We start from the raw sequence: 113,039 nt of genomic DNA, 5'->3' as shown, positions 1-113,039 counted from the left end.
CTGGCGGCGCAGCGCCCGATCTCGCGGCCCGAGCACCACGACGAGCTGCTGTTCATCATCCAGCACCAGACGACCGAGCTCTGGCTCAAGCTCGTGCTGCACGAGCTCGAGACCGCGTGCGAGTTCCTGCGCGCCGACGACCTCGCCCCCGCCCTGAAGTGCATCGCTCGCGTCAAGCACATCCAGAAGACCCTCACCGAGCAGTGGTCGGTGCTCGCGACGCTCACGCCGAGCGAGTACGCGCAGTTCCGCGGCGTACTGGGCAACGCGAGCGGGTTCCAGTCCTACCAGTACCGCGCGGTCGAGTTCGTGCTCGGCAACAAGAACGCGACGATGATGCAGGTCTTCGCGTCCGACCCCGCCGCGTCGGCGATCGTGCGCCGCGCGCTCGAGGCGCCGAGCCTGTACGACGAGTTCCTGCGACTGCTCGCGCGGGCCGGCTACGACATCCCGGCCGACGTGCTCGAACGCGACGTGACCCTCGCGTGGACCTACCGACCCGAACTCGTCGCGGTCTTCGCCCGCATCTACGCCGACCCCGACCACAACTGGGCCGCCTACGAGACCTGCGAGGAGCTCGTCGACCTCGAGGACAACTTCCAGCTCTGGCGCTTCCGCCACCTGAAGACCGTCGAGCGCATCATCGGCTCCAAGACCGGCACGGGCGGGTCGAGCGGCGCGCCGTTCCTCCGCCGCGCGCTCGAACTGACGTTCTTCCCCGAGCTGTACGCCGTCCGAACCGAGATCCCCGGATGAGCGCGACGGACGCGCTCGGCCCGCTCGCCCGCCGCGTGCGTCGGTCGCTCAACGGCGACCACCCCGGCGAGACGGGCACCATGCTCCCGCCCCTGGTCGACCACCACGTGCACCTCCAGCTGGCGACGGCCGATGACGCGGTCGCGGGCGGCATCGCTGCGGTGGTCGACCTCGGCGCCGACCCGGGCGCCATCGCGGGCATCGCACGCACCGAGGGGCTGCCGCACGTGCGGTACGCCGGGGCGTTCCTGACGGCGATCGGCGGCTACCCGTCCGACCGGCCGTGGCGGCCCGGGGGAGCGTCCGCGAACTGCCGTCGGTCGACGGCGACGGCGACGGCGGCGCCCGCGCCGACGCGGAGCGCGCGCGGGAGCGCGCGCATCACGCGCTCGCCGGTCCCGTCGAGGCCGCGGTCGACGAGCAGCGGTCGTTCGGGGCATCCGTCATCAAGGTCGCGCTCAACTCGGTCGCGGGCCCCGTGCTCGACCGGCCCACGCTCGAAGCGGTCGTCTCGGCCGCCCACGCGCGCGGCCTGCCCGTCGCGGCGCATGCCGAGGGCGAGCGGATGGCGCAGCTCGCGATCGACGCGGGCGTCGACGTGCTCGTCCACGCGCCGTTCACCGAGCGGCTCGACGATGCGCTCATCAGCCGCGCCGCGGCGGCCGGCCAGGCGTGGATCTCGACGCTCGCGATCCACGTGCGCGACGACGACGCGGTCGCCGCGATCGCGATCGACAACGTCCGGCGCTTCCGCGCGGCGGGCGGGCGTGTGCTCTACGGCACCGACTTCGGCAACGGCGAGCTGGCGCCCGGCGTGAACGCCGTGGAGGTCGCCGCGCTCGTGCGCGCCGGGCTCGCGGCATCCGACGTCATCGCGGCCCTCGCCGACCCGTGGCCCGACGCGACCGGGGCATGGACCGACGCGGGGATCGCGACGTTCGTGCCGGGCGCACCGCCCGACGCCGAGCGGCTCGCCGATCCCGACGCCGTCGCCGCATGGCTGGCGACCGCCCGCATCCTGCCCGCCGAGGAACTGGAGCCCAGCTGACCATGGATCCCCTGCTCGCCTACGCCCGGCGGATGGACCGCGCCGACGGCCTCGCGCACTACCGCAAGCGCTTCGTCGGCGCCGACTCCGAGCTCGTGTACTTCGACGGGAACTCGCTCGGCCGCCCGCCGGCGGCCGCGATCGAGCGCGTCGAGCGGTTCATGCGCGAGGAATGGGGCGGCCGGCTCATCCGGGGCTGGGACGAGGCGTGGCTGCAGCTGCCCTACGAGATCGGCGACCAGATCGGCCGCGCCGTCATCGCGGCCAAGGCCGGGCAGACGGTCATCGGCGACTCGACGACGGTGCTGCTGTACAAGCTCGCCCGGGCAGCGATCGACGGGCAGCTCGCCCGCGACCCGCAGCGCCGCGAGATCGTCGTCGACCGCGACAACATCCCCACCGACCGGTACGTGCTCGAGGGCATCGCGCACGAGACCGGATGCCACCTCCGCTGGATCGACGTCGACCTGACGCGTGGCGTGAGCTCCGAGCAGCTCGCCGAGGCGGTCGGGCCGCAGACCGCGCTCGTCGTGCTCAACCACGTCTCGTACCGCTCCGCGTTCATCGCCGACGCGCAGGAGCTCACGCGGATCGCACACGACGCCGGAGCCCTCGTGCTGTGGGACCTCTGCCACTCCGCCGGATCGGTGCCCGTGCACGCCGACCGCTGGGAGTTCGACCTCGCCGTCGGCTGCACGTACAAGTACCTCAACGGCGGGCCCGGCTCCCCCGCGTTCGCGTACGTTCGGGACGACCTGCACACCGTCCTCCGCCAGCCGATCCAGGGATGGTTCGGCACCGCCGACCTGTTCGCGATGGGACCCGAGTACGTGCCCGCGCGCAGCATCCGCCGGTTCGTCAGCGGCACGTCGCCGATCTCGGCGATGATCGCGATGCGCGAGACGCTCGCGATGATCGAGGAGGCGGGCATGGCGGCGGTCCGCGCGAAGTCGGTCGCCCTCACGTCGTATGCGATCGACCTCGCCGACGCGTGGCTCGGGCCGCTCGGCGTGACGCTCGGCAGTCCGCGCGATCCCGAGGAGCGCGGCGGGCACGTGATCCTGCAGCACCCCGCGATGCGCGAGGTGACCGCGCGGCTCTGGCAGCGCGACGTGATCCCCGACTACCGCGATGTCGGCGGACTGCGCATCGGCCTCGCACCGCTCTCGACGAGCTTCGAGGAGGTCCACCGCGGCCTGGACGCCACGCGGGTCGTCCTGCGCGAGGTGCTCGCCGAGCGGGCCGGACTCGCCTGAGCTCCGGCCGCCACCGCCGTCGGCGCCGGGTTCGAGCGCGTCTGTCTAGGCGCCGGGTCCGGGCGTGTCAACGCCCTCGACGCTCGCGACGCTCCGGGTCAGACTGCCGTGGAGAGCGCGACGCCCTCGACCTGAGAGGGCGCGCCGCGACCGAAGGAGCGACGAGCATGAGCGACGAGAACACGACACGCAGCGACGCCGCCACGACCGCGGGCACGACGTCCACCGGGACCTCCGGGAAGTCGACCGAGATGCCGCCGACCCCGCCGATCGGCTCGGAGGCGGTCGAAGCGGATGCCTCCGGCTCGAGCACGGCGTCCGGCACCGGCTCGGGCGCGTCGGCGAGATCGACCGGTTCGACGAGTTCGACGAGTTCGACCGGTTCGACGACCTCGACCGCCTCGCCCGCGGGCCCGGGCGAGGACGTGAACCCCGGCGAGCGCGAGGCCGTCGACTCGGTGGGCGCGCCGTCCGGATCACCCGTGGGCAAGATCGCCGACGCCGCCGCCGACGCCGCGAAGCAGGCCGGTGCAAAGCTCCGCGAGGCGGCGCAGAGCGCCGACCTCGACGAGTTCGCCGACCAGGCCAAGCGCGTCACGTCCGACTGGACCGAGCGCATCAAGGAGGAGTACCGGCGCCGCCCGGGCGTCGTGATCGGTGCGGCCGTCGGCGCGGTCGTCCTCCTCGGCGCGATCGCGCGGGGACTCGGGCGCCGCCGATGAGCGGTTCGTACGGCACCCCGGGCGTTCCGCAGCCCGACCCGAAGCAGCCCGTGACGTCGATGGACACCGAGGCCGCCGCGGCCGCCGCTCGGACCGACCCGGAGGCCGCCGACGCGCGTAGCATGGCGGCATCACGCGCCGGCGCCCGCCGGAAGGACGGCGGCGCAGACGCTCCCACCGAAGGGACGGGCTCATGACGGATGCGACGAACGGACCCGGCCCCGGCGTCGAGGACCTCGACGACCGGGTCGAGCAGGCGATCGGCGAGGCGAAGGCCGCAGCCGATCGGGCCGCGGGCGAGGCCGACGACGCGCTCGACGCGATGCGCAGTGCCGCGGCCGACGCCGCCGACCGGGGCGCCGCGGCGGTCGCGGATGCGGCGAGCCAGGCACGCGCTCTCGCCGAGGACACCCTCGACGATGCCGAGGATCTCCTCGAGGACGCCGCGGAATGGGTCGAGGAGAAGTATCGCGAGAACCCGGGGCTCGTCCTCGCGCTCGCCGCAGCGGCCGGAATCGTGCTCCTGGTCGGCGTCGGGGCGGTCGTCCGGGCGATCTTCCGGCGATAGTCTCCACTGCGTGACGGACACGACGACGACGCGAACCCCCGGCCTGCGCCCGTGGTCGATGGTCCTCGGGCTCGGGTTCGTGAGCCTCTTCATCGACATGGTGTCCGACGGCGCGATCTCGGTCGGGGGCGCGCTGCTCGAGCAACTCGGCGCGTCAGCAGCGCTCGTCGGCATCGTCACCGGGGCCGCCACGGCGATCGCGCTCGTGCTGCGCCTCGTGACCGGCCCGTGGGCCGACCGCACCTCCGGGTATTGGGGCTTCACGATCGTCGGATATGCGATGAGCGCGGTCAGCGTCCCGCTCCTCGCGTTCACGCCGGTACTCGGCACCGCCTCCTTGGCGGCCGCGAGCACGCTGATCCTCGTCGAGCGCACGGGCAAGGCGGTCCGCGGTCCCGCGAAGACGGTGCTGCTGGCCGATGCGGCGGGCGTGGTCGGGCGGGGCAAGGGGTTCGGCGTCCACAAGCTGCTCGACCAGATCGGCGCGTTCGCCGGTCCGCTCGTCCTCGCCGCGATCGCGGCGCTCACGGGCGAGCTGTGGCCCGCGTTCCTCGCGCTCGCGATCCCGGCGGTGATCGCGATGGTGCTGCTCGCGTGGCTGCGGGCGCGCGTGCCCGACACGAGCGTGTACCGCCCCGTTTCACCCGCGACGGAGCCGACGCCCGCTGCTGAGCCCACGCCCGAGCCTGCCTCCGACGCCACGGCACGGCCGCGCCGCCGCACCTCGGCGCTCTCCCGCCTGTCGGGCCTCAGTGCGATCCCGACACACGTGCGCACCACGTTCCTGCTGTTCGCGACCTTCGCGGCACTCACCACCTTCGGCCTGCTGAGCTTCGGCGTCGTGTCGTTCCACCTCGTGGCCGCCGACCTCGTTCCCGTCGCCGGCGTCCCGCTCGTCTACGCCGCGGGCATGGCGGCCGCCGCCGTCGGCGCGCTCGCCACGGGGTGGGTGTACGACCGGGCGGGCTCCGCCATCCTGTTCGCGGTGCCGCTGCTCACCGCTTTCGTGCCGGGGTTCACGCTCGCCGGCACGATCGGGCTGGTCGTGCTCGGCGTCGTGATCTGGGGACTTGCGACGGGCGTGCAGGACTCCACGGTCAAGGCGCTCGTCGCCGACCTCGTGCCGGCCGAGCAGCGGGGCTCGGCGTACGGCTGGTTCGCGGTGTTCCAGGGCGTCGGGGCGCTCGCGGGCGCGTCGATCGCGGGTGCGCTCTACGGGAACGTTCCCGTGCTCATCGTGACCGTGGTCGTGCTCCAGGTCGCCGCGGCCGTACTGCTCGTCGTGGTGCTTCGCCGCCATCGAGCCGAGCGGATGGCGCAGCCCGCCTAGCCCGGAACGTCGTTCGCCGCCCCGGCGAGCGCGGCCACCCGCTCGAGTTCGCGCCGCAGGGCGTCGCCGAACACCTCCGCGTCGAGCGCGTCGGCATCGACGTGCACGCCGCATCGGAGCAGGCCGTCGTACGAGAGCGCCGCCACGCCGAGCCGCACGTTCCCCTGGACCGGCCCGATGGGCCAGACGTGCTCGAGCGGGGCTCCGGCCAGCGCGAGCGGATGGCGCGGCCCGCGCACGTTCGACACGAACATCACGATGAGCCGCTGGTACCGAACGAACCGGGAGAACAGCATCGTGCCGACTCGCGTGCGGGTGAGTTCGAACGTGCCGCGGGCGCGCGCGTCCGCCTTGCGGGGCCGTGTCAGCTCGGCGACGCGACGCAGGCGGGTTGCGACATCCGCGATACCGGTGGGCAGCGGCACGAGCATCACGCCGACGGCGTTGCCGGAGCGGCCTCGGTCGGCGAGAGCGACCGGCACGGTGGCGGGGAGGACCTGCGGAACGGGCTCGCCTCGCGCCCGCAGCGCCCCCTCGGCGGCCGCCACCACCGCCGTCAGGAGCGCGTCGTTGATCGTCGCGCCGGCGGTGACGGCGCCGGCGCCGAGCGCATCGAGCGGCATGTCGACGAACGCGATGCCGCGCCGGGGGCCGATCGGGCCGAGCAGCGCGGTGCGCGGCACGGCGTGGCGGAACACCGCGGTCGTGCGCTCCACGCCCGACGCGAGCGTGCGCCATCTCGTGCGGAGGCTGGGGCTCACGCGAGCCGCCGGCTGGACCACCGCCTCGTCGATGGATCGGGGCTTCGCAACCGCGGGCGATCCGAGCGCCGCGACATCCGACCCGTTCTCCATCGCACCCGGGTCGAGCAGGAGTTCGATGAGCCGGACCGCGGCGACGCCATCGGCCATCGCGTGGTGGATGCGGAACACGAGGCCGGTGCGTCGAGGCGCGACGCCGGGCACGAGCAGGAGTTCCCAGAGCGGGCGGTCGAGAGGCAACGGCGTGACCATGAGCTGAGCGCAGAGCGCTTCGAGACCGGAGAGGCCGTCTACGGGATCGACGAGCCGCACGTGCTCCGAGAGGTCGAGTGAGACCGGCTCCCACGCGAACTTCCGGCCATCCGGCACGATCTGCTGCGACAGGCGCGGGGCGGATGGCACGACCGCCGCGAACGCGGTCCGGAGCGCCGCGACATCCGGCGAGCCGTCTCCGCCGATCGGACCACCGGGCCCGAGCACGCCGGCCATGAGGAACACGTTCACCTGGTCGTGCGCGTCCATCACCAAGTTCGACGCGTCGGCCGCCGAGAGCCGCTCGCGCCCAGTCACCGGACCGGCCACGGCGGCAGTCTACGGCCGCGACGTCTGACGAGCGGGGGGGTTTCCGCGGCACCGGTAGAATCGAGGCATCCGCACCTCCCCCATCGAACGGAGCACCGCAGTGCCCACCATCGTCGTCGAAGTGATGCCCAAGGCCGAGCTGCTGGACCCCCAGGGGAAGGCGGTGGCCGGCGCGCTGGCCCGCACCGGCCACGGCTCGATCTCGGGGGTGCGCGTGGGCAAGCGGTTCGAACTCACGGTCGACGGCCCGATCGACGACGACGTCAAGACCGAGGTCGCGGCGCTCGCCGAGAACGTGCTGTCCAACTCCGTGATCGAGGACGTCGTGGGCATCCACTACGAGCAGTCCAACGCCGAGCTCGCCGAGGAGGCGGTCGGCGCGGCATCCGCCCATCACGACGGCTACGACGCCCCCGCGGGCGAGACCCACTGACCGACCGACCCCACCCCGGAGGCCTCCGCATGCGCATCGGCGTGATCACGTTCCCCGGCTCGCTCGACGACCGCGACGCGCAGCGCGCCGTTCGGCTCGCGGGCGGCGAGCCCGTGGCCCTCTGGCACGGCTCGCACGACCTCGAGGGCGTCGACGCCCTCATCCTGCCCGGCGGATTCAGCTACGGCGACTACCTGCGTTGCGGGGCCATCGCGTCGCTCAGCCCGATCATGACCGAGGTCGTCGACGCCGCGAACAAGGGGATGCCGGTGCTCGGCATCTGCAACGGCTTCCAGATGCTCACCGAGGCGCACCTGCTCGAGGGCGGCCTCATCCGCAACGACCACGGCTCCTTCATCTGCCGCGACCAGGTGCTGCGCGTCGAGAATGCGTCGACCGACTGGACGCGCGAGTTCGACGCAGGCCAGCAGATCACGATCCCGCTGAAGAACGGCGAGGGCGGCTTCATCGCCTCCGAGGAGACGCTCGACCGGATCGAGGGCGAGGGTCGCGTGGTGTTCCGCTACGTCGACGTGAACCCCAACGGCTCGCTGCGCGACATCGCGGGCATCTCGAACGAGCGCGGCAACGTCGTCGGCCTCATGCCGCACCCCGAGCACGCGGTCGAGCCGGGCTTCGGGCCCGACACCGCCGCCGCGATGCGCTCGGGCATCGACGGGCTGGGATTCTTCACGAGCGTCGTGCGACGCACCCTCGTCGAGGCGTAGTCACGCGACCCTGCCTTCGGTCGCGCTCGGCGGACGCTCGTTCCGGCGTCAAAACCCGAGCACGCCCACGCACGGTCCGATGAGCACGATCCACGCGGCGGATGCCACGATGAGCACGCCGATGCCGACGCTGCGCGTCCTGCGGCTGAAGAGCAGGCCGATGCCCACGAGCAGGGGGACCGCGCAGACGATCGCGAGCGTCAGGCCGGATCCAGTGGCCTGCCCCGCCGCCAGGAGCACCCCGAGCACGAATGCGATGGCGACCGCGCCGCATCCGATGCCCGAGCCGATGCCGATGCCTGCACCGGTGCTCAGACCCGGGGCGGGCGCTCCCGGCGCCGGCCTCGCACCCGGCTGGAACGGTGCCGCCGGCGTCGCTCCGCCGCCCGGCACCGACCCCGGTTGCGGAGCGGGCGGGACCCAGCCCTCCTCGGCATTGCGCTGCTCAGCGTCGGGCTGTACCGAGGGGTCGCGCGATTCCTCGTCGCCCGGCCCCAACTGCTCGTCGTGGTCATCCGTTCCCGGCACCGCCCACCGTCCTTCCCTCGTCGATGTCCTGCTGCTGGTGGAGCACGTGGTTCGCCTGGTCGGGCGCCGTCCGCTCGAGGAATCGCCCGCGCGCGATCAACCACACGATGCGCGCGACGAACAACGGGATGGTCACGAGGAGGAACAGTTGCGGCCTGGTCAGGCCGATCCACGCCACGTCGTTGCCACGCACGAACTCGACCCAGAACCGGAAGACCGCGTACGCGCCGATGTAGAGCGTCAGGAGCTCCCCCGGCGCGATCCGCGTCCGACGCAACCACAGCCACAGCACGCAGAACGCAGCCGCGTGGAAGGCGATCTCGTACAGGAAGCTCGGGTGCAACGGCACCGCCGCGGGCACGCCGAGCCTGGCGGCCGCCTCCGGCGCCACGATCAGGCCCCAGTCGGCACCGGTCGGCGTGCCCGGACGCTCGGTGAGGAAGCACCCGACTCGGCCGATGGCGAGGGCGACGGCGACGGCCGGCGCGAAGAGGTCGCCGGTGCGCTCCCGATACCCGGTGAGGCGCTTGGCGACATGCAGACCAAGCCACGCCCCCACCAGCGCACTCAGGATCGATGCGTTGCCGCGCGCGAGCTGCTCGATGAGCGTGAGATTCTCGCGAGGGTCGAGGTGCTGGGCCCACGTGCCCAGGCGCGAGAACACGGCGGCGCCGAGCAGGGTCCCCGCGAGGAGGGCCGGGATCCGCGGGTCGGCGACCCCACGGCGCCGCTGCTCGACGAGGAACACGAGTCCGCCGGCCGCCAGCCCGAGGGCGACGAAGACCCCATGCGTGTCGATCGCGGGGAGTGCGCTCCAGAACGAGTCGAGCGTCGGATACACGCGTCAGCCGATTCCATGGGTGATGAGCGACATCCACATGCCGAGCCAGAGCGGCACGGCCGCGACGGCGAGCACCGCGAGCGCGATGAGGTACGCGAGCACGTTGCGGGTGTCGCCGAGCTTGCAGCGCGACTGCAACAGCCCGGCACGACGGGCACGGGCGTACCCGCGGATCGCGATGACGGCGAACACGAGCAGCGACAAGGGCCCGAACACGCACGTGAGCAGCGCGATCGTCGCGAACACGCAGAGGCGCAGCGGGTCGAACGGCAGTCCCACGTGCTCGTCGTACCGGCGCAGCCCCGAGTCGGTCGTCATCTCGATCGCCTCACGCCGGCTCGCCGACCGGGATGACCTCCCCGAGGGGCACGCGGGACCGATCGCCGGCACGATCGAGCGCATTGCGGGCCGTGGCCGTGGAGAGGCGCTGCCGCGAGAGCGGCGCCCAGGCCTGCAGGGCGCAGAACGGCGCGCACTGGTGCGCTCCGGTGTCGTCGTTGACCGTGGCGACGTGGACGCAGCATTGGGTGAGTCGCTCCTCGATCATCGTGTTCATGTCCATGAAGGGCTTGACCGTGATGCGGAGGACGCGCTCGCCGAGGAACTTGCGCAACCGCGTGTGCTGGCCGGGCAGCGCGGACGTCGCCAGCTTCGTGAGCGTGCCGATGCCGAGGTCGCAGTTGGTGCAGATGTCGCGCCAGATGTCGGACATCGAGGGGTGCGAGAGGCTCGACTGCTCGCTGAACAGGTCGAGCAACGAGTGCTTCACCGCCTCCTTCATCCGCGTGTTCACCTCACTGTCGGCGATGCGGTTGGCGATGAGGTCGGGATTGAGGTCGAGGAAGCCCTTGAGCCGGTCGTGCCCCATGATGCTCGTCAGCGACTTCCACTCCTTCGCATCGTCGAGCAGGAAGTAGCCGACCGAGCAGCAGTGCGGGTGCGAGCACGGCAGCGCCGTGAGGTCCCGCCAGGTGATCTCGCCGTTCGTCTGCGGCTCCAGGCGCTTGAGCACGCCGCCGTGGGTGAGGCGATCCTCGGGGTCGATACCGGAGTTGCGGCCCGAACCGAACACGGGCTGGATGGTCACGCCGCCCACGTACGGCGTCGTCATCGCCCGGCGGATGACTGCGCCGATCTCGCCGTCGTTCACGCCCTTCGCCGCGGTCATCGTGAGGGTCATGAAGACGCCGGCCGCGCTCAGCCGCTCGATCGCGCGTTCCTTGAACCGACGGATGTCGGCCCCACGATGGAACCGCGACGCCTCGGGACTCTCGCCGTCGTACTGCAGGTACACCTCGACGCGTTCGCGGTGCAGCTTCAGGAACTCGACGAAGGCGTCGTCGTTCGCGATGCGCAGGCCGTTCGAGTTGATCAGGATGCGGACGATGGGGCGCGCGACCAACTGCTCCACGAGCTGCTCCAGCCACGGGTAGAGCGTCGGTTCGCCGCCGGAGAGCATGAGCACGTCGAGTCGCCCGTTCTCCTTCGCCAGCCGGTCGTCGACGGAGGCGAGCACCTCCGCGAGCGGGGCGGTCGCCGTGGCCGCCGGCCCGGACTCCGCGAAGCACGTCGGGCAGCGCAGGTTGCAGTGGTCGGTGAGGTCCTCGAGCAGGATGCAGGTGTGCTGCGTCTGCATCGCCGGGAGCCCGTCGAGGTATGCGCTCGGCACCGGCTTGAAGTTTCGGCCGGCGTCGGGGGCGTGCCACTTGGTCGGCGCGGTCCACTGCTCGAGGTACGAGAGCACTTCGGCGGACTCGTCGTAGAGCGTGCGCACGACCCCGTGCTCGGGGCATCCGCGCTCGAGCCACACCGAGTCGTCGTCGTAGGCCGCCAGCCAGCCGGAGAGGCGCTGGACGGTGTCGAGGTCGCGATCGGGGTCGTCCTCGTGGCACCTTGGGCAGAACGCGTTCACGTACCGGTGGATGCGGTAGTCCCGCAGCGCTCCCGCGACGTTCTGCACACCCATGTGAGACCTCCTGCGACGGACGACGAGGAGGCAACGCCCGCTCGGCTGTGTCGAGAGTACGGCACGGCTGCCCGACTCGGCGGGAGGCCCGGGAGCGCGTTCTCCACTCGCCGAACCGCACGCGAGCGGGGTGGAGCGATCGAACGACCACTCCACCCCGCCCGCTCGCCCGCCGAGCCGCCCGGTGACTCGACCGCTAGGCCGCCGCGGCGTCCTCCTCGTCGGCCTCCGGTTGCTGCGGTGCGTCGGCGTTCAGGCCCGCCGCGTACGCCGCACGCAGCGCAGCGCCCAGCTCGGCGTCCACGTTCGTCCAGTACTGGAAGAACCGCTCGCGGATCTCGTCGATCGAGATCGCGTGCGCCTGCCCCGAGAGGGTCTCGAGGAAACGCACCTTCGCCTCGACCGAGTACACGTCGCGATAGAGCGTTCCCGCCTGGCCGAAGTCGGAGTCGTCCGCGCGGAGCGTGTACGCCGTGCGGACGAGCTCGCCGTCGGCCTCCCAGCCACCCTCGCCCGCGACATCCGGCGACGCCACCGGGCCGCCGAACGAGTTCGGCGCATACACCGGCGCCGTCGGCGCACCGAAGTGGTAGCGCGACGCGCCGTCCTGAGAGTAGTTGTGCACGGATGCCGCGTGGGGCGCGTTCACCGGCAGCTGGTTGTAGTTCGTGCCGACGCGGTAGCGGTGCGCGTCGGGGTAGCTGAAGACGCGCGCCATGAGCATCTTGTCGGGGCTGATCGCGATCCCCGGGACGGTGTTGGCCGGTGAGAAGGCCGCCTGCTCGATCTCGGCGAAGAAGTTCTGCGGGTTGCGGTCGAGCGTGAGCGTGCCGACCGGGATCAGCGGGTAGTCGGCGTGCGGCCACACCTTGGTGAGGTCGAACGGGTTGAAGCGGTAGGTCTTCGCGTCCTCGTAGGGCATGACCTGCACGAAGAGGTCCCACTTCGGGAACTCGCCGCGCTCGATCGCCTCGTACAGGTCGCGGCGGTAGAAGTCGGCGTCGGCGCCGGCAATGGCCTCGGCGGTCGCGGCATCCAGGTGCAGGTCGCCCTGCTGCGAGCGGAAGTGGTACTTGACCCAGAACTGCTCGCCGGCCGCGTTGATCCACTGGTAGGTGTGCGAGCCATAGCCCTGCATCTCACGCCACGACTTCGGCAGGCCCCGGTCGCCCATGAGGTAGGTGACCTGATGGGCCGACTCCGGCGAGAGCGTCCAGAAGTCCCACTGCATGTCGGCGTCGCGCAGGCCCGAGCCCGGCAGGCGCTTCTGCGAGTGGATGAAGTCGGGGAACTTGATGCCGTCGCGGATGAAGAACACCGGGGTGTTGTTCCCGACGATGTCGTAGTTGCCCTCGGTCGTGTAGAACTTCAGCGAGAAGCCGCGGACGTCCCGCCACGTGTCGGGCGAGCCCTGCTCACCGGCGACCGACGAGAAGCGCAGGAGCGTCTCGGACTCGGCACCCGGCTGGAACACGGCCGCGCGCGTGTACGCCGAGACATCCGCCGTGACCTCGAAGCGGCCGAAGGCGCCGCCGCCCTTCGCGTGCACGATGCGCTCGGGAATGCGCTCGCGGTTGAACTGCGCGAGCTTCTCGACGAGGTACCGGTCGTGCAGCACCGTGGCGCCGTCGGCGCCGATCGTGAGCGAGTGCGCGTCGCTCGACACCGGCGTTCCGGTCTGCGTCGTGGTGACGGGCGGGGTCGTGGGGTTCGACATGTCGTCCTTCTCTTCTCGGTGGGTGGATGCCGCGACCGCGGCGGCGCGCGACGTGCGGGCACGACGAGCACCGCCTCGGTCGGGCGGTCGGCGCGCGGGGCGCCGGGGCGAGCGGATGCCTCCTAGCCGGAGACCTGCCGCTGGCAGTCGGCGCAGAGACCCCAGAAGGTGACCTCTGCGGTGTGGATGGCGAAGCCGCCCGTGTCGGATGGCACGACGCACGGCGGCTCGCCGATCACGCAGTCGATGTCGGCGACGACGTGGCAGCGCGTGCACACGACGTGATGGTGGTTGTCGCCGATGCGGCTCTCGTACAGCGCGGGCGAGCCGGCCGGCTCGATGCGGCGAAGGAGGCCTGTCGCGCTGAGCGCGCCGAGCACGTTGTAGATGGACTGCAGCGAGACGCCGGGCAGTGACGCGACGACGCGTTCGTGCACGGCATCGGCGTCGAGGTGCCCGTTGCCGGTGACCGCGTCGAGCACGGCGAGCCTGGGCGCCGTCACCTTGAGCCCGGCGGCGCGCAGGTGCGCGTCGGCCGACTCGAGGGGGGCGTCGCTCGTCATGCCTCGAACGTACCAGTTGTTTTGAGTGGTTCAAAACAACTGAGGATGCCGCGACTCCGGGTTGATACCGGGCCCAGCCAAAGCCCGCGCATAGCCGGGCGTCCGAGGCTGCGGGTGCGGGACATCCGTCTCGCTCGAATGCCCGGAGGACCGAGATGACCAGCACGACCCCGGCGGCGTCGAGCACGCCCACCGCCCCGACCGAGCCGATCCCGCCGCGGGCGGACGACGCGCATCCGCCGATGTTCCAGCCCGCCCCCGGCTCGCCGCCGACCGGCGCAGGCGCGGTGCCACCGGCCGCCGCGACGCCGCGCGAGCCGCAGCGGACCTCGTGGTATCGCCGCGCCTGGGTGCTCGCCATCGGCGCGCTCATCCTCGCGCTGCTGTGCTTCGCGAGCGGCTTCGTCGCGGGGAATGCCGCCGCACTGTTCAACGGCATCGCAGGCGTACCCGCCGGCGGCCCGACGGGCCCCGGTTGGATGGACGACGACGGCGACGGCTTCGGGCCCGGCCGACCCGACTTCGGCGACCGCGGCTTCCCCGGCCAGGATGACGGAACCGACGACGGCACGTCCGACGGCACCCTCTGGGTGGGCTGACCCGAGGGGATCGGGCGTAGCCTGAGCCGGTGGGCCTCACCGAACTCGTCGAGCTGCCGGGCGGCACGTTCCTGATGGGTTCCGACCGGCATTACCCCGAGGAGGCGCCGCAGCACGAGCGCCGCGTCGACCCGTTCGCGATCGAACGGCACCCTGTGACCAACGCGCAGTTCGCCGAGTTCGTCGAGACCACCGGGTGCGTCACCGTGGCGGAGCGCGAACTCGACCCGGCGGAGTTCGCCGGCGCCGATCCGGCCGAGCTCGTGCCGGGCTCGCTGGTCTTCACGCCCACCGCCGGGCCCGTCGACCTGAACGACTGGCGGCAGTGGTGGCGCTGGGTGCCGGGCGCCCAGTGGCGCCATCCATTCGGCCCCGGGTCGTCGATCGACGACCGGCTCGACCACCCGGTCGTGCACGTCTCCTTCGCCGACGCCGCAGCCTACGCCGAATGGGCCGGTCGGAGGCTGCCCACCGAAGCCGAGTGGGAGTACGCGGCACGCGGGGGGCTCGACGGCGCCGAATACGCCTGGGGCGACGAGCGGATGCCGCGGGGCGAGGTCCTGGCCAACACCTGGCTCGGCGACTTCCCCTACCGCAACGAGGGTTGGGGCGGCACGTCGCCGGTCGGGTCGTATCCCCCGAACGGCTACGGGCTCGTCGACGTGATCGGCAACGTGTGGGAGTGGACCGCGGACGCGTTCGCGCCCCGTCACCTGCCGCCCGGCTCGGCATCCGTCGATCGCGGCGAGCGCCGCGATCTGCTGGCGGGCGTCCCGGCCTCGCAGGCCATGCGCGTCACCAAGGGCGGGTCGCACCTCTGCGCGCCCGAGTACTGCCGCCGTTACCGTCCGGCGGCGCGGTCCGCGCAGGCCGAGGACTCCGCCACGACCAACCTCGGGTTCCGGTGCGCACGCTGAGGTGACGGGCTACCCGTCGGACGTGAGCCCTTCGGGGTTGGGCACGTAGTCCCAGCGCTCCCCGCGCTCCCACGCGTCGACGACGTTGCCGTACGCCGGGATACCGCCCGCGCGCTTCAGCATGCTCGCCAGATGGAGCTGGTTGTACGTCGCGAAGGTGAGGCTGCGGTTCGTGAAGTCGGTCTCGGGACCGCCCGACTCCTCGTCGAGGTAGCTCGGCCCCGGACCGACGGCACCGATCCACCCTGGGTCCGAGGCCGGAGCGATCGTGAAGCCGATGTGCTGCAGGCTGAAGAGGATCTTGCCCGCGCAGTGCTTCAGCCCGTCCTCGTTGCCCGTGATGATCGCGCCGCCGACCTTGCCGTAGTAGGCGAACTGGCCCCGGTCGTTGGTCTCGCTCGACATCGCGTCGAGTCGCTCGATGAGCTTCTTGGTGATCGAGCCGATCTCGCCGAGCCAGATGGGGCTCGCCACGATGAGGATGTCGGCGGCGCGCACCCTCGGCCAGATCTCGTCGGGCCACGCATCGGCGGGCCACCCCTCCTCGCGCATGTCCGCAGAGGTTCCGGTCGCGACGTCGTGATCGACGAGACGGATGGTGTCGACCTCGACGCCGCGCAGCCGCATGAGGCGCGCGCTCGCGTCGATGAGCGCCTGGGTGTTGCTCGTCGCCGGACTCCGCTTCAACGTGCAGTTGATGAAGAGCGCGCGGAGGCCGGAGAAGTCGGGCACGTTCGTATCGGTCATCGCGCGATCGTATGGAGGATGCGCGTGCGCCGCGACGGGGTTGACGTGCGCCCAGGGCCGCGCGGACGCTCAGAACTGCAGCAGGCTGCGGATCTCGTAGCGGTCGCCGAGCCGCGCCCGGCCGTCGAGCGCCTCGAGCTCGATCGCGACGGAGATGCCGGCGACGCGCCATCCGGCCCGCTCGACGAGGCGCGCCGCGGCGTCGACGGTGCCGCCCGTCGCGAGCACGTCGTCGACGATGAGCACGCGCGACCCGGGCGGCAGCTCACCCTCGTGCACCTCGAGCGCTGCCGTGCCGTACTCGAGCGCGTACTCCTCGCGGATCACGGCGCGCGGGAGCTTGCCCGCCTTGCGGACGGGCAGGACGCCCGCGCCACACAGCGCCGAGGCGGCCCCTGCGAGCAGGAATCCGCGCGCCTCGACGCCGGCGAGCACGTCGAAGCGACCCGCGAACGGCGTCGTCAACGCCTCGGCGAGCGCGTGGAAGGCCGGTCCGTCGGCGAACACGGGCGTGAGGTCGCGGAACACGACGCCGGGTTCGGGGAAGTCGGGGATCGTCGCGAGCTTCGACTCGACGAGGGCGCGGACCTCGGACTCGTGCATCCGGCAAGGTTATCGCCGTGCTCGGCGCACGAGCGAGTCGGTTCGCGCAGGCCCGGCCACGAGGGCTTGGGGGACGAGCGTTCAGTGCACGAGCGCTCAGTGGACGAGCGAACTCAGCCAGATCACGAGCAACCCGAGGCTCGCCGTGACCAGTGCGCTCAGGATGCGCCATCCCCACGGGCCGCCACGGCGCGCGGCCGTCCACCAGCCGATCACCGCGAGCACGAGCACGCCCGCCCAGAGGGCGATGTAGTACGCGACGTACTCGTCGAGCCAGCCGAGCGCCGCCATCCCGAGGAAGGCGGTCGGCACGACCATCGCGAGGAGCATGCGCGACGTGTCGACGGCCGAGCGACGAGCCGCGGCGAGGATCGCGCGCCATCGCGGGCGGCCCGACTCGGGCCCCTCCTCGCGCGCGATGGTGCCCGCGTAGACGTGCGCGAGCCAGAACACCCCTGTCGTGCCGAGCGTGAACAGCAGCACCTCGAGGTCGGTGTCGTCCTCCCATCCGACCGCGATGAGCGCGCTCACGAGCACGACGCCGTAGATCGCCGACTCGGTCCGGACCGCGCGCAGCATGAGTCGAGCCGGTCGCGCCACCGCGGCGGACACGGACGCCGCCACGGCGTGAGGCTTGCTCGAGCGTCCGTCCTGAGCGCTCGTCGCCGCGTCGGTCGTTCCGGCCGCATCGGTCGTGTCGTCGTCGTGCATCGGCTCGCCCTCTCCCGCATGCCCAGGCCTGCGGCATCCGACCGCGCCGTCGGCCGCCGCCTCCATCGTTCGACGGATGCCGCGCTCCACCGCGCTTGCGAGGATGGAGGCACCCCCACCCCCAGGAGCATCGTGTCACCCCAGCGTCTCTTCCGCAGCCTCGCGATCGCCGAGGCGATCACCTGGACCCTCCTCATCGCCGGCCTCATCCTCCGGGCGACCGTCGGCCTCGACGTGGCCGTCGTCGTCGGCGGCTCGATCCACGGGTTCGTGTTCCTCGCCTACGCCGCGACCGTGCTGCTCGTCGGCGTGAACCAGCGCTGGAGCATCGGTCTCATGGCGCTCGGCGTCGTGACGGCGATCGTGCCGTACGCGACGGTGCCGTTCGAGCTCTGGCTCGTGCGCCGTGGTCGCCTCGAGGGCGACTGGCGCCGCGAGGCGGGCGACCACCCCGCCGACGGCAACGTCGTGAACCGGCTGCTGCGCTGGGGCCTCGGCCGACCGGTGCTGCTCACCGTGCTCGGCGTGGTCGGCGTCGCGGCGGTCTTCACGGCGCTGCTCATCGTCGGCCCGCCCGGCGGACGCGAGGCCTGACCCTCGTCGGGACGCCGGATCGGGGCGGATGGCGTGCACCCGCCCCGATCGCGGCATCCGCTACTCGACTCGCACGCGGTCGAGCGTCGTCGTGCCCTTGCCGCCGAACGTCAGCGAGTAGCCCCGCACGTCGGTGAGCGTGAGCCCGTCGTCGGGCGCGCCGGCGGGCTGCTCGTCGGCGCGGGTGAACGCGTCGAACGGGATCGTGACCTCGTGCCATCCGGCGCGACGGTCGACGACGCTCGCGGTGAAGCGCTCGGCGGTGTCGGGCGCCTGGTAGACGCGCACGTAGTCGACCGTCAGCGACTGCGGGAACACCAGGTCGTCACCGGGCGTGCCGCCGAAGTTGCCGCCGACGGCGACGTTCGTGATGAGCGAGAACGGGTGGTCGAACACCCACTCGTTCGGGGCGACGTCGGCCGGGTCGGCCTCGTGGTAGACGATGCCGTCGACCTCCCACGTGATGCGCTCGGGAGTCCACTCGACGGCGAAGTCGTGCCATCCGTCGGGCACCGGCTGACCGAAGTCGTAGATGCCGCCGTACGACTGGCCGCCCGAGTAGCCCGGCCCGTGGATGGTGCCGAAGATCTCGTTGGGCAGCCGGCCGACGTACTCCATGATGTCGATCTCGCCCGTCTGCGGCCAGCCGACCTCGCGGAAGTCGGTGCCGAGCGACCACACCGCGGGCCAGATGCCGCTGCCCTCGGGCAACTGCACTCGCGACTCGATGCGTCCGTACTCGAACTCCTGCTTCTGCTCGGTGATCAGGCGCGCCGACGTGACCTCGCACGGCCCGTACCAGCACTCGAGGTCGGTCGTGGCCGGATCGACCTCGCGGGCCGTGATGACGAGGTGGCCGTCGCCGTCGAGCGCCGCGTTGTCGGTGCTGTCGGTGTAGTACTGGCGCTCGTCGTTGCCCCAGCCCCATCCGCCGGTCTCGTACGTCCAGTTCTCGGGGTTGGCGCGCGAACCGGCAGGGCCGTCGAACTCGTCGCTCCACGCGAGCTCCCAGGTCGCCGGGCCCGCGTCGGGCGCCGGGTCGTCCTGGATGCCGACGGTGATGCGCGTGGGCTTGCCGGTGCCGTTCACCATCAGGCTGATGCCCTCGGCGTCCGACCAGTCCTCGCCACCCGCGAACTCGCGCGACATGGTGGCGGTGCCGCGGTGCGCGAAGTCGGCGACCTGCTCGTACGCGTCCTGGCCCAGGTAGGAGTCGGCGTCGCCCGCAGCGATCTCGCGCGTGGTCAGCTCGGCGTCGCCCGTCGTGTCGAAGCGCCAGGGGGTCGACTCGAAGTCGTCGACGAGGCCGGCGTCGGCCGGATCGTCGTCCTGGATGCTGACGGTGGCGGTGCGGCCGAAGCCGAGCTCGGCGCCCTCCGGCTCGGAGAGCCGCACGACGAACGTCTCGTCGACCTCGTGCTTGGCGTCCTCGAGCGTGGGCAGCTCGATCGAGGCCTCCCGCTGGCCGGCCGGGATCGTGACGGTCCCGCTCGCGGGCGTGAAGTCGCGGTCGGCCGTGGCCGAGAGGTCCTCGGTCGCGGTGCGCGCCTCGGTCGCCGACGAGGCCCAGTCGACGGTCACGTCGGTCTCGGCGACGCGGTTCAGGCGGACGACGCCCGTGGCGGCCTCGCCTTCCTCGACCTCGTAACCGGCGCGGTCGAACCCGAGCGCCAGAGCCGGCGGCTCGGCCTCGCCGTAGACCAGCACGTCGTCGTAGAAGAAGGTCTGCGGCGTCGTGGTGCGCAGCGAGCCGAACGCGTAGCCGTGCATCTCGGTGAGCGTGAGCCCGTCGTTCGGCGCGCCGTTGCCGATCTCCTTGCGCGAGAACTCGTCGAAGTCGAACGTGAGGAAGCGCCATCCGCGCCAGTCGTCGGAGAACGACACGACGAACCGCTCGGCGTCGTCCTTCGTCGAGCCCGGCGTGCGATTGTCGAGCAGGTCGAGGAAGAGGTCGGTGCCGGATCCGTTGCCGTACATCCAGAACCCGATGCCCTCGTAGGTCGACCAGTCCTCGGTCGTCCACGCGTCGGCAGCCTCGTTCGTGAAGTTGCGGATGACGACGCCGTACGACGACACCGAGTAGTCGGCGCGGAGCGCGTGGTTGCCGGCGGGCGCGCCGGGAACCGGGGCGGGCGCGGCATCCGTGCGTTCGAAAGCGACCGTGCTGCTGGGGTCCTGCGCGGCGAACCAGCCGACCGGCACCCCGCCGGCCTGACCCTCGACGAGCTCGGCCTCGTGGTCGTCGACGATCGTGGTGCGACCGTCGGGCGGCCCGACGACCTCGCCGTCGTCGTCGAGGATGGTGACCTCGAACGCCGCCGTCGAGCCGAGGTTCGCCCCGCTCGGGTTCGCGAGCCCGAGCGTGAACGTCTCGGTGGGCTCCTCGGCGTCGTCGCCCGTGGTGGCGAGCTGCACGGTACGGCTCGTCTCACCCGGGGCGAAATCGATCGTGGTCGCGGGGTCGGTGTAGTCCTCGCCCGCGACGGCCGTGCCGTCGGTCGCACCGAGCTCGACCGTCACGGGCGCGGACGACGCGATGTCGAGGCGCACCTCGACATCGAGCGCGTCGCCCTCGATCGCCGAGGCGGAGGGGGCGGTGAACGACACCGACGGCGTGACCTCGGTGTCGGAGTACACGGCGATGTCATCGACACGGATGGTGTCGGCGCCGTTCACGGCGGGGATGGCGTAGCCCCACAGCGAGGTGAGGCCGAGGCCGTCGTTCGGCGCGCCGCCCGGCTGGTAGTCGGTCGCCCGGGCGAAGGCCGACCACGGCAGGCGCACCTCCTTCCAGCCGTCGGTGTCGTCGACGACCGTCACATCGAACCGCTCGGACGCGTCGGCGTTGGGGCCGCCGTCGAAGATCTCGACCTGGTACGCCGCGCCGTTGCCGGAACCGTCGACCATCAGGCTCACGCCATCGAAGGCCGAGTAGTCGCGGGAGCCGGCGAAGGTCTGCCCGACGCCGCCGAACGAGCCCGGTGCGCTGACATCCCAGCCGTACGAGACGACCTTCGTCGGCTCGGCCTGACCGGGCTTCGCCTCGGCCGAGTCCGCGGCGACGTCGACGATGCCGAAGCCCGCCGAGCCGTACGAGAAGAAGCCGTCGGGCGCGCCGCCCTCGAAGTCGGCGATGACCGCGACGCTACCGGCCGCGGATGCCGGGACGGCGGTCGCCAATGGGACGGCGACGACGGCGCCGGCCACCAGCGCTCCCACGCTCCGGCGTGAGAGCGCTCTCATTTTCGAGTCCATTCGTGCTCCATTGCAGTTGAGGATGGATCGACCGAGGTGGTCTCGGACAGGCTAAACGGGTCGTGACGTGCGGCACAAGCCTGTTGCAAACATTGGCGAGCAGGGCGATCGGCCGGATGGAGCGCCATCCGGGGTCGGAACACTCTCACCGCCGCGTAGGCACAAGAGAGCGCTCTCACAACAATGCCCCATGGCCCCGCAGGCGAGAATGGCGGCATGCCGATCCTCAACAAGGACATGCAGGTCTGCATCTCGCTCTCCGGTCGCCCGTCGAACCTCGGCACCCGGTTTCACAACTTCCTCTACGACGAGCTCGGCCTGAACTTCCTCTACAAGGCGTTCACGACGAACGACCTCGAGGGCGCGATCCTCGGCATGCGCGCGCTCGGCTTCCGCGGCTGCTCGGTGTCGATGCCGTTCAAGGAGGCCGTGATCCCGCTCGTCGACGTGGTGGAGGAATCGGCCGCGGCCATCGAGTCCGTCAACACCATCGTGAACGACGGCGGCCGGCTCTCGGCATCCAACACCGACTACGAGGCGGTTGCGCAGCTCATCGCCGAGCACGGGCTCGACCCGACGGCTCGCGTCGTCGTGCGCGGATCGGGCGGCATGGCCAAGGCGGTCGTCGCGGCGTTCCGCGGCGCTGGGTTCGACGACCTCACCGTCCTCGCCCGCAACGCCGAGGCGGGCCCGGCGCTCGCGGAGAAGTACGGCTACGCCTGGGCCGGCGAGGAGCCCGAGCCATCCTTCGACGTCATCGTCAACGTCACCCCGCTCGGCATGCAGGGGGCGGATGCCGCGGCGCTGGCCTTCGACGAATCCTTCGTCGAGCGCGCGTCGGTCGTCTTCGACGTGGTCGCCTTTCCTGCCGAGACGCCCCTCATCTCCGCCGCGCGGGCAGCGGGCAAGCGCGTCATCACGGGAGCCGAGGTCATCGCGCTGCAGGCGGCACGCCAGTTCGAGCGCTATACCGGCGTCGCGCTCACGCGCGACCAGGTCGACCGCGCGTCCGCGTTCTCCCGCGCCGAATAGCCTCGCCGTCTCGTCGTCTCGTCGTGAAGACCGTGGTCGCGGGTGCATCGGCGAGAGCACCCACAACGAGTGTCCACACCGGACGTGGGAGGGGTGCGGGGCCCGGGCTGCTCACCTGAGCAGCGTCGGTAGACTGGGCGGGTCCGGCATCCGCCCCGCGGCATCCGCTCGCCGCCACCTTCTGGAGCTCGCCACCCGTGACCACTGAGACCTCGCCCACCGCTGCCAGCCAGACCGTGGAGCCGGGCGACCCGGCCGCGGCCGACGCCGAGCTCATCGAGGCGCCCCGCACCGCGCGGCTCGACACCGTCGAGGTCGCCGCGACCACGCCCGAGAAGGAGCAGCCGTACGCGGCGCTCGGCCTGAAGCCCGACGAGTACGAGCGCATCCGCAACATCCTCGGCCGCCGTCCCACGAGCGCCGAGCTCGCGATGTACTCGGTCATGTGGAGCGAGCACTGCTCCTACAAGTCCTCGAAGGTCTACCTGCGCCAGTTCGGCAAGAAGGTCACGCCCGAGATGAAGCAGCACCTGATGGTGGGCATGGGCGAGAACGCCGGTGTGCTCGACATCGGCGAGGGCTGGGCCGTCACCTTCAAGATCGAGTCGCACAACCACCCGTCGTACATCGAGCCGTTCCAGGGCGCCGCCACCGGCGTCGGCGGCATCGTGCGTGACATCATCTCGATGGGCGCGCGCCCGGTGGCCGTCATGGACGCGCTGCGGTTCGGCGCGATCGACCACCCCGACACGGCGCGCGTGGTGCACGGCGTGGTCGCGGGCATCAGCTTCTACGGCAACTGCCTCGGCCTGCCGAACATCGGCGGCGAGACGTGGTTCGACCCGGTGTACCAGGCCAACCCGCTCGTGAACGCGCTCGCGGTCGGCGTGATGCGGCACGAGGACTTGCACCTCGCCAACGCGAAGGGCACCGGCAACAAGGTCGTGCTCTTCGGCGCCCGCACCGGCGGCGACGGCATCGGCGGCGCGTCGATCCTCGCGTCCGACACGTTCGCCGAGGGCGGCCCCACCAAGCGTCCCGCGGTGCAGGTCGGCGACCCGTTCGCCGAGAAGGTGCTTATCGAGTGCTGCCTCGAGCTGTTCGCGGGCGACCTCGTCGAGGGCATCCAGGACCTCGGCGCGGCGGGCATCTCGTGCGCGACGTCCGAGCTCGCGTCGAACGGCGATGGCGGCATGTCGATCGTGCTCGACGAGGTGCTGCTGCGCGACCCCACGCTCACGCCCGAAGAGATCCTGATGTCCGAGAGCCAGGAGCGCATGATGGCCATCGTGCGCCCCGAGAAGCTCGACGGCTTCATGGAGGTCGTGAGGAAGTGGGATGTCGAGACCTCCGTGCTCGGTGAGGTCACCGACACCGGCCGCCTGTCGATCACCTGGCGTGGCGAGGAGATCGTGAACGTCGACCCGCGCACGGTCGCCGTCGACGGTCCGGTGTACGAGCGCCCGGTCGCCTACCCCTCGTACCTCGACGCGCTGCAGGCCGACACGACCGAGTCGCTGGCGCGCCCCGCCGACGACGCCGGCGACGAGCTGCGCGCGCAGTTCCTGCAGCTGGTGGGCTCGGCCAATCAGGCCGACGCCGCGTGGATCACGAACCAGTACGACCACTACGTGCTCGGCAACACGGCCCTGGCCTCGCCCGACGACGCGGGCATGATCCGCGTCGACGAGGAGTCGGGCCTCGGTGTCTCGGTCGCGACCGACGCGAACGGGCGCTACTCGCAGCTCGACCCGCGCGCCGGTGCGCAGCTCGCGCTCGCCGAGGCGTACCGCAACGTCGCCGTCACGGGCGCGAAGCCCATGGGCGTCTCCGACTGCCTCAACTTCGGCTCCCCCGAGAACCCCGAGGTCATGTGGCAGTTCGCCCAGTCCGTCGAGGGCCTGGCCGACGGATGCCTCGAGCTCGGCATACCCGTCACCGGCGGCAACGTGTCGTTCTACAACCAGACCGGCGACGTGCCGATCCACCCGACCCCGGTCGTCGCGGTGCTCGGCGTGATCGACGACGTCGCGCGCCGCATCCCCTCGGGCTGGCAGGACGACGGCCACAACATCTACCTCCTCGGCGACACATACGCCGAGCTCGACGGCTCGGCCTGGGCCGGCGTCGTGCACGACCACCTCGGCGGCCGTCCGCCGTACGTCGACCTCGCGCGCGAGAAGCAGCTCGCCGAGCTGCTGCAGGCGGCGGCGCTCGAGGGCCTGATCGACTCCGCGCACGACCTCTCCGACGGCGGTCTTGCGATCGCGCTCGCCGAGGCCGTGAACCGCTTCGGCGTCGGCGCGCGCGTCTTCCTCGGCGAAGTCACCGAGGACGCCGGCATCGACCTTGCGACCGCGCTCTTCTCGGAGTCGACCGGTCGCGTGATCGTGAGCGTCCCCCGTGAGGACGACGTGCGCTTCCGCGGACTGTGCGAGGGCCGGGGCTACCCGGTGCGGCGCATCGGCGTGACGGATGCCGCGTCGCAGGCGCTCGAGGTGCAGGACGCGTTCACGGTGTCGGTCGACGAGCTGCGCGGCCTCAATCGGGCCCCGCTCGCCGACGCGTTCGGCCCTGTCGTCGGGTACTGACGCTCACCGGCCCGCGGCCGGGCATCGAATTGCCACTTCGGCCGGGTCGCGGGGTCCGCGCACCCGCCGAAGTGGCATCTCGCGCGCTCCGCGGGCGCGCGGGCGCGCGGGCGCTACTTCGGGGCTCGCGCGTCGACGCGGCGCGCGTCGGCCGCTGCTCGCCGGGCGGCGACGGCCCGCGGCCGGTAGACCACGAGCGACTGGAACGTGAACCGCGCGACGAACGCCACGGCGAGCGTGATGACGGTCGCGAGCACCGCGGTGAACCGGCCCGAGTCGACCATGAGGTAGACGACGGGGATCCGCACGACCGCCTCGGCGTTGTTGAACGCGAAGGCGAGCCCGAACCGCGTCGGCAACGGCCGCGCGTCGTGGCGCAGCTCGCGGAAGACCGAGAGCTCCTGCAGCGCGAAGTTGCCGACGATCGTCACCTCGGTCGCGATGATGGCGGCGGGGAGCCAGTCCATCCCCATGCTGGTGAGCGCCCAGACGATGAGCGCGTTGACGACGATGCCGATGGCACCGATGACCGCGAAGCCCGACATGAGGCCGAATCGCAGGTGCGCGAGCTGGCGGGCGAAGCGCAGGCCCTGACGCAGCGTCGCCTTCGACGAGCCGGCATGGCGCGGCGCGAACTCGAAGGGCACCTCGGCGATGCGGAGGGGCTGGCTCACGAGCATCTCGAGCAGGATCTTGAAGCCGGTCGGCCTGAGCACCGAGAGGTCGACCCGCTCGCGGGCGAACACGAAGAAGCCCGTCATAGGGTCGCTGGTGTCGCGCAGCCGGACGGGGAACATGGCCTTCGTCACCAGGGTCGCGGTGCGCGAGACGGCGTGACGCAGCCATCCCGAGAGACCGGCAGCCCGCCCGCCGCCCGCATAGCGCGAGGCGACCACGAGATCGACATCGCCCGCGAGTGCTCGCGCGACCAGGTCGGGGATCACCTCGGGCGGATGCTGCAGGTCGCCGTCCATGACGAGGCAGAGCGTGGCGGTCGACGCCGCGGCGCCGGCCACGACCGCACCGCCGAGTCCGCCGACCGGATCGGCGCGGTGGATGCACCGCACGGGCAGCGCCGTCTCGGCGGCCACGCGCCCGATGACCGCCGGGGTGTCGTCGGTGGAGTCGTCGACGAAGACGATCTCGGCGTCGATCCCCGTCACGGCGGCCTCGACCCTGCGGACGAGCTCGGCGACGTTCGGTCCCTCGTTGAACGTCGGCACGATGATCGTGAGCTGCACGCGCCACGTCCTCCCGCGAATCTCGATCGTTTCACCCTAGCCGGTCGGTTCGAGCGCAGGCTCCGCTCGGCGGCACGCGGTAGGGTCGCGTCATCCGATCGACGAGACGGGGTGACGGATGCCGGCTGCGAACGACGGGGACGCACGTCAGGCGTATCCCGAGGGGTATGCGGCCGCGCACGGCGGGTTCGCCCTCATCCCGGCGGCGTACGTCTTCCTCGTCGACGCCGATCGCGTGCTCCTGCAGCGGCGCGAGGCCACGGGCTACTACGACGGCTGGTGGGCCGCGTCGGCAGCGGGGCACGTCGAGTTCGGCGAGACCGTGACGGCCGGCGCCGTCCGCGAGGTCCTCGAGGAGATCGGGGTCGAGGTCGACGAGTCGACGCTCGAGCCCATCACGGCCATGCACCGCACAGCACCCACGGGGCTGCCCGTCGACCAGCGCATCGACCTCTTCTTCGCGGCCCGGTCGTGGCGCGGCATCCCGTCGCTGCAGGAGGAGAAGGCGAGCGCCCTCGAGTGGTTCGAGCTCGACGCGCTGCCCGAGCGCCTCGTGCACCATGAGCGGTTCGCCCTCGAGGGCTGGCGCGACGGCGGACTCCCCGCGATCACGACGTTCGGGTTCTGAGCGTGGAGGCGGTCGTCGGCATCCTCATCGCAGTGTTCGGCGCGGCGCTCGTGGTGGGCATGGCCGTCCGGGCCGTGCGCGCGCCGCGCGGCCGGCGGTGGCGCGCGGCATTCGGCCCGATCATGGGCGCGGGCGAGACCTACCAGGAGCTGCACACCGGCCAGCGCGGGCTTCAGGACTCGGTGATCGAGTCGATCGCCGAGTCCGAGCAGCGGCCGTCACGCACCGACGCCGGCGACGAGCACCCCGATCCCACGCGCTGACGTGCGGGTCACGCCCCCTGGGGCGGGTTCAGGAGGAGGTCGACGCGCTCGGCGAGGTACGACTCGAACGGGATGAGCGCGTCGTCGCGCGCCGGATTCCAACGCACGGCGAGCTGCGACGATCCGTCGGCGCCGCTGGTCAGCACGAGCGGGCCGGAGGTCGCGTCGGCCGCGAGCACCGCGGCGTCCAGCTCGACCGGCTCGGCGTCGAACACGACCGTCGTGCCCTCGGCGATGCCGCCCTTGACGGCGGCCGCTCGGTACGCGCGCTGCACGGCGACCGACTCGGCCGTGACGCTCTTGCGCGCTGCGCGCTCGGCACGGATGACGCGACCCGTGCCGTACACGCGGCCGTCGGCGTCGAGCAGCAGCACGCCGAGGCGCCACACGGGACCGATCACCCGCATGCGCGGCGCACGCGGCATGCCGAGGACCCGCCGCGACGGCACGAACTCGGCGAGCGTCTCGGTGCGGGCGGATGCCTCGCCGAGCGCCTGCACGGCGCGCGCAACGGCGTCGCGTGCCCGCGCGACCGCCGCCGAGCCATCCGCCTCGCCCATGCCCCCGAGCCTATTCGGCACTCGAACTCGCCGAACGACAGTGCCGAAAGACCCATACACGCGAGCGATCCATGGCTAGCGTCGAGCCACGCGGGAGTGACCCTCACCCGCACCGAGGAAAGGGAACGCCGTGAACAACTTCTGGGACTTCCTGGTCTGGATCTTCTGGTTCTACGTCATCGTCGCGTGCATCTGGATCTTCATCACGGTGTTCATCGACATCTTCCGAGACCCGACGCTCAACGGCTGGGCCAAGGCGCTGTGGGTGATCTTCCTGGTGTTCTTCCCGTTCCTGGCCGCGTTCATCTACCTGATCGCGCGCGGGCAGAGCATGACCCAGCGGAACATGGAGCGCGCCCAGGCGATGAACGCCCAGCAGGCCGACTACATCCGATCGGTCGCGGGATCGGGGCAGTCGGCATCCGCCGAGATCGAGTCCGCCAAGCGGCTCCTCGACAGCGGCGCGATCACCCAGGCCGAGTACGAGTCGCTCAAGGCCAAGGCGCTGCAGTCCGCGTGACACGCTGCGTGCCCGGCCAGGAGTGCCTGGTCGGGCACGTTGCACGCGTCGACGCCGAAGACGCCGAGCCCGTAGCGGCGATGCGGCGTGCCCTTCGCGTTACCCCTGAACTCAGGCGACCGCGATTTCCCTGAGCGCAGATGGCATCGTCGAGCGGGAACAGCCTTCGCCGCCGCCAGCACGCGCGGGCTGGGGTGGGGTGGGGCAACAGGAGCGGCGCGTGCGTCGGCGGGTGACCTGCGGCGGGCCCGAGGCGGTACGCGCGGGCGACGACGGATGGTCCACGGCGGTACGCGCCAGGTCGACCGCGACTCAGCGCGTGCGCTCGATGAGCGCGAGCAGCGCCATCCCATAGGCCTCGGATGCATCGGGGTGCTCGAAGCGGCGGCGCTCGCCGCCGAGTTCGACCTCGACCTCGAACGCGTCGGTGAGGCGCCGCAGCCCGCGGAACGTCGCGCGCAGCAGCTCGCGGAGCTGGTCCTCGCGCGGGAGCCACACGGCGTCGGCGAGCGCGACGGAGTCGAGCGCCCACTCGGTCGTGCCGTTGAACGCGAGGATCGGACCCGTCGGATAACGGCGGGTCTCGATCGTCATCTCGCTGACCGTGAAGGTGTCGGCTTCGACGTCGGCCTCGACGTCGCTCGGCAGGTCGAGCTGGAAGCGGTCGCCCGACTCGGGGTGCCAGACCAGGCCCGCGTCGCGCAGTTGCAGGGCCAGCTCGCGACTGATCATCGTGACTCCCCCGTGTCGCCCGGGCGCTTGCGGATGCGCGCCGGTCCGAGTCCGGCGGCGAGGCCGACGACGATGATGCCCGCGAACAGCAGTCCGTAGCGCGCCGTGAGCACGCCGATGAGCCCGAGCGCGGCCCCGACCACGACGAGCACGCGTGCGATCCGCAATCGCACGCCCGGTTTCGACCACCAGCGGCCGATCGCCCCGCGGATCACGACCCCACCCGCGCCGGATCGAGCACGAGTCCCGTCGCCTGCTCGGCGAAGGCCCAGACCCGGGCGCCCACCCGCGGATCACGTGAGGTGCGCGTGGGCATCGCGAGCCGGGGCGGTCCCTTGGTCGCGTACTGCGGCCCCCAGAACTGCCCGCCCTCCACGTCGTCGGCCACGACGGCGTGCACGATGGGCTCGGCGCCGCGATGCTTGCCCTGCGCGAACGGCGCCTGCAGGGCGTCGGCGAATCGGTCGAGACGCGTGGGCTCGTTGACGCCCGGCACGCGCGGCGTCCGCCCCGAGATCGAGTAGCCGGGGTGGGCCACGAGGCTGTGCACGCGGGGCATCGCGGATGCCGCTCCCACCGCCTCGGCGCCATCCACTGCCGCGCGACGCAGTCGGCGGTCGAGCTCGAACGCGATCGACGTCGACGCGATCTTCGACTGCGCGTACGCGCGCCAGGCGTCGTACGACCGCTGCAGCTGCAGGTCGTCGACGCGGAACGTCGACAATCGCGTCGAGAGCGACCCGATCGTCACGAGACGCGCGCCGGTCGCGAGGTGCGGCAGCACGTGCGCGAGCAGCGCGAAGTGACCGAGCACGTTCGTCGCGAGCACCAGCTCGTTGCCGTCGACGCTCTCGAGTCGCGCGGCGGGCGTGTGCACCATCCCGGCGTTGAGCACGACCGCGTCGAGCGGAGCCCGGTCGAGCAATCGCTCGGCGCCGACCCGCACCGACTCGAGCGACGAGGTGTCGATGACGAGCGAGTCGACGTCGGCGCGCGGCATCCGCGCCCGGATGGCGGCGACCGCCGCGGCGAGCCGCTCGGCGCTGCGGCCCGAGAGCGTCACGTGCGCGCCGGCCCGCGCCAGCCGCGCCGACGTGAAGAACCCCAGCCCCGCGTTCGCCCCGGTGACGAGCACCGACCGGCCCGCCTGGGACGGGATCGGGACGGGGTACCAGCTCACAGGCCCTCCGCGCCGTTCGCGTCGGCGAGTTCCTCGTGGTGACGGATGACCTCGGCGACCACGAAGTTGAACCACTTCTCGGCGAACGCCGGATCGAGGTGGGCGTCCTCGGCGAGCGAGCGCAACCGAGCGATCTGGCGCTTCTCGCGGTCGGGATCGCTCGGCGGCAGGCCGTGCTCGGCCTTCAGGCGCCCGACCTGCTGCGTGAACTTGAACCGCTCGGCGAGGAGGTGGATGAGCGCCGCATCGATGTTGTCGATGCTCGAGCGGATGCCGAGCAGCTCCGTCATCGCGGCGTCGCGCTCGTCGATCGGGGCGGCAGGGGTCTCGGCGGTCATGCTTCGACCCTACGGCCACTCAGGCGCCGGTGTTCCCGAGCGCCGAGCGGAAGGCGCGCAGGCGCAGGCTGTTGCCGACGACGAACACGCTCGAGAACGCCATCGCCGCCCCCGCCAGCATGGGGTTGAGCAGGCCGAGGGCCGCGAGCGGGATCGCCGCGACGTTGTAGGCGAACGCCCAGAACAGGTTGCCCCGGATGACGCCGAGCGTGCGGCGGGACAGCCGGATCGCATCGACCGCCGCGAGCAGGTCGCCGCGCACGAGCGTGAGGTCGGCGGCCTCGATCGCGACGTCGCTGCCCGTGCCCATCGCGATGCCGAGGTCGGCCTGTGCGAGCGCGGCCGCGTCGTTGACCCCGTCGCCGACCATCGCGACCGAGCGGCCCTCGCCCTGCAACTGGGCGACCACGGCCGCCTTGTCGGCGGGGAGTACCTCGGCGATCACGCGCTCGATGCCGACCTCGGCCGCGACCCGCCGGGCGACCGTCTCGTTGTCGCCCGTGAGCAGGATCGGCTCGAGTCCGAGCCCACGCAGGCGCGCGACGGCGTCGGCGCTCGTGGGCTTGACGGCGTCGGCGACGCTGAGCGCGCCGCGCACGGCGCCGTCCCACGCGACGATCACCGCGGTGCGACCCTCGGCCTCGGCGGCGACGACGGATGCCGCGACCCGCGCGTCGGGCTCGATCGCCCACTCGGCGAGCAGCGCGGGCCGGCCCACGAGCACGAGGCGCCCGTCGACGATGCCGTGCACGCCGAGCCCCGGACGGTTCTCGAAGGACTCGGGCGTCGGCAGGGCGCCGACACGCGCCGCTGCGCCATCCGCGATCGCCTTCGCAACCGGGTGCTCGGACGCATGCTCGAGGGCGCCCGAGAGGCGCAGCAGCTCGGCCTCGTCGACGCCGTCGGCGGCGTGGACCCCGGCGAGCGACATCCGCCCGCTCGTGACCGTGCCCGTCTTGTCGAGCACGATCGTGTCGACACGGCGCGTGGACTCGAGCACCTCGGGTCCCTTGATGAGCACGCCGAGCTGCGCGCCGCGGCCGGTGCCGACGAGCAGCGCCGTCGGCGTCGCGAGGCCGAGTGCGCACGGGCACGCGATGATGAGCACCGCGACCGCGGCCGTGAATGCCGCCTCGGGCGGGAAGCCGCCGCCGAGCCACATGCCCAGCGTGCCGACGGCGATCAGGATGACGACGGGAACGAACACGCCCGCGACGCGGTCGGCGAGCCGCTGCACCTGCGCCTTGCCGGCTTGCGCGTCCTCGACGAGCCGGGCCATCTGCGCGAGCTGCGTGTCAGCGCCGACTCGGGTGGCGCGCACCACGAGCCGCCCGCCCGCGTTGACCGTCGCGCCGATGACGGCGTCGCCGGCCTCGACCTCGACGGGCACCGACTCGCCGGTCACGAGCGACGCGTCGATCGCGCTCCGGCCGTCGACCACGACGCCGTCGGTCGCGATCTTCTCGCCGGGGCGCACGACGAACTCGTCGCCGACAGCGAGCTGCTCGACGGCGATTCGCGTCTCGACGCCGTCACGGAGCACGGCGACGTCCTTCGCGCCGAGCTCGAGCAGCGCGCGCAGGGCGGCGCCCGCCGCGCGCTTCGAGCGCTTCTCGAGATAGCGGCCGAGGAGCACGAACATCGTCACGCCCGCGGCGACCTCGAGGTAGAGGTTCGCGGCGCCGTCGCTCGGCGCGACCGTGAGCTCGAACCCGTGCACCATGCCGGGCTCGCCCGCCGTGCCGAGGAAAAGTGCGTAGAGCGACCACGCGAACGCGGCGGTCACGCCGAGCGAGACGAGCGTGTCCATCGTGGCGGCGCCGTGGCGCAGGTTGACGAGCGCGGCGCGGTGGAACGGCCAGGCCGCCCACGTCACGACCGGTGCGGCGAGCGCGAGCGACGCCCACTGCCAGTACGTGAACTGCCAGGCGGGGACCATCGCGAGGAGGATCACCGGGACGCTCAGCACGACCGAGGCGATGAGTCGCGTGCGCAGCGAGCGCAGCTCGGCGTCGGCGCGGGACTCCGCACCGCTGCGGGCGCCCGTGTCATCACCAGCGGTCGGCACGGGCGGCGCGGGCGGCGCCGGCAGCTCCGCCCGGTACCCCGCGGCCTCCACGGTCGCGATGAGCTCGGCGGTGCCGACGCCGTCGGGCGCCGTCACGCGCGCCTTCTCGGTCGCGTAATTGACCGTTGCGGTGACGCCGTCGAGCTTGTTCAGCTTCTTCTCGATGCGCATGGCGCACGACGCGCAGGTCATGCCGCCGATCTCGAGTTCGAGCGTGCGCTCGGCATTCGCCTCGGCGGGGCCGGATGTCGCGAGATCGGTCGTCATCCGTGCTCCTCCGCGTGCGCCGGCTCCGCGGGCTTGAGCGACGCCTCGTCGTCGTGCCCGCCGCCGTCGGCGCCGTCCGTCGCCTCGCCGGTCGCGGTGAGCACGAACGGCACGCTGAGCACCCGACCGTCGAGCTGCAGGTCGAGGTAGAGCAGGTACCGCCCGGCCGTGGGCGCCGTCGCCATGAAGGCGATCTCGGGTCCGGGGTCGGTGACGCCGTCGCCGGGCTCGCCCATGGGGTGCACGTGCAGGTAGGCGAGATCGCCCTGCCGCAGCGCGACGAGGTGCCCGTAGGCGCCGAGGTACGGCTCGAGCGTCGTCACGGGTTCGCCGCCGCGCGTGACGGTGAAGGTGAGTTCGCGCTCGGCGCCCGCTGCGAGGTCGCCGGCCAGTTCGACCGTGATGCCGTCGACGGTCGCCGTGGTCGAGTCGGCTGTGCGCGGCTCGGGCGCGAAGGCGCCGGCGACCTCGACCGTGCTCGTCAGCGTGACGGTCTCGGCGAGCGCCGCGGGGACGAAGTCGGCGAAGACGCGGTACGTGCCGGCCGCGTCGAACGTGAAGGGGACCGTCCACGTGCCGTCGTCGGCGAGCTCGGGGTGCACGTGGCGGAAGTGCGCGCCGTCGGTGCGCACGACGATGAGGTGCAACCGCTTCTCATGGGCGGTCTGGTAGGCCGTGAGCGGGGCGCCCGAGGCATCCGCGATCGCGAACGAGATCTCGCCGGCCTCGTCGGCCGCCGTCGGTGCGCCGAGTGCCGCGAGCGTGTAGCCGCGCTGCGAGACCGACAGGCCTCGCACGTCGGCGGCGGCGATCGGCGCCGATCCGGATGCCGCGGCGCCGGCGTGCGCGCCGTGCCCGACTTCGGTGGTGTCCATGTGCTCGTCCTCGTTCGAGGTCCAGGCGGCCGACGCGTCGGCCGGGATGATGAGCGGGGCCGCGACGAGTGCGACGGTGAAGACCGCGGCCGCACCCGCCGCGAACAGCCCCAGCCTGGCTGCCGTGTGCACGTCGCGTCAGACGCGCACGGCGGCGTAGCCGGCCTCCTCGACCGCGGCGATGACGCCGGCGTCGTCGAGGTCGGCCGGGGCGGTGATCGCGAGCCGTCCGGCGGACGCGGACACGCGGATGTCCGTGACGCCGGGGAGCTGCTCGACCTCTTCGCGCACCGACAGCTCGCAGTGGCCGCAGGTCATGCCGGTCACCTGGTACTCGCGCTCGCTCATCGTGGAACTCCTTGTCTCATCTCGGATGGATCGATGGTACCCCAAGGGGGTATGTCGATTCGCAACGTTATACCCCTCGGGGGTATTTCGCAAGACCCCGCAGTGCGGAGCGATCGGGTGCGAGGGCGAGCGGATGGCGCGGTGGAGCGCGCGACGGCTCAGGCGCGTGCGGTGGCGCGGCGCGGCATCCGCACCCGGCCCTGCGCCAGCAGGATGCCGGCCATGACGACGAGCGCTCCCACCGGTTCGTTCCACGTCAGCGGCTCGCGCAGGATCAGCACGCCCAGCACCACCCCGACGACCGGCGTCACGTACGTGACCGTCGACGCGTTGGTGGGCCCCCAGTCGCGGATGACGCCGATGTTCCACACATAGGCGAGCCCCGTGCCGGCGATGCCGAGGACCGCGAGGCACACCACGATCGCCGCGTCGAGCCGGACCGGCCCCGCCGCGAGCCATGGCGTCAGCAGCAGCATGACGGCGCCGGCCGTGCCGACCTGCAGGAACGCGAACGTCGTCGCCGCGATGGGCCGTCCGCTCAGGAACCGCCGCGTGTACCCGAACATCACGCCGTAGCACGCGGTCGCACCGAGGATCGCGAGCTGGCCCGCGAGGTCGCCGCCGAGCTCCGTGTTCCACGGCGCGATGATGATCGCCACGCCGATGATGCCGACCAGCACCCCGAGCCATCGGGACGCGTCGAGGCGCTCCACCCGGAAGGCGAGCGTCGCGATGATCGCCGTCATGATCGGCGTGGTCGCGTTGAGGATCGAGGCCATGCTCGAGGTCACCGACTGCTGCGCCCATGCGAACAGGAGGAACGGGACGACGCATCCGGTCACCCCGATGACGAGGAAGTGCAGCCAGACGACCGGTTCGCGCGGCAGCACCGGGCCGCCGTCGACGCGAGGGCGGCTGACGAGCACCACGAGGCCCAGTGTGACGGCCCCGAGCACGACGCGCGCCCAGGCGACCTGGGTGAACGAGAGTCCGGTCAGCGCGACGGCGATGAAGAGGAAGCTCGCGCCCCACACGAGGCCCGCGGCGAGGAACTGCGCCCACGTGCGGAGGCCGCCGACGCGGCGCCGCGGCGAGGCCGAGGTGGAGACGGATGGCGCGGCGGCGGTGTTCGGGGTCGAGGTTCGGGTGTCCACCGCCTCACGGTACGTCCACGCCGCAGTCGCCGCGAGGCCGGCCGGACGCGATGTCCGGAACCCGCCGAACGTTGGCAGGCGGGCGGCCGTGACCGATCACACCCGACGGCGCGGCGACGACCGACCTATGCTGGCCCGCATGGCCCAACAGTTCGATGTCGTCGTCCTCGGTGCGGGTCCCGGCGGGTACGTCGCCGCCATCCGCGCCGCACAACTCGGCCTCAAGGTGGCCGTCGTCGAGGAGCGGTACTGGGGCGGTGTCTGCCTCAACGTCGGCTGCATCCCCTCGAAGGCGCTCTTGCGCAATGCCGAGCTCGCGCACATCTTCCACGACCAGGCCGCGACCTTCGGCATCTCGGGCGACGTGTCGTTCGACTTCGGCGTCGCGTTCGACCGGAGCCGCCAGGTGTCGGAGAAGCACGTCAAGGGCGTGCACTTCCTGATGAAGAAGAACGGGATCACCGAGTTCGACGGGCGCGGCACGTTCCGCGACGCGAACTCGCTCGACGTGACCAAGGCCGACGGCACGGTCGAGACGCTCGCGTTCCGCAACGCGATCATCGCGACCGGATCCAAGGTGCGGCTCCTGCCCGGCGTGCAGCTCTCGCAGAACGTCGTCACCTACGAGGAGCAGATCCTCACCCGCGAGCTGCCCCGTTCGATCGCGATCGTCGGCGCGGGCCCGATCGGCATGGAGTTCGCCTACGTGATGCGGAACTACGGCGTCGAGGTCACGGTCATCGAGTTCCTCGACCGCGCGCTCCCCAACGAGGATGTCGAGGTGTCGAAGGAGATCACCCGTCAGTACCGCAACCTCGGGATCCCGATCCTCGCGTCGACGAAGGTCGAGACGGTCGTCGATCAGGGATCGTCCGTCGCCGTGACGTACACGGGCGCCGACGGACAGCCCGGCTCGCTCGAGGTCGAGAAGGCGCTCATCTCGGTCGGGTTCGCGCCGAACGTCGAGGGCTTCGGGCTCGAGAACACCGGGGTACAGCTCACCGAGCGCGGCGCGATCGCCATCGACGAGCGGATGCGCACGAACGTGCCGCACATCTTCGCGATCGGCGACGTCACCGCCAAGCTCATGCTCGCCCACGTCGCCGAGGCCCAGGGCGTCGTCGCGGCCGAGACGATCGGCGACGCCGAGACCATGGAGTTCGGCGACTACCGGATGATGCCGCGCGCGACGTTCTGCTCGCCGCAGGTCGCGAGCTTCGGCCTCACCGAGCAGCAGGCCCGCGACGAGGGGCACGACGTGGTCGTCGCCAAGTTCCCGTTCACCGCGAACGGCAAGGCGAACGGCCTCGGCGACCCGGTGGGGTTCGTGAAGCTCGTCGCCGACACGCAGCACCTCGAGCTCCTCGGCGGTCACCTCGTCGGCCCCGACGTCTCGGAGCTGCTGCCCGAACTCACGCTGGCCCAGAAGTGGGACCTCGGGGCCCTCGAGCTCGCGCGCAACGTGCACACCCACCCGACGCTGTCGGAGGCGCTGCAGGAGTCGTTCCACGGGCTCGTCGGGCACATGATCAACATGTGAGGAGTCATCGGCGTCGCATCAACGATGACTGTGAGGCTGCGCCGCCGTCGAAATCCCGCGTGCCGTGTGGGTGTCCGCGAGAGGGGTCGGTAGGTTTCTTGCGTGCAGAGCTGCCCCTGGAGCCAGAAGCAGCTCCGACGAGTTGGTGAAGCCATTCGCGATGGGTCCACGCCCAACGACGGCTTGCCGACCTACGGCGAGGTGATGCTCTGGTACAACGATCTCGCCGCGGAGGTCCAACGAGAGATTCGGGCGCTCGACTGGGAACCGCTTCTTCAGGAGCGGGTACCTGAGGTCACCTCAAGGCCAAAGACGATCGATACCCTTCGCCAGAAGTTGATTCGAGACCACGACCGTCCGATGTCGGGTGTCCAGGACATCGCTGGGGTTCGGTTCGAAGCAGAGATGTCCCTCGATGAGCAGGACGCCGTTGTGAACGCGATTGCTGGGAGATTCGCGCACGACCTCGACGCCTGCGTTCGAGACATGCGTGACGAGCCGCACAGCGGCTACCGGGCTGTGCACATCTGGTTGCGCCTTGAGGGGCGAGTCGAGGTCCAGGTCCGAACGCACCTGCAGGGGCACTGGGCGAACATGTACGAATCGGCGGCAGACCTCTATGGGCGGGACATCCGGTATGAGTGGCTGCCTGACGACCAAGAGGCAGCCCAGATGGTAACCGCACTACGGGAGCTATCGACATTGCGGATTGCCCAGATGGAGCGAGATCGGAATGAGTTCGAGCTGCTGAGCCTTCAGCTAGAAGAGGCTGGGGTTGTTGTGAAGGACCAACGAGGTCACCCCACCCCGACTGGGGCTAGGCTTGCAACCCTAAAGACCCGGTACCGTAGCAATGAAGCGCGAATGCAGAAGGACCTGCAGACCCTGAGCCGGTTCTTCGAGAGCGTCCGAGCCGCAGGAAGGGACGACTGATGCCTGGTTTTCTGGTTGAGTACAACCGGCGCAACGGCGATTGGCGGGTCACTGAGTTCCCCGGCGAGGATGGCCATCAGGATGCCTTGAAGCGGCGTCTTGAGCTGGAGGCCGAGCGCGTCGATCCTGACTGGGAAATTGCCTCCCTGAACAGCGACTCGCTTGACACCGTCCAGAAGACTCATGCGAGATACTTCGAGGGGCGTGAGCTGATCGGCGCGTAGCCGTACCGTCAGTACCCCCTCCTATGAGGGCACTGCCGAGCGTGAGCGTGCTGCCCGGGTCGTCATGAGCGGCTCGTCAGCGCGTGCGCCAAGATGGAGCGATGTTCTTCAAGAAGCGGGCTCCATCACTCCCAAGGATCCGAGAGGGTTCTTCGCATGTGATCGTTGTTGGCGACGAGTACTTTGGCAACCCGTTCACGCGGATGAAGACCGCCGAGGTGCCCGGGGAGCTTCGACGGGAGCCTGCAAACCGGCACGACCGCAACGCAATCGCCGTTCACCTCAACGGCTCGCAGGTGGGCTATCTCTCGGCGGCGCGGGCAGCCAAGTACGCTCCAATGCTCGATGCGCTGGGCGGTGCTGCGCTGGTCACTCTCCGCATCAGCCAGGGCGAGGCCTGGGTAAAGCTCCCGTCGCCCAAGTAGGAGCAGTTCTTCAAATTCGCGAGGCACGCGTCGCCGGAGGCCGGGCACCGAACACGAGCGGCGACGGCTTGCGCACGGCTACCTTCGTCGTTCGCTCGATCTTCCGCACCAAGGCCCTGGGTGAGATCTACGTCGATTCAGCTGCCCACTGAAGGGCTTACACGACACTCGATCACCCGCGCTACAGCGAGCGAGAGATGGCGTCGCGCTACCTTTGCGTGGACGTGTCGCGCACCGCACGACCTCCGCGCCGGTCCGCCCGCGCAGCGCAACGGGGGCGGATGGCTCGGACCCGAAGTCCGAGACATCCGCCCCCGTCGTGCCGGCGACGAGGTCAGGGCAGGCGTTCCCACCCCGTCGCAGTCGTTCCCGGCGACCGCCTCGCTTCCCGAGACGGGGCGGCCGCCGGAGCCCCTAGTGGTGCACCGCCTTCTCGGCGCCGACGCCCGTGAGCGAGCGCACCTCCATCTCGGCCTGCTTGACCGGGTCTTCACGGCGCTTGTCGAGCACGCTCACGATCCAGCCGAGCAGGAAGGCGAGCGGGATCGAGATGATGCCCGGGTTCGACAGCGGGAAGATCGCGAAGTTGATGTCCGCGGTCTTGAGCATCGACGTCTCGGAGCCCGACACGACCGGCGAGAACGCGATGAGCACGATCGCCGAGATCAGGCCGCCGTACATGCTCCAGAGGGCGCCGCGCGTGGTGAAGCCCTTCCAGAACAGCGAGTACACGATGGTCGGCAGGTTCGCGGACGCGGCCACGGCGAACGCCAGCGCCACCAGGAACGCGATGTTCTGGCCGTTGGCGCCGATGCCGCCGAGGATCGCGACGATGCCGATGATGACCACCGTGCGGCGCGCGACCTTCACCTCGGCGCCCGGCTCGGGCTTGCCCTTCTTCACGACCGACGCGTAGATGTCGTGCGCGAACGAGGCGGCCGCGGTGATCGTGAGGCCCGCGACGACCGCGAGGATCGTCGCGAACGCGACCGCCGAGATGACGCCGAGCAGCAGCGGTCCGCCGAGCGCGAACGCGAGCAGCGGAGCCGCCGAGTTCGGGCCGCCGGGCGCCGCCGCGATGACCTCGGGACCCACGAGGGCCGCCGCGCCGTAGCCGAGCACGAGCGTGAACACGTAGAAGATGCCGATGAGCCAGATCGCCCAGACGACCGACTTGCGCGCCTCCTTGGCCGTGGGCACCGTGTAGAACCGCATGAGTACGTGCGGGAGCGCGGCGGTGCCGAGCACGAGGGCGAGGCCGAGCGAGATGAAGTCGATCTTCGAGACATCCGACACGCCGTACTTCAGGCCCGGCTCGAGGATCGCCGGGTTGCCCGCGACCTCGACCGCGCGGTCGAGCAGCGCCGAGAAGTCGAAGCCGTTGAGCGCGAGCACCCAGACGGTCATGACGCCGGCGCCCGCGATGAGCAGGACGGCCTTGATGATCTGCACCCAGGTCGTGCCCTTCATGCCGCCGACGAGCACGTAGAGGATCATGAGCGCGCCGACGACCGTGATGACGACGGCCTGGCCGACCTGGTCGCGGATGCCCAGCAGCAGCGACACGAGCCCGCCGGCACCAGCCATCTGCGCGAGCAGGTAGAAGAAGCAGACGACGAGCGTGGTCGTCGCGGCGGCGATGCGCACCGGGCGCTGCTTGAGCCGGAACGACAGCACGTCGGCCATCGTGTACTTGCCGGTGTTGCGCAGCAGCTCGGCCACGAGCAGCAGGGCCACGAGCCACGCCACGAGGAAGCCGATGGAGTAGAGGAACCCGTCGTAGCCCGTCATCGCGATCGCGCCGACGATGCCGAGGAACGACGCCGCCGAGAGGTAGTCGCCAGCGATCGCCGAGCCGTTCTGGCTGCCCGTGAACGAGCGGCCTGCGGCGTAGTAGTCGGCGGCGGTCTTGTTGTTCCGGCTGGCGCGGAACACGATGACCATCGTGATGGCGACGAAGGCGCCGAAGATGGCGATGTTGAGCCAGGGCTCGCCCGGCGAGGTCGTGGCGGCTTCGAGGTGGACCATCAGCGGGTCACCCCCTCACCGGACGCCGCGGCCGCCGAGCGCTCGGCGAAGACGCCGGTCTCGATCTCGTCGCGGATCCGCTCGGCCTGCGGGTCGAAGTGCTTGCCGGCGAACCGTACGTACCACATGGTCACGGCGAACGTCGTGACGACCTGCGCGAGGCCGAGGAGCATGGCGACGTTGATGCTGCCGAACACGCGCGTCGACATGAAGTCGTGCGCGTAGCTGGCCAGCAGCACGTACACGAAGTACCACGCCAGGCAGACGGCGAGCACGGGGAAGACGAAGCTCCGGTGCGTCCTTCGGAGCTTCTGGAATTCTGGCGATTGCTGCACTGCGGGATAGTCGACGTGGCTCAGGTCGACTTCGCCGCTCAGGGCGTCGTTGCCCATGGCGTCTCTCCTTCGAGGGGTCGCGGCCGGGCTGGTCCCGCGCCGCTGCGGTCGCAATGCGTCCATGCTGCGGGCCCGGATGTCGCGACGGGGGCCTCGACCGTTCGTCGTCGCCGAGCGGCGCGAGCGGTGCGACGAACGGCGGAGCGCGACGACGAACGACGGCGCCGCTCGCGCGCGAGGCATCTAGAGTCGGTGCATGCCCGAGTCGACGCTGCTCGCCGCCGCTGCCGGCGTCGTGGCGGGCGCGCTCGCGGTGGGTCTCGTCGTGCTGCTGCGCCGGCTCGTGGTGCAGTCGCGCGAGCTCGGCACGGATGCCGAACAGGCCACCTACCAGACCCTGCACCTGGCCTCGCGCGCGGCGAAGCACCTGAGCGGCGACATGACCGAGACGGATGCCGCGCGCGCCGCGAAGCAGCTGAGGGCGATGCTCGGCGCCGACACGCTCGCCCTCGTGATGGCGGGCGGACCCGTGGCGGTCGACGGCGACGAGACGCTGGTCTCCGCGGCCGAGCGGCTCGCCGACGAGGCGGTCGCGTCGGGCCGCGCGCAGGTCGAGCGGCGCGTGCCCGCGCCGTGGGGCGAGACGGATGCCGTGGCCGCGCCGATCCGCGCCGGCGACGAGGTCGTGGGGGCCGTCGTGGCCTTCGCGCCTCGGGTGCGCGCGGGGCTGGTCCGCGCCACGGGCGAGGTCGCGGAGTGGGTCGCGGCGCAGGTCGAACTCGGCGAGCTCGACGCGTCCCGCGCCGCGCTCGCCGAGCTCGAGGTTCGCGCGCTGCGGGCGCAGATCAGCCCCCACTTCATCTACAACTCGCTCAATGCCATCGCGTCGTTCATCAACACCGACCCGGCGAAGGCGCGCGAGCTCGTGCTCGAGTTCGCCGACTTCACGCGGTACTCGTTCCGCCGGCACGGCGACTTCACGACGGTGGCCGAGGAGCTGCGTTCGATCGACTCCTACCTCAAGCTCGAGCGCGCGCGGTTCGGCGACCGGCTGAAGGTCACGCTCCAGATCGCGCCCGAGGTGCTGTCGACGGTGATCCCGTTCCTGTCGATCCAGCCGCTCGTCGAGAACGCCGTGCGCCACGGGCTCGAGGCCAAGGAAGGCGGCGGCCGCATCACCATCACGGCCGAGGACCGCGGTGCCGACGCCGAGATCACGGTCGAGGACGACGGCGTCGGCATCGACCCCGCGGTCGCGGCCGAGGTGCTCGCCGGCGGCACGCCGGGCGAGCACGTGGGCCTCCGCAACGTCGACGCGCGACTCCGGCAGGTGTACGGCGACGAGCACGGACTCGTCGTCGAGACGAACGTCGGGGCCGGCACGCTGGTGCGGATGCGCGTGCCGAAGTCCCAGCCCGGCCGGAGCGCGGCATCCGTCGACCTCGGTGCCCGTGGCGAGGCGGATGGGAGACTGGTGCCGTGATCTCGGTCCTCATCGCCGACGACGAGCAGCCCGCGGTGGACGAGCTCGCGTTCCTGCTCGGCCAGGACCCGCGGATCGGCACCATCCATCGCGCGACCTCCGGCTCGGAGGCGATCCGCATCCTCACGCGCGAGCCCGTCGACGCGGCGTTCCTCGACATCCACATGCCCGGCTTGTCGGGGTTCGACCTGGCCCGCGCGCTGCAGCGCTTCGAGCATCGACCCGCGTTCGTGTTCGTCACCGCCGACGAGGAGGGCGCGCTCGAGGCGTTCGACCTCGCCGCGGTCGACTACCTGCTGAAGCCCGTGCGCACCGAGCGGCTGCAGCGCTCGGTCACGCGCGTCTGCGAGGCGATCCGGCAGGCCCAGCCGGGGGCGACGGATGCCGCGACGTCCCGCCCCGAGATGATCGCCGTGACACTCGGCGGGACCACCCGCATGATCCGCCGCGACGACGTCCGGTACGTGCAGGCGCAGGGCGACTACGCGCGCCTGCACACCGACGAGGCGAGCTACCTCGTGCGCGTGCCGATGTCCGACCTCGAGCGCCAGTGGGCCGATGCGGGGTTCGTGCGCGTGCACCGCTCGTACCTCGTCGCGCTGCCGCACGTGACACGGGTGCGCCTCGGCGCCGACCGGCCCACGCTCGTCGTCGGCCAGGCCGAGCTGCCCGTGAGCCGCCGGCTGCTGCCGGCGCTGCGCGATCGGCTCGAGCAGGCGACCCCGCGGGCCCGCTCGTGAGCGAGCCCGAGCGGAGGCCCGAGCCGGCAGCGGGCCCGCCGCAGCGCGTGCGGGTCACCGCCCCGCGCACCGGCGCGGTCGCGGCATCCGCTCGTCGCTCGACCGCGCGCCGCCGAACGGCCGTCGGGCCGGGCCCCTCGAGCGACGTGCAGGCCGTGTACGTGCGGTCGCTCATCCGTTCGCAGCTGCGGCTCGCGCTCGTGTGCGCGGCCGCGTTCGTGGTCGCGACGGCCGCGTTCGCGGTCGGCGTCGCGCTCCTGCCCGGGCTCGGTGAGGTGGCCCTGCTCGGCGTCCCCGTGTCGTGGCTGCTGCTCGGCGTGGGCGTGTACCCGCTCGCCATCACCGTCGCGGCGCTGTACGTGCGCGCCGCCACGCGCAACGAGGCGCGCTACCGCTCGCTCGCGGAGGACGCGTGAACCCCGCGATCGGCTACGCGGCGATCGCGACGGTGGCCGTGGCATCCGTGCTCATCGGCGTCTACGGCCTGCGGATCTCGCGCACGACGAGCGACTTCTACGTCGCCAGCCGCACGGTGCGGCCCTGGTGGAACGCGTCGGCCATCGGCGGCGAGTACCTCTCGGCCGCATCGTTCATGGGCATCGCCGGCCTCATCCTCCTGACGGGCGCGTCGGCCCTGTGGTTCCCGATCGGCTACACGGCCGGCTACCTCATGCTGCTGCTGTTCGTCGCGGCGCCCCTGCGACGCTCGGGCGCGTACACGATCCCGGACTTCACCGAGGCGCGGCTCGAGTCGGCCGCCGTCCGGCGGGTCACGAGCGTGCTGGTCGTGGTGATCGGATGGCTCTACATCGTGCCGCAGCTGCAGGGCGCGGCACTCACCGTGCGGATCACGACCGGGCTGCCGAGCTGGGTGGGGTCGCTCGCGGTGGCGCTGCTCGTCGCGGTCGTCGTCGCGGCGGGCGGCATGCGGTCGATCACGTTCGTGCAGGCGTTCCAGTTCTGGCTCAAGCTCGCGGCGCTCGCGGTGCCGGTCGTCGCGCTGCTCATCGTGACGGGTGCGGTCGAACCCGCGCTCGCGCCATCCGCCGCCTTCCCCGCCGACGCCGGACCGGGCGGGCTCGACGTCTACCGCACGGTCTCGCTCATGGTGGCCCTCCTGCTCGGCACGCTCGGCCTGCCGCACGTGCTCGTGCGGTTCTACACCAACCCGGATGGCCCGGCTGCGCGCCGCACGACCGTCATCGTGCTCGCGCTGCTCTCGGCGTTCTACCTCTTCCCCACGCTGTTCGGCCTGCTGGGGCGCTCGTTCGCGCCGGATCTCGCGGTGCCCGGCGAGGCGGACGCCCTCGTGCTCGTGCTCCCCGACCGGCTCGTGCCCGGCGTCGCGGGGCAGCTGCTGACCGCGCTCGTGATCGGCGGGGCGTTCGCGGCGTTCCTCTCGACGTCGTCGGGCCTCATCGTCTCGGTCGCGGGCGTCATCTCGCAGGACCTGCTCGGCGGCAGCGTGCGCGGCTTCCGCATCGCGGCGTTCGCCTCGGCGGCGGTGCCGCTCGTCGTCGCGCTCGCGACCGAGCCGGCCGGCCTCGCGGGCAGCGTCGGACTCGTGTTCGCATTCACCGCCTCGACGCTCTGCCCGGTGCTGATCCTCGGCATCTGGTGGCGCGGCCTCACGGCGCGCGGCGCGATCGCGGGCATGGCGACGGGCGCGCTACTCTCGGCGGGCGCGATCCTCGGCGGCGCGCTCGTGGCGGCGTCGGTTCCCGCCATCCGCCCGCTCGTCGAACAGCCCGCCGCGTGGACGGTGCCGATCGCCGTGCTCGTGACCGTGTCGGTCTCGCGCGCCGACCGGCGCCGCATGCCCCGCGGGGTCGACGCCTTCCTCGCCCGCCTGCACCTGCCGGAGCGCGACGGAGCCTGACTCGTGCGCTCACAGGGCGACGCGGATGCCGCTACTCGGCGGCGGCTCGTGCGGCGAGCTCGACGGGGTGGTCGCCGCGTTCCGCGAGCCGCGCCTCGAGGCCGGCCCGCACGGCGGCCCATTCGTCGGCGAGGATCGAGTACACGGCGGTGTCGCGCCATGACCCGTCAGGACGGCGCTGGACGCGACGCAGGACGCCCTCGAAACGCGCGCCGAGTCGCTCGATCGCGGCGCGCGAGCGGGCGTTCACCGCGTCGGCCTGCAGCTTCACGCGACCGAATCCGTGGTCGAACGCGAGTCCGAGCACGAGCAGCTTCGTCTCGGGGTTCACGGCCGTTCCCCACACGCGCGGGTCGTAGGCGGTCCACCCGAGGTGAGCGGACTCGTTCACGAGATCCAGGTCGCCGAGCTTGGTCGCACCGACGATGGTCCCGTCATCCGGCCCGCCGCGCAGTCGCACGGCGAACGGCAGCCCGTCCTCGGCCGGCGTGTACGAGCCGCGGGCGAACTCCGCGAATCGGTCGGCGTCGGCCGGCAGGCCCGAGGGCCCGCCGCCGTAGCCGCCCGCGAAGACCTCGGGCCGGCGGATGGCGCGCTCGAGCTCGGGGATCGCCGCCTCGGTCATCGGCTCGATGGTCACGAATCGGCCGACGAGCGGCGCGGTCTCCGGGCGGCGTGCAGGCATCCTCCGAGTGTCGCACCCCGAGCCTTCCCTGTGGAAACGGCCAATGCGACATCCCCTGCTCATACGATGAGCCGGAACCGTCACTGTCGCAGGGAAGGGACCGGGGAATGGGAGCACTGGACGACCTGACGAAGAAGGCGCAGGACTTCGTCGAGGAGAACAAGGACCAGATCAACGAGGCGCTCAACAGCGAGCAGGCCGAGGACATCAGCGACAAGGTGCTCGACGCCGTCGCGGACGCGGCGAAGAAGGTCACGCCCGACGAACACGACGCGAAGGTCGACGAGGTCCGCGCCAACATCGACAAGACCATCGGCACCGAGCCGTAGGCCGACACCGCCCTGACGAGGGGCGGATGCCGCGTGGCGTCCGCCCCTCGTCAGGTCCGCTGACGCGTGCGTCGGTTTCTTGGACGCCGCCACCACGTCCGCGCGCGGAGCAAGCGACCGGCTCAGTCGAGCAGGTCGTGGAGCTGCACGATCTCGTCGCGGCCGGGGCCGACGCCGATCGCCGAGAAGCGGGCGCCCGACATGGCCTCGAGCTCGCGCACGTAGCTCTGCGCGTTCGCGGGGAGGTCCTCGAAGGAGCGTGCGCCCGAGATGTCCTCGGTCCAGCCGGGGAACTCCTCGTAGACGGGCTTGGCGTGGTGGAAGTCGGACTGCGAGACCGGGACCTCCTCCATGATCACGCCGTCGACGTCGTAGGCGACCGCGACGGGAATGCGGTCGACGCCCGTGAGCACGTCGAGCTTGGTGAGCACGAAATCGGTGACGCCGTTGATGCGCGCGGTGTATCGCGCGATGGGTGCGTCGTACCATCCGGTTCGGCGTCGGCGGCCCGTGGTGGTGCCGTACTCGTGGCCCTGCTCGGCGAGGAACTCGCCCCACTCGTCGAACAGCTCGGTCGGGAACGGGCCCGAGCCGACACGCGTCGTGTAGGCCTTCACGATGCCGATGACCCGGTCGATGCGGTTCGGCGCGACGCCGGAGCCCGTGACCGCACCGCCCGACGTCGCGTTCGACGACGTCACGAACGGGTAGGTGCCGTGATCGACGTCGAGCATGGTCGCCTGGCCCCCCTCGAACAGCACGATCTCGCCGGCCTCGAGCGCGCGATGCAGCAGGAGCGAGGTGTCGGTGACCATGGGGCGGAGCCGATCGACGTACGAGAGCAGCTCGTCGACGACCTCGTCGACGCCGATCGCGCGACGGTTGTACACCTTGAGCAGCAGGTGGTTCTTCTGGTCGAGCGCACCCTCGACCTTCTGGCGGAGGATGTTCTCGTCGAACAGGTCCTGCATGCGAATGCCGACGCGGTTGATCTTGTCGGCGTAGGTCGGGCCGATCCCGCGGCCGGTCGTGCCGATCTGGCGCTTGCCGAGGAAGCGCTCGGTGACCTTGTCGAGCGTGCGGTGGTACTGCGTGATGACGTGCGCGTTCGCCGAGATGCGCAGCTTCGACGTGTCGACGCCGCGCGATTCGAGGCCTTCGATCTCCTCGAACAGCACCTCGATGTCGACCACCACGCCGTTCGCGATGACCGGCGTGACCCCCGGGGTGAGGATGCCCGACGGCAGCAGGTGCAGCGCGTACTTCTCGTCGCCGACGACGACGGTGTGCCCCGCGTTGTTGCCGCCGTTGAACTTCACGACGTAGTCGAGGCGCGAGGAGAGCAGGTCGGTCGCCTTGCCCTTGCCCTCGTCGCCCCACTGCGCTCCGATCAGCACGACCGCGGGCATGTCAGTCCTCTCGTGCCGCACCCGGCGCGGCGGATTCGTCGGACGGGTCGCCGGCGGGTGCGTCAGTCGACGCGGGGTGCGGCGGCAGGGGCTCCGTGATGACGGGGATGAGCTGGGTGGGCGTGAACTCGGAGGCGATGCGCGCGGGGGCCTCGGGATCGGCGGCGGCGAGGTCGGCGGCCGCACGCTCGGCGCGGTCGTGCAGGCCGAGCCGCTCGGCGGCGCGGCGCTCGGCGTCGAGGGCGCGGAGGTAGGCGCGGTTGGCTTCCTCGGCCCACGGCACCCGCTCGCCCGGCGACCAGCCCGACGCCGCGAGCTGCTCGCGCGCGAGGTCGACGGCCACGACGGCGTAGGCGAGCGCGTCGAGCACGCGACTCTCGGAGTCGGCGACGTCGGCCAGTGCGACCCAGGCGAGCGGCGATGACGCGTGCTCTGCGACGACTCCGGCGACATGGCCGCGATCGGCCTCCGAGAGCGCCTGCCGGACCTCGGGTTCGTCGGCGAGCACCGCCTCGGCCGCGTCGGGGGTCTGGTCCTGAGTCACACTCAACCGTATCGCATGGCCTTTCCGCGGCCCGGGCGCGGGTCAGACCGTGACGACGGGGTCGACCCCGGCGAGCGCCGGGCCCAGGCCGAGGTCGACGAGCACGACGCGCCCGGCGAGCCGGGACGCCGGCGGCAGCAGCAGTCCCGCCTTCACGGCCCCCATCGTCACGGTCACGTCGGCGGGCAGGAGAGTCGGGTCCGGCACCGTTCCGTCGTCGGGTGAGATGCCGCTCGGCAGGTCGACGGCGACGACGAGCGGATGCCGCGTGCCCGGCGCCCGCTCGGCGTGCCCGCGTTCCGCGAGTCGCTCCAGCACGCGCCCCACCACCTCGCGCGCGTGACCGCGCAGCGCGGGGCTCGCGGCCGCGCCGATGCCGAGGATGCCGTCGACGATCACGTCGGCGTCGTCGATCGCCGCCGCGAATCCCGCCGGGTCGTCGTCGGAGTCGAGGTCGGTTGCGCCCGCCCGTTGGGCCGCGGACGCACCGGCGTCGTGGAGCCGACTGCCGACGGCCACGATCCGCACGTCGGCACCCCGCTCGGCGAGGTGCGCCCCCGCGAAGAGGGCGTCGCCGCCGTTGTCGCCGGAACCGGCGAGGACGATGACGAGCGGGCGGCCCGCGCCATCCGTCCCATCGGCAGCAGTCACGCCGCCCGCGCGCGACGGCTTGCGTTCGGTGCGAAGGTCGCCGGGCATCGGGGCGGACTCGCGTCGAACGGAACCGCTCGGCGGCAGACTGAGGAGCCGTGCGATCTCGTCGGCGAGCGCGGCCGCGGCCCGCTGCATGAGCGGCTCGCCCGCGGCGAGCAATGGCGCCTCGGCCGCGCGGACCTGTTCGGCCGTGTAACCGTGCCGCCGCGACGGGGCGGGAGGGTGCGGAGCGTCGGCGCCCATGCCGCGAGCCTACGCCGGGCCATCCGCCCGTCGTCTCGTTTCAGGACGACGGAGGCTGCTCAGGATCGGATCGGCGATCGCGTCCTGAGGAGCCTCCGACTTCCTGAATCGGTCGCCCCGCGCACGCGAGAGGGGCCGGACCCTGGCGGGCCCGACCCCTCGTGCGGATCAGCGGACTACTGCACCACGTTGAACGCGTTCACGTTCCCCGCACCGTAGAACGAGTTGCGCTCACCGCCCGTGCAGGTCGCCGGGAAGCCGGGACGCGGCTCGTACACACCCTCGGGGCAGTCGAGCGCCGTGGCCGTGCGCTCGAGGAACGATGCCAGCTGGCCCGGGTTCATGCCGGGGTGCGCCGAGATCGCGAGCGCCGCGACACCGGCCGCGTGCGGGCCGGCCATCGACGTGCCCTGCTTGTAGCCCCACCCGTTTCCGTTCGCCAGGCTCCAGGTGGTGGACAGGATCCCGTCGGTCAGCGTGGACGACACCCCACCCGTGCGGAAGCGCGTGTCACCGCCGGGGGCCGTGACGTCGACGACGCCCTGGCCGTACGACGAGTAGTAGCTCTTCTGCTCGGTCGGGCCGACGGCCGAGACCGTCACGACGCCCGGCGCCTCAGCCGGCAGGTCGCGGCACGCACCGGTGATGGTGCGGTCCTCGACCGGGTAGCTGCCGTCGTTGGGGCTGCTCGAGTCGGTGAACTTGTGCTGCAGGTCGACGTTGCTGTTGCCCGCCGACGCCACGGTGAGCGTGCCCTTCGACTGCGAGTAGCTCAGCGCGCGCTGCACGGCCTGCCAGACGGGACGCTGGCGCGGGTCGTTGATGCAGTTGAACTCCCACGGGTCGATGAAGTAGCTGTTGTTGGTCACCGGCATGCCGTGGTCGGCGGCCCAGAGGTATCCGCAGATCGCGGCCTCGGGGTAGATGAAGCCGTCATCGTTGACGACCTTGACCGACGCGACCTTCACGCCAGGCGCGACGCCGGCGATGCCGACGCCGTTGATCGCCGCGGCGATCGTGCCGGCGACGTGCGTGCCGTGGTCGGAGGTCGTCGGGTTCCACGCCGCGACGCTCGTGTCGACGACGCCCCCGAGGCACGACGCGCTCTGGTCGAACGCGATCTGCGAGGCGAGGTCGGGGTGCGTCGAGGAGATGCCCGAGTCGAGCACGCCGACGACGACCGACGAGTCACCCGTCGTCACCGCGTGCGCCTGGGCAACGTCGATCTGCGTCATGTCCCACTGCTGGCTCCAGAGCGGCTCGCCCGTGGGGTCGCCGGCGGCCTCGACGGTCGCCGAGTCGACGGTCACGGACTCGTCGTCGTCGATGAGCGTGGTGCCGAGGCCGTCGGTCGAGGCGACCGACTCGACGCCACGGCCGACGACGGCGGTGTCGAAGGCGGTGTTCGTCGAGCGCGCGACGAGCACGCCGATCTGGTCGTACGCCGCCACGACCGTGCCGCCGGCGGCGGCGACGCGCTCGGCGGCGGCCTTCGTGGTCGCGCCCTGCGGCGCGAGCACGAGGTACGTGGACTCCGGTCCGACGGCGACGGCCGGTGCTGCGACCGCCGTCCCCACCAGTCCGATGGCGAGGGCGACGGCTGACGCCGCGCCGATCACCTTGGTGTTCCTCATCCTGTCTCCGTTCGATGTGCATGGAGTGCCGCCGATCGAAACGGTCGGCGGCGGGCCGGTCCGTCCAGTGGATGCGACGAGGCGGCAGGTCGTGCCGCGGGTGGCCGGTTCGCGCGAGTCTACTGACGCCCGAGTCACGGCGGGAGGGGCTGTGGAGAACTTCCCGCTGCGATTTGGCGCTGTGGTGCAGCATCCGCTTCTCGATCGCTAATGATTGACAATCGATAGATACTGCGCGATATTCGACGCATGACTTCCCTGAACCGAGTGATCGTGCCACTCCGGATCCTCATCGTCCTCGTGTTCGCCGGACTGGTCGTCGCGCAGGTGATGAGCCTGCCCGGCGAGTTCATGCAACAGGCACGTGAAGCACCCGAACTCGGGCCTGTGCCGTGGATCCTGCTCGCGTTCTCGATCCTCGAGGTGCTCTGCGTGCAGGTGGTGCTCGTGTGCATCTGGCGCCTGCTCTCGCTGATCCGCGCCGACCGCATCTTCAGCGCGAAGTCGTTCGCCTGGGTCGACGTCATGACCTGGACCATCGTGGCTGCGTGGGTCATGCTCTTCGGCGTGGCCGCCTGGCTGATGACCGTCTTCCTCACGACGCCCGAGCTGCGCGATCCCGGCAATGGCGTGGTGCTCACCGGGCTCGTGCTCATCGGCGGCGTGGTCGTGCTCGTCGTGGTGGTGCTGCGTGCCCTCCTGCATCAGGCGGCCGCCATGCGCAGCGACCTCGAAGAGGTCATCTGATGGCGATCGTCGTGCGCATCGACGTCGAGCTCGCCAAGCGGAAGATGAGCGTCGGCGAGTTCGCCGAACGGGTCGGGCTCACCCCGGCGAACGTCGCGGTCCTGAAGAACGGTCGCGCGAAGGCCGTGCGGTTCAGCACGCTCGACGCCATGTGCCGCGTGCTCGGCTGCCAGCCCGGCGACCTCCTCGAGTGGGTCGACGACGAGGCCGCTGCCCCATCGGCCGCGAGGTGACGCGCATCGCTGTTCCTCCCCGCGGGAGCAGCGATTCGCGTCACCTCGATGGGCTTGGACCGAGCCGACCGTCACGCGAACGCGAGCATTCCGCGGCTCCCGTAGGCTGGAGGCCATGTCGAAGGTCCTCACCTCCCTGCCCGCCGGCGAACGCGTCGGCATCGCCTTCTCGGGAGGTCTCGACACCTCCGTGGCGGTCGCGTGGATGCGTGAGAAGGGCGCCGTGCCCTGCACCTACACCGCCGACCTCGGTCAGCCCGACGAGCCCGACGTCGAGGCGATCCCGGGCCGCGCGCTCGAGTACGGCGCCGAGCTGAGCCGACTCGTCGACGTGAAGACCGCGCTGGTGGAAGAGGGCCTCGTCGCCCTGCAGTGCGGCGCGTTCCACATCCGCAGCGGCGGCAAGACGTACTTCAACACCACGCCGCTCGGGCGCGCGGTCACGGGCACGCTGCTCGTGCGCGCCATGATGGAGGACGGCGTCGACATCTGGGGCGACGGCTCCACCTACAAGGGCAACGACATCGAGCGGTTCTACCGCTACGGCCTCATGGCCAACCCGCGCCTCCGGATCTACAAGCCGTGGCTCGACAGCGCGTTCGTCACCGAGCTCGGCGGCCGCACCGAGATGAGCGAGTGGATGCAGGCCCGCGAGCTGCCCTACCGCGCCTCGGTCGAGAAGGCGTACTCCACCGACGCCAACATCTGGGGCGCCACGCACGAGGCCAAGAAGCTCGAGGACCTCGACGCCGGCATCACGATCGTCGAGCCGATCATGGGCGTCCGGTTCTGGGACGACGCGGTCGCGATCGAGGCCGAGGACGTCACCGTCCGCTACGACCAGGGTCGGCCGGTCGCGCTCAACGGCGTCGAGTTCGACGACCCGGTCGAGCTCGTGCTCCAGGCGAACCGCATCGGCGGCCGCCACGGCCTCGGCATGAGCGACCAGATCGAGAACCGCATCATCGAGGCCAAGTCGCGCGGCATCTACGAGGCGCCGGGCATGGCGCTGCTCCACATCACGTACGAGCGGCTGCTCAACGCCATCCACAACGAGGACACGGTCGCGAACTACCACAACGAGGGCCGCCGCCTCGGCCGCCTGATGTACGAGGGCCGCTGGCTCGACCCGCAGTCCCTGATGCTGCGCGAGTCGATCCAGCGCTGGGTGGGGTCGGCCGTGACCGGCGAGGTCACGCTGCGCCTGCGCCGCGGCGACGACTACACGATCCTGAACACCACCGGACCGGCGCTCAGCTACCACCCCGACAAGCTGTCGATGGAGCGCGTCGGCGACCAGGCCTTCGGTCCCGAGGACCGCATCGGCCAGCTCACGATGCGCAACCTCGACATCGCCGACTCGCGCGCCCGCCTCGAGCAGTACGCGCACCTCGGCATCGTGGGCGGCGCCACCGCCCAGCTCGTCGGCGAGATCGCCGCGGGCCAGTCGGCCCAGATCCTCGCCGGCGAGGCCGAGACCGACCTCGACGCCGCGACGGATGCCGCGAACGAGGCCGCCGCGTTCGACCTGGGCACCGACTGAGCCGAAGGTTCCGACACCGCCTGCGACCCCCTCACCGCTCCGGCGCTGCGGGGGTCGCGTCGTCCCGAGGTGCTCGACGACTGAGCCGAAGGTCCTGAGGCGGCGTCGCGGCCGATGCCATACTCGGGCATCGGCCGCACGCGTCCACTCCGCGGCGGCGGTTCCCAGACCCTCGGGAGGGGCGATGAACGAGCACCTGTGCGCCCGAGCCGGAGCCCGCCCGTGAGCGGCGGCGAATGGGCCGCCGTCATCGGCGGCATCCTCATCCTCGTCGACTGGATCATCCGCATCATCGCGCTCATCGTGATCCCCCGCGAGCGCAAGCCCACCGCCGCGATGGCGTGGCTGCTCGCCATCTTCCTGATCCCGTTCGTCGGCATCCTGCTGTACCTGCTGATCGGCAACATCCGGCTCCCGAAGCAGCGGACGGCGCGACAGGAGGAGGCCGACCGGATGATCGCCGAGCGGGCCGAGGGCCTCGACCTCGTGACCGACCACGAAGCCTGGCCGGCCTGGTTCGCGTCCGCCGTCGCCCAGAACACGCGACTCACCGGACTCCCCGTCACGTCGGGCAACCGCGCGACCCTGATCGACGACTACCAGGGCTCGATCGACGCGATGGCGGCAGATGTCGCGACCGCGACGCGCTTCGTGCATGTCGAGTTCTTCATCGTCGCGTTCGACGACACGACGCGCGGGTTCTTCGCGGCGATGGAGGCCGCCGTGCGACGCGGGGTCAAGGTGCGGCTGCTCATGGACCACATCGCGTCCGCGAAGGTCCCGCTGCACAAGGCCACGATCGCGGAGCTCGACCGCATCGGGGTCGAGTGGCACTACCTGCTGCCGGTGCGCCCGCTGAAGGGCGAGTGGCAGCGACCCGACCTGCGCAATCACCGCAAGATCGTGGTGGTCGACGGCCTGGTCGGCCACATGGGATCGCAGAACCTCATCGACCGCACCTACGACTCGCCGAAGAACGTCAAGCGGGGGCTGATGTGGCAGGAGCTCGTCGCGCGCGTCACGGGCCCCGCGGTCGCCGAGCTGAACGCCGTCTTCCGTTCGGACTGGTACGCCGAGACGGGCGAGGTGCTCGGAGAGGAGTGGAACACGCCGGCGACCGCGATCGCGGTCGACACGTCGCTCGACGCACTCGACTGCCAGGTGGTCCCGAGCGGACCTGCGTTCGAGATCGAGAACAACCTCAGGCAGTTCCTCACCCTCGTGAACTCGGCACAGGAGCAGGTGATCATCACGAGCCCGTACTTCGTGCCCGATGAGGCGATGGTCTACGCGATCACGTCGGCGAAGCTGCGCGGACTCGACGTCCAGCTCTTCGTCTCGGAGATCGGCGACCAGGGCGGCGTCTGGCATGCGCAGCGCTCGTACTACCGGGCGCTGCTCCAGGCTGGAGTGCGCATCTGGCTCTACCCGGGCCCGTACATCCTGCACTCGAAGCACCTCTCGATCGACGACGACGTCGCGGTCATCGGATCGAGCAACATGGACATCCGATCCTTCGCCCTGAACTTCGAGGTCACCCTGCTCGTCCGCGGCGCGTCGTTCGTGGCCGACATGCGCGAGGTCGAGGCGAAGTACCGCGAGCTCGGCCGAGAGCTCACGCTCGAGGAGTGGGACCGCGAACCCGCGAGCGCGACGTTCCTCGACGGGATCGCGCGCCTGACGTCGGCGCTGCAGTAGCGGCCCCGCCGCCCCCGCGGCCCTGCGTCACGAGCCTCGCTGGGAGTCGGCTGCGCGTTCGTGCGAACTTGCACACCGCTGTGCAATTTCCGCGTAGGATCATCGCATGCCGTCCGTCGCCGACGCGGGCCGTCGCGCTCGACGTCGGGACGCGGCGGAGAACCGCGAATCCCTGCTCACCGCCGCCGTCACCGCGCTCGCCGCATCGCCCGATGCCTCGCTCGAGACCATCGCCGCCGACGCGGGCCTCAGCCGCCGCGCGCTCTACGGCCACTTCGCCAACCGCGACGAGCTCATCGTCGCGCTCATCCAACGCGGCGCGCATCGCCTCGTCGCGACCGCGAGCGCGACCGACCACGCCGACGCGCCCGCCGCGATCGCGCTGCTCGGTGCGCGCCTGTGGGATGCGATCGAGCACGTGCGCCTCCTCGCGCAGGTGGCGCTGCGGCAGCCGTACGTCGAGCGCGCCGCCCAGGCCCTCGCCCCCGTGCGCGATCGGCTCGCCGAGTTCGTCGCGCGCGGCGTCGCCGATGGAACGGTGCGCGGCGACATCCGCCCGCCCGTGCTCGCACGCCTGATCGAGGAATCGGCGCTCAGCGTGCTCGCCGAGGCCGCGCGCCACGACCTGCCCGACGCCGAGGGTCGCCGGCTCGTCATGCTCGCCGTGCTCGGCACGGCAGGCCTGTCCTGGCGCGAGGCCGACCGGCTCATCGCCACCACCCCGGAACTCGTCGAGGAACCATGAGGATCGAACTCCACGGCGTCTCGAAAGGACGCCGGGGCCGCGCCCTGCCCGCCACCACCATCGCGTTCGAATCGGGCCGCGCGACGCTCGCGACCGCCGAGACCCAGCAGCGGCCGACCGTGCTCGGCCTGCTCGCGTCGGGCCGGATGCGACCCGACGCCGGCGCCGTCGAGATCGACGGTCGAACGGATGCCGCGGGACTCCGCCGCCGCGTCGCGCTCGTCGACGCGCCCGACGTCTCCGATCCGGCGCCGAACGTGACGGTCGCGGGCGTCGCGGCCGAGGAGCTCATGTTCGCCGGCGTCCCGTCGAATCCCGTGTCGGTGGCCCGCCGGCTCGACCAGTTCGGGCTCGCGAACCTCGCGCGCACGCCCATCGCGAACGTCGACCCCGAACCGCGCCTGCGGATGCTCACGGAGCTCGCGCTGCTGCGCGACGGAGTCGAGGGCCTCGTCATCGTCTCGCCCGACCGCCATGGCGGACCGCCCGACGAGTGGTGGCGGATGGCGCAGCGACTGGCCGACCGCGGCGTCGCGGTGCTCGTGATCGCCGGCGACGCCTCGGCCGCGGCCATCGCCGCATCCGACCTGCTCGACCGGCTGCACGGCGCCGACCTCGCGGACGAGGACGACGAGTCCGCGCTCGCGGCAGGGGGCCTCGCGTGAAGCTGCCGCAGACGATCGCCGCCGAGCTGCGCCGCCTGACCTCGACGCGGATGTCGGTGCTCGCCCTGCTCGCACTCCTGGCCGTGCCCGTGCTCTACGGCGGGTTGTACCTGTGGGCGAACCAGGATCCGTACGCCAGGTTCCCCGACGTGCCCGTCGCCCTCGTGGTCGAGGACGAGGGCGCGATCGCCGCCGACGGCGAGGCCGCCCGGAACATCGGCGACGAGGTCGCCGACCAGCTCGTGGAGGACGCCGCCTTCGACTGGCATCGCGTCTCATCGGACGAGGCCGCGGCCGGCCTCGACGACGCGACGTACGACTTCGCCATCACGCTGCCCGCCGAGTTCTCGGCGGCGCTCGCCTCGCTCGAGGGCGACGACCCGCACCAGGCCGAGATCGTCCTCTCGACGAACGACGCGACCAGCACCCTCGCCGGGACGATCGGGGAGCAGGCGGTCGAGCGGATCCGCGCCGCGGTCGCCGAGCAGGTCGGCCGGGAGGCGGCGTCGATGCTGCTCGACTCGATCCACGAGATCCGGGGCGCACTCGTCGACGCGGCCGACGGCGCGTCGCGACTCGCGGACGGCGCGGCGACCGCGACGGACGGCGCCGCGCGCCTCACCGACGGCGCCCGACGCCTGGCCGCCGGATCGGCTGAGCTGGCCGACGGCACCGCCCGGCTCGCGGACGGGTCGGCCGAGCTCGCGGGCGGAGCGGCCCAGGTCGCCGACGGGAACGCGCAACTCGCGGCATCCGCCGACCTCGTGGGCGCCGCCGTCGACGAGGCCGCGTCGGCGGTGCCCGAGGCGCGCCACGCGGTCGCCGACGAGCTCGCGGCCCGGGGCGTCGACCCGGCGACGATCGATGCCGTGCTCGCCCGCCTCGATCCCCTCGGCGAACGCGTGGCGACGGGGAACGAGCGGGTGCACGAGGTCGTCGGCGACATCGACCGGCTCGCCGACGGCAGTCGTCGCGTGGCCGACGGCAGCGCAGAGCTCGCGGCCGGGGCGTCGACCGCGGCGGACGGCGCGGCACGACTGTCGACCGGTGCCGCACGCCTGCAGGAGGGCGCGGGCGCGCTCGAATCCGGGCTCGCGCAGCTCGAGGCAGGCGCCGGCGAGCTCCACGACGGGCTCGCCGACGGCGCCGCGGCGATTCCCGACACCGACCAGGCCACGCGCGACGCGCAGGCGTCCACGATCGCGGATCCCATCGCCCTCGAGACCGACTCGGTCGCCAGCGCCGGCAGCTACGGCGCCGGGCTCGCGCCGTTCTTCGCCGCACTCGCGGGCTGGATCGGCATCTACGCGCTCTTCCTCATCGTGAAGCCGGTCTCGCGACGTGCGGTCACCGCGCTGCACTCCCCGGTCCGGATCACGCTCGCGGGCTGGTTGACGCCGGCCGCGCTCGGCGCGGTGCAGATGGGGGCGCTGTTCCTGGTGCTCGCCGTCACGCTCGGGTTTCCCATGAGCCATCCTGTCGCCACCCTCGGCGTGATGCTGCTCGCGTCGGCGACGTACGCCGCGATCATCCTCGCCCTCAACGTGTGGCTCGGCTCGGTCGGGCAGTTCCTCGGCCTCGTGCTCATGGTGCTGCAGCTGGTCACGGCCGGCGGCACGTTCCCGTGGCAGACCCTGCCCGCACCGCTCGCGGCGCTGCACCAGGTGCTGCCCATGGGGTACGTGGTCGACGCGATGCGGCAGGTCATGTACGGCGGCGACCTCGGCCGGGCCGGAGCCGACTCGCTGGTGCTCGTGGCGTGGCTCGGCGCGGCATTCGTGGTCGCGGCGATCGGCGTCACGCGCATGACGCACTTCCGCACCCTGCGCGACCTGCAGCCGAGCCTGATCGGGTGATGGCGAGCCGGCGGATGCCGCTAGGCGGGCGTCTGCTGGTGCGCCGCCACGTGCCACGCGCCGTCGTCGTAGAGGTAGGTCGTCGACATCCGAAGGTTCGCGACGTCGTCGCCTCGACGGGCGACGGCGCGGTACGCGAGGATGCCGGCGTGGTCGCCGAGGCGCACGACGGCGGGCTCGTGGATCTCGTACGCGTCCCATGGCGCGGCGCTCGCGAAGGCGCCCATCACGTCGTCTCGACCGAGCACCGCGCCCTCGACGATCATGAGCGCGTCGCGCGTCATCGCGCGGGCGTAGTGGGTGCCGCCGCGTCCGGCGAGGATGGCGCGCCATCCGGCATGCTCCTCGTGCAGCAGGCGGGCGGGCAGATCGTCGGTGATCTCGGTCATGCGGCCACGCTACCCGGCGCGGCGCGCGAGCCCTAGAGCCAGTTGCGGCGCTTGAAGATCACGTAGAGCGTGACGCCGAACAGCACCATCGCGGCGAGTGCGAACGGATATCCGAGCGGATGGTCCAGCTCGGGCATGTCGGTGAAGTTCATGCCGTAGACGGTGCCGATGAGCGTGGGCGCGAAGATGATCGCCGCCCAGCTGGAGATCTTCTTGACCTCCTCGCTCTGCGTGAGGCTGGTCTGGGTCAGCTGCTGCATCTCGTCGTTCTGCCGCTGCGTGACGAGCGTCGAGTGCACGGCGAGCGCGTTCTGCAGGAGCTGGCGGAACCCGTCGCCGCGCTCGACGACCCGGATGACGTGGTCGAGCACGTCGCGGAGGTAGCGCTGCAGCTCGAGGTCGACCTGGTACTTCTCGAAGCCGCGCTCGATCGCCTGCACCATGTCGACGAGCGGGCGGGTGGCGCGCTGGAACTCCATGACCTCGGAGGCGAGGTCGTAGATGCGGCGGGTGACCTGCGGATCGCCGTCGAAGAGCTCCTCCTCGATCTCGTCGATGTCGTTCTCGAGCCCGGCGAGCACGGGAGCGTACTCGTCGACGACCTCGTCGAGCACCGCGTAGAGCACGGCCTCGGAGCCGCGCGCGAGCAGGTCGGGCGTGGATTCCAGCCGCTTCCGGACGCGCGAGAGGTTCGGCGACTCGGCCCGCCGGATGGTGATGGCGAAGTCGCGGCCGACGAAGAGGTGGACCTCGCCGAACTCGACCTCCTCGGTCGCGTCGAGGTAGCGCGCCGGCCTCAGCACCACGAACAGCGTGTCGCCGTACCGTTCGAGCTTCGCGCGCTGGTGGCCCTTGCGGGCGTCCTCGACGGCGAGATGGTGGAGCGAGAACTCGTTCGCGACGGCGTCGAGCTCCTCGGCCGTCGGACGGTAGAGGCCGATCCAGGAGAACCCGCCGTGCCGCTCGCGGAGCTCGAAGCTCTCCTCGAGCGTCGCGGGACTCGCGACGCGGCGTCCGTCGCGGTAGACGGCGTTGTCGATGACCGGCACGCGTCCAGTCTCCCAGTGTCGTCAGTGAGCGGCGGCCCATTGCCCGCGCGTCGGCGTGGGCCGCGTGCGGGCCAGCGAGCCCGGTTGCATGGCGAGACGCGCCTCGGCGGCGGCGAAGACGATGCGATCGGCCTCGGCCTCGTCGATGAGGCCCAGGGCATGGTGCTGCACCGCGACACCGTCGACGAGCGCGGTGAGCATGCGGGCGTCGGCCTCGGGATCGTCGCTCGAGGCGGCCCCGGCGGCCACGTTGCGCTCGATGATCCTGGCCAGCCGGAGATCGGAGTCGCGGTGGTGACGCGTGAGCGCCGCATGCAGCTCGGCGTTGCGCGGGGCTTCGCTCCACGCGTCGATCCAGACGAGGTAGTGCTCGCGCGGCGTCGTGCTCAGCCAGTCGGCGAGCGCGGCGACGGGTTCGAGCCGCTCGGCGAGCTCGTCGTCCTGGACGGACTCGGCGAGCACGGCCGCGTCGAAGGCCGCCGCGACGAGCTGCTCGCGCGTCGCGAAGTAGTGCCGGATCAGTCCGTGCACGACACCGACCTCGGCGGCCACGTCGCGGAGCGTGACGCCGGCGAAGCCGTCGCGCGCGACGAGCCGGAGCGTCGCGTCGAGGATCTGCTCGCGTCGCTCGGCGGGATCCAATCGGGTGGCCATTCGCTCATCGTACCGCTCTTGGCCGCGTGGACAACACGATCAGGCCCGCGCGTGACGGCGCGCCCACTCGTGCATCACGATCGCCGCCGCTGCGCTCGCGTTCATCGAGCGCGTCGAACCGTACTGCGTGATCTCGACGATCGAGTCGGCAGCGGCCAGGGCCTCGTCGCTGAGTCCGGGCCCCTCTTGGCCGAAGAGCAGCACGCAGCGCTCCGGAAGGTCGGCGAGGTCGACGGGCCGGGCGCCCTCGACGTTGTCGACCGCGATGATCGGGAGGCCCTCGGCGTGCGCCCAGGCGACGAAGTCGGAGACGTCCGGATGATGCACCAGGTGCTGGTAGCGATCGGTCACCATCGCGCCTCGGCGGTTCCAGCGACGGCGCCCGATGATGTGCACGGTCTCGGCGGCGAAGGCGTTCGCCGTGCGCACGATCGAGCCGATGTTCAGGTCGTGCTGCCAGTTCTCGATGGCGACGTGGAACGGATGGCGCCGCTCGTCGAGGTCGGCGACGATCGCCTCGAGGCCCCAGTACCGATACCGGTCGACGACGTTGCGACGGTCGCCGTGCGCGAGCAGCTCGGGGTCGTAGCGCGGATCGTCGGGCCAGGCCGCGCGGCCGCCGGGCCACGGGCCGACGCCGTGCTGCGGCAGTTCGGGTTCGGCGTGCGGGGCCGGGTCAGGGGCCCCGGGCGCGGCGGCGCCATCCGGTCGATCGTCTCCCACGCCCCCACGCTAGCCGCCGCGCGGCGCTCGCGAGGCACACTCGCAACATCCTTTCGGTGCGCCGAAAACCCGCTACGATTTCGGTATGCCGAAAGCCGACACGGATGTCGCGACCACGCCGCCGATCGATCGCACCGAGCGGGTGACACCGCCCGCCTCGGTCGGCCGGCTCGCCTGGCTCATCGGGCCCGCGCTCGTCGCGGGCGTCGCCTACCTCGACCCGGGCAACGTCGCGAGCAACATGACGGCGGGCGCGCAGTACGGCTACCTGCTCGTGTGGGTGGTCGTGCTCGGCAACGTGATGGCGTGGCTCATCCAGTACCTGTCGGCCAAGCTCGGCATCGTCACGGGCGAGAGCCTGCCCGAGGTGCTCGGCCGGCGTATGCGCAACCGGTGGGGACGCCGCGCGTACTGGCTGCAGGCCGAGCTCGTCGCGATGGCGACCGACCTCGCCGAGGTCATCGGCGGTGCGGTCGCGCTCAACCTGCTGTTCGGCATCCCACTCATCTGGGGCGGACTCATCACCGGCACGGTCTCTATCGTGCTGCTCGTGCTGCAGTCCAAGCGCGGGCCGCGCACGTTCGAGTTCGTGATCATGGGACTGCTCGTGATCATCGCGATCGGCTTCTCGGTCGGCGTCTTCATCGCCCCACCCGATCCGGCCGAGCTGGTCGCCGGGCTCGTGCCGCGATTCGAGGACGCCAACTCGGTCCTCCTCGCCGCGTCGATCCTCGGCGCGACGATCATGCCCCACGCGATCTACGCGCACTCGGCGCTCAGCCGCGACCGGTTCGTGATGCGGCAGTCGCTCGGCGGCTCGCGCGTCTCGGCCGAGGATCCCGTGACCGCAGGGGTGGACCCGGAGATCGCGGCCGCGGCCTCAGGCGGCGCGGTGCGTCGCGGGTTCGCGCGACTCGTGGTGCGCGAGGGGAGCGGCGACCTCGCCCGGGTGCGCGGCGGCGAGCCGGGCACCGCGACGACCCTGCCCACCGATCGCCTCGTGCGTGCCACGCGCTGGGACGTCTCGATCGCGATGGCCATCGCCGGCACCGTGAACCTCTGCATCCTGCTGCTCGCGGCCGTCAACCTGGCCGGCGTCGAGGGCACCGACAGCCTCGAGGGCGCATACGCCGCGCTGTACGTCTCGCTCGGGCCCGTGATCGCGACGCTCTTCGCGGTGGGCCTGCTCGCATCCGGCCTCGCCTCGACCTCGGTCGGTGCCTACGCGGGTGCCGAGATCATGCAGGGCCTGCTGCACGTGCGCATCCCCCTGCTGGTACGCCGGCTCATCACGCTCATCCCGGCGCTCGCGGTGCTGTGGGCCGGGTTCGACCCGACGCTCTCGCTCGTGCTCAGCCAGGTCGTGCTCTCGTTCGGCATCCCGTTCGCGCTCGTGCCGCTCGTCGCGCTCACCGCACGGTCCGGCGTGCTCGGCCGCTGGCGCAACCACTGGGCGACCACCGCGGCAGGCATCGCCGCCTCGATCTTCCTCATCACCCTCAACGCCGTGCTGCTCTGGCTGGTGTTCACGGGCGCCTGAGGCCGGGTCGACCCCGGTGGACGCGGGTAGGGTGGGCCCGATGCCCGCGACCCAGAGCCCCGCCGTCGAGGACTACCTCAAGACGGTGTACGCCCACACCGAGTGGCAGCCCGACGCGATCACGCCGTCGGGCCTCGCTGCCGCCCTCGGCGTCGCGCCGTCCTCGGTCACCGAGATGGTGAAGAAGATGGCCGGGCAGGGGCTCGTGCAGCACGTGCCGTACGGCGCCATCCGGCTCACCGACGCCGGACGCACGCGCGCGCTCGCCGTCGTGCGGCGGCACCGGCTCATCGAGACCTGGCTCGTCCGCGAGATGGGCTACGCGTGGGACGAGGTCCACGACGAGGCCGAGATCCTCGAGCACGCGCTCTCCGACCGGTTGCTCGAGGCCATCGACGAACGACTCGGACGTCCGGCGCGCGACCCCCACGGCGACGCGATCCCGCGCGCCGACGGCACGCTCGTGTCCGAGCCGGCGGTGCGGCTCGACGAGGCGCCCGCGGGCCACGTCGGCCGCGTCATCCGCATCAGCGACCGCGACCCCGCGGTGCTGCGCGAGCTCGACGGTGCGGGCGTGGGCCCGGGCAGCGAACTGCGGGTCGCGGATGGCGCGGACGCGGCATCCGTCGCGGTGATGATCGGCGACGACCGCCGCGCCATCCCGCGCGACGCGGCCGCCGGCATCTGGGTCTCCGCCTGAGCCGTCAGCGAACGCTCGCCCGAAACCCTCCCGTTCGCGCCATCCGTCGGCGAGGATGATGGGATGGGCCACCACGCGGGCGAGAAGATCACTCCCGAACTCACTGATGCGCAGTGGGACCGATTGCGCGGCTACGGCACGCCCCAGCAGACCGACGCGGGCCAGGTGCTCTTCCGAGCCGGCGACCGCAGCTACGACCTCATCCTCGTCGAGACCGGCGAGGTCGAGGTGGTGCGCGAAGCGCTCTGGTGGACCGAGGAGGAGCAGCTCGCGGTGCTCGGCCCACGGACCTTCGTCGGCGAGCTCGGCCTGCTCAACGGCCAGCGCGCCTTCCTCACGGCACGCGCGATGGGCCCGGGCCGCATCCTTCGCATCGACCACGACTCGCTCCAGCGGATGATGGCCGAGGACGACGAGCTGTGCGACCTCATGCTGCGCACGCTCTGGGCGCGCCGCGAGATGCTCCGGCAGGGGCCGGCCGCGTGGACGCTCAAGATCGTCGGCTCCTCCAGCTCGGCCGAGTCCACCGCGCTGCGACGCTACGCCGAGCGGCTCGAGCTCGTGCACACCTTCGTCGACGTCGACGATCCGAACCTCGACCACAACGTCTGGGGGCACGGCTACACGCGCGAGGACATCCCGATCGCGATCGTGCAGGGCGAGATCGTGCGCAATGCCACGCCGGGTCAGCTCGCCGAGCTGCTCGGCCTCGCCTACGCCTCCGAGGACGACATCGAGTTCGACCTCGCCGTGGTCGGCGCCGGACCCGCCGGCCTGGCGGCCGCGATCTACGGCGCCTCCGAGGGCCTGCGCACCGTGCTGCTCGACGCCGTCGCACCGGGCGGCCAGTCGGCGACCACGTCCCGCATCGAGAACTACCTCGGCTTCCCGTTCGGGGTGAGCGGCGACGCGCTCACCTCGCAGGCGTCGCTGCAGGCGTTCAAGTTCGGCGTGCGCATCGCCGCACCGTGCCCGGTGGTCCGACTGGACGCCGAGACCGGCGTGCACCGGCTGCTCCTCGCCGACGGCAAGATCGTGCGGGCGCGCGCCGTCGTCGTCACGACCGGCGTCGCGTACCGCGGCCTGCCCCTCGATCGCTGGGACGAGTTCGAGGGCCACGGCATCCATCACGCGGCATCCGAGCTCGAACTGCGTCAGGTCGCCGGCGAGGACGTGGTCGTGGTCGGCGGCGCGAACTCGGCCGGACAGGCCGCGCTCGGGCTCGCCGGCAAGGGATGCCACGTTCGGCTGGTCATCCGGTCGGGCGACATGTCCGAGCGCATGTCCAGCTACCTCGTCGACCGGATCCGCGACGACTCGCGCATCGAGGTCCGCACCGCGACCGAGGTCGCGGGGCTGCACGGCGGCGACCGGCTCGAGCGCGTCACGCTCCGCGGCCCCGCCGGCGAGGAGGTCGTCGACGGCACGGCACTGTTCTGCTTCATCGGCGCGGTGCCCGCGACCGACTGGCTGGTCGACCTCGAACGCGATCCGACCGGGTTCGTGCACACGGGCGCCGACGTGCTCGCGCTCGGCGACGACTGGCGCGAGCTGGACCGCATGCCGCTGCCGTTCGAGACCTCGGTGCCACGCGTGTTCGCCGCGGGCGACGTGCGCCGCGGCTCCATGAAACGCGTGGCCGCCGCGGTCGGCGAGGGTTCGAGCGCGGTCGCCTCGGTGCACCGTGCGCTCGCCGCGATGGAGGTGTTCGCATGACCCGGGTCGCGCCGCCGCCGTCGGGCACGGGCTGCGTCGAGTGCCTGGCGACCCCCGACGGGTGGTGGTTCCACCTCCGCCGCTGCGTCGAGTGCGGCCACGTCGGATGCTGCAACGCGTCGGTCGGGCAGCATGCGAGTCACCACGCGCACGACACCGGGCATCCCGTCGCCACGTCGTTCGAACCCGACGAGGAATGGTTCTGGGACTACGCCGCCGGCGAAGCGGCGACGCCGGTCCCGCTCGCGCCGCCGCGATGGCGGCCCGAGGATCAGCCGGCGCCGGGCCCGGAGGGTCGGGTGCCCGAGAACTGGAAGTCGCTGCTGCACCCCGAGTGACGTGCGCCCGAGCGGCGGCCGCGACATCCGTCGCCGCCGATCGCGCGTGCGCCGACCGGCATCCGCCGTTCATCGGCCTGTGATGTGCGTCCCATACGCTGGGCCGCATGGCGAAGCGTGAAGAGGTCGAGGCCTGGCTGACCGACATGGACGGCGTGCTCGTGCACGAGAACCACGCCCTGCCCGGGGCGGCCAAGCTGCTGCAGCAGTGGGAGGACGCCGGCACGCCCTACCTCGTGCTCACGAACAACTCCATCTTCACCGCGCGCGACCTGTCGGCCCGGCTCCGCGCGAGCGGGCTCAACGTGCCCGAGGACCGCATCTGGACCTCGGCGCTCGCGACGGCGGACTTCCTCAAGCAGCAGCTGCCCGGCGGCACCGCGTTCGTCATCGGCGAAGCGGGCATCCTCACGGCACTCCACGAGGCCGGCTTCGTCATGACCGAGACCGACCCCGACTTCGTGGTCGTCGGCGAGACGCGCAACTACTCGTTCGAGGCCATCACCAAGGCGATCCGCCTGATCGGCAACGGGTCGCGGTTCATCGTGACCAATCCGGATGCCACGGGGCCGAGCATCGAGGGCCCGCTGCCCGCGACCGGCGCGATCGCCGCCCTCATCACGAAGGCCACGGGCAAGGAACCATACGTCGTGGGCAAGCCGAACCCCATGATGTTCCGTTCGGCGCTGAACAAGATCGGCGCCCACTCCGAGAACACCGCGATGATCGGCGATCGCATGGACACCGACATCGTGGCGGGCATCGAGGCCGGCCTGCACACCGTGCTCGTGCTGACGGGCATCAGCGACCAGGCCGAGATCGAGAAGTACCCGTTCCGCCCCGACGAGATCCTCGCGGGCGTGTCCGACCTCGTCGTGGCCGATCCCGTCGAGACCGACCTGTAGACGCTCCGCCGACGACGGGCGGATGGCGCGACCGCCCTATGGACGCGGCGGCAGGGGCAGGTCGAGCTCGCGGCTGCGGTCCCACGGCTCGGTCCAGCCGAGCTCATCGAAGAGCACGTCGAGCACCATCGCGGTGAAGCCCCACACCAGCCGTTCGTCGCCGGCGCCGTGCACCGTGAACGCCGGACCGCGCCATTCCATCCCGTCCCGGCGGATGACCGTCGTGCAGCGGTTGCCGGGGTCGAGCAGGTCGGCGACCGGGATGCGGAACACCGCCGACGATTCGGCGTGATCCACGGGCGCGACCGCGGTCGGCGCGGCCCACCATGCGAGCACGGGCGTCACGAGGTGACTCGATCGCGAGAGCGGGATCGCCTCGAGTGCGCCGAGCACCTCGACCCCGGCCGGGTCGAGGCCGGTTTCCTCGCGCGCCTCGCGCAGTGCCGCATCGATCGGATCGGCGTCGCCGTCGTCGACCCTGCCTCCAGGGAACGCGATCTGCCCGGCGTGCGAGCGCAGCGTGGTCGCCCGCGCGAGGAGCAGCACGTCGAGGTCGCGGGAGACCGCGCGGGCCTGCGCCTCGTGATCGCTCGGGAGCCCGTCGAGCACGCCGAAGAGGATCAGCACCGCCGCGGGGCGGGCTCCCTCGTCGCCGTCCTCGCGCACGTCGGCCCACCGCTCTGCGAGCCATGGCCGGCCGGTGAGCGCGGTCAGCTGCGTGCGGGCCGCATCCGAGGCGCCATCGCGAGGGGTCACCCGTCGAGGCTACCCCCGGTGGTCCGTCTCAGTCGGATCCGGATTGACGGACTCGAACGGGTGGTCGCCGAGGAGGTGATTCAGCCGCCGAAGCCCGACCAGAATCGGCCCTGTTCCCGTCGGCGCTCCGACTCGACGATGGCGTCGGACTGCTCCACGTCGCGTCCGCGCGTCTTCTCGGAATGGCGGCGCGACGAGAATGCCCACTGGGTGATCCCCCAGAGTGCGAGGATCACGAATCCCCCGACCCAGAACGTCCAGTCCATCGTCGCCTCACCCCGAAGCTACGCCCACCGGATGCTCGGCGAAGCCCCCAGATCGGGTGGGCGGACGCCCAGGCTGCCGCTGGTCGCGGCTAATTGCCGTCCGATCCGGGCGCGCCATCCGATCCGGGCGGGCCGCCACGGTCGTCCGGATCCTCGCGAACCGGCGGACCCGGGTTCTCCTCGTTGTCTGCGCGAGGGCGCCGCGACCAGCGGCTCTCGTGCAGGAACACCTGCGTGACGATGAGCGCGGCGACGATCACCGCGCCACCGACCCAGAACGTCCAGTCCATCTCCCGATCCCCCGCCTCAGGCCAGCCGACCGTACGCGAGCTCGACGCCCGCCCAGAACCGCTCGACATCGAGCCCGACCGCGACGTGCGCATTCGGCTCCCGAGCGAGCATGTCGTCGAGGTCGACGCTCGTGGCGCCGACGGTCTCGGTGCCGCCCAGCTCGACGTCGAGCCGGGTGTGCACGACCTCGACGGCCTCGGGATCGGCGAGCACGGCGACCGCGACCGGGTCGTGCAGCGGGCCGTCGGGCATGCCGAACACCTCGTCGTTCGTGCGGCAGAAGAATTCGAGCAGCTCATCGCCGAACGCGGCGGTGCGGTTGCCGACCGCCGCGAGGCGCTCGCGCACGAGGGTCGTCACGAGGGCGCGATGCGTCACGTTGAGCCCGACCATGGTGAACCGCACGCCGCTGCGCAGGACGAGATCGAGGGCCTCGGGGTCGACCCAGGCGTTGAACTCCGCATACGGAGTCACGTTCCCGCGCTCGGTCGAGCCGCCCATCCACACGATCTCGCGGACGCGATCGGCGAGCTCGGGTCGATCCCGCAGGAATACCGCGACGTTCGTGATGGGCCCGGTCGCGACGATGGCCACGGGCTCGGATGCCGCGAGCAGCGTGTCCGCGATGAGCTCGGTCGCCGACCTCGGGTCCAGGCGCACGGGGGTCGGGCCCTCGTCGGGATCGGGCAGCTCGGGTCCGCCCAGACCGTTCTCGCCGTGGATCCACTCCGCCGTCGACAGCTCGCGTGCGAGCGGCCCCGCGGCTCCCGCGGACACCGGAACCCCCTCGACGCCGGCCACGGCGAGCGCGACGCGGGCGTTGCGACTCGTGTGTCGGAGCGGGACGTTGCCGCCCACGGTGGTCACGGCGAGCAGCTCGAGCGCGGGATGGCCGGCGGCGAGCCAGAGCGCCATCACATCGTCGTGCCCGGGGTCGCAGTCGACGATCACGGGAATGCTCACGCGTCCTCCATCCGTTCGGCGAGTCCGAGCACGGCGTCGCGCGCGGCGTACGAGTCCACGGTCCCCTGCCGAAGCACGGCGAGGGCGCCCGCGGCGACGGCGAGGCGGACCGCCTCGGGCAGCGGCCGACCCTCGGCGAGCATCGCGGCCAGCGTGCCGGTCGCCGCGTCGCCCGCGCCCGTCGTGTCGACCGCGCGCACGTCCGGTGCGGGAACCGTCCATGAACCCGTGCGATCGGCGGCGACCGCCCCGCGTGCACCGAGCGTGACCACGACCGATCGCGCGAGAGCACCGACGGCGGATGCCGCGGCATCCCGCCACGCGTCCGGACGCGCGTCATCGTCCAGCCCGACGCCGAGACCGACCACGCGGGCCTCATGCACGTTGAGGACGAGCGGGTCGGCGAGGGCGATCGATCCGACCGCGACGGGGACGGGCGGAGCGAGGTTGAGGACGAACCTCGCGCCCGCGGCATCGGCCGCGACCGAGAGTGCCTCGATCGTCGCGGTCGGCAGTTCGCCCTGGGTGAGCACGACGTCGCCCCTCGCGATCCGCTCGCGTTCGGCCTCGACCACTTCGGCGCCGAACGCGGCGTTCGCACCCGCGGTGACGACGATCGTGTTCTCGCCCGCGCCGTTCACCGTGATCTGCGCGACGCCGGTCGGTTCACCCGGAACGGCTGCGACGCCATCCGTCGCCAGCCCGAATGCGGCGAACGTCCGCATGGGCACGTCGGCGTTCGCGTCGTCGCCGACGCGCGCGATCAGCTCGACCCGTGCGCCCGAGAGGTGCGCGGCGACCGCCTGGTTCGCGCCCTTGCCGCCCAGGGCGACGCGGAAGCCGCTCGAGTGGACCGTCTCGCCGGGTCGTGGGAACTCGCGCACGTAGCTCGTCGCGTCGACGTTCACCGAGCCGAACACGACGACGACGCCGCCGTGGGATCGCTCGCCGAGCACGTCAGGCCTGCGGGCCGGGGCCCTGCACGCTCACGGCGAGCGGCTCCCCGCTCGAACGGCTCACGAAGCAGTAGAACGTGCGCTCGCCCGAGGTCCACTGCGCCTCGTCGACGGGGTACGACGCCTGCATCTGCAGGTCCGTCACGTCGCCGACCGCGGCCGGGTCGATGAGGCCCTCGGCGGCGCAGAGCTGCGCGACCTGTGCTCCGACCTCGGCCTCGCCGGGGAACGGCGCCGCCTCGTCGGTCGACACCTCACCGCGCAGCACCAACTGCGCGGCGTGCGGCGTCGCGCAGTCCACGACCGTGAACTCCTCGGCCCACGCGTCCTGGAAGGGCTCGAGGCACTCGCCGCCGAACAGCTGGGTCCACGGGTACACGCCAGGGCCCTGCACGGCGGTCGGCTCGGGGAGCTCGACCGCGTCCTCGGCGTCGGAGGCCGACTGCTCGGGAGCGGCGGCGGGCGAGAGCACGCGCGTGACGAGTGCGAACCCGCCGACGGCGAGCACGATGACCGCGAGCGCACCCGCCACCCACGCGAGCACCTTCACGGGCGAGCGACGGTTGCCGTCGTCGTCGCGCGTCGCAGGGCGGTCGCCGCCCGGGCGACCGCCGCGGTCGTCGGATCCGTATCGGTCGTCGGTGCCGTACTGGTCGACGGCGCCGTACCGGTCGTCGCGTCCGAAGGGGTCGGCGAAGGGATCATCGAGGGGGTCGAAGCGATCGGGCGTGCCTGCGGGCGCCGGCGCGGTCCGGCCGGCCGCCGCGGCACCGGCGACCGTGCCCATCGGACCGGTCGCGCCGAATCCGGCGCCGCCGAACAGCGCCGACAGGCCGTCGCCGGTGTCGGGTGCCGGTTCGGACGGACGACGCTCGTCGCGGTCGTGGTCGCGCTGGTCCGCGAACGGGTCGTCGAAGTCATCGGCGTCATCGCGGTGGTCGGAGACCGGCGCGAACGGATCGCGTGCGCCGTACCGATCGTCGCGGTCGTACGGCGATTCCGCTGCGTAGCGGTCGTCGGCGGCGTACCGGTCGTCGTCGGCGTAACGGGGGTCGGTGCCCGGCCCGCCGTCGCTCGCGTAGCCCGCCTGCGCGGCGTAGTCGTCCTGCGCGGGATAGTCGTCGTGCGCCGCGTACCCGCCCTCGGCGAACCAGTCGACGGGATCGTCGGCGTCATCGGGCTCGGCCGACGCCTGCGCGCGGGCGTCGGCCTCGTCCTGCGCGAACCGGGCGAACGGGTCGTCGGGATACGCGTCGTCCCGGTCGTGCTCGGGCTCGCCGTAGCGCTGCACCGAGGCGTAGGTGTCGACGCCGAACGGCTGGTCGTCCTCCGTGCCGGAGGCGGGGGTGCGACGGGGTCCGGGCGCGTCATCGTCGTCGGGCTCGGCCTTGGGGTCGCGACCGCTCGGGTCGGGCGTCAGGTTCCAGAAGTATCCGGTCTGGGCGAGCTCCCGCGCCATGGGCGAATGGTCCTCGCGATCCCACGGGGTCGCCTGGGCCGCGTCATCGGACTGCTGGTGCGACGACCACTCCTCGCGGCCCTGCTCGTCGGCCGGCTCGGGCTGCCGACGTCGCTCCCGCTCGGCGACCTCGTCGGCGTACCAGCGCACGTCGTCGTCTCCCGCGGACGGCGCAGCGACGTCCTGCCACTCGGGCGGCCACGGTGCCTGCTCGGCACCGGTGTCGGACGCACCGTCGTGCGGGTCGCCGTACCCGTCGTGTCCGGCGCCGTCGTCGCCCGACGCCGCTCGGCCGGGTGCGTCGCCCCAACCGCGCTCGTCGTAGCCACCGCGCTCGTCGTAGCCACCGCGCTCGTCGTAGCCGCCGCGCTCGTCGTAGCCGCCACGCTCGTCAGGACCGCCGACCTGGTCGTACGCGGCCCGGTCGCCGTACTGTTCACGCCAGTCGGGGCGATCGTCGCCCCCGTGCCATCCGCCGTCCTGCGCAGGGGTCTCATCCTCGTTGAGGGCCGACCACATCTCGTCGTCGTAGTCGGAGCGGGCCGGCGGGAACGCGCCCGCACCGCCCTGCGGCGCCGGCGTGAACGACTGACGTGCGGCGGGCGGCGGAGTGAAACCGGGGAACGGCTCGTCGGCGGGGAGCTCGGGGGCGGCATCGCGCGCGGGCGGCGCCGGCTCGTCCCAGTGCGGCGGCTCGTCGCGGCGCACCTGGTCGGCCGGCTCGGATAGCTGGCGGAAGGCTTCACGCAGGCCCGCCTCGGAGTCGATCGACGGATCACCCCAGGTCAATGCGAAGTTCGCCGGCGGCGTGACGGGTCCGGGCGGCGGAGGCGGCGGCGCCTGGTGTCCGCCGAACGCGGGCGGGACGGGAGCGCCGACCGGCGGTTCCACCGACGTGAGGCGATCCGGCTCGGGCGGCGCGGGCACGCGCGGATGGGACGGCACGGCCGGCTGGCTCCACGCCGGCTGGTTCCATGCCGGCGGGGCCGGCGGGGGCTCGGGCACGTCGCGCGGGATCGGCTCGCCCACGACGGGCAGCGCTCTCGTGACGGCGTCGCCCTCGTCGGCTGGTTCCGCGAGGGAGAACCAGTCGAGCGACTCCTCGCTGCGTCGACGTGCGCGGCCGCCCGGGGGCGGGGAGACGGGCTCGGCCGGCGCCGACGGCAGGCTCGGCTCGGGAAGGACGGGTGCCTGCTCGGGACTCGTGCGACCCTCGAGGTCGGGTCGAAGACCACTTCCCAACTGGCTCAGGAGCCAGTCGGCGTCGTCGAAGTCGCCCGAGTCGTGGCGTCCGTCGCGTGCGTTCATTCCAGTCCCAGATCCTTCAATCCGATGGCCGCGAGGTAGGGGACCCCGGCCGCCTCGATGACCTCGCGTGCACCCGTGTCGCGATCGACGACGACCGCCACCGCGGCGATCTCGGCTCCGGCGGCGCGAAGCGCCTCGATGGCCTTGAGCGGGGAGCCGCCGGTGGTCGACGTGTCCTCGAGGACGATCACGCGCTTGCCCGCGACATCCGGCCCCTCGACCTGCTTGCCCCGCCCGTGGTCCTTCGGCTCCTTGCGCACGACGAACGCGTCGTACACGAGACCGCGCGCGGCGCCCTGGTGCAGGACCGCGGTCGCGATGGGGTCGGCGCCCATCGTCATGCCGCCGACGGCCGCGACCTCGGGGACCGAGGCGATGAGGTCGAGCATGACCTGGCCGATGAGCGGCGCCACGCGGTGGTCGAGGCTGACCTTGCGCAGGTCGACGTAGTACGACGCCTTCTTGCCGCTCGTGAGCGTGAAGTCGCCGTGGAAGACCGCCTCGTTCGAGATGTGCTCGATGAGTCGGCGGCGCGCGTCAGTGGCGAGAGGGGTGGCGGAGGTCACCCGCATACTCTACGTCGTGCATCCTGAGGGGACGAGGGACGGTGGGCCGCCCGTCCCGGGGGCTCACTCGCGGTCGCGCCGCCGACGTCGCGATGCGCGTGTCGTCGTCGCGGAGGCGATGCGCGAGAGGACCGGTTCGTCGGACGGTGCCAGCACCGCGGGCAGGTCGATGTGGAACTCGGAGAGCTCCTCGGCGCTGCGGCGGACGAACCGGTAGAGCGCCGAGCCGATGAGCACGCCCAGTGCGATGGACATGACGGTGATGAACGCAGCGGAGAAGTCGCCCACGCCGGCGCCCGCGCCCACGGCCTCGGTCACGCCGACCAGGCCGGCCGCGCCGGGGACGAGGATCCAGAACGCGGGGAGGAAGATCATCTGAGAGGGCACGCCGCCGTCGCGCAGGTCCTCGATCCAGAGCACGAGGGGGGCGACCACGAGCGCGCCGAAGAAGCCGCTGATCGAGGGGCCGAGCAGGAACGAGCCGAGCTGCTGCGCCCCGTACGCGACCACGAGGGCCAGCAGCACCCAGCCGTAGGTCCGCCCGGGCGCGGCGAAGTGCAGGTACACGCCCAGGGCGTAGAGCGCGAGGCCGACTCCCGCCACCCACCAGGGCAGCGTGGTCGTCACCTCGAGCGGTGCGTAGGTGTCCTCGCCGACACCGACCAGCGTGCCCGCCGAGAGGATGCCGAAGGCGAGGAGCGCGAGCTGCACGAGCCCGGCGCCGAGGCGCGCCGTGCCGGCCACCATCTGGCCGGCCGCGAGCTCGCGCACGCCGGTCGTCAGCAACGCCCCGGGCAGGAAGGTGGCCAACGGCGCGATGAGCACGCGCAGCGGATCACCCAGTTCGACGTACGGCGCGAGGAGGAACACGATGAGCGCGCAGACGAACGACGCGATGATCGGCAGCACGAGCAGGAGCGTCTGCGAGCGCATCAGCTTCGCGACGCCGATGAGCGCCCCGAGCCCGAAGCCCACGACCGCCGCCTGCCAGCTGGGCGCGAGGAGCAGGGCCAGGCCCGCGGTCAGCAGCGCGTGGCCGAAGGTTCGCAGGAACCAGTGGCGCGAGGCGGGCATGGCGCCGATCTCGTTGAGCCGGCGGATGCCCTCACCCGGCGCGATCTCGGCGGCGCGCGCCTGCCGGAGGAGCCCTGCCAGCTCGGCGATCTGGTCGAACCGGAAGGTCGCCTGCACCGAGCGGAGCGAGACGCGTGCGCTCTCGCCCCGCCCGGTCTGCACGAGCGCGATGGTCGGCAGCACGACGACGTCGACGTCCTCCCACCCGTAGGCACGGGCGATCTGCACCACGTCGGCGCGGATGCGGTCGGTCGACTCGGCGGACGCCGTCATCCCCTCGGCGAGGCCGAGCAGGAAGGTGCGGAGCAGCGCCGGGTCCTCGACGGCGCGTTCCTCGCTCGGTGCCTGCGGCGGCGTGGGCGTGATCGGCATGCGCGGCTCCCTCGTCGTGCCGTCCCGCGGTGCCGGCGGGCGGCGTGGGTGTCCGCGTACTCTACGTCTGCGCCACCGCGGAGGACGACCCCGTTGCCGAGGGCGATCGCGACGTGTCGGTGGTCCCGCGGCGACGGCCGCCGCCCCAGAACGACCTCGGCGTGCCCGGGACGAAGCGCGCCCACAGCGGCGGCTGCTCCTCCTCGTGCAGCGCGGCCGGGACGTCGACGTGGAACTGCGCGATGCCCTCGGCACCGTGGTGCACCGCGCGGTACAGCGCCGTGCCGATCAGCACGCCGAGCGCGATCGACATGACGGACGTCAGGGCGGTCACGAAGTCCTCGAGGCCGGCCGCCGTGCCCACGGCCTCGGTGAGGCCGACGAGTCCCGCGGCTCCCGGCACCAGCAGCCAGAACGCGGGGAGGAACGTCAGCTGCGCCGGCGTCCCGCTTCGCAACGTCGCGATCCAGAGCACGACGGGCGTCATCGCGAGGGCGCCGATGAACCCGCTGACGGTCGATCCGACCAGCGCGGACCCGACCGACTGGCCCGCGTACGCCACGACGAGCGCGAGCAGGATCCAGCCGAACGCCGACGGCGGCGCCGAGAAGTGCAGGTGGTTCCCGACCGCGAAACACAGGACGCCGATCAGCGGCACCCACCACGGCAGCGGGGCCGTGACCTCGAGCGGGGCGTAGCTCGAGTCCGCCACGCCGATCACCGTCCCGGCGGCGAGGATGCCGAACGAGAGCAGGGAGAGCTGCACGAGCCCGAAGACGAGTCGGGCCGAACCGGCGATCATCTGGCCGGCGGCCAGCTCCATGGTCGCGGTCGTCAGCATGCCGCCGGGGAGGAAGGTCGCGAGCGGGGCGATGAGGAGTCGGATCGGATCGCCGATCTCGACGTGCGGGGCGAGCAGAAACACGACGATCGCGCACACGAACGCGGCGAACACGGGGAAGACGAGTTGGAGGGTCCGCGATCGGACGAGCTTGAGCAGTCCGATGAGCGCGCCGAGTCCGAACGCGACCAGCGCGCCCTGCCAGGTCGGGGCGAGCAGGAGCGCCAGCCCGGTCGTGAGGAGGGCGTGCCCGAAGGTGCGGACGAGCCATCCGTGCCGCTGGCGCATCGCCCCGATCTCGTTGAGGCGGCGGATCCCGTCGAGCGGGTCGACGGCGGCGCGCTTCGCCTCGTCGACGAGCACGTAGAGCGCGGCGATCTGGTCGAACCGGAAGGACACGTTCACGGCCGTCCGCACGGCGACGCGCCCGCTCTCGCCCGACCCCGTTCCGACGATGATCATGGTGGGCATCACCGCGATGTCGATCTCGTCGCGCCCGTACGCGCGCGAGACGGCGGTCATGACGTCGCCGATGCGGTCCACGGACTCGTCGGCAGCGATCAGGCCCTCGGCGAGGCCCAGGAGGAAGGTGCGGAGGACGTCCAGATCGACGGGGCGATCGCGGCGATCCTCATCGGATCGGCGGCGGGTGGTCGCGGTGGTCGCCATGACGTGCTCCCTCGGCTCGACGTGCCGGATGCCGGCGCGTGGCCGGCCCCTGCCGCGACGCTATCCACCGACCGAGGGCGCGGTCGGGACGTACGCCCCATGCGACGGCGCGGGCCACCGCGTCGGCGTACCGGGAATGCGGCAGGGCCGCCCCGCGGGGTGTCCCTCCCCCGCGCGCCGGCCCTGCTCGGAGCACGAGTGCCCCGGGTCGCGCGACTCAGACGGTGCGCGCGAACGTCTCGCGCGGCTGGCGACGGTATCCGTCGCGAGCCGTGACGACGACCGAGGAGATGACGCCGACGATCGAGACGGCGGCGAGGAGGATGTAGAGGGACATGGCGATGACCTTTCAGCGAGAGCGTGGGAGAGTCGGGCGGTCCCGTGCGCCCTTGCACCTGTCCGACACGTCTATTGTTGCGCCGGAAACTATTCAGCACAAGCGCAGAGAACTACACCCACGATGTAGTGTGTCTACATGGACGTGAATCGACTCGACCTGTTGCGCGAGCTCGCCGAACGCGGCAGCGTGACGGCGGTCGCCGAGGCGACCGGTCGCACGCCGTCGGCGGTCTCCCAGCAGCTCAAGGTGCTCGAGCGCGAGGCCGGCATGCCCCTCACCGAACGCGTCGGTCGCGGGGTCGTGCTCACGAGCGCGGGGCACGCCCTCGCCCGCAGCGCGACCGAGGTCGCGATCGCGCTCGAACGCGCCAACGCCCTGTGGGACGAGTTCCGCAACCACCCGAGCGGTGAGGTGACGCTGCTCACCTTCCCGACGATCGGCGCGGCGCTCCTGCCCTCGGTGCTCGCCGACCTGCGCTCGGTCGCCGGACTGGTGGTTCGGGCCACCGACCTCGACCCCGAGTGGGCCGAGTTCCCCGAGCTCACGAACGAGTTCGACATCGTGCTCGCGCACACCATGCCGGGCGAGCTGCCGTGGGGCGGGCGCGGGCTCCGTGCGCTGCCGCTACTCACCGAACCCCTCGACGTGGGCATGCCCGCCGATCACCGCCTCGCGGGTCGCGCGCACGTCACTCCGGCCGACGTGGTCGACGAGACCTGGCTGGGCGTGCCATCCGGTTACCCCTTCGAGCGGATCCTGCACGCCATCGAGCAGGCGGCAGGGGCGCGCATCGAGATCGGCCAGCGCTTCAGCGACATGCGCATCGTCGAGGCGTTCATCGAGGCGGGCCACGGCATCGCGCTCGTGCCGCGCCACACGTCGGGGGCGCTGCCCGAGGGGCTCGTGCTGAAGCCGCTGCGGGGCGTCGCATCCGTCCGGCAGATCTTCGCCCTGGTCCGGCCCGATGTCGCCGAGCGCCTGGCCGTGCGCACTGTGCTCGACGTGCTCGTCGACCGCGCCGCGCGCCTCGAGCGCGCGCATCGCGACGAGCCGTTCGCCTGACGCGGACCTCGCCGCGCGCACGAGTCGATGCCGACCGCACCGCTCGCCCGGATCGGTGCGAACGGCATGCACTCGGGACGCCGGCGCCGGGTAGCATCCGAGGATGCCCGACGACGTGATCCTGTTCGAGGTGCGCGACGGCCTCGCGCACCTGACGCTGAACCGCCCCGCCCGCCTCAACGCGGTCGATCCCGAGGCCATCGGACGCTGGCAGGAACTCGCGCACGAGATCGCCGAGCGCGACGACATCGGCGCCGTGCTGTTCGACGCGAACGGACGGGCCTTCTGCGCGGGCGGCGACGTGCTCGCGATGGCCGAGCTGGCGGGCGAGCGCGACGAGCCGGCCGGTGACATCGTGCGCCGGCTCGCCGACCGGATCCACGACGGGCACCGGACGCTCCGCGAGTCGACGAAGCCCATCGTGGCGGCGGTGCAGGGCCCCGTGGCGGGCGGCGGGCTCGGATTCATGCTCGTCGCCGACCTGGTCGTGGCGTCCGAGCGCGCGACCTTCGCGAGCCGGTACTCCGACATCGGCCTGACGCCCGACTGCGGCGTGAGCACCCTGCTGCCCGAGGCCGTCGGGGTGCGCCGGGCCCTCGAGCTCACCCTGACCTCGCGCACGCTCTCGGCCGCCGAGGCGCTCGAATGGGGGCTCGTGGCCGAGGTCGTCGCACCCGACGCGCTCGATGCCCGCGCTCGCGACATCGCCGAGGGATGGCTCGCCGGGGCGACGGCGGCTTTCGGCCAGACGAAGCGCCTCGTGCAGTCGGGCCTCGGCCGGACGTTCCAGGATGCGCTCGACGACGAGGCGCGCACGATCGGCGCCGCGTTCGAGACGCCGTACGCGCAGCGCGCCGTCGCCGCGTTCGCTGCCGCCGCCTCACGGCACTGATGGGCGTCGCCGGCGCAACCCGGTGACGTCGAGTGGTGCGGTCGGCAGGATGGGGCCATGGCAGACGACGACCTCCAGTCCCGCTCCGACGAGATCGCCCGGATGGCGCAGGGCCGGTCCGTGCGCATCGCGACGGCCGAGTCACTCACCTCGGGTGCGCTCGCGAGCGCGCTCGGGCGCGGCGAGGAGGCGTCGGAATGGTTCGCGGGCGGGGTCGTCGCCTATGCCGAGAGCGTCAAGCGCGACGTGCTCGGCGTGACCGCGGGCTCCGTGCTGACGGCGCAGTGCGCGCGCGAGCTCGCCACCGGGGCCGCGCGCCTGCTCGATGCCGACGTCGCCGTCGCGGTCACGGGCGTCGGCGGGCCCGACCCCGAGGAGGGGCTGCCGCCCGGCACGGTGTATGCGGCCGTCTGTGTGGGCGACGAGGTGACGGATGCGACGTGGCGCTTCGACGGCGACCCGTCGGCCATCGTCGAGCAGACCGTCATGGCCGCACTCGGCCTCGTGCGTCGAGCACTCCGCTGAATCGGGCCGGCGGAGGCGCTTCGTCCACTTGACGGGGACGGCGGAGTCGTATGCGATATATCGCGTGCCCGTTCCCCGAGATGCCCCGGCGCCCCCGCGCACGCTCCTGCGCGACGACGTCTACAGCCGCCTGCGCACCGCCATCGTCGACGGCACGCTGGAACCGGGCGAGCAGCTGCGCGACGGCGAACTCGCGACCTGGCTCGGCGTGAGCCGCACGCCGGTGCGCGAGGCACTGCTCCGGCTCGCGCGGGCCGGGCTCGTCGTCGCGCGCCCCGGACGGTCCACGGTCGTGAGCACCCTCGACCGCCACGCCATCCGCAACGCACGCGACGTCGTCGCCGCGATGCACGAGCTGGCCGTCCGCGAGGCCGTGGACGCGCTCACCGAGGACGACCTGGCCGCGATGCGCGACGCCGCGGGCCGGTTCCGGCGGGCCATCGACGCCGGCGACGTGGACGCCGCGCTGCGCGCCGACGACGAGCTGCACGGCGTGCCGGTGTCGGTTGCGCGCAACGACGCACTCCTGACCGTCCTCGACCAGTTCACGCCGGTCGTGCGCCGCGCCGAGCGCCTGCGCTTCGCCTCGCTCGACGCACGAGCATCCCTCGAGCGGCACGACCAGCTGATCCGGCTCTGCGCGGCGCGCGACGGGGAGGCCGCCGCCGCGGTCGCGTTCGACACGTGGCACAGCCTCACCGCTGACGACGCCGACGAGGTCGGCGACGCCGGCGTCACTCGTGCTGCGGGAAGCCCAGGTTGATGCCGCCGTGGCTCGGGTCGAGCCAGCGCGACGTGATCGCCTTCTCCTGCGTGTAGAAGTCGAAGCCGCGCGGGCCGTACGCCTTCGCGTGCCCGAACAGGGAGTCCTTCCATCCGCCGAACGAGTGGTAGCCGACCGGCACCGGGATCGGCACGTTGATGCCGACCATGCCGACCGTCACCTCGCGCTGGAAGCGCCGGGCGGCGCCGCCGTCGTTGGTGAAGATCGCCGTGCCGTTGCCGTAGCGCGACTCGTTGATGATGCGCAGGCCGTCCTCGTAGCCCTCGACCCGCACGACCGAGAGCACGGGGCCGAAGATCTCGTCGCGGTACACGGCCGATGACACCGGGACCCGGTCGACGAGCGTCGGACCCATCCAGAATCCGTCGTCGGCCCCGTCGATCGGGTGCTCGCGGCCGTCGACCACCACGTCGGCGCCGTCGGTCCGCGCCGTGTCGACGTAGCCGGCGACCTTGTCGCGGTGCTCGCGCGTGATGAGCGGACCCATGTCGGTGCCGCGCGTGCCGTCGCCCACCGTGAGCTTCGACATCCGCTCGCGCACCTTGTCGACGAACGCGTCGGCGACCGTGTCGACCGCCAGCACGACCGAGATGGCCATGCAGCGCTCGCCCGACGAGCCGAACCCGGCGTTCACGGCGGCGTCGGCCGCGAGGTCGAGGTCGGCGTCGGGCAGCACGAGCATGTGGTTCTTCGCGCCGCCGAGCGCCTGCACCCGCTTGCCCGCCGCGGTGCCGTGCTCGTAGATGTACTTCGCGATCGGGGTCGATCCGACGAATGAGATCGCCCTCACCGTCGGGTGGTCGAGCAGCGCGTCGACCGCGACCTTGTCGCCGTGCACGACGTTGAACACGCCGTCGGGCAGGCCGGCCTCCTGCAGCAGGCGCGCCAGCCAGACCGAGGCCGACGGGTCCTTTTCGGACGGCTTCAGCACGACCGTGTTGCCCGTCGCGATCGCGAGCGGGAAGAACCACAGCGGCACCATCGCCGGGAAGTTGAACGGGCTGATGATGCCCACCACGCCGAGCGGCTGCCGCACGGTGTACACGTCGATGCCCGACGAGGCGTTCTCGGAGTACTCGCCCTTGGTGTACTCGGGCAACCCGCATGCGAGCTCGACGACCTCGAGCCCGCGCTGGATTTCGCCCAGCGCGTCGCCGGTCACCTTGCCGTGCTCGCTCGTGAGGATCGCCGCGAGCTCGGGCGCCCGCGAGGCGAGCAGCTCGCGGAACCTGAACATCACCTGCTGGCGCTTCGCGATCGAGACGTCGCGCCACATCAGGAACGCCCGGGCCGCGGCCTGCACTGCGGCATCCACGTCGTCGGCGGTCGCGTAGCGCACCTCGCGCTGCACGACGCCGCGCGCGGGGTCGTAGACGGGCCCGGTCCGGTCGGACGCGCCCGCGGCGGGGGCGCCGTCGATCCAGTGGTCGAGCACCTCGGCGGTGGGCGCGTCGCTGCGGGCCGCCCGGTCGGTGGTCGTGTCGGTCATGGTGTCCTTCCTCCTCACACGGCGATGGTGCCGAGCACCTCGTCGTAGATCTGCGCCGCCTGGGCGACCTCGTCATGGGTGACCACGCACGGCGGCACCACGTGGATGCGGTTGTCGGCCGTGAACGGCAGCAGGCCGCGCTCGACCAGCGCGCCCTTGATGCGCCCCATCTCGGCGGCCGGCAAGGGCTCGCGGGTCTCGGGGTCGGCGACGAGGTCGAGCGCCCAGAACACGCCCTCGCCGCGCACCTCGCCGATCACGCGGTGCTTCTCGGCGAGCTCGGTCAGCGCGGGCGCGATGGCCTCGGCTCCGACGTCGCGCGCGTGGTCGATGATGCCCTCCGACTCCATCGCGTCGATCGTGGCGACGATCGACGCCATCGCGAGGGGATGGCCCGAATAGGTGAGGCCTCCGGGGAACACGCGCTCGTCGAAGTCGGCCGCGATCTCGTCGCTGATGATCACGCCGCCCGCGGGCACGTAGCCCGAATTCACGCCCTTCGCGAAGGTGATGAGATCGGGGACCACGTCGTAGCCGTCGAACGCGAACCAGCGACCCGTGCGGCCGAACCCGGCCATGACCTCATCGAGGATCATCACGATGCCGTGCCGGTCGCACAGCTCGCGGACGCCCGCGAGGTACCCGGGCGGCGGGACGAGCACGCCCGCGGTCCCCGGCACGGTCTCGAGCAGGATCGCCGCGATCGACGCGGGCCCCTCGGACTCGATGACCCTGCGGAGGTGCTGCAACGCGCGCTCGGTCTCCTGCTCGGGCGTCTCCGACCAGAACTCGCTGCGGTACGGGAACGGCCCGAAGAAGTGCACGTGCCCGCGCGCGAACCGGTTCGGGATGCGCCGCCAGTCTCCCGTCGCCACGATCGCCGCGCCGGTGTTGCCGTGGTACGAGCGATACGTCGAGAGCACGGTGTCGCGGCCGGTGTGCAGGCGCGCCATCCGGATCGCGTTCTCGTTCGCGTCGGCGCCGCCGTTGGTGAAGAAGACCTTGGAGTGCCGCTCGGGCGCGCGGGCGACGATGCGCTTGGCGGCCTCGCCGCGAGCGAGGTTGACGGCCGACGGGGCGACGGTCGTGAGCAGTTCGGCCTGCTCCCTGATCGCGGCGACGACGGCGGGATGCTGGTGCCCGATGTTGACGTTCACGAGCTGGCTGGAGAAGTCGAGGTACTCCTTCCCGGCGTGATCCCACACGCGGGTGCCCCGGCCGCTCGCGATCACCATCTGCGGCGGCGAGCCCTGCGCCGACCACGAGTGGAAGACGTGCTCGGCGTCCAGGTCGCGCGCGAGCGCGTCGAGGTCGGCAGTGAGGTTCTCGGTCATCAGCGTCGTCGCCTTTCTCTTCCATGATGCGCCTGCGTCCCCGGTGGTCGGGCAGCCGGCGAGCCACTCGACCACCGGGGCGGGAGCATCTAGTTGCCGCCCTCGTTGAGGGTGACCTCGATGGGTTCGTAGGACTCGCCCTTGAGGTCGACGCCGTCGGCCTCGAGGTTGGCGATCGCCTCGTCGACGTACTCGTTGGTGTAGGCCGAGTCCGGCGGGTCGGTCGTGATGACCTGCGCACCGTCCTGGTTCTTGGTGGCGAGGGCCATCTCGACGGTGGCGTCCCACTGGTCCTCGTTGATGTGGCCGATGCCGTTCGTCGACGGCCAGATCAGCTTGTTGATCTCGTTGGCCATCCAGAGCTGGTGGCTCGTGCCGAGCGTCGATCCGGCCGCGGTCACCGCGTCGGCGGCCGCCTGCGGGTCGTCGCGCTGGTCGATCCACCCGAGGATGGCGCCCTGGATGAGCTTGACCGCGGTCTCGCGGTACTGCTCGTCGTCCTCGAGCCGCTGGGTGTTGGCCCAGATCGCGTCCTGCAGCATCGCGGTGCCGACCTCGTTCCAGTCGATGACCGAGAAGTCCTCGGGCTGGTAGAGCTCGCCGGTCTCCGGGTTCACGGCCTCGAGCAGCTGCGCGTACTCGTTGTAGGTCATGGCCTGCGCGGCGTCGATCTCCCTGTTCAGCAGCGCGTTCATGTCGAAGTTCTGCTGCACGATCGTGTAGCCCGTCGCATCCGCCTCGGTGAGGCCCGCGAAGAGCTCCCACTCGTTGCCGAAGCCCCAGCTGCCGACCTGCTTGCCGGAGAGGTCCTCGGGTCCCTCGATGCCGCTGTCGGCCCAGGCGACCTGGAGGGTCGCCGACCGCTCGAAGATCTGCGCGATGTTCGTGATGCCGGCGCCGGCCTCGATCGAGGCGAGCGCCTTGGGCACCCAGGCGATCGCGAAGTCGACGTCACCGGCCGCGAGGACGTCCTGCGGGACGATGTCGACCGCGCCGGGGACGATCTCGACATCGAGCCCGAGGTCCTCCCAGTACCCATTCGCCTCGGCGAGGTAGTACCCGCCGAACTGGGCCTGCGTGAGCCACTGCAGCTGGAGGGTGACCGGCGTGAGCTCGCCGTCTCCCCCGCCGCCGTCGGCGTCGCCGCCGCCCGTGTCGCCCCCGCCGGAGCAGCCGGCGAGCACGAGTGCGGTCGCGGCGGCTGCGGCCGCGCCCGCGACGATCCTGTTGCGCTTCATCTGCGTTCCTCTCTTGGTGGTGGTGCTGTGGTGCGGATCCGACCGGCGATGCCGGCAGGCCGTGAGCCGGGCGACATCGGCCGGCGGGTCGGGGTTCGGGTCGGGGGAGGTCAGGTCATCGGTGGCGCGAGGCGATCCTCTCGATCAGGCTGGTGAGTGCGAAGAACACGAGTCCGAGCAGGATGGCGCCGATCACGAACGCCCAGGCGCGGGCGTAGGCGCTGGATGCCGCGGCCGTCGTGATCGCCGAGCCGAGGCCGAGCCGCGGTCCGCCGAAGTACTCCGCGACGAGGGCCGAGATCACCGCGAGCGACGACGCGATCCGCAGGCCCGTGAAGAAGTGGGGCAGTGCCGACGGGATGGTGACGAAGCGCGTCTGCTGGGACGACGTGGCCGCGTACGCGCGCATGAGGTCGCGATGCACCGGACGGACCTGCCGGAGCCCCCGGAGGGTGTTGAGGAAGACCGGCACGAACGCGGCCAGCGACGCGATCATGATGCGCGCGACCTCGGACGTCGACCCGAACATCGTGTACAGCACCGGGGCGAGCGCGACGATCGGCACGACCGCGACGGCCGCGACGACCGGCGCGAGCATGCCGTCGATCGCGCGGACCGACGAGGCGACGATCGCGAGCAGCACGCCGAGCACGGCGCCGATGACGAGGCCGATGAGCGCGTTCAGGCCCGTCGCGAGCGTCGCGGCGAGCACCTGCGGGGCGTACTGGACGAGCTGCGCCCAGATCGCGGAGGGACTCGCGAGCACGAAGGGAGGGATGCCGGCGGCGACCACGACGAGCTCGACCAGCAGCACGAGCACGATGAAGAGCACGATCGGCGGCACGACCAGCTTGACGAATCGCCGGAGCGGGCCGTCGGCACCGGCGCGCCGGCGCTTGGCCGCGGCGGACGACGGCGGCGCGAGCTGCGTCGCGATCGCCGCGTCGGGCAGGCCGGTCATCGCACGTCCACCCCCCGTGCCGCGCCGGCGGACGGCGCGGTCGCCGGGCCGTGGAGAGCCTCGCGCACTGCGGTGACGCCCTCGAAGTACGCGGCGTCCTCGCGCAGGTCCTCGCCGCGTTCGGCCGCCTCGCCGAGGCGGACGTCGATCTCGTCGGTGATGCGCCCGGGTCGCGGCGACATCACGACGACGCGGTCGGAGAGGTACACGGCCTCGGGGATCGAGTGCGTGACGAACACGACCGCGGCCCCGGTCTCGGCGCGGATCCGGAGCAGCTCGGTCTGCATGCGCTCGCGGGTCATCTCGTCGAGCGCACCGAACGGCTCGTCCATGAGCAGCAGGCGCGGTTGCTCGGCGAGCGAGCGGGCGATCGCGACGCGCTGCTGCATGCCGCCCGAGAGCTGGTCGGGGTAGTGCTTCGAGAAGTCAGCGAGTCCGACGAGCTCGAGGAGCTCCGCGACGCGAGACCGCCGCTGGGCCGCCGCGACGCCGTGCAGCTGCAGCGGCAGCTCGATGTTCGCCGCGACCGTGCGCCATGGCAGCAGGCCCGCCTGCTGGAACGCGATGCCGTACGCCTGGTCGACGCGCGCCTGCTGTGCGGTGCGGCCGAAGACCCGGATGTCGCCGGCCGTCGGTTCGTCGAGATCCGCGATGAGGCGGAGCAGGGTGGACTTGCCGCAGCCCGACGGACCGATGAGGCTCACGAACTCGCCCGCGTGCACGGTCAGGTCGATGCCCGTGAGGGCCGTGACGCTCGAGCCCTTCGCGCCGGGGAAGATCCGCTCGACGCCGCGGACGACGACGGCCTCGGACGCCTCGGCGCCGGATCCGGCCGGCGTCGCCGAGGTCGGCTCGGGGGCGGACGCGGCCGTGCTCGGGGACGATGGGCTGCTCATGCGACGGTCTCCTGTCGGCGGAACGGGCTGAGGAAGGCGGCGAGGAGGGCGACGAATCCCGCGGCGACGAGGCCGAGCAGCACGGCGCCGAGGATCGGCGCCCACGGCTTCGCGGGATCGCTCGACGCGGCGACCGCGGTCTCGAGGATGAGCCGTCCGATGCCCCCCGTGAAGCCGACCGAGATCTCGGCGACGACCGTGCCGACGACGGCATTGGCTGCCGCGAGTCGCATCGCGGGGATGAGGAACGGCACGCTCGCGGGCAGGCGCAGCCGGAACAGCGTCCTCCACCATCCGGCCGCATAGCTGCGCATGAGGTCGAGGTGCGCGGCCTCAGGGGACTGCAGGCCGCGCAGGGCCCCGACGGCGACCGGGAAGAACGCGAGGTAGCTCGCGATGATGACGACCGACATCCAGCTCTCCCACGAGAACGCGCCGAACTCGAGGCGCGAGCCCCAGTTGCGGATGAGCGGCGCGAGCGCGATGAGCGGAACCGTCTGGCTGAGGATCACGAACGGGAGCACGGCGCGCTCGGCGATGCGGAACCCGAGCATGAGCAGCGCGAGCGCGAACCCGACGACGACGCCCACGAGCCATCCCAGCGCCGCGACCCCCAGGCTCGTGAGCGCGGCCAGCAGCACCACCGCACCGAGCGGCAGCGCGCCGGGCGCCCGGGTCACGGGCTCGACGATGCGCGCGAACATCTCCCAGGTGTGCGGCATCGCCTGGTCGCTCGTGCGAGGCAGCAGGCGGATGCCGCTGCCCGTCACGCCCTCCTGCGCTCCCACGAGCCATCCGTCGGCCGGACCGACGAGCTTGTACAGCTCCCAGATTGCGGCGAGCGCGACGATCCCGAGCGCGCCCCACAGCACCGCACGCCATCGGCGCGAGGTGCGGCGCGTGCGCGGGGTCGTCGTGCCGGTCGTCATCGCTTGGCCACGATGTGCTCGGAGAGCGCCGGGATGACGGTCTCGCCGTAGACCCGCAGCGTCTCCTCCTTGTTGTCGTGCTGGAGGTAGCCGGCGAACTGGTCGACGCCGAGCTCGGCGAGGGCCTTCAGCTTCTGGATGTGCTGGTCGGCGGAGCCGAGCACGCAGAACCGCTCGACGATCTCGTCAGGCACGAACTCGGTGTGCGTGTTCCCGGCCCGGCCGTGCTCGTTGTAGTCGTAGTCCTGGCGCCCGCGGATGTAGTCGGTGAGGGCGTCGGGGACGGTGCCATGCGCGCCGTACTTCGCGACGATGTCGGCGACGTGGTTGCCGACCATGCCGCCGAACCAGCGGCACTGGTCGCGCATGTGCGCCCAGTCGTCGCCGATGTACATGGGCGCGGCCACGCAGAACTTCACCGACATCGGGTCGCGCCCGACCTTCTCGGCGGCGTCCCGGACCGTCTTGATCATCCAGGCCGCGATGTCGAGGTCGGCCAGCTGGAGGATGAAGCCGTCGCCGACCTCGCCCGCGACGCGGAGCGCCATCGGTCCGTAGGCGGCGACCCACACCTCGAGCTCGGACCCCGTGCTCCACGGGAACTGGATGGTCGAGTCGTGGTACTCGACCGGGCGCGAGTTCGCGAGCTCGCGGATCACGTGGATCGACTCGCGCAGCTCGGTCATGGTGGTCGGCTTGCCGTTCGTCACGCGCACCGCCGAATCGCCGCGGCCGATCCCGCACACGGTGCGATTGCCGAACATCTCGTTGAGCGTCGCGAAGACCGACGCCGTCACCGTCCAGTCGCGCGTCGCCGGGTTGGTCACGAACGGGCCGACCTTGATGCGCTGGGTCTGCGCGAGGATCTGGCTGTAGATGACGTAGGGCTCCTGCCAGAGGATGTGCGAGTCGAACGTCCAGACGTGGCTGAACCCGTGCACCTCGGCGAGCTTCGCGAGCTGGATCGTCCGCGATGCCGGGGGGTTGGTCTGCAGGACCGCTCCGAATTCCATGCTGCTCCCGTCGCTCAGATCAGGTACTGGCTGAGGCCGCGCTTGAGGTACTGCCCGTGGCCCGCGGCGCCCGTGAACGCGTCGTCCTCGACGACCACGCGGCCGCGCGAGATCACCGTGTCGACCTTGCCGTCGATCTCGTAGCCCTCCCACGCCGAGTAGTCCATGTTCATGTGGTGGGTCTTCTCGAGGCCGATCGACGTGTGCCCGTTCGGGTCGTAGACGACGATGTCGGCGTCGGCGCCGGGCTGGATCACGCCCTTGCGCCCGTAGAGCCCGAACATCCGGGCCGGCGTCGTGCTCGTGAGCTCGACCCAGCGCTCGAGCGTGATCTCGCCGGTCACGACGCCCTGGTACATGAGGTCCATGCGGTGCTCGATCGAACCGATGCCGTTCGGGGTCTTCCGGAAGTCGCCGAGGCCGAGCTCCTTCTGGTCCTTCATGCAGAACGGGCAGTGGTCGGTCGAGACCATCTGCAGGTCGTTCGTGCGCAGCGCCTGCCACATCGAGTCCTGGTGGCCTTCGGCGCGGCTTCGCAGCGGCGTCGAGCACACCCACTTCGCGCCCTCGAAGGCGCCCCACTCGTCGCTCTTCGCACCGAGCTGGTCCTCAAGCGAGAGGTAGAGGTACTGCGGACAGGTCTCGCCGTAGACGTTCTGGCCCTTGTCGCGCGCCCAGGCGAGCTGCTCGACGGCCTGCTTGGCCGACACGTGCACCACGTAGAGCGGCGCGCCGGTGAGCTTCGCGAGCATGATCGCGCGGTGCGTCGCCTCCTCCTCCATCTCCCACGCGCGCGCGATGCCGTGGTAGTACGGGTCGGTCTTGCCCTGCTCGACGAGCTGGGCCGCGAGGACGTCGATCGCGGGCCCGTTCTCGGCGTGCATCATCGTGAGCATGCCCGTGTCGCGCGACACCTGCATGGCCTTCAGGATCTGCGCGTCATCCGAGTAGAAGACCCCCGGATAGGCCATGAACATCTTGAAGCTCGTGACGCCCTCGTCGGGCAGCTTCCGCATCGCCTCGAGGGATGCCTCGTTCACGTCGCCGACGATCTGGTGGAAGCCGTAGTCGATGGCGCAGTTGCCGCCGGCCTTCTCGTGCCAGGCCGCCAATCCGTCTTCGAGGCGCTGGCCGTACGTCTGCACCGCGAAGTCGATGATCGAGGTCGTCCCGCCGTGGGCCGCCGCGATCGTTCCCGACTCGAACGTGTCGGATGCCTCGGTGCCGCCGAACGGCAGTTGCATGTGGGTGTGGGCGTCGATACCGCCCGGGATCACGTACTTGCCGGTCGCGTCGACGACACGGTCGACGGATGTCGCGACATCCGTGCCCAGCAGTTCGCTGCCGGGCTGCAGCACGGCGACGATACGCTCGCCGTCGACGAGCACGTCGGCCTCGACGCGCCCGGTCGCGCTCACCACGGTGCCGCCGGAGATGAGGGTGGTCGTCATTTCGCTCGCTCCTTCGCGACTCGTCGTTACGGCTTGGGGATCGAGGTGTACGACTCCGGCCGGCGGTCGCGGTAGAACTGCCACGCGTTGCGCACGTCGCGGATCATGTCCATGTCGAGGTCGCGGATGACGACCTCCTCCTCGCTGTCGGAGCCGTAGCCGCCGACGATGTTGCCCTGCGGGTCGACGAACTGGCTCGAGCCGTAGAAGTTGACCGCGAGCTCGCCGTACTCGTTGTCCTCGAGGCCCACGCGGTTGGGTGCGCCGATGAAGTAGCCGTTCGCGGCGGCGGCCGCGGGCTGCTCGATCTCCCAGAGGCGGGCCGAGAGGCCGGGCTTGGTGGCGTTGGGGTTGAACACGATCTGGGCGCCGTTCAGGCCGAGTTCGCGCCATCCCTCGGGGAAGTGCCGGTCGTAGCAGATGTAGACGCCGATCGGGCCGACCGCGGTGTTGAACACCGGATAGCCGAGGTTGCCGGGTCGGAAGTAGAACTTCTCCCAGAACCGGTCGAGGTGCGGGATGTGGTGCTTGCGGTACTTGCCGAGGATCGTGCCGTCGGAGTCGACCACGACCGCGGTGTTGTAGTACACGCCGGGCTGGTCCTCCTCGTAGATCGGCAGCACCATGACCATGCCGAGCTCCTTGGCGAGCGCGGCGAAGCGCTGCACGATCGGGCCGTCGGCGGGCTCGGCGTAGTCGTAGTACTTCACGTCCTCGGTGATGCCGAAGTACGGACCGTAGAACAGCTCCTGGAAGCAGATCACCTCGGCGCCCTGCTCCTTGGCCTGCCGGGCGAACTGCTCGTGCTTGTCGAGCATCGACTCCTTGTCGCCCGTCCAGGTCGTCTGGGTGATGGCTGCTCGAACGATCGTCATGGTGCCTCCTGAGTCGGTCGGCGCCGTTGCCGCCCGCCCGGACAGGCGTGGAACTAGTGCCTGCCGTGCGTGCCGCGACGCCGAGGGGTGGTGCCGAGGACCGGCGTCGGCTGGGGACCGGCGACGGAGGAGCGGGCCTCGCGACCCGTTCTGTTATTCTTCGGCGTGAACATTTCCCTTGTGTTTCCGATTGTGACGCGGTGGTTAAACATCCTGTCCCTTGCTGCGTGAGGAGGCAATGGTGCGTTCAGGTGGTCGTGTGGATGTCTCGGAGCTGACGACGCTCGCCGCGTTCGCCGACACGACCCCCCGGGGCATCGCGGGCGACCTGGCCCGACTGGTGAACAGCGGGGAACTGGCGGCGGGCGTGCGCCTGCCCACCGTCCGGGAGCTGGCCTCCGAACTGGGGGTGAGCCCCGCGACCATCAGCCAGGCCTGGCAGGCGCTCGCCCGCGCGGGCCTCATCGAGTCGCGCGGGCGCGCCGGCAGCTACGTGCGCCGCGACGCCGCCGACGGGCCGGCCATGCGCATGCGCGGGATGGCGGCCCCCGACGATCCGGTGCGGCTCGACCTGTCGCGCGGCACGCCCGACCCGCTGCTGCTGCCCCCGCTCGGCCCGGCGCTCTCGCGCGTCTCGGCACGAGCGGATGTCGGCAGCTACCAGGCGGAGCCCGTGCTGCCGGGGCTCGCCGCGGTCCTGCGCGACTCCTGGCCCGGCCCGGCCGAGTCGATCGTGGTCGTCGACGGCGCCCTCGACGCGATCTCGCGCACGCTCGAGCAGGTCGTGCGCTTCGGCGACCGGGTCGTGGTCGAGCACCCCTGCTTCCCGCCGTTCCTCGACCTGCTCGACCTGCTCGGCGCCGAGGCGGTGCCCGTCGCGATCGACGAGCACGGGATGTCGCCCGACGGGCTCGCGTCCGCGCTGCGTCGGCGACCCGCTGCCGTGCTGCTGCAGCCGCGCGCGCAGAACCCCACGGGGGCGTCCATGACCGCGTCACGCGCCTCGGCGCTGGCGGACGTCATCCGCTCGGCCGTCGCGGACGGGCACGCCGATCTCGTCGTGATCGAGGATGACCATTCGGGGCAGATCTCGACCTCGGCCGACGTGTCGCTCGCCGCGCACCTGCCCGACCACGTGGTGCACGTGCGCAGCTTCTCGAAGTCGCACGGGCCCGACTTGCGCATCGCCGCGGTCGGCGGGCCGCGCGACCTCGTCGGGCGCATCATGGCGCGCCGAATGCTCGGACCGGGCTGGACCTCGCGCCTGCTGCAGTCGATCCTGCTCGACCTGCTCACGGATGGCGCGGCCATCGAGGCCGTCGCCGAGGCGCGTCGCGCGTACTACACGCGCCAGCGCGCGCTCGGCGACGCGCTCAGGGCGCGGGGCGTGGCGGTGGCGCAGGCCGACGGGATCAACCTGTGGATGCCCGTGCTCTCGGAGCGGTCGACGCTCGTCCAGCTCGCGGCGACGGGGATCCGGGTCGCCGGCGGCACGCCGTTCCTCGCCGCGGCGTCGAACGGGTCGACGGTCGCGGGCGCTGCGCGGGAGCGCGGACCGGAGCGGGAGTTCGTGCGCGTGACCGTCGGCGTGGTGCGCGAGGACGCGGCATCCGTCGCCGACGCGCTCGCGAGCGCCGCGCAGCACCTCGCCGCGGGCGGGTACTGAGCCTGCCCGACGGATACTCCGCAGTCCACCACGCTCGCGGGGCGTCCAGGCGTCGTCGACTGCGGACTCCTTCCGCGCGACGGAGCTTCGGCCGCGGGGTGGTCGCCGCGAGTCCGCGGGTCTAGCCTCGGGACCGACGGGCGTCGAAGGGGACGAGTGATGCAACGACTGACCGTGGACTTCATCATCTCGCTGGACGGCTACGGCGCAGCCGAGGGCTGGCCGGGCTGGTGGGGCATGGAGAGCCCCGAATACCTGCAGTGGCTCCAGGATTCGCCGGAGCAGGACCATCCGATCCTGATGGGCTCGACGACCTACCGCCTGATGTCGGCGCTGGCCGAGTCGGGCGAGCCGGGCACCGACATGCTCGACGGCATGCCGAAGGTGGTGTTCTCCTCGACGCTGAGCGAGCCGCTGTCGTGGGCGAACACCCGCCTCGTGACCACCGACGCGGTGGCCGCGGTGCGCGCGATGAAGGAGGAGTCCGACCTCCCGCTGCGCACGCTCGGCAGCGTGTCGCTGTGCCGCTCGTTGCTGCGCGCGGGCCTCGTCGATCTCTACCGCGTCGTCGTGTTCCCGGTCATCACCGGGGCGACCGGGCGCGACCGCATCTTCGACGGCTACCCCGACGTGCGGCTCGAACTGGTGCAGAGCCGCACCTTCGAGGGCGGCCTGCAGCTGCTCGAGTACGTGCCGACGGTGCTCGAGGGTCCGCCCGGCATCGCAGCGAGCGGATGACGCGGCCACCGCGGGTGCCGTGACCGGTGAGTCCGCAGTCCACCACCCTGGCGAAGCGGTCAGGCGTGGTCGACTGCGGAGTATCTCCGCGATGCTCAGGCGCGGGTCGCGTTCGGGGCCTTCGCGTAGTGGTCGGGCGTCACGGTGAGCTCGGCCTGGCCCGCCGTGATCGAGCGGAGGTCGAGCACGTAGCGGGCGAGCTCGGACTCGGGCACGTGGGCGACCACGCGCGCGCGACCGTCTTCCGCCGACTCGGTCGCGTGCACGCGGCCGCGACGACCCGACAGGTCCGTCAGGACGGCGCCCTGCAGGTCGTTCGGGACCGTGACGGTGACCGAGGCGACCGGCTCGAGCACGACCGTGCCGGCCTCGGCGAGCGCCGCCTTGACGCCGATCGAGGCCGCCGTGCGGAACGCCATCTCGGACGAGTCGACCGAGTGCGACTTGCCGTCGAGCAGCTCGACGCGCACGTCGACGACCGGGTGACCCTGCGGCCCGCCTCCGGCGAGGGCATCTCGCGCCCCGCGCTCGACGGCCGGGATGTACTGCCGGGGCACCGCGCCGCCGGTGACCGAGTCGACGAACTCGAACCCGTCGCCCGGCGCGAGCGGCGACAGCCGGAGCTGCACGACGGCGAACTGGCCATGACCGCCCGACTGCTTCTTGAGCTTGCCCTCGACCTGCGCGGTGCCGGCGATGGTCTCGCGGTAGGCCACAGGGGCGGGGCCGGTGGTGACGTGCACGCCGAACACCCGCGCGAGCCGCTCGACCGCGACGGCGAGGTGCGTGTCGCCGAGGCCGCGCAGGATGGTCTTGTCGCCCGAGCGCTCGAGAACGAGCGTCGGGTCCTCGGCCACGAGCCGCCCGAGCGCCGACGAGAGCTTCTCGTCGTCGGACTGCGAGGCCGGATCGAGCGTGACGGCGTACACGGGGGCCCGCGACGGAAGGCTCGCGGGCCGCGCGGTGCCGCTCGTCCGCGACCACAGCACCGAACCGGATGGCGAGCCCGCGAGCTTCGCGACGGCCCCGACCTCGCCCGCGGCCAGCGTGCCGGCGGTGAGGTGCTCCGCCCCGCGGAGCTTGAACAGGCCGTGGATGCGCTCGTCGACGCCGGTCGTCGCGTTCCGGAGCTTGTCGCCCGTGCGCAGCGTGCCCGAGAGCACCTTGAGCATCGACACCTGTCCGACGAACGGGTCGGCCACGGTGCGGAACACGTGCACGACGACGTCGCCGCCGGGGTTGGGGGCGACGCGGGTCTCGGTGCCGCCGCCGTCCTCGGCCGAGCCGCCGATGATGATGCGCCCGTCGTGATCGAGCCCTGACGGCGACAGCTCGCAGATCAGGTCCGCGACGCGGTCGATGCCCGTCTCGGTGACGCCTGAGCAGACGAGCACCGGCACCGCCTCGCCGTTCGCCACCTCGGCAGCGAGCGTGCGCTCGAGGTCGCGCACGGGCGGCTCGTTGCCCTCGAGGTACGCCTCGAGCTGCGCGTCGTCGTGCGAGACGATGTCCTCGGTCACGTCGACGTGGAGCTGGTGCTCCTCGGCCTCGGCGTCGGGCGGCAGCGGCTCGTCGTGGTGGCGCCCGTCGCCGTCGTACACCAGCGCCTGCTCGCTCAGCACGTCGGCGATCGAGGTGAATGCCTGCTCCTCGCCGAGCGGCAGCTCGAGCGGCCACAGGTGCTCGCCGAACGCGGCGCGCAGCTCGGCCAGCACGCGACGGAAGTCGGCGCGCGCCTTGTCCTCCTGCGTGACCACGATGATGCGCGGCACGCCCGCCGCCTCGGCCGCCGACCAGGCGAACCGCGTGCCCGCGGTGACGCCGTCGACCGCGCTCACCACGATCATCGCGACATCCGCCACCGACAGCGCCGCGTCGACGCCGCCCACGAAGTCGGGATGGCCGGGAGCGTCCGCGAGCGTGACGCCGTACGCGACCCCGTCGGGACCCGTCCACTCGAGGTAGGCGAGCGAGAGCCCGAGGGTCGTGCCTCGCGCGATCTCCTCGGGCTCATGGTCGCAGACGGTCGTGCCCTGCTCCACGGTGCCGACCCTCGGGATGGCACCGGCCCGATGCAGCAGCGCCTCCGCGAGCGTGGTCTTGCCCGAACCTGCCCCGCCCACCAGGGCGATGGTCCGGTGGGTGGCAGTCGATGCCGAGTTCATGAGGCCTCCCGCGACGTTGCGGATCTCCGTCAGTCCATCCATCCTGACCCTGTCGCGCGCGGAATGCCAGAGGCGGCCGCTACCCGACCGCCGCGCGTCGTTCGGCGACGAGCGCGCGCGTCTCCGGGACGATCCGGGAACCCAGCTCGGCGATGAGCGCCTCGTCGTCGCCGGTGACGATGAAGGTGTCGACGCCGTGCCGGGTGGCGAGGTCGGCGAGCGAGTCGGGCCGGGCGAGGTCGGGCCCCACGTTCAGCAGGCGGCGGATGTCGCGGGGCTCGCGACCCGCGGCCCGGGCCGCGTCGTCGATCACGGCGTGGGCTGCATCGAGCGACGCCGTGCCGTGCTCCAGGCGAGCCAGGGACGGCAGCCACCCGTCGGCGGCCCGCCCGACGAGGCGGAGGCCCTTGGGCTTCAGCACGCCGAGCCAGATCGGGATCGGCCGCTGCACGGGCGTAGGCCCCCGCTTGGCGCCGCGGATGGGATGGTGCGCCTGGTCGAGGAACACGCCGCCCGTGGCATCCGTGTCGAGCAGTTCGCGGATGACCGTGATCGCCTCGGCGAGCGCGTCGCCCGATTCGGCTTGCGTGCGCGCTGGTGCGCCCATGGCCTCGGCGGCCTGCGGGAATCCACCGGCGCCGAGGGCGAGCACCGCGCGCCCGCCGGTGAGCAGGTCGAGGGATGCCGCCGCCCGCGCGAGCACGGCCGGCGGACGCAGCAGCAGGTTGTGCACGTTCGCCGAGATGCGGATGCGGCTCGTCCGGGCGCCCACCCAGCTCATGAGCGTCCACGTGTCGAGGAACCGGGGCTGGTACGGGTGGTCCTGGAAGGTGACGTACTCCAGGCCCGCGGCCTCGCTCGCGAGGGCGAGCGCGACGGTGCGTTCGGGGTCGAGCGCCGAGGGCGTGACGAACGTGCCGAACTCGATGCTGCGGCCGTGGTCGGGCATGGCGTCACGCTACGGCACGCGACCGAGCGCCACGGGAGGCGGAACGCCGGGCGCCGCGATCGGCGTGACCTTCGGCCCGCGCGCGTCGCGCCATCCGACGCACCCTGACGGAGGAAGGGGATCGGAACGGGATCATGCGCGAGGCGGAGGCACGGATCACGCGCGGCGACGGGGTGCTCGAGCACGCGCGGCTCGCGGTACTGCCGCCCGACCACGGCGACGTGCAGGTCGACGTGCTCGCGTGCGGCGTGTGCCGCACCGACCTGCACGTGATCGACGGCGAGCTGCCGCCCCATCGCAGCCCGGTCGTCCCTGGGCACCAAGTCGTGGGACGTGTCGCCGCGGTCGGCCCGAGCGTCCATCGGACGCGGGTGGGCGACCTCGTCGGCATCGCGTGGCTGCGCTCCACGTGCGGGGCGTGCGCATGGTGCCGATCGGGCCGCGAGAACCTGTGCCCCGATGCCACCTTCACCGGGTGGGACGCCGACGGCGGCTACGCGTCGATCGCGACGGTCCCGGAGGCGTTCGCATACGCGCTGCCGTCGGACGCCGATCCGCTGGCCGTCGCCCCGCTGCTCTGCGCGGGCATCATCGGCTACCGGGCGCTTCGACGCGCGAACCTGCCCGCCGGTGGACGGCTGGGGCTCTACGGCTTCGGCTCGAGCGCGCACCTGACCGCGCGGCTCGCGATGGCACAGGGCGCGACCGTCTTCGCCATGACCCGCGGCGAGGCCAACCGGCAGCTGGCCCGCGAGATCGGACTCGACTTCGTGGGCGACGAGCGCGAGGCGCCGCCCGAGCCGCCGGACGCCGCCATCGTGTTCGCCCCGGCGGGCGGTCTGGTCCCCGTCGCGCTCGAGGCGACGACCCGCGGCGGCACGGTGGTGCTCGCGGGCATACACATGACCGACGTGCCCGCGATGACCTACGCCGACCACCTCTTCCTCGAGCGCGACCTGCGGACGGTCACGGCCAACACGCGCGCCGACGGCGACGAGTTCCTGCGCGTCGCGCTCGGGCTCGGGCTGGCCCCGTCGGTCACGCCGTACGCGTTCGAACGTGCCGACGAGGCGGTCGACGACCTCCGCAGCGGCCGCGCGTCGGGATCGCTCGTGCTCGTGCGCGGCGACGCCGCGTCCGAGGCGGCCCCGCCCCGGGAGTAGCGTGGAGCGGTGAAGATCACGGTGCTCGCGGGCGGCGTCGGGGGCGCACGGTTCGTGCGCGGGCTCCGGGCGGCCTGCGCGAGGCGGTGGCCCGACACCGGCACGGATGGCGCGACCGGCGACGCCGTGCGCGACGCCGGCGTCGCGACATCCGCCGACGTCACCGTGGTCGTCAACACCGGCGACGACCTGTGGCTCGCGGGCGTGCGACTCATGCCCGACTTCGACTCACTCCTGTACGCCCTCGCGGGGGTGAACGACGCCGAGCGCGGCTGGGGACGGGCGGGCGAGAGCGAGCGGGTGGCCGGCGAGCTGCGCGAGTGGGGCGTCGGCTGGCCCTGGTTCACGCTCGGCGACCTCGACCTCGGCACGCACCTCGCGCGCACCTCGTGGCTGCGCGACGGACTCACGCCGTCGCAGGTCGGCGAGCGCCTGCAGCGCCGCTGGCCGCTCGGGGTGCGGCTCATCCCGGCCACCGACACCGAGGTCGACACCTGGGTGCGGATCGACCCCGCACACCCCGACGCCGCTGGTCGCGACGCCATGCACTTCCAGGAGTGGTGGACGAGGTACCGGGCCTCGATCCCGGCGCTCGGCTTCGAGCAGCGGAACCTCGACCTCGCACGCCCGGCACCCGGCGTCGAGGCGGCGATCGCCGAGGCCGACGTGGTGCTGCTCGCGCCCTCGAACCCGGTCGTCTCCATCGGCACGATCCTCGCGATCCCCGGACTGCGCGAGGCCCTCGCGGCGACGGCGGCGCCCGTGGTCGGCGTCTCGCCGATCATCGGCGGCCGGGTCGTGCGCGGCATGGCCGACGCGTGCCTCTCGGCGATCGGGGTCGCGACGGATGCCGCGGCGGTGGCCCGGCACTACGGAGCCCGGGCCGACGCCGACGCCGACCCCGCGGCGACGCAGGGCCTGCTCGACGGCTGGCTCGTCGACGAGGCCGATGCCGCGGTCGTCCCCGAGCTGGTCGACGCGGACATCGCGGCGACGGCCGTGCCGCTGTGGATGCACGACGTCGAGCGCGCGGCCGACCTCGCCGGCGCGGCGCTCGACCTCGCGTCGCGGCTCCGCCCGGCGTGAGGTCGCCGGACGCCGCACGAGCGACGGATCGGCATAGACTGTCGGGGACCGCCGGTTCGGATTGACCGGTCGGGCCGGCCCGGGTTTGGGCCGCGAGTCGCCGACATCGCTCGGATCCCCGTATTCGCACGCCACCCGGAGGTTCCATGCCCGCCCACCCCCTCGCTCGTCGCCGCGCCGCCGGCGCGCCCGCCGCCGCGCTGGTCGCCGCATCCGCCCTGCTCGCGCTCGCGGGCTGCGCGAGCGGCGCCGCGGGCGACGGCGCCGATGCGCCCTCTGGCGAATCGAGTGGTGCCGCGACATCCGGCTACCCGCTCACCGTCGACGACTGCGGCACCGAGGTCACGTTCGAGCAGACGCCGGAGCGCGTGGTCACGATCAAGTCGTCCACGCTCGAGCTCATGCTCGCGCTCGGCCTCGAGGACCGCATCGTCGGCGCCGCGTTCACCGACGGTCCCGTGCCCGACGAGTACGCCGACGCGGCGGCCGACGTCGAGATCCTCTCCGACAAGGTCCCTTCGCAGGAGGCGACGCTCGCCGCCGAGGCCGACCTGGTCTTCGCGGGCTGGGAGTCGAACCTCACGGCCGAGGGCGCCGGCGACCGCGCCACCCTCGAGCAGCTGGGCGTGCGCACCTACGTGGCGCCGGCCGCATGCCAGGGCGACGGGTACCGCCCCGACCCGCTCACGTTCGACGGCGTCTTCGCGGGCTTCGAGGAGGCCGGCGCGATCTTCGGCGTCGAGGACGCCGCGGCCGAGCTGGTGGCCGAGCAGCGTGCCGCGCTCGACGCCATCGAGCCGAACGACGACGGGCTCACGGCGCTCTGGTATTCGTCGGGCGACGACCAGCCGTTCGTCGGCGGCGGCACGGGCGCACCGCAGATGATCATGAACGCCGCAGGACTCGAGAACGTCGTCGGCGACGTGCGTGATTCGTGGACGTCGCTGTCGTGGGAGGCCGTCGTCGACGCGGATCCCGACGTGATCGTGCTCGTCGACGCGGTGTGGAACACGGCCGAGTCGAAGATCGCCAAGCTCGAGGCCAACCCGGCGACCGCCGCCATGCCCGCGGTGCAGCAGGGCCGGTACGTGATCGTCGACTTCCCGGCGACTGAGGCCGGCGTGCGCAACGTCGACGCGGTCGCGTCGATCGTGGAGCAGCTCGAGGCACGCTGATGACCCTGCAGGCGAGCAGTGCGACGGATGGCGCCCAGCGCCGTCCGCTCGCGCGGGCGCGCGCCGGAACGGGCACGGCGGTCGGCGTCGGCCTCGCGCTCGCGGCGCTGCTCGCGGCATCCGTCGTGCTCGCCGTCACGATCGGGCCGGCCGGCCTCGCGCCCGCGGACGTCGTCGCATCGATCGCCGCGCACCTCGGCATCGGCGAGCCGACGCTGTCGCCGCTGCGCGACGGCATCGTGTGGGAGCTGCGCATGCCGCGCGTGCTCACCGCCGCGGCGGTCGGCGCGGGCCTCGCGATCTGCGGCGTCGTCATGCAGGCGCTGACTCGCAACCCGCTCGCCGACCCGTACCTGCTCGGCCTGTCGTCGGGCGCGTCGGTCGGCGCGGTCGTGGTGCTCGTGCTCGGCATGGCGATCGCACTGCCCGTGGCGGCGTTCGCGGGCGCGCTCGCGGCCCTCGCCGCGACGCTCGGCCTGGCGCGGGGTGCGGGCGGGCTCAGCCCGACGACGACCGTGCTCGCCGGACTCGCCGTGTCGGCCGTGTTCGGCGCCGTCACGAGCCTCGTGATCTTCTGGAGCGCGACGAACGACAGCTACCGCGAGATCCTGAACTGGCTGCTCGGGTCGCTCTCGGGCGCCGACTGGCCGTCCGTCGCGCTCGCCGGCTCGGCGCTGCTGATCGTCGGCGTGCCGCTGCTCGCGACGGGGCGCACGCTCGATGCCTTCGCGTTCGGCGACACCGCGGCATCCGCGCTCGGCGTGCACGTGCCCCGCACCCGCGCGCTGCTGCTCGTCGCGACCGCCCTGCTGACCGGCGCGCTCGTGGCGGTCAGCGGTGCGATCGGCTTCGTCGGGCTGATCCTGCCGCACGCCGTGCGGCTCGTGGTCGGGTCGCGTCACCGCGCGCTGCTGCCGTTGTCGGCGCTGGCCGGCGCCGTGTTCCTGATCTGGGTCGACACGGGCGCTCGCACGCTGTTCGACCCGCGCGAACTGCCCGTCGGCATCCTGACGGCGCTCGTCGGCGGTCCGGTGTTCGCGGCGCTCATGCTCCGGTCGCGGAGGGCGTCATGAGCGGCCGGCGCGGCAGCGACCCGCGTGGCGGCGGCGGCACAGGACTCGAGGCGTCGCGCGTGCGCTTCGCGCGGGGGTCGCGCCTCATCGTGGACGGCGTCGACGTCACGGTCCCCCGCGGTGCCGTCGGCGCGCTGCTCGGACCGAACGGCGCGGGCAAGAGCACGCTGCTCCACCTCATCGCGGGCGTCGAGCACCCGGATGTCGCGGCGCTCACGCTCGACGGCGACGACCTCGTCTCGCTCCGACGCCGTGAACGCGCGCGTCGCATCGCGCTCGTCGAGCAGGACGCCCAGGCGCCGGAGGGCCTCCGCGTCGACCACGTCGTCGGCCTCGGTCGCGTGCCGCACCAGTCGGCGTGGGGCGTCGACTCGGCGCGCGACCGCGAAGTCGTGGCGCGTGCGCTGACGGCGGCCGGCGCATCCGCCTTCGCGGCGCGGCGGTACGACGAGCTCTCCGGCGGCGAGCGCCAGCGGGTGAACCTCGCCCGCGCGCTGGCGCAGGAGCCCGAGCTGCTGCTGCTCGACGAGCCGACGAACCACCTCGACATCCGGGCGCAACTCGCGACGCTCGAGCTGCTGCGACGCCTCGCCGACGACGGGCTCAGCGTCCTCGCGGCGCTGCACGACCTGTCGCTCGCGGCGTCGTACGCCGATCACGTCGTCGTGCTCGCGCAGGGCGCGGTCGTCACCGCCGGCGCGCCTACCGACGTGCTCACCCCCGAGCTCATCCGCGCGGTGTGGGACGTCGAGGCCCATGTGCTCGTCCACCCGGTCACCGGCCGCCCGCTGCTCGCCTTCGCGCCCGCCGTCGAGGACGCGCCCGGAGTCGTGCTCGGAACCCGCGGCGACCGATCGCCCCAGGACCTGCCGGTGCGCTGACCGGTTGCGCGCTTGGCACCTGAACGCGGCATACCGAGACGTCGCATCACGGCCTATGGTTCACTCTGAACGGGTCATCCCGGTCGACCCGCGCGCGTTCCCTAGACACGCGCCATGAGGAGGAACGATGGCTCTCGGTATCGCGCGCGCGCTCACTGCAGCAGCGCTGCTCGCACTGGTCGTCCAAACGGGTGTCGTCGGCCCCGCGCAGGCTCAGGCCCGAGCCGATGCTCCGCGCACCACGGCGACCACCCAGGCGCAGGCCGCGGTGGCGACCGCCGCGCCGGACACGACCAGCCCGATGGTCCTCGAGAACCGCAAGCCCGGAACCTCCGCGTGGCGCATCCCCGCGGCAGGCAAGGAGATCGGAGCCGACACGGTGAGCCCGATCAAGGGCTTCATGTCGGCGACGAGCGTGAACACCGGAGAATCCATCGACCTCAAGGTCAGCGTCGCGACCGCGGGCAACTTCGAGTACGGCGTCTACCGGATGGGCTGGTACCAGGGGCTCAGCGGGCGGCTCGTCACCAAGGGGACGGCGCCCGGAGTCAAGCAGGCCGCGTGCCAGATGAACTCGAGCACGGGCATGCTCACGTGCCCGTGGAACTCCACGCTCACCTTCGACACCACCGGCTGGATGTCGGGCATCTACCTCGTCGTGCTGACCCAGGGCAAGTACCAGAACTGGGCCCAGTTCGTGGTGCGCGACGACGCGCAGCAGGGCGCCATCGTCGCCATGCTTCCGGTCAACACGTTCCAGGCGTACAACAACTACCCCGAAGGGGCGGGCAAGAGCCTCTACGAGTTCAACTCCACCGGGGCCAAGACCCTCGCCGGCACGGTGCGGGCGGTCAAGGTCAGCTTCGACCGGCCCTACAACTGGGCCGGCGTGAGCCACAAGGTGTGGGAGCCGATCTGGACCGCCGGCTACCTCGAGTCGCGCGGCTGGCCGGTCAAGTACGTCACGAACATCGACCTCGACCGAGACCCGGGCATGGCCATCGGGCAGGCCGGCGTGCTCTCGCTCGGTCACGACGAGTACTGGACCGGCGCCATGTACACCGCGGCCGAGAAGGCTCGCGACGCCGGCGTCGATCTCGGGTTCCTCGGCGGCAACGACGTGTTCTGGCAGGTCCGCTACGAGTCGGGCGCCGGAGGCGCGGACCGGCGGGTCGTCGTCTGCTACAAGATCAGCTCGCTCGATCCGGTGACCACGCTGGCGAACAAGACGATCCTCTTCCGCGACATCGGTCGGGCCGAACAGCGACTGATGGGCGTGCAGTTCGACCTCCACGGCGAGATGACGCCGGCGGCCGACGCGGCCTGGGTCGTGCAGAGTCCCACGCACTGGGCGTATCGGGGAACGGGCCTGACGACGGGGTCCCGCCTACCCTACCTCGTCGGCGGCGAGGTCGACCGGTTCATGTCGAACTACCCGGCGCCGACCGCGAGCTCGCGCAACATCCTGGCTCGGTCGCCCATCGTCGACGTGCACGGGCATGCCGGCACGGCGGAGGCGTGGATCTACCGGGCCCCGTCCGGCGCCGACGTGTTCAGCGCAGGCACGTGGCGCATCAACCAGGCCCTCGGCGGCGTCGGCAAGTACGACAACGTCCCGATCCGCACCTTCATGGGGAACATCCTCGCGAGGGCGCAGGAGTTCCAGCTGTCGGCCACCTTCGACCGCGACGGTGGCGCCGATCGCTACGAGACCGCCGTGCTCGTGTCGCGTCGGCATTTCGACACGACCGGCGGCACGGTCGTCGTCGCGACCGGCAGCAACTTCCCCGACGCGCTGACCGCGACCCCCGTGACCCGCGGCGAAGGCCCCGTCCTCCTCGTCACCACCAACGCGATCCCCGCCGTGGTCAAGGCGGAGCTGCAGCGCCTCGCGCCGTCCCGGGTGATCATCGCCGGCTCGGCATCGGTCGTCAGCGACGGGGTCGCCGCCGAGATCGCCGAACTCACCGGCGCCACGGTGGAACGTCGGGGCGGTGCCAACCGCTACCAGACGGCGGCGCAGCTCTCGGCCGGGACGTTCGAGCCGGGAGTGCCGGTCGCGTACGTCGCCACGGGCCTCGACTTCCCCGACGCGCTCGCAGCCGGATCGGCGGGGGCGACGCTCGGTGGCCCGGTCCTGATCAACCAAGGCGACTCGCTCGTTCCGCCAACGCTGGCCGAGCTGCAGCGCCTCAAGCCCCAGCGGATCGTCGTCGTGGGGAGCTCGGCCGTCGTCAGCGGCGCGGTGTTCACGCAACTGCGCTCCCTCGCGCCCCAGGTCGTTCGCCTGGCCGGACGGGATCGGTACGAGACCTCGCGCGCGATCACCCGCGACCTCCACGGCGTGTCCGAGGCGCCGACCGCGTACCTCGCGACCGGACTCAACTTCCCCGACGCCTTGGCAGCGGCCCCCGCCGTCGCGTCGACCGGAGGCGTGCTGGTGCTGGTGAACTCGGTGCTCGGTCCGGGTGCCGCCGAGGAGATCGTCCGGAATCGGGTGACCGAGGTCATCGCGATCGGCAGCGCCAGCGTCGTCTCGAACACGGTGATGAGCCAGGCGAAGGCGCTGTTCGACTCCGTCGCCGACCCCGGCGCGCGGTTGGCGCCGGCGCCGCCCGCGGAGTCCGTCGAGCCGAGCGACGACGCCGTCGTGGCGCCCGCACCGCCCGCCTCATCCGACGGCCTGAACCTCGAGTCGAGCGACGCTCGCAAGGTCGACGATCCGCACGACATGGTGTGGTTCACGCCGCGCTACGGCGGCTGACCGCGTCCTCCGGCTCGCGCGGAGCGCGAGCCGGAGGCGTAGCGTGAGGGCATGGGTGAGCTGAGCGAAGCACGTCGCGACCTGCTCGAGTCGGTCGCCGAGGAGTTCCTGCACAACTCGTGGGCCGGCCGCCGGCTCGTCGCCGTCGAGGCGACGACCGAGGAGGACGCCGCTCGGTTCGCCGACGACCTCGCGGCCGTCCTCGTCGCCCGCGGCCAGCCCGCGGTCCGCCGCTCGGTCGGCGACGTCGACGAGGCGACGTTGCGCCGCGACACGATCGAGCCGTTCCGGGACGGCACGCTCGCGGGCGCCCAGGACGACGAGACGATCCTCGTCGTCGACGGCCGGCGACTCCTCAACCGGTCGGTCCGTGGCATCTGGCACTTCGCGATCTGGACGCTCCGCGACGACGAGCTGCCGCACGGCACCGCCGACGTGAACGTCGACGTGAGCGACGAGTCCGCGCCGACGCGGTACTTCTACGATCTCTGCAAGCTGCCGCCCAGCGTCGGCGAGCGTCGCGCCGATCCGTCGATGCCCGTCGTGGAGTCCCGGGCGTGAGCGAGCGCGGCACCGCCGTGACCACCGTCGACGAGCTCGAGGCGATCATCGGCACGCCGCTCCCGCGCGTCGCCGACAAGGTGCGCGATCGCCTGCAGGAGGTCGACCGCGAGTGGCTCGCCGCGGCATCCCTCGCCTTCGTCGCGACCTGCGACGAGAAGGGCCGCCTCGACGTGTCGCCGAAGGGCGACCCGGCGGGCTTCGCACACGTGCTCGACGACACCACCATCGCGATCCCAGAGCGACCCGGGAACCGACGCGCGGACGGCTTCCGCAACATCCTGCGCAACCCGCACGTCGGCCTGGTGTTCGTGGTGCCCGGTCGGGGCGACACCCTCCGCATCAACGGCCGGGCGACGATCGTGCGCGACGCGCCGTTCCTCGACGGCATGGTCGTGAACGGCAACCGACCGGCCCTCGCCCTCCTCGTCGACATCGACGAGGTGTTCTTCCACTGCTCGAAGGCGTTCCTGCGCTCGAGCGCCTGGCAGCCCGACACCTGGCGGCCCGAGGCGGTACGGCGCCGGGCGCTCATCGCGAAGGCGATCGAGCAGCCCGAGGCGGATGTCGCGGCGATCGACGAGTACTACGGGCCCTCGTACGCGGAGCGCATCTACCGCTGACGGCCCGGACGCACTCGGGCACCAGCCCGCAGCGAACATCCCGTCGAGCGCGCCGTCCTCCCGGGTAGGGTCGCCGCGGAGGTTCCATGGACGACGCGCAGGTCCGACGGCTCAGGCGGTACGCCTCGCCGCTCGCCACCCTCGATCCCGACGAACTCGACGGCTCCGACCTCGACGCGATCGCCGGACTGGTCGGAGACGCGCGTGCCGTGTTCCTCGGCGAGAGCATGCATCGCGTGCACGAGTTCCTCGACGTGCGTCACCGCATCACGCGGTTCCTGGTGGAACGGCTCGGCTTCACTGCCGTCGTCGCGGAGTCGGGGTTCGCGGAGGGTCGGCTCGTGGACGACTGGATCATGGGTCGCAGCGCGACACCGCCGCGCGACGTGCTGCAACGCGGCGTGACCTACCATCACGGGAAGTCGCAAGAGATGCTCGACCAGCTCGCCTGGATGCGGCGGCGCAACCTCCGGGCCACCCGTCCCGTGCGCTTCTTCGGCATGGACCTGCCCGCGTCGGCCGCGACGGCGCGGCCCGCGGTCGTCGCGGCCCTGGACGCGCTCGACCGGTACGACCCCGAGTACGCCGCGCGGGTCCGCGCGCATCTCCTGCCGATGTTCGACCACCTCCCGCCCGACGACGGCGGGCTCGCGTGGGCCGCCGTCGCGATCGCCTCGTACCTCGCGCTCGAGCCCGATGCGCGCCATCCGCTCACGGCGGCGATCGGCGAGCTCGCCGAGCGGATCGCCGCGCGTCGTCCGGCAATCCTCGATCGTGCGGAGGCCGACGGCGATCCCGATGCCTTCGAGGTCGTCGACTTCGCCGTCCAGTGCGCCGTGGTGGCGCGTCACGCCGACGCGTTCCTCGCCGCCATGGTCGACGCCCCGGGCCGCCGGTACCCGCCCGCGAACGTGCGCGACCTCGCGATGGCCGAGAGCGTCCGGTGGGTGCTCGGTCGGCACGACCGGATCGTGGTCCTCGCGGCGAACGGCCATGTCCAGCGCTCCCCCTTCCACGCGCCGCCGCTCGTGCCCGAGCCGCAGCCGACGCTCGGACAGCACCTGGCGCGCGAGCTTCGCGGCCGCTCCGTCGTGATCGGCACGACGTACGGCGGTGGCGCGACGTGGCTGCACCGACCGCGACCCGATGACGCGCCGGGCCACTCGACCCCCTTCGTCGACGACCTCCCCGAGCCCGCTCCCGAGAGTCTCGACGCGATGCTCGCCGAGGCGACGCGCGATCCCGACGAATGCCTCCTCGTGGATCTCCGTGGCGTCCGGGGCGACCCGATCCTCGCGCCGCGACTCGCCGCCACGAGCGGCACCGCGCACGGTCCGCACCTCCTCACCTCCGACCCGGCTTCGGCGTTCGACGCCGTCGTGCACGTCGGCCGGGTCTCGCCGTGGCACACGTGGATCGACGAGCGCGGGTTGACCCCCTGACGTGATCAGGCGGACGCTCGGCTCCTGCGAGCCAACCCCCGCGTCTGCCATCCTCGGAAGCATGGCGATGCCGACGGTGCCCGACCGCGTGCGCTGGGCGGTCGGCGTGCTCGATCCGCGACCCGGCGAGCGCGTGCTCGACATCGGGTCGGGCACGGGCGCGTCGGTCGACGTGGTGCTCGCGGCGGTCGGGGCGACGGATGCCGCGGGGCGGCCGTGCATCGTCGCGATCGACCGGTCGGCGGAAGCGGTGTCGAGGATCGAGGCGCGCGTCCGTCGCGCCGTCGACTCGGGCGACATCCGGGTGATGCGCGGCGCGCTCGCCGACCTCGATCCCGCGTACGGTCCGTTCGATGCCGCCTTCTGCGTGAACGTCAACGTGTTCTGGACCTCGGCTGCGGTGCCGGAGCTCCGCGCGCTCGCGCACGCGCTGCGCCCGGGTGCGCGCCTGCTCGTCGCGTACGGGATCGGCCCCGTGCCGCTCGCGGACGCCGGGCACCTCGACGGAGTCGCGGCCGCGATGCGCGCGACCCCGTGGTTCGCGGTCCGCGACCGGCTCGAGGCCGAGCACGGTTCGGGCATCCTCGCCGAGCGCACGCACGTCGACGCCGGCGGCTGACGCGTGGATGGCGCGGGCGCGCCATCCACTACGACAGGATGTCGCTCGTCGCGAAGCGCCAGGCCGCCGCACCGCCGAACACCGCCAGGTAGGCCGCCTGCACGAGCGCGTTGTCGACGAACGGGCCCCAGGCGGGCGGCGAGCGCAGGAACGCGTCGAAGTCGAACCAGCGGTCGGTGAACAGCCACGGGTGCAGCCACTCGAGCTGCGGGATGGCTCCGGCGATCTGCGTGGCGACGGCGAGGATCGCGGTCGCGGCCATGGCGCCGACCGGCACGACGGTCAGCGTCGAGGCGAACAGCCCGATCGCGCTGAGGCCGAGCATCGACACGGCCACGTACGCGCCGATCGCGAGGACGCGCAGGAGCCCTTCGCCGACCGACACCTGACCGCCCGAGAGGAGCGTCACCGGCCCGATCGGGAACAGCACCCATCCGACCAGCGTGCCGACGAGTACGAGGGTGAGCGCGCCCGCGAGGCAGAAGGCGGCGACGACGAGGTACTTCACGAGGAGCAGCCGCATGCGTCCGGCCGGCGCGATGAGGAGGTAGCGGAGGGTGCCCAGGCTCGCATCGCCGGCGATCGCATCCCCCGCGACCACCGAGATCGTGAGCGGGAGGAACAGCGGCGTCGCGACGACGAGCGCCGTGAGGCTGACGAAGAGGCCGTTGCCCGCGATCTGGTCGAGGAACGCCGGGCCGCGGCCGGGGGAGGCGCCGCCCGCGACCCGGATCGCGATGCCGATGAGGATCGGGATGAGCGCGAGCGCGGCGAGCATCGCCCACGTGCGCCACCGACGGAAGAGGGTGAGCAGCTCGGAGGCGAGGAGGGAGGGGCCGACCGCACGGCGGGCGCGGCCCGCCCGCTCACCCGACGACATCGAAGCCCTCCCCCGTCAGCTCGACGAATCGCTGCTCGAGGCTCTCGCGGCGCACCGCGAACCCGCGAACCCGCACGCCGTCGCCGACGAGGGCCGCAACGATCGCGTCAGGCTCGGGCGACGAGTCCCCGAGGACGGCAGAGACCGTGCCGTCCTCGCCCGCGTCGGCCGGATCCCACGTCCCCGCGGCATCCGTCACGAGACCCAACCGGGCGAGCACCGCACGCGCGCGTCCGGAATCGGGCGTCAGCACCTCGACGCGCGACTCCCCCGAGCGCCGGAACTCCTCGAGCGTGCCCTGCGCGACGAGCCGCCCCGCGCTCATCACCCCGACGTGCGTGCACAGCTGCTCGACCTCGGCCAGCAGGTGGCTCGACACGAAGACGGTCGTCCCGTCTGCGGCGAACGAGCGGATGAGCGAGCGCACCTCGCGCGTGCCCTGCGGGTCGAGCCCGTTCGTCGGCTCGTCGAGCACGAGCAGGTCGCGCGGCATGAGGAGGGCGTTGGCGAGCCCCAGCCGCTGCTTCATGCCGAGCGAGTAGGCCCCGGCCTTCTTGCGCGCGGCGTGGGCGAGGCCGACCCGATCGAGCGCCTCGGCCACGCGCGCGCCGCGTGTCGTGGGAGCGGCATGGCGATCGGCCGCATCGAAGCGCCGCAGGTTCGACGCGCCAGAGAGGAACGGCGCGAACGCCGGGCCCTCGACGAGCGCGCCGACGCGCGGCAGGACCGCGTCGAGGTGCCTCGGCATCTCGGAGCCGAGCACGCGCGCCGAGCCATCCGTCGCCCGAACCAGGCCCAGCAGCATGCGGATGGTCGTCGTCTTGCCGGAGCCGTTGGGCCCGAGGAACCCGTAGACCGCGCCCTGCGGCACCGCGAGATCGATGCCGTCGACCGCGGCCTGCGCGCCGAAGCGCTTGGTGAGCCCGTTCGTCTGGATCGCGAGGTCGCTCACCGGCGGCCCGTCAGCGACCCGACCCGGCGGCGACCTCGACGAGCGTGTCGACGGGAACCGATCCCGCCAGGACGCGGCCGTCATCGGTGAACAGCACCGAGACCAGCGACGTCTGCAGCGCCCGTCCGCCGTCGACCGGCGTGGTCAGGGCCTCGAGCGCGGCGGATGCCTCGGCGAGCGCGTCGCCGGACGGTCCGTCGCCGGCGCCGTCGGCTGCGTCGTGCGCGGCCATCGCCGCCGTGGCATCCAGCTCGACGACCGTCGTCCATCCCTCGCCGTGCACCAGGGGGTGCGGCACGTCGGGGGCGACCCCATCGTCGCCCTCGGCGTGCGCCTCGGCGTCGGCCTTCCACTGCGCGAGCTCGTCGGCCGTGGGGATGGGCAGCTCGGTCTCCGTCACGGCCATGTCGCCCGCCGGCTCGAAGGCGAAGACCGACGGATCGGGCGCCGAGAAGTCGACCTCGGTGAAGCCGATCGAGAAGGCCGGATCGGAGGCACCCCGCGCGGTGATCGACGCGGACAGGGCGGCGCCGTTCTCGCCGTCGATGGCGAACCGCACCTCGCCCACGAGGGTGTCGCCGGTGCGGGGCGCGAGCACGAGCTCGTACGCCTCACGACCGGCGACGCGCCCGTCGGTCCCGACGGAGACGTCAGTGGTCTCGTCGAGCCGATCGAGCGCGCGGTCGAGCAGCTGCTGGGGGGACGGCAGCTGCTCGCCGTCTGGAAGCTGTGCCTCGAGCTCGGCCTTCGACTCCTCGGCGAGTCGCTCGGCCTCGGCCTCGAGCTGCTCGAGGTCGGTGCCCTCGGGCGCGGTCAGCCGGGTCGCGGTGTTCGTCTCCGAATCGACGAACCACGCGTCATCGGGGCCGAGGTAGACGTTCCGCTCGGCCATCCGGTCGAGCACCTGCAGGCGCGCGTGGTTCTCGTCGAGGTACACGTTCGCGTCGTAGCTGCCGGTCGCGAGCGAGAGGAGGTCGTCGAGGCCCGCGGCGGTCGCGCCATCCGTGCCGCCCTCGCTCGGGCCGCCCTCGCCGGGGCTGCCGCCCGGGCCGTCGCCGACGATGCCACCGAGGTCGGGCAGTCCCAGCTCGGACCGCTGGGCGATCGTGCCGGACAGCGCCTCGACATCGCTCGAACGCGCGAACGCGATGAGCTCTTCGACGCTCTTGTCGGGCAGGTCGACCGAGGCCGTCGCCTGCATCGGCACGAGCACCGCCGCCGCGATGGCGACGGGCACGCCGACGGCGGGGATCACGACGCTCGGACGGAGGCGATTCGGCCCGGCGGTGCGTGGGCTCATGTGCTCAGGCTACGCCCGCGACCGGATGCCGCGGACGTTCCGAGGCGAACCCACAGGATGGCGGGCCCGGCGTCGCGACCCGCCACGAAGGCGTTGCCGCGCGTCGGCCGTGGGTCTAGGGTGCGGAGCATTCGCTGTCACCAGTTCGGGGGTACTGTCATGGCCGAAGTCGTCCGCCACCGCCGCCGCTCCGCGCTCCGCGGATCGGCCCTCGCCGTCACCGCGATCGTCGCGCTCGGGGGCGTCGCCCTCGGCGCACCCGCGACCGCCGCGCCGTCGCCCGCCTCCAGCGTCGCGACGGGCCGGCCGGCCCCGCCCGCGCCGTCGACGTCGACCGGATACGGCGGTGCCGTGTCATCCGTCGACGCCGAGGCCAGCCGCATCGGACTCGAGGTGCTGCGCAAGGGCGGCAACGCGGCCGACGCCGCCGTCGCCACGGCCGCCGCGCTCGGCGTCACCGAGCCGTACAGCGCCGGCATCGGCGGCGGCGGGTACTTCGTGTACTTCGACGCCGAGTCGGGCGAGGTCACGACGATCGACGGCCGCGAGACCGCGCCCGCGGAGATGCCGAGCGACGCCTTCGTCATTCCCGGAAGCGTGGACGACGCCCACCCGTTCGGCGTCGGATACGCCTTCAACGACGCGGTGTCATCCGGCCTGTCGGTCGGCGTGCCCGGAACCCTCGCGACGTGGGAGACCGCGCTCGACGAGTTCGGCACCCGATCGCTGAAGGACGCGCTGAAGCCGGCGATCAACCTGGCGACGAAGGGCTTCGTGGTCGACCAGACCTTCCGCAACCAGACGCTCGACCAGCAGGCCCGGTTCGCCCAGTTCCCGGAGACCGCGGAGCTGTTCCTGCCAGACGGCGACGCGCCGGAGGTCGGCTCGGTCTTCAAGAACCTCGACCTGGCGGCCACGCTCCGGCAGATCGCGCTGCGGGGCACCGACGTCTTCTACGACGGCCCGATCGCCGACGAGATCGCCGCGATCGTCCAGCACCCCGACACGAGCCCGACGGCGACGCTTCCCGCCTACCCCGGATTCATGACGGACGAGGATCTCGCCGACTACGAGGTCATCCTCCGGGATCCGACGCACGTCGACTACCGAGGCCTCGACGTGTACGGCATGGCGCCGTCGTCCTCCGGCGGCACGACCGTCGGCGAGTCGCTGAACATCCTCGAGAACTTCGATCTCTCCGCCGATGACCCCATTCAGGCGCTGCACCTCTACTTCGAGGCGACCGCGCTCGCATTCGCCGACCGCGGCGCGTACGTCGGCGATCCGGCGTTCGTCGACGTCCCGACCGAGACGCTCCGGAGCCAGGAGTTCGCCGACGCCCGCGCCTGCGAGATCGATCCCGACCAGGCGGCGGTGAAGCCCGTGCCGGCGGGTGACCTCGCAGCGACCGGATGCGAGACGGTGGCCGCCGTGGCGCCCGCCGACCGGGGCCTCTCCACCACGCATCTGTCGGTCGTCGACCGGTGGGGGAACGCGGTCGCCTACACGCTGACGATCGAGCAGACCGGCGGATCGGGCATGACCGTGCCCGACCGGGGGTTCCTCCTGAACAACGAGCTGACCGACTTCAGCTTCCTCCCGAACCCGGCCGACCCGAACATCGTCGAGCCCGGCAAGCGTCCGCGCTCGTCGATGTCGCCCACGATCGTGCTCGACGGCGGTGACGTGCGGTACGTGCTCGGCTCGCCGGGCGGATCGACCATCATCACGACGGTCGTCCAGATCCTTCTGAACCGGATCGACCTCGGGATGACGCTGCCAGAAGCGGTCGCCGCGCCGCGCGCGGCCCAGCGGAACACCACGACGGTGCAGGCTGAGGCGGCGTTCCGCGCCGCGTACGAGTCGCAGCTCACCCCGTACGGCCACGTCTTCAGCGACCCGCCGACGCCGATCGCGTCCCCGCCCGAGATCGGTGCCGCGGCCGCGATCGAGGTCGACGCCGACGGGCTGATGACGGCGGTCGCCGAGCCGGTGCGCCGCGGCGGCGGCACGGGGCTGGTGCTCGAACCCGCCGACTGACGGCGCGCAGCCGACCCTGCCAGCAGTCCACCACGTCCGGCGTCGAGCCAGGCGTGGTGGACTGCTGAGCAGTCGGGGGCGGTTCGGCTGATTCGGTCAGGCCGCGGCGCGGATGCGCGGCGCCAGGTCGCGCTCGAACAGCTCGAGGAAACGGCGCTGGTCGTGTCCCGGCGCGTGGAAGACGAGGTGGTTGAAGCCCCAGTCCACGTACTGGATGATGTCGTCCACGACTTCGTCCGGGTCGGACCCCACGATCCAGCGGCCCGCGATCTCCTCGATCGGCAGCGCGTCGGCGGCCTGCTCCATCTCGACGGGGTCGGTGATGTCGTGCTTCTGCTCCTTCGAGAGCGACAGCGGCGACCAGAAGCGGCAGTTGTCGAGCGCGTCGCCGTGCGACTCCTCGTACGACAGCTTGATCTCGATCATCCGGTCGATGCCGTCGTACTCCCGACCTCCCGCCTCAGCGCCCTCCTTGACCGCCGGGATGAGCTGGTCCACGTAGAGCTCCGATCCCTTGCCCGACGTGCAGATGAAGCCGTCGCCCGCACGCCCCGCGTACTTCGCCACGGTCGGCCCGCCCGCCGCGATGTAGACGGGCACGCCGCCCTCGGGCTTGTCGTAGATCGATGCGTCGTGCGTCGAGTAGTACTCGCCCTCGAAGTTCACGCGTTCGCCGTTCCAGAGCGTGCGCATGAGCCGCACCGACTCGCGGAGCCGTGCGAACCGCTCGCGGAACTCGGGCCAGTCCTGCTCGCCGGCGCCGCGGAAGCCGGTCGCGATCTCGTTGAGCGCCTCACCCGTGCCGAAGCCCGCGATGACGCGATCGGGGTACATCACGCCGAGCGACGCGAACGCCTGCGCGAGCACCGCCGGGTTGTACCGGAACGTCGGCGTCATGACGCTCGTGCCGATCTTCACGTTCGACGTGCGCTCGCCCACCGCGGCCATCCACGTGAGCGAGAACGGCGCGTGTCCGCCCGTGTGCCGCCACGGCTGGAAGTGGTCGCTCGTCCACACCGACTCCATGCCGTGCGCCTCGGCCGCGACGGCGATCTCGACGAGCTCGCGCGGATCGAACTGCTCGGCGCTGGCCTTGTATCCGAGGGTGAGCGTCATGAGGCGGCCTTCCTGTCTGCGCCGTGCGGCGCGATCGATGGGTCGAGCGGATGCCGGGGGAGAGGCCCCTCGGCGAGGTCGGGCATGGCGCGCAGCACCGTGGACGTGCGCGCCCCCACCCCGAGCGCGACGGCCTCGCGCAGCTCGGCGGCGGTGTCGACGTCGCGGCGGAGTCCCGGACCGATCGACGCGGGGTGCTCGGCGGCGAGATCCGCGAAGCCGGCTGTGCGGTGGCGCGCCGCGGAGTCCTGCCCGAAGTGGGCGTCGAACGGCATTCCCGCGCGCGCGGTCGCGAGCGTGGTGCCGGTGCCCTCGGCGTCGGGCACGAAGGCGAGCGGATGTCGCGCCGCGACCTCGAGCGCGGCGTCGAGTTCGGTCGCCCGCACCGAGGGCATGTCGCCGAGGAGCACCGCGACCGCGGTCTCCGCCGCCTCGGCACCCGCGTCGGCACCGAGACGTCGCGGGTGGTCGGCCGCACCGTGCGTCCCCGGCCTCTCGGCATCCAGCGGGGCGCCGCCAGACGCCACGGCCGAATCGAGACGTCGCGGATGGTCGGCCGCACCCTGCATCCCCGACCCTTCGGCATCCAGCGCGGCGCCGCCGCCCGACCCGGCCGAATCGAGACGTCGCGGATGGTCGGCCGCACCGTGCATCCGCGACCCTTCGGCCAACAGCGGGGCGCCGCCAGACGCCACGGCCGAATCGAGACGTCCCACATGGTCGGCCGCACCGTGCATCCGCGACCTCTCGTCGGTCACGTCGAGCGGGCTGCGCCCACCGGCGGCGCGCGAGCCCGCCCGGGCGACCGCGATGCCACGCGCGATCGCGGCCGCGAGGCCGCGCGGGCCGACCTCGGGCACGACCTCGACCCCGGGCACCTCGCGGAGCTCGCGCTCGATGACGGGCTCGTCGGAGACGACGACCACGC

General features: G+C 72.1%; 111 protein-coding genes (2 of these 111 running past the window's edge). 54 read left to right on the top strand and 57 right to left on the bottom strand.

The annotated features are described in order from the left end of the window. The 6 genes from kynA to BLT99_RS16105 all read left to right on the top strand — a co-directional run. Positions 1-756, top strand: the 3' portion of a protein-coding gene (kynA, locus tag BLT99_RS16135; RefSeq protein WP_166670905.1) for a tryptophan 2,3-dioxygenase. 144 nt of this gene lie to the left of the window's left edge; the window shows 756 of its 900 coding nt (coding positions 145-900); its start codon lies beyond the left edge, outside the window; the stop codon is at positions 754-756. Positions 757-1,039: 283 nt separating this feature from the next. Then, entirely contained in the window at positions 1,040-1,804 is a 765-nt protein-coding gene (locus BLT99_RS16130) for an amidohydrolase family protein (RefSeq protein ID WP_231945692.1), read from the top strand. A gap of 2 nt (positions 1,805-1,806) precedes the next feature. Next, positions 1,807-3,060 (top strand): kynureninase, encoded by a 1,254-nt coding sequence (locus BLT99_RS16125; protein WP_172802988.1) that lies wholly within the window; start codon positions 1,807-1,809, stop codon positions 3,058-3,060. Positions 3,061-3,227: 167 nt separating this feature from the next. Next, entirely contained in the window at positions 3,228-3,782 is a 555-nt protein-coding gene (locus BLT99_RS16120; protein ID WP_092674753.1) for a hypothetical protein, read from the top strand. Positions 3,783-3,975: 193 nt separating this feature from the next. Continuing rightward, positions 3,976-4,350 (top strand): hypothetical protein, encoded by a 375-nt coding sequence (locus BLT99_RS16110; protein ID WP_092674749.1) that lies wholly within the window; start codon positions 3,976-3,978, stop codon positions 4,348-4,350. Positions 4,351-4,360: 10 nt separating this feature from the next. Further along, complete coding sequence (locus tag BLT99_RS16105) at positions 4,361-5,680, top strand: MFS transporter (RefSeq protein ID WP_229724532.1); 1,320 nt, start codon at positions 4,361-4,363, stop codon at positions 5,678-5,680. Here the strand turns inward: BLT99_RS16105 and BLT99_RS16100 are convergent. Then, positions 5,677-7,023 (bottom strand): wax ester/triacylglycerol synthase domain-containing protein, encoded by a 1,347-nt coding sequence (locus BLT99_RS16100; protein WP_092674747.1) that lies wholly within the window; start codon positions 7,021-7,023, stop codon positions 5,677-5,679. The genes BLT99_RS16105 and BLT99_RS16100 overlap by 4 nt on opposite strands. 100 nt (positions 7,024-7,123) lie before the next feature. Here BLT99_RS16100 and purS point away from each other — a divergent pair, with 100 nt between their 5' ends. Both purS and purQ read left to right on the top strand, forming a co-directional pair. Next, positions 7,124-7,456, top strand: a complete 333-nt coding sequence (purS, locus tag BLT99_RS16095) for a phosphoribosylformylglycinamidine synthase subunit PurS (RefSeq protein WP_166670906.1) — start codon at positions 7,124-7,126, stop codon at positions 7,454-7,456. Between the two features lie 29 nt (positions 7,457-7,485). Beyond that, positions 7,486-8,184 (top strand): phosphoribosylformylglycinamidine synthase subunit PurQ, encoded by a 699-nt coding sequence (gene purQ / locus BLT99_RS16090; RefSeq protein WP_092674744.1) that lies wholly within the window; start codon positions 7,486-7,488, stop codon positions 8,182-8,184. Positions 8,185-8,232: 48 nt separating this feature from the next. Here the strand turns inward: purQ and BLT99_RS16085 are convergent, their stop codons facing one another. From BLT99_RS16085 to BLT99_RS16060, 6 genes are all read right to left on the bottom strand, one after another. Further along, the gene (locus tag BLT99_RS16085; RefSeq protein ID WP_092674741.1) at positions 8,233-8,712 is read right to left on the bottom strand and encodes a hypothetical protein; all 480 of its coding nucleotides are present in this window, start codon (positions 8,710-8,712) and stop codon (positions 8,233-8,235) included. Further along, positions 8,696-9,553, bottom strand: coding sequence for a prolipoprotein diacylglyceryl transferase (locus BLT99_RS16080; protein WP_092674739.1), 858 nt, complete (start codon positions 9,551-9,553; stop codon positions 8,696-8,698). Before BLT99_RS16080 ends, BLT99_RS16085 begins: the two co-directional genes overlap by 17 nt. 3 nt (positions 9,554-9,556) lie before the next feature. After that, positions 9,557-9,871, bottom strand: a complete 315-nt coding sequence (locus tag BLT99_RS16075; RefSeq protein WP_092674736.1) for a hypothetical protein — start codon at positions 9,869-9,871, stop codon at positions 9,557-9,559. Positions 9,872-9,881: 10 nt separating this feature from the next. After that, positions 9,882-11,519: a radical SAM protein gene (locus BLT99_RS16070; RefSeq protein ID WP_092674734.1), complete on the bottom strand. Its 1,638-nt coding sequence runs from the start codon at positions 11,517-11,519 to the stop codon at positions 9,882-9,884. Between the two features lie 196 nt (positions 11,520-11,715). Beyond that, positions 11,716-13,236, bottom strand: coding sequence for a catalase (locus tag BLT99_RS16065; protein ID WP_092674731.1), 1,521 nt, complete (start codon positions 13,234-13,236; stop codon positions 11,716-11,718). A gap of 122 nt (positions 13,237-13,358) precedes the next feature. Beyond that, complete coding sequence (locus BLT99_RS16060; protein ID WP_092674729.1) at positions 13,359-13,799, bottom strand: Fur family transcriptional regulator; 441 nt, start codon at positions 13,797-13,799, stop codon at positions 13,359-13,361. 155 nt (positions 13,800-13,954) lie between these two features. Here BLT99_RS16060 and BLT99_RS16055 point away from each other — a divergent pair, with 155 nt between their 5' ends. Both BLT99_RS16055 and BLT99_RS16050 read left to right on the top strand, forming a co-directional pair. Then, positions 13,955-14,398, top strand: coding sequence for a hypothetical protein (locus BLT99_RS16055; RefSeq protein WP_092674726.1), 444 nt, complete (start codon positions 13,955-13,957; stop codon positions 14,396-14,398). Between the two features lie 29 nt (positions 14,399-14,427). After that, entirely contained in the window at positions 14,428-15,315 is an 888-nt protein-coding gene (locus BLT99_RS16050; RefSeq protein ID WP_092674723.1) for a formylglycine-generating enzyme family protein, read from the top strand. A 9-nt stretch (positions 15,316-15,324) separates the two neighbouring features. Here the strand turns inward: BLT99_RS16050 and BLT99_RS16045 are convergent, their stop codons facing one another. The 3 genes from BLT99_RS16045 to BLT99_RS16035 form a co-directional block, all read right to left on the bottom strand. Continuing rightward, complete coding sequence (locus BLT99_RS16045; protein ID WP_092674720.1) at positions 15,325-16,062, bottom strand: flavodoxin family protein; 738 nt, start codon at positions 16,060-16,062, stop codon at positions 15,325-15,327. A gap of 69 nt (positions 16,063-16,131) precedes the next feature. Beyond that, positions 16,132-16,665 carry an adenine phosphoribosyltransferase gene (locus BLT99_RS16040; RefSeq protein ID WP_092674718.1) on the bottom strand — a complete coding sequence of 178 codons (534 nt, stop codon included), beginning with the start codon at positions 16,663-16,665 and terminating at the stop codon, positions 16,132-16,134. Positions 16,666-16,761: 96 nt separating this feature from the next. Continuing rightward, on the bottom strand, positions 16,762-17,376 hold the full coding sequence (locus BLT99_RS16035; protein WP_133988522.1) for a hypothetical protein: 615 nt from the start codon (positions 17,374-17,376) through the stop codon (positions 16,762-16,764). Positions 17,377-17,508: 132 nt separating this feature from the next. Here BLT99_RS16035 and BLT99_RS16030 point away from each other — a divergent pair, with 132 nt between their 5' ends. Next, positions 17,509-17,970: a DUF3817 domain-containing protein gene (locus BLT99_RS16030; protein ID WP_229724534.1), complete on the top strand. Its 462-nt coding sequence runs from the start codon at positions 17,509-17,511 to the stop codon at positions 17,968-17,970. A 60-nt stretch (positions 17,971-18,030) separates the two neighbouring features. On the opposite strand, the gene BLT99_RS16025 is transcribed toward BLT99_RS16030, so the two are convergent. Further along, positions 18,031-21,177 carry a carbohydrate binding domain-containing protein gene (locus BLT99_RS16025; protein ID WP_166670907.1) on the bottom strand — a complete coding sequence of 1,049 codons (3,147 nt, stop codon included), beginning with the start codon at positions 21,175-21,177 and terminating at the stop codon, positions 18,031-18,033. Between the two features lie 264 nt (positions 21,178-21,441). Between BLT99_RS16025 and BLT99_RS16020 the strand changes: the two genes are divergently transcribed. Further along, positions 21,442-22,257 (top strand): shikimate 5-dehydrogenase, encoded by an 816-nt coding sequence (locus BLT99_RS16020; RefSeq protein ID WP_092674706.1) that lies wholly within the window; start codon positions 21,442-21,444, stop codon positions 22,255-22,257. A 275-nt stretch (positions 22,258-22,532) separates the two neighbouring features. Further along, positions 22,533-24,848 carry a phosphoribosylformylglycinamidine synthase subunit PurL gene (gene purL, locus BLT99_RS16015; protein WP_092676550.1) on the top strand — a complete coding sequence of 772 codons (2,316 nt, stop codon included), beginning with the start codon at positions 22,533-22,535 and terminating at the stop codon, positions 24,846-24,848. A gap of 113 nt (positions 24,849-24,961) precedes the next feature. Here purL and BLT99_RS16010 read toward each other — a convergent pair whose 3' ends face one another. Then, a complete protein-coding gene (locus BLT99_RS16010; protein WP_092674703.1) occupies positions 24,962-26,089 on the bottom strand; it encodes a glycosyltransferase in 1,128 nt (375 codons plus the stop codon). 118 nt (positions 26,090-26,207) lie between these two features. On the opposite strand from BLT99_RS16010, the gene BLT99_RS16005 reads away from it, so the two are divergent. After that, the gene (locus BLT99_RS16005; RefSeq protein WP_092674700.1) at positions 26,208-26,717 is read left to right on the top strand and encodes an NUDIX domain-containing protein; all 510 of its coding nucleotides are present in this window, start codon (positions 26,208-26,210) and stop codon (positions 26,715-26,717) included. A 2-nt stretch (positions 26,718-26,719) separates the two neighbouring features. Further along, complete coding sequence (locus BLT99_RS16000) at positions 26,720-26,980, top strand: hypothetical protein (protein ID WP_092674697.1); 261 nt, start codon at positions 26,720-26,722, stop codon at positions 26,978-26,980. A gap of 8 nt (positions 26,981-26,988) precedes the next feature. Here BLT99_RS16000 and BLT99_RS15995 read toward each other — a convergent pair whose 3' ends face one another. Further along, positions 26,989-27,540, bottom strand: a complete 552-nt coding sequence (locus BLT99_RS15995) for a hypothetical protein (RefSeq protein WP_092674694.1) — start codon at positions 27,538-27,540, stop codon at positions 26,989-26,991. Positions 27,541-27,670: 130 nt separating this feature from the next. Between BLT99_RS15995 and BLT99_RS15990 the strand changes: the two genes are divergently transcribed. Continuing rightward, the gene (locus BLT99_RS15990) at positions 27,671-28,060 is read left to right on the top strand and encodes an SHOCT domain-containing protein (RefSeq protein ID WP_092674691.1); all 390 of its coding nucleotides are present in this window, start codon (positions 27,671-27,673) and stop codon (positions 28,058-28,060) included. Positions 28,061-28,372: 312 nt separating this feature from the next. Here BLT99_RS15990 and BLT99_RS15985 read toward each other — a convergent pair whose 3' ends face one another. The 8 genes from BLT99_RS15985 to BLT99_RS15950 form a co-directional block, all read right to left on the bottom strand. Continuing rightward, positions 28,373-28,792, bottom strand: a complete 420-nt coding sequence (locus BLT99_RS15985; protein ID WP_092674688.1) for a pilus assembly protein CpaE — start codon at positions 28,790-28,792, stop codon at positions 28,373-28,375. Then, positions 28,789-28,965: a hypothetical protein gene (locus tag BLT99_RS15980; protein ID WP_157675015.1), complete on the bottom strand. Its 177-nt coding sequence runs from the start codon at positions 28,963-28,965 to the stop codon at positions 28,789-28,791. Before BLT99_RS15980 ends, BLT99_RS15985 begins: the two co-directional genes overlap by 4 nt. 38 nt (positions 28,966-29,003) lie before the next feature. Beyond that, on the bottom strand, positions 29,004-29,972 hold the full coding sequence (locus BLT99_RS15975; RefSeq protein WP_092674682.1) for an SDR family NAD(P)-dependent oxidoreductase: 969 nt from the start codon (positions 29,970-29,972) through the stop codon (positions 29,004-29,006). Further along, the gene (locus BLT99_RS15970) at positions 29,969-30,310 is read right to left on the bottom strand and encodes a chorismate mutase (RefSeq protein ID WP_092674679.1); all 342 of its coding nucleotides are present in this window, start codon (positions 30,308-30,310) and stop codon (positions 29,969-29,971) included. Before BLT99_RS15970 ends, BLT99_RS15975 begins: the two co-directional genes overlap by 4 nt. Positions 30,311-30,329: 19 nt before the next feature. Further along, entirely contained in the window at positions 30,330-32,645 is a 2,316-nt protein-coding gene (locus tag BLT99_RS15965) for a heavy metal translocating P-type ATPase (RefSeq protein ID WP_092674676.1), read from the bottom strand. Further along, complete coding sequence (locus BLT99_RS15960) at positions 32,642-33,652, bottom strand: heavy-metal-associated domain-containing protein (protein WP_188434384.1); 1,011 nt, start codon at positions 33,650-33,652, stop codon at positions 32,642-32,644. The genes BLT99_RS15965 and BLT99_RS15960 overlap by 4 nt, the downstream gene beginning before the upstream one ends. 6 nt (positions 33,653-33,658) lie before the next feature. Then, positions 33,659-33,868, bottom strand: coding sequence for a heavy-metal-associated domain-containing protein (locus BLT99_RS15955; protein ID WP_092674673.1), 210 nt, complete (start codon positions 33,866-33,868; stop codon positions 33,659-33,661). A 158-nt stretch (positions 33,869-34,026) separates the two neighbouring features. Next, positions 34,027-35,022 carry a DMT family transporter gene (locus tag BLT99_RS15950; protein ID WP_092674670.1) on the bottom strand — a complete coding sequence of 332 codons (996 nt, stop codon included), beginning with the start codon at positions 35,020-35,022 and terminating at the stop codon, positions 34,027-34,029. A gap of 139 nt (positions 35,023-35,161) precedes the next feature. Between BLT99_RS15950 and lpdA the strand changes: the two genes are divergently transcribed. The 4 genes from lpdA to BLT99_RS15930 all read left to right on the top strand — a co-directional run bounded on the left by lpdA (position 35,162) and on the right by BLT99_RS15930 (position 38,144). Further along, a complete protein-coding gene (gene lpdA / locus BLT99_RS15945; RefSeq protein WP_092676547.1) occupies positions 35,162-36,562 on the top strand; it encodes a dihydrolipoyl dehydrogenase in 1,401 nt (466 codons plus the stop codon). Between the two features lie 204 nt (positions 36,563-36,766). After that, the gene (locus BLT99_RS15940; RefSeq protein WP_133988523.1) at positions 36,767-37,495 is read left to right on the top strand and encodes a hypothetical protein; all 729 of its coding nucleotides are present in this window, start codon (positions 36,767-36,769) and stop codon (positions 37,493-37,495) included. Beyond that, positions 37,495-37,719 carry a hypothetical protein gene (locus BLT99_RS15935; RefSeq protein WP_092674664.1) on the top strand — a complete coding sequence of 75 codons (225 nt, stop codon included), beginning with the start codon at positions 37,495-37,497 and terminating at the stop codon, positions 37,717-37,719. Before BLT99_RS15940 ends, BLT99_RS15935 begins: the two co-directional genes overlap by 1 nt. Before the next feature lie 101 nt (positions 37,720-37,820). Beyond that, the gene (locus tag BLT99_RS15930) at positions 37,821-38,144 is read left to right on the top strand and encodes an HIRAN domain-containing protein (protein WP_092674661.1); all 324 of its coding nucleotides are present in this window, start codon (positions 37,821-37,823) and stop codon (positions 38,142-38,144) included. A 414-nt stretch (positions 38,145-38,558) separates the two neighbouring features. On the opposite strand, the gene BLT99_RS15925 is transcribed toward BLT99_RS15930, so the two are convergent. Together BLT99_RS15925 and BLT99_RS15920 are read right to left on the bottom strand one after the other, a co-directional pair. Next, entirely contained in the window at positions 38,559-40,172 is a 1,614-nt protein-coding gene (locus tag BLT99_RS15925) for a solute symporter family protein (protein ID WP_092674659.1), read from the bottom strand. Continuing rightward, positions 40,172-40,564 carry a DUF485 domain-containing protein gene (locus tag BLT99_RS15920; protein ID WP_092674656.1) on the bottom strand — a complete coding sequence of 131 codons (393 nt, stop codon included), beginning with the start codon at positions 40,562-40,564 and terminating at the stop codon, positions 40,172-40,174. Before BLT99_RS15920 ends, BLT99_RS15925 begins: the two co-directional genes overlap by 1 nt. A gap of 199 nt (positions 40,565-40,763) precedes the next feature. Here BLT99_RS15920 and BLT99_RS15915 point away from each other — a divergent pair, with 199 nt between their 5' ends. The 4 genes from BLT99_RS15915 to BLT99_RS15900 are packed head-to-tail and all read left to right on the top strand — an operon-like array spanning position 40,764 to position 44,609. Next, entirely contained in the window at positions 40,764-41,990 is a 1,227-nt protein-coding gene (locus tag BLT99_RS15915; RefSeq protein WP_092674653.1) for a sensor histidine kinase, read from the top strand. After that, complete coding sequence (locus BLT99_RS15910; protein WP_092674650.1) at positions 41,987-42,730, top strand: LytR/AlgR family response regulator transcription factor; 744 nt, start codon at positions 41,987-41,989, stop codon at positions 42,728-42,730. The genes BLT99_RS15915 and BLT99_RS15910 overlap by 4 nt, the downstream gene beginning before the upstream one ends. Further along, positions 42,727-43,146 carry a hypothetical protein gene (locus BLT99_RS15905; protein WP_092674647.1) on the top strand — a complete coding sequence of 140 codons (420 nt, stop codon included), beginning with the start codon at positions 42,727-42,729 and terminating at the stop codon, positions 43,144-43,146. The genes BLT99_RS15910 and BLT99_RS15905 overlap by 4 nt, the downstream gene beginning before the upstream one ends. Continuing rightward, entirely contained in the window at positions 43,143-44,609 is a 1,467-nt protein-coding gene (locus BLT99_RS15900; RefSeq protein ID WP_092674644.1) for a sodium/solute symporter, read from the top strand. The genes BLT99_RS15905 and BLT99_RS15900 overlap by 4 nt, the downstream gene beginning before the upstream one ends. 31 nt (positions 44,610-44,640) lie before the next feature. Here BLT99_RS15900 and BLT99_RS15895 read toward each other — a convergent pair whose 3' ends face one another. Next, positions 44,641-45,294: a GNAT family N-acetyltransferase gene (locus BLT99_RS15895; protein WP_092674641.1), complete on the bottom strand. Its 654-nt coding sequence runs from the start codon at positions 45,292-45,294 to the stop codon at positions 44,641-44,643. Between the two features lie 107 nt (positions 45,295-45,401). On the opposite strand from BLT99_RS15895, the gene BLT99_RS15890 reads away from it, so the two are divergent. After that, complete coding sequence (locus BLT99_RS15890) at positions 45,402-45,623, top strand: DUF1129 domain-containing protein (RefSeq protein ID WP_092674638.1); 222 nt, start codon at positions 45,402-45,404, stop codon at positions 45,621-45,623. 122 nt (positions 45,624-45,745) lie between these two features. Here the strand turns inward: BLT99_RS15890 and BLT99_RS15885 are convergent, their stop codons facing one another. The 4 genes from BLT99_RS15885 to BLT99_RS15870 form a co-directional block, all read right to left on the bottom strand. Next, positions 45,746-47,032 carry an adenylosuccinate synthase gene (locus BLT99_RS15885; protein WP_092674635.1) on the bottom strand — a complete coding sequence of 429 codons (1,287 nt, stop codon included), beginning with the start codon at positions 47,030-47,032 and terminating at the stop codon, positions 45,746-45,748. A gap of 1 nt (position 47,033) precedes the next feature. Then, entirely contained in the window at positions 47,034-47,576 is a 543-nt protein-coding gene (locus BLT99_RS15880; protein WP_092674633.1) for a DUF3151 family protein, read from the bottom strand. A 42-nt stretch (positions 47,577-47,618) separates the two neighbouring features. Next, a complete protein-coding gene (locus BLT99_RS15875) occupies positions 47,619-48,473 on the bottom strand; it encodes an NAD(P)H-hydrate epimerase (protein ID WP_092674630.1) in 855 nt (284 codons plus the stop codon). Positions 48,474-48,649: 176 nt separating this feature from the next. Beyond that, a complete protein-coding gene (locus tag BLT99_RS15870) occupies positions 48,650-50,107 on the bottom strand; it encodes a S8 family peptidase (protein WP_092674627.1) in 1,458 nt (485 codons plus the stop codon). Between the two features lie 249 nt (positions 50,108-50,356). On the opposite strand from BLT99_RS15870, the gene BLT99_RS15865 reads away from it, so the two are divergent. From BLT99_RS15865 to BLT99_RS15835, 7 genes are all read left to right on the top strand, one after another. Continuing rightward, on the top strand, positions 50,357-50,854 hold the full coding sequence (locus BLT99_RS15865) for a DUF2975 domain-containing protein (protein WP_092674624.1): 498 nt from the start codon (positions 50,357-50,359) through the stop codon (positions 50,852-50,854). Next, on the top strand, positions 50,854-51,087 hold the full coding sequence (locus tag BLT99_RS15860) for a helix-turn-helix domain-containing protein (RefSeq protein ID WP_092674621.1): 234 nt from the start codon (positions 50,854-50,856) through the stop codon (positions 51,085-51,087). Before BLT99_RS15865 ends, BLT99_RS15860 begins: the two co-directional genes overlap by 1 nt. A 115-nt stretch (positions 51,088-51,202) precedes the next feature. Further along, positions 51,203-52,630, top strand: coding sequence for an argininosuccinate synthase (gene argG, locus BLT99_RS15855; RefSeq protein ID WP_092674618.1), 1,428 nt, complete (start codon positions 51,203-51,205; stop codon positions 52,628-52,630). Between the two features lie 222 nt (positions 52,631-52,852). Then, the gene (gene cls, locus BLT99_RS15850; RefSeq protein WP_229724536.1) at positions 52,853-54,328 is read left to right on the top strand and encodes a cardiolipin synthase; all 1,476 of its coding nucleotides are present in this window, start codon (positions 52,853-52,855) and stop codon (positions 54,326-54,328) included. Positions 54,329-54,434: 106 nt separating this feature from the next. Continuing rightward, positions 54,435-55,073, top strand: coding sequence for a TetR/AcrR family transcriptional regulator (locus BLT99_RS15845; RefSeq protein WP_092674612.1), 639 nt, complete (start codon positions 54,435-54,437; stop codon positions 55,071-55,073). Continuing rightward, positions 55,070-55,738 (top strand): P-loop NTPase family protein, encoded by a 669-nt coding sequence (locus BLT99_RS15840; RefSeq protein ID WP_188434386.1) that lies wholly within the window; start codon positions 55,070-55,072, stop codon positions 55,736-55,738. The genes BLT99_RS15845 and BLT99_RS15840 overlap by 4 nt, the downstream gene beginning before the upstream one ends. Then, positions 55,735-57,594, top strand: a complete 1,860-nt coding sequence (locus tag BLT99_RS15835) for a YhgE/Pip domain-containing protein (RefSeq protein ID WP_092674609.1) — start codon at positions 55,735-55,737, stop codon at positions 57,592-57,594. The genes BLT99_RS15840 and BLT99_RS15835 overlap by 4 nt, the downstream gene beginning before the upstream one ends. Before the next feature lie 20 nt (positions 57,595-57,614). Here the strand turns inward: BLT99_RS15835 and BLT99_RS15830 are convergent, their stop codons facing one another. The 4 genes from BLT99_RS15830 to BLT99_RS15815 are packed head-to-tail and all read right to left on the bottom strand — an operon-like array spanning position 57,615 to position 60,409. Next, positions 57,615-57,983, bottom strand: coding sequence for a DUF4440 domain-containing protein (locus BLT99_RS15830; RefSeq protein ID WP_092674606.1), 369 nt, complete (start codon positions 57,981-57,983; stop codon positions 57,615-57,617). A gap of 32 nt (positions 57,984-58,015) precedes the next feature. Beyond that, the gene (locus tag BLT99_RS15825) at positions 58,016-59,032 is read right to left on the bottom strand and encodes a magnesium and cobalt transport protein CorA (RefSeq protein WP_092674603.1); all 1,017 of its coding nucleotides are present in this window, start codon (positions 59,030-59,032) and stop codon (positions 58,016-58,018) included. A gap of 21 nt (positions 59,033-59,053) precedes the next feature. Then, positions 59,054-59,686, bottom strand: a complete 633-nt coding sequence (locus BLT99_RS15820; protein ID WP_092674600.1) for a TetR/AcrR family transcriptional regulator — start codon at positions 59,684-59,686, stop codon at positions 59,054-59,056. Positions 59,687-59,725: 39 nt separating this feature from the next. Beyond that, a complete protein-coding gene (locus tag BLT99_RS15815; protein ID WP_092674597.1) occupies positions 59,726-60,409 on the bottom strand; it encodes a TrmH family RNA methyltransferase in 684 nt (227 codons plus the stop codon). An 85-nt stretch (positions 60,410-60,494) separates the two neighbouring features. Between BLT99_RS15815 and BLT99_RS15810 the strand changes: the two genes are divergently transcribed. The 5 genes from BLT99_RS15810 to BLT99_RS15790 all read left to right on the top strand — a co-directional run bounded on the left by BLT99_RS15810 (position 60,495) and on the right by BLT99_RS15790 (position 65,608). Next, positions 60,495-61,949, top strand: a complete 1,455-nt coding sequence (locus BLT99_RS15810) for an Nramp family divalent metal transporter (protein WP_092674594.1) — start codon at positions 60,495-60,497, stop codon at positions 61,947-61,949. 40 nt (positions 61,950-61,989) lie between these two features. Further along, the gene (locus tag BLT99_RS15805) at positions 61,990-62,649 is read left to right on the top strand and encodes a metal-dependent transcriptional regulator (protein ID WP_092674591.1); all 660 of its coding nucleotides are present in this window, start codon (positions 61,990-61,992) and stop codon (positions 62,647-62,649) included. 63 nt (positions 62,650-62,712) lie between these two features. Beyond that, complete coding sequence (locus tag BLT99_RS15800; RefSeq protein WP_092674588.1) at positions 62,713-64,365, top strand: FAD-dependent oxidoreductase; 1,653 nt, start codon at positions 62,713-62,715, stop codon at positions 64,363-64,365. Next, complete coding sequence (locus BLT99_RS15795) at positions 64,362-64,703, top strand: UBP-type zinc finger domain-containing protein (RefSeq protein ID WP_092674585.1); 342 nt, start codon at positions 64,362-64,364, stop codon at positions 64,701-64,703. The genes BLT99_RS15800 and BLT99_RS15795 overlap by 4 nt, the downstream gene beginning before the upstream one ends. A 107-nt stretch (positions 64,704-64,810) precedes the next feature. Next, positions 64,811-65,608 (top strand): HAD-IIA family hydrolase, encoded by a 798-nt coding sequence (locus BLT99_RS15790; RefSeq protein WP_092674582.1) that lies wholly within the window; start codon positions 64,811-64,813, stop codon positions 65,606-65,608. A 36-nt stretch (positions 65,609-65,644) separates the two neighbouring features. On the opposite strand, the gene BLT99_RS15785 is transcribed toward BLT99_RS15790, so the two are convergent. The 9 genes from BLT99_RS15785 to BLT99_RS15745 form a co-directional block, all read right to left on the bottom strand. Beyond that, a complete protein-coding gene (locus BLT99_RS15785) occupies positions 65,645-66,364 on the bottom strand; it encodes an NUDIX hydrolase (RefSeq protein WP_092674579.1) in 720 nt (239 codons plus the stop codon). Positions 66,365-66,444: 80 nt separating this feature from the next. Continuing rightward, positions 66,445-66,630, bottom strand: coding sequence for a hypothetical protein (locus BLT99_RS15780; RefSeq protein ID WP_092674576.1), 186 nt, complete (start codon positions 66,628-66,630; stop codon positions 66,445-66,447). 89 nt (positions 66,631-66,719) lie between these two features. Beyond that, positions 66,720-66,920 (bottom strand): hypothetical protein, encoded by a 201-nt coding sequence (locus BLT99_RS15775; RefSeq protein WP_092674573.1) that lies wholly within the window; start codon positions 66,918-66,920, stop codon positions 66,720-66,722. A gap of 16 nt (positions 66,921-66,936) precedes the next feature. After that, positions 66,937-67,884 carry a nucleoside hydrolase gene (locus tag BLT99_RS15770; RefSeq protein ID WP_092674570.1) on the bottom strand — a complete coding sequence of 316 codons (948 nt, stop codon included), beginning with the start codon at positions 67,882-67,884 and terminating at the stop codon, positions 66,937-66,939. Then, the gene (locus BLT99_RS15765) at positions 67,881-68,840 is read right to left on the bottom strand and encodes a ribokinase (RefSeq protein ID WP_092674567.1); all 960 of its coding nucleotides are present in this window, start codon (positions 68,838-68,840) and stop codon (positions 67,881-67,883) included. Before BLT99_RS15765 ends, BLT99_RS15770 begins: the two co-directional genes overlap by 4 nt. 1 nt (position 68,841) lies before the next feature. Next, positions 68,842-71,607, bottom strand: coding sequence for a septum formation family protein (locus tag BLT99_RS15760; RefSeq protein ID WP_092674564.1), 2,766 nt, complete (start codon positions 71,605-71,607; stop codon positions 68,842-68,844). Then, a complete protein-coding gene (gene pyrE, locus BLT99_RS15755) occupies positions 71,604-72,173 on the bottom strand; it encodes an orotate phosphoribosyltransferase (protein WP_229724538.1) in 570 nt (189 codons plus the stop codon). The genes BLT99_RS15760 and pyrE overlap by 4 nt, the downstream gene beginning before the upstream one ends. Positions 72,174-72,236: 63 nt before the next feature. After that, a complete protein-coding gene (locus BLT99_RS15750) occupies positions 72,237-73,619 on the bottom strand; it encodes a threonine/serine exporter family protein (RefSeq protein WP_092674558.1) in 1,383 nt (460 codons plus the stop codon). A 61-nt stretch (positions 73,620-73,680) separates the two neighbouring features. After that, complete coding sequence (locus BLT99_RS15745) at positions 73,681-75,129, bottom strand: threonine/serine exporter family protein (RefSeq protein ID WP_092674555.1); 1,449 nt, start codon at positions 75,127-75,129, stop codon at positions 73,681-73,683. Between the two features lie 475 nt (positions 75,130-75,604). Between BLT99_RS15745 and BLT99_RS15740 the strand changes: the two genes are divergently transcribed. The 4 genes from BLT99_RS15740 (at position 75,605) to BLT99_RS15725 (ending at position 78,711) form a co-directional block, all read left to right on the top strand. Then, a complete protein-coding gene (locus tag BLT99_RS15740; protein ID WP_092674552.1) occupies positions 75,605-76,531 on the top strand; it encodes a LysR family transcriptional regulator in 927 nt (308 codons plus the stop codon). Between the two features lie 103 nt (positions 76,532-76,634). Next, positions 76,635-77,423, top strand: a complete 789-nt coding sequence (locus tag BLT99_RS15735) for an enoyl-CoA hydratase/isomerase family protein (protein WP_092674549.1) — start codon at positions 76,635-76,637, stop codon at positions 77,421-77,423. A gap of 57 nt (positions 77,424-77,480) precedes the next feature. Then, positions 77,481-77,948 (top strand): CinA family protein, encoded by a 468-nt coding sequence (locus BLT99_RS15730; protein ID WP_092674546.1) that lies wholly within the window; start codon positions 77,481-77,483, stop codon positions 77,946-77,948. 64 nt (positions 77,949-78,012) lie between these two features. Beyond that, complete coding sequence (locus tag BLT99_RS15725) at positions 78,013-78,711, top strand: GntR family transcriptional regulator (protein WP_197675504.1); 699 nt, start codon at positions 78,013-78,015, stop codon at positions 78,709-78,711. Here BLT99_RS15725 and BLT99_RS15720 read toward each other — a convergent pair. The 9 genes from BLT99_RS15720 to BLT99_RS15680 form a co-directional block, all read right to left on the bottom strand. After that, the gene (locus BLT99_RS15720) at positions 78,683-80,221 is read right to left on the bottom strand and encodes a CoA-acylating methylmalonate-semialdehyde dehydrogenase (RefSeq protein WP_092674540.1); all 1,539 of its coding nucleotides are present in this window, start codon (positions 80,219-80,221) and stop codon (positions 78,683-78,685) included. The genes BLT99_RS15725 and BLT99_RS15720 overlap by 29 nt on opposite strands. A 14-nt stretch (positions 80,222-80,235) precedes the next feature. Further along, positions 80,236-81,555, bottom strand: a complete 1,320-nt coding sequence (locus BLT99_RS15715) for an aspartate aminotransferase family protein (protein ID WP_092676544.1) — start codon at positions 81,553-81,555, stop codon at positions 80,236-80,238. 89 nt (positions 81,556-81,644) lie between these two features. After that, entirely contained in the window at positions 81,645-82,793 is a 1,149-nt protein-coding gene (locus BLT99_RS15710) for an ABC transporter substrate-binding protein (RefSeq protein WP_092674537.1), read from the bottom strand. Between the two features lie 115 nt (positions 82,794-82,908). Then, positions 82,909-83,754 carry an ABC transporter permease gene (locus BLT99_RS15705; protein ID WP_092674534.1) on the bottom strand — a complete coding sequence of 282 codons (846 nt, stop codon included), beginning with the start codon at positions 83,752-83,754 and terminating at the stop codon, positions 82,909-82,911. After that, the gene (locus BLT99_RS15700) at positions 83,751-84,650 is read right to left on the bottom strand and encodes an ABC transporter ATP-binding protein (RefSeq protein WP_092674531.1); all 900 of its coding nucleotides are present in this window, start codon (positions 84,648-84,650) and stop codon (positions 83,751-83,753) included. The genes BLT99_RS15705 and BLT99_RS15700 overlap by 4 nt, the downstream gene beginning before the upstream one ends. Next, positions 84,647-85,579, bottom strand: coding sequence for an ABC transporter permease (locus tag BLT99_RS15695; protein WP_092674528.1), 933 nt, complete (start codon positions 85,577-85,579; stop codon positions 84,647-84,649). The genes BLT99_RS15700 and BLT99_RS15695 overlap by 4 nt, the downstream gene beginning before the upstream one ends. Beyond that, on the bottom strand, positions 85,576-86,592 hold the full coding sequence (locus BLT99_RS15690) for a TIGR03842 family LLM class F420-dependent oxidoreductase (RefSeq protein ID WP_092674525.1): 1,017 nt from the start codon (positions 86,590-86,592) through the stop codon (positions 85,576-85,578). The genes BLT99_RS15695 and BLT99_RS15690 overlap by 4 nt, the downstream gene beginning before the upstream one ends. 14 nt (positions 86,593-86,606) lie before the next feature. Next, positions 86,607-88,043, bottom strand: coding sequence for a dihydropyrimidinase (gene hydA / locus BLT99_RS15685; RefSeq protein WP_092674523.1), 1,437 nt, complete (start codon positions 88,041-88,043; stop codon positions 86,607-86,609). A 26-nt stretch (positions 88,044-88,069) separates the two neighbouring features. Then, positions 88,070-88,918, bottom strand: a complete 849-nt coding sequence (locus BLT99_RS15680) for a nitrilase-related carbon-nitrogen hydrolase (protein ID WP_092674520.1) — start codon at positions 88,916-88,918, stop codon at positions 88,070-88,072. Positions 88,919-89,177: 259 nt separating this feature from the next. Between BLT99_RS15680 and BLT99_RS15675 the strand changes: the two genes are divergently transcribed. Next, positions 89,178-90,584, top strand: a complete 1,407-nt coding sequence (locus tag BLT99_RS15675) for an aminotransferase class I/II-fold pyridoxal phosphate-dependent enzyme (protein ID WP_231945691.1) — start codon at positions 89,178-89,180, stop codon at positions 90,582-90,584. Positions 90,585-90,743: 159 nt separating this feature from the next. After that, on the top strand, positions 90,744-91,322 hold the full coding sequence (locus BLT99_RS15670; protein ID WP_092676541.1) for a dihydrofolate reductase family protein: 579 nt from the start codon (positions 90,744-90,746) through the stop codon (positions 91,320-91,322). Between the two features lie 95 nt (positions 91,323-91,417). Here the strand turns inward: BLT99_RS15670 and BLT99_RS15665 are convergent, their stop codons facing one another. Continuing rightward, a complete protein-coding gene (locus BLT99_RS15665; protein WP_308208996.1) occupies positions 91,418-93,529 on the bottom strand; it encodes an elongation factor G in 2,112 nt (703 codons plus the stop codon). A gap of 37 nt (positions 93,530-93,566) precedes the next feature. Continuing rightward, entirely contained in the window at positions 93,567-94,436 is an 870-nt protein-coding gene (locus BLT99_RS15660; protein WP_092674515.1) for an LLM class flavin-dependent oxidoreductase, read from the bottom strand. A gap of 134 nt (positions 94,437-94,570) precedes the next feature. On the opposite strand from BLT99_RS15660, the gene BLT99_RS15655 reads away from it, so the two are divergent. From BLT99_RS15655 to BLT99_RS15610, 10 genes are all read left to right on the top strand, one after another. After that, positions 94,571-95,599, top strand: a complete 1,029-nt coding sequence (locus BLT99_RS15655) for a zinc-binding alcohol dehydrogenase family protein (RefSeq protein ID WP_092674513.1) — start codon at positions 94,571-94,573, stop codon at positions 95,597-95,599. A gap of 9 nt (positions 95,600-95,608) precedes the next feature. Further along, the gene (cofD, locus tag BLT99_RS15650) at positions 95,609-96,685 is read left to right on the top strand and encodes a 2-phospho-L-lactate transferase (protein ID WP_092674510.1); all 1,077 of its coding nucleotides are present in this window, start codon (positions 95,609-95,611) and stop codon (positions 96,683-96,685) included. A gap of 146 nt (positions 96,686-96,831) precedes the next feature. Then, positions 96,832-97,860 carry a putative F420-0 ABC transporter substrate-binding protein gene (locus BLT99_RS15645; protein ID WP_092674508.1) on the top strand — a complete coding sequence of 343 codons (1,029 nt, stop codon included), beginning with the start codon at positions 96,832-96,834 and terminating at the stop codon, positions 97,858-97,860. Beyond that, the gene (locus tag BLT99_RS15640; RefSeq protein WP_092674506.1) at positions 97,860-98,933 is read left to right on the top strand and encodes a putative F420-0 ABC transporter permease subunit; all 1,074 of its coding nucleotides are present in this window, start codon (positions 97,860-97,862) and stop codon (positions 98,931-98,933) included. Before BLT99_RS15645 ends, BLT99_RS15640 begins: the two co-directional genes overlap by 1 nt. Next, positions 98,930-99,814: an ABC transporter ATP-binding protein gene (locus BLT99_RS15635; RefSeq protein ID WP_092674503.1), complete on the top strand. Its 885-nt coding sequence runs from the start codon at positions 98,930-98,932 to the stop codon at positions 99,812-99,814. Before BLT99_RS15640 ends, BLT99_RS15635 begins: the two co-directional genes overlap by 4 nt. A gap of 127 nt (positions 99,815-99,941) precedes the next feature. Next, on the top strand, positions 99,942-102,578 hold the full coding sequence (locus BLT99_RS15630; RefSeq protein WP_092674502.1) for a cell wall-binding repeat-containing protein: 2,637 nt from the start codon (positions 99,942-99,944) through the stop codon (positions 102,576-102,578). Positions 102,579-102,629: 51 nt separating this feature from the next. Then, positions 102,630-103,139, top strand: a complete 510-nt coding sequence (locus BLT99_RS15625) for a nucleoside/nucleotide kinase family protein (RefSeq protein ID WP_092674500.1) — start codon at positions 102,630-102,632, stop codon at positions 103,137-103,139. Further along, on the top strand, positions 103,136-103,762 hold the full coding sequence (locus tag BLT99_RS15620; protein WP_092674498.1) for a pyridoxamine 5'-phosphate oxidase family protein: 627 nt from the start codon (positions 103,136-103,138) through the stop codon (positions 103,760-103,762). The genes BLT99_RS15625 and BLT99_RS15620 overlap by 4 nt, the downstream gene beginning before the upstream one ends. Positions 103,763-103,848: 86 nt before the next feature. Next, positions 103,849-105,204 (top strand): erythromycin esterase family protein, encoded by a 1,356-nt coding sequence (locus tag BLT99_RS15615; protein WP_092674495.1) that lies wholly within the window; start codon positions 103,849-103,851, stop codon positions 105,202-105,204. Between the two features lie 61 nt (positions 105,205-105,265). After that, complete coding sequence (locus tag BLT99_RS15610; RefSeq protein WP_092674493.1) at positions 105,266-105,823, top strand: SAM-dependent methyltransferase; 558 nt, start codon at positions 105,266-105,268, stop codon at positions 105,821-105,823. Between the two features lie 28 nt (positions 105,824-105,851). On the opposite strand, the gene BLT99_RS15605 is transcribed toward BLT99_RS15610, so the two are convergent. Genes BLT99_RS15605 through BLT99_RS15595 form a run of 3 tightly spaced genes read right to left on the bottom strand, consistent with a single transcriptional unit; the run spans position 105,852 to position 108,955 of the window. Then, positions 105,852-106,703, bottom strand: coding sequence for an ABC transporter permease (locus BLT99_RS15605; RefSeq protein ID WP_092674490.1), 852 nt, complete (start codon positions 106,701-106,703; stop codon positions 105,852-105,854). Beyond that, entirely contained in the window at positions 106,690-107,655 is a 966-nt protein-coding gene (locus BLT99_RS15600) for an ABC transporter ATP-binding protein (protein ID WP_229724542.1), read from the bottom strand. Before BLT99_RS15600 ends, BLT99_RS15605 begins: the two co-directional genes overlap by 14 nt. Before the next feature lie 10 nt (positions 107,656-107,665). After that, positions 107,666-108,955, bottom strand: a complete 1,290-nt coding sequence (locus BLT99_RS15595) for a LolA family protein (RefSeq protein WP_092674485.1) — start codon at positions 108,953-108,955, stop codon at positions 107,666-107,668. 159 nt (positions 108,956-109,114) lie between these two features. On the opposite strand from BLT99_RS15595, the gene ggt reads away from it, so the two are divergent. Then, positions 109,115-110,995 carry a gamma-glutamyltransferase gene (ggt, locus tag BLT99_RS15590; protein ID WP_092674482.1) on the top strand — a complete coding sequence of 627 codons (1,881 nt, stop codon included), beginning with the start codon at positions 109,115-109,117 and terminating at the stop codon, positions 110,993-110,995. Between the two features lie 96 nt (positions 110,996-111,091). Here the strand turns inward: ggt and fgd are convergent, their stop codons facing one another. Beyond that, the gene (gene fgd / locus BLT99_RS15585) at positions 111,092-112,111 is read right to left on the bottom strand and encodes a glucose-6-phosphate dehydrogenase (coenzyme-F420) (protein WP_092674480.1); all 1,020 of its coding nucleotides are present in this window, start codon (positions 112,109-112,111) and stop codon (positions 111,092-111,094) included. Next, positions 112,108-113,039 carry the 3' portion of a glycosyltransferase family protein gene (locus BLT99_RS15580; protein WP_092674477.1) on the bottom strand. Its footprint extends 283 nt past the window's final position, so 932 of the gene's 1,215 nt are visible here — the last part of the coding sequence; its start codon lies off the right edge, out of view — the gene reads right to left on this strand; the stop codon is at positions 112,108-112,110. Before BLT99_RS15580 ends, fgd begins: the two co-directional genes overlap by 4 nt.

Source organism: Agromyces flavus (genome assembly GCF_900104685.1).
Taxonomy (GTDB): domain Bacteria; phylum Actinomycetota; class Actinomycetes; order Actinomycetales; family Microbacteriaceae; genus Agromyces; species Agromyces flavus.
The sequence above is the reverse complement of the archived record's forward strand: the minus strand, read 5'-3'. Positions and strand labels throughout refer to the sequence as shown.

Bases quoted from the DNA above. Each gene is read 5' to 3' on its own strand.
- BLT99_RS16125 (WP_172802988.1), top strand. From the start codon at position 1,807: ATGGATCCCCTGCTCGCCTACGCCCGGCGGATGGACCGCGCCGACGGC.
- BLT99_RS16120 (WP_092674753.1), top strand. From the start codon at position 3,228: ATGAGCGACGAGAACACGACACGCAGCGACGCCGCCACGACCGCGGGC.
- BLT99_RS16110 (WP_092674749.1), top strand. From the start codon at position 3,976: ATGACGGATGCGACGAACGGACCCGGCCCCGGCGTCGAGGACCTCGAC.
- purQ (WP_092674744.1), top strand. From the start codon at position 7,486: ATGCGCATCGGCGTGATCACGTTCCCCGGCTCGCTCGACGACCGCGAC.
- BLT99_RS16075 (WP_092674736.1), bottom strand. From the start codon at position 9,871: ATGACGACCGACTCGGGGCTGCGCCGGTACGACGAGCACGTGGGACTG.
- BLT99_RS16070 (WP_092674734.1), bottom strand. From the start codon at position 11,519: ATGGGTGTGCAGAACGTCGCGGGAGCGCTGCGGGACTACCGCATCCAC.
- BLT99_RS16065 (WP_092674731.1), bottom strand. From the start codon at position 13,236: ATGTCGAACCCCACGACCCCGCCCGTCACCACGACGCAGACCGGAACG.
- BLT99_RS16060 (WP_092674729.1), bottom strand. From the start codon at position 13,799: ATGACGAGCGACGCCCCCCTCGAGTCGGCCGACGCGCACCTGCGCGCC.
- BLT99_RS16055 (WP_092674726.1), top strand. From the start codon at position 13,955: ATGACCAGCACGACCCCGGCGGCGTCGAGCACGCCCACCGCCCCGACC.
- BLT99_RS16045 (WP_092674720.1), bottom strand. From the start codon at position 16,062: ATGACCGATACGAACGTGCCCGACTTCTCCGGCCTCCGCGCGCTCTTC.
- BLT99_RS16040 (WP_092674718.1), bottom strand. From the start codon at position 16,665: ATGCACGAGTCCGAGGTCCGCGCCCTCGTCGAGTCGAAGCTCGCGACG.
- BLT99_RS16035 (WP_133988522.1), bottom strand. From the start codon at position 17,376: ATGCACGACGACGACACGACCGATGCGGCCGGAACGACCGACGCGGCG.
- BLT99_RS16020 (WP_092674706.1), top strand. From the start codon at position 21,442: ATGCCGATCCTCAACAAGGACATGCAGGTCTGCATCTCGCTCTCCGGT.
- BLT99_RS16005 (WP_092674700.1), top strand. From the start codon at position 26,208: ATGCCGGCTGCGAACGACGGGGACGCACGTCAGGCGTATCCCGAGGGG.
- BLT99_RS15995 (WP_092674694.1), bottom strand. From the start codon at position 27,540: ATGGGCGAGGCGGATGGCTCGGCGGCGGTCGCGCGGGCACGCGACGCC.
- BLT99_RS15985 (WP_092674688.1), bottom strand. From the start codon at position 28,792: ATGATCAGTCGCGAGCTGGCCCTGCAACTGCGCGACGCGGGCCTGGTC.
- BLT99_RS15970 (WP_092674679.1), bottom strand. From the start codon at position 30,310: ATGACCGCCGAGACCCCTGCCGCCCCGATCGACGAGCGCGACGCCGCG.
- BLT99_RS15965 (WP_092674676.1), bottom strand. From the start codon at position 32,645: ATGACGACCGATCTCGCGACATCCGGCCCCGCCGAGGCGAATGCCGAG.
- BLT99_RS15955 (WP_092674673.1), bottom strand. From the start codon at position 33,868: ATGAGCGAGCGCGAGTACCAGGTGACCGGCATGACCTGCGGCCACTGC.
- lpdA (WP_092676547.1), top strand. From the start codon at position 35,162: ATGGCCCAACAGTTCGATGTCGTCGTCCTCGGTGCGGGTCCCGGCGGG.
- BLT99_RS15940 (WP_133988523.1), top strand. From the start codon at position 36,767: ATGCTCTGGTACAACGATCTCGCCGCGGAGGTCCAACGAGAGATTCGG.
- BLT99_RS15935 (WP_092674664.1), top strand. From the start codon at position 37,495: ATGCCTGGTTTTCTGGTTGAGTACAACCGGCGCAACGGCGATTGGCGG.
- BLT99_RS15930 (WP_092674661.1), top strand. From the start codon at position 37,821: ATGTTCTTCAAGAAGCGGGCTCCATCACTCCCAAGGATCCGAGAGGGT.
- BLT99_RS15925 (WP_092674659.1), bottom strand. From the start codon at position 40,172: ATGGTCCACCTCGAAGCCGCCACGACCTCGCCGGGCGAGCCCTGGCTC.
- BLT99_RS15920 (WP_092674656.1), bottom strand. From the start codon at position 40,564: ATGGGCAACGACGCCCTGAGCGGCGAAGTCGACCTGAGCCACGTCGAC.
- BLT99_RS15915 (WP_092674653.1), top strand. From the start codon at position 40,764: ATGCCCGAGTCGACGCTGCTCGCCGCCGCTGCCGGCGTCGTGGCGGGC.
- BLT99_RS15895 (WP_092674641.1), bottom strand. From the start codon at position 45,294: ATGCCTGCACGCCGCCCGGAGACCGCGCCGCTCGTCGGCCGATTCGTG.
- BLT99_RS15890 (WP_092674638.1), top strand. From the start codon at position 45,402: ATGGGAGCACTGGACGACCTGACGAAGAAGGCGCAGGACTTCGTCGAG.
- BLT99_RS15885 (WP_092674635.1), bottom strand. From the start codon at position 47,032: ATGCCCGCGGTCGTGCTGATCGGAGCGCAGTGGGGCGACGAGGGCAAG.
- BLT99_RS15875 (WP_092674630.1), bottom strand. From the start codon at position 48,473: ATGGGCGCCGACGCTCCGCACCCTCCCGCCCCGTCGCGGCGGCACGGT.
- BLT99_RS15870 (WP_092674627.1), bottom strand. From the start codon at position 50,107: ATGAGGAACACCAAGGTGATCGGCGCGGCGTCAGCCGTCGCCCTCGCC.
- BLT99_RS15865 (WP_092674624.1), top strand. From the start codon at position 50,357: ATGACTTCCCTGAACCGAGTGATCGTGCCACTCCGGATCCTCATCGTC.
- BLT99_RS15860 (WP_092674621.1), top strand. From the start codon at position 50,854: ATGGCGATCGTCGTGCGCATCGACGTCGAGCTCGCCAAGCGGAAGATG.
- argG (WP_092674618.1), top strand. From the start codon at position 51,203: ATGTCGAAGGTCCTCACCTCCCTGCCCGCCGGCGAACGCGTCGGCATC.
- BLT99_RS15845 (WP_092674612.1), top strand. From the start codon at position 54,435: ATGCCGTCCGTCGCCGACGCGGGCCGTCGCGCTCGACGTCGGGACGCG.
- BLT99_RS15840 (WP_188434386.1), top strand. From the start codon at position 55,070: ATGAGGATCGAACTCCACGGCGTCTCGAAAGGACGCCGGGGCCGCGCC.
- BLT99_RS15830 (WP_092674606.1), bottom strand. From the start codon at position 57,983: ATGACCGAGATCACCGACGATCTGCCCGCCCGCCTGCTGCACGAGGAG.
- BLT99_RS15820 (WP_092674600.1), bottom strand. From the start codon at position 59,686: ATGGCCACCCGATTGGATCCCGCCGAGCGACGCGAGCAGATCCTCGAC.
- BLT99_RS15810 (WP_092674594.1), top strand. From the start codon at position 60,495: ATGCCGAAAGCCGACACGGATGTCGCGACCACGCCGCCGATCGATCGC.
- BLT99_RS15805 (WP_092674591.1), top strand. From the start codon at position 61,990: ATGCCCGCGACCCAGAGCCCCGCCGTCGAGGACTACCTCAAGACGGTG.
- BLT99_RS15800 (WP_092674588.1), top strand. From the start codon at position 62,713: ATGGGCCACCACGCGGGCGAGAAGATCACTCCCGAACTCACTGATGCG.
- BLT99_RS15795 (WP_092674585.1), top strand. From the start codon at position 64,362: ATGACCCGGGTCGCGCCGCCGCCGTCGGGCACGGGCTGCGTCGAGTGC.
- BLT99_RS15790 (WP_092674582.1), top strand. From the start codon at position 64,811: ATGGCGAAGCGTGAAGAGGTCGAGGCCTGGCTGACCGACATGGACGGC.
- BLT99_RS15780 (WP_092674576.1), bottom strand. From the start codon at position 66,630: ATGGACTGGACGTTCTGGGTCGGGGGATTCGTGATCCTCGCACTCTGG.
- BLT99_RS15775 (WP_092674573.1), bottom strand. From the start codon at position 66,920: ATGGACTGGACGTTCTGGGTCGGTGGCGCGGTGATCGTCGCCGCGCTC.
- BLT99_RS15760 (WP_092674564.1), bottom strand. From the start codon at position 71,607: ATGAACGCACGCGACGGACGCCACGACTCGGGCGACTTCGACGACGCC.
- BLT99_RS15750 (WP_092674558.1), bottom strand. From the start codon at position 73,619: ATGCCGATCACGCCCACGCCGCCGCAGGCACCGAGCGAGGAACGCGCC.
- BLT99_RS15745 (WP_092674555.1), bottom strand. From the start codon at position 75,129: ATGGCGACCACCGCGACCACCCGCCGCCGATCCGATGAGGATCGCCGC.
- BLT99_RS15740 (WP_092674552.1), top strand. From the start codon at position 75,605: ATGGACGTGAATCGACTCGACCTGTTGCGCGAGCTCGCCGAACGCGGC.
- BLT99_RS15735 (WP_092674549.1), top strand. From the start codon at position 76,635: ATGCCCGACGACGTGATCCTGTTCGAGGTGCGCGACGGCCTCGCGCAC.
- BLT99_RS15730 (WP_092674546.1), top strand. From the start codon at position 77,481: ATGGCAGACGACGACCTCCAGTCCCGCTCCGACGAGATCGCCCGGATG.
- BLT99_RS15720 (WP_092674540.1), bottom strand. From the start codon at position 80,221: ATGACCGACACGACCACCGACCGGGCGGCCCGCAGCGACGCGCCCACC.
- BLT99_RS15715 (WP_092676544.1), bottom strand. From the start codon at position 81,555: ATGACCGAGAACCTCACTGCCGACCTCGACGCGCTCGCGCGCGACCTG.
- BLT99_RS15710 (WP_092674537.1), bottom strand. From the start codon at position 82,793: ATGAAGCGCAACAGGATCGTCGCGGGCGCGGCCGCAGCCGCCGCGACC.
- BLT99_RS15705 (WP_092674534.1), bottom strand. From the start codon at position 83,754: ATGACCGGCCTGCCCGACGCGGCGATCGCGACGCAGCTCGCGCCGCCG.
- BLT99_RS15700 (WP_092674531.1), bottom strand. From the start codon at position 84,650: ATGAGCAGCCCATCGTCCCCGAGCACGGCCGCGTCCGCCCCCGAGCCG.
- BLT99_RS15695 (WP_092674528.1), bottom strand. From the start codon at position 85,579: ATGACGACCGGCACGACGACCCCGCGCACGCGCCGCACCTCGCGCCGA.
- BLT99_RS15690 (WP_092674525.1), bottom strand. From the start codon at position 86,592: ATGGAATTCGGAGCGGTCCTGCAGACCAACCCCCCGGCATCGCGGACG.
- hydA (WP_092674523.1), bottom strand. From the start codon at position 88,043: ATGACGACCACCCTCATCTCCGGCGGCACCGTGGTGAGCGCGACCGGG.
- BLT99_RS15680 (WP_092674520.1), bottom strand. From the start codon at position 88,918: ATGACGATCGTTCGAGCAGCCATCACCCAGACGACCTGGACGGGCGAC.
- BLT99_RS15670 (WP_092676541.1), top strand. From the start codon at position 90,744: ATGCAACGACTGACCGTGGACTTCATCATCTCGCTGGACGGCTACGGC.
- BLT99_RS15665 (WP_308208996.1), bottom strand. From the start codon at position 93,529: ATGGATGGACTGACGGAGATCCGCAACGTCGCGGGAGGCCTCATGAAC.
- BLT99_RS15660 (WP_092674515.1), bottom strand. From the start codon at position 94,436: ATGCCCGACCACGGCCGCAGCATCGAGTTCGGCACGTTCGTCACGCCC.
- BLT99_RS15655 (WP_092674513.1), top strand. From the start codon at position 94,571: ATGCGCGAGGCGGAGGCACGGATCACGCGCGGCGACGGGGTGCTCGAG.
- BLT99_RS15645 (WP_092674508.1), top strand. From the start codon at position 96,832: ATGCCCGCCCACCCCCTCGCTCGTCGCCGCGCCGCCGGCGCGCCCGCC.
- BLT99_RS15640 (WP_092674506.1), top strand. From the start codon at position 97,860: ATGACCCTGCAGGCGAGCAGTGCGACGGATGGCGCCCAGCGCCGTCCG.
- BLT99_RS15635 (WP_092674503.1), top strand. From the start codon at position 98,930: ATGAGCGGCCGGCGCGGCAGCGACCCGCGTGGCGGCGGCGGCACAGGA.
- BLT99_RS15630 (WP_092674502.1), top strand. From the start codon at position 99,942: ATGGCTCTCGGTATCGCGCGCGCGCTCACTGCAGCAGCGCTGCTCGCA.
- BLT99_RS15625 (WP_092674500.1), top strand. From the start codon at position 102,630: ATGGGTGAGCTGAGCGAAGCACGTCGCGACCTGCTCGAGTCGGTCGCC.
- BLT99_RS15615 (WP_092674495.1), top strand. From the start codon at position 103,849: ATGGACGACGCGCAGGTCCGACGGCTCAGGCGGTACGCCTCGCCGCTC.
- BLT99_RS15610 (WP_092674493.1), top strand. From the start codon at position 105,266: ATGGCGATGCCGACGGTGCCCGACCGCGTGCGCTGGGCGGTCGGCGTG.
- BLT99_RS15605 (WP_092674490.1), bottom strand. From the start codon at position 106,703: ATGTCGTCGGGTGAGCGGGCGGGCCGCGCCCGCCGTGCGGTCGGCCCC.
- BLT99_RS15595 (WP_092674485.1), bottom strand. From the start codon at position 108,955: ATGAGCCCACGCACCGCCGGGCCGAATCGCCTCCGTCCGAGCGTCGTG.
- ggt (WP_092674482.1), top strand. From the start codon at position 109,115: ATGGCCGAAGTCGTCCGCCACCGCCGCCGCTCCGCGCTCCGCGGATCG.
- fgd (WP_092674480.1), bottom strand. From the start codon at position 112,111: ATGACGCTCACCCTCGGATACAAGGCCAGCGCCGAGCAGTTCGATCCG.